At 41.5% G+C, this 115343-nt stretch carries 82 protein-coding genes, 4 pseudogenes and 1 riboswitch (1 of these 87 running past the window's edge); of the genes and pseudogenes, 39 read left to right on the top strand and 47 right to left on the bottom strand.

From position 1 onward, the window contains the following. From RMX98_RS13640 to RMX98_RS13630, 3 genes are all read right to left on the bottom strand, one after another. Positions 1-1518, bottom strand: the start of a protein-coding gene (locus tag RMX98_RS13640) for an AAA family ATPase (protein WP_322675840.1). Its footprint begins 4440 nt before the window's first position; 1518 of the gene's 5958 nt are visible here — the first part of the coding sequence; it begins with the start codon at positions 1516-1518; the stop codon falls past the left edge of the window. A gap of 74 nt (positions 1519-1592) precedes the next feature. Then, positions 1593-7880 (bottom strand): AAA family ATPase, encoded by a 6288-nt coding sequence (locus RMX98_RS13635; RefSeq protein ID WP_322675839.1) that lies wholly within the window; start codon positions 7878-7880, stop codon positions 1593-1595. Between the two features lie 173 nt (positions 7881-8053). Next, entirely contained in the window at positions 8054-8308 is a 255-nt protein-coding gene (locus tag RMX98_RS13630; protein ID WP_322675838.1) for a hypothetical protein, read from the bottom strand. Between the two features lie 643 nt (positions 8309-8951). On the opposite strand from RMX98_RS13630, the gene RMX98_RS13625 reads away from it, so the two are divergent. Beyond that, positions 8952-9464: a hypothetical protein gene (locus RMX98_RS13625; protein WP_322675837.1), complete on the top strand. Its 513-nt coding sequence runs from the start codon at positions 8952-8954 to the stop codon at positions 9462-9464. A 238-nt stretch (positions 9465-9702) separates the two neighbouring features. On the opposite strand, the gene RMX98_RS13620 is transcribed toward RMX98_RS13625, so the two are convergent. Both RMX98_RS13620 and RMX98_RS13615 read right to left on the bottom strand, forming a co-directional pair. Further along, positions 9703-11466, bottom strand: a complete 1764-nt coding sequence (locus RMX98_RS13620) for a Rieske (2Fe-2S) protein (protein WP_322675836.1) — start codon at positions 11464-11466, stop codon at positions 9703-9705. A gap of 458 nt (positions 11467-11924) precedes the next feature. Further along, positions 11925-12140: a chlorophyll a/b-binding protein gene (locus tag RMX98_RS13615; protein WP_322675835.1), complete on the bottom strand. Its 216-nt coding sequence runs from the start codon at positions 12138-12140 to the stop codon at positions 11925-11927. A 136-nt stretch (positions 12141-12276) separates the two neighbouring features. Between RMX98_RS13615 and RMX98_RS13610 the strand changes: the two genes are divergently transcribed. Further along, on the top strand, positions 12277-12531 hold the full coding sequence (locus RMX98_RS13610) for a hypothetical protein (protein WP_322675834.1): 255 nt from the start codon (positions 12277-12279) through the stop codon (positions 12529-12531). A gap of 115 nt (positions 12532-12646) precedes the next feature. Here RMX98_RS13610 and RMX98_RS13605 read toward each other — a convergent pair whose 3' ends face one another. From RMX98_RS13605 to RMX98_RS13590, 4 genes are all read right to left on the bottom strand, one after another. After that, entirely contained in the window at positions 12647-13804 is a 1158-nt protein-coding gene (locus RMX98_RS13605; RefSeq protein ID WP_322675833.1) for a cysteine desulfurase family protein, read from the bottom strand. Between the two features lie 5 nt (positions 13805-13809). Beyond that, the gene (locus RMX98_RS13600; RefSeq protein WP_322675832.1) at positions 13810-14436 is read right to left on the bottom strand and encodes a type I restriction enzyme HsdR N-terminal domain-containing protein; all 627 of its coding nucleotides are present in this window, start codon (positions 14434-14436) and stop codon (positions 13810-13812) included. Between the two features lie 491 nt (positions 14437-14927). After that, positions 14928-15407, bottom strand: a complete 480-nt coding sequence (gene bcp / locus RMX98_RS13595) for a thioredoxin-dependent thiol peroxidase (protein ID WP_322675861.1) — start codon at positions 15405-15407, stop codon at positions 14928-14930. Between the two features lie 134 nt (positions 15408-15541). Beyond that, entirely contained in the window at positions 15542-17380 is a 1839-nt protein-coding gene (locus RMX98_RS13590) for a serine/threonine-protein kinase (RefSeq protein ID WP_322675831.1), read from the bottom strand. 11 nt (positions 17381-17391) lie between these two features. Here RMX98_RS13590 and RMX98_RS13585 point away from each other — a divergent pair, with 11 nt between their 5' ends. From RMX98_RS13585 to RMX98_RS13575, 3 genes are read left to right on the top strand one after another with little or no spacing between them, the layout of a single operon-like run. Continuing rightward, a complete protein-coding gene (locus tag RMX98_RS13585; RefSeq protein WP_322675830.1) occupies positions 17392-17550 on the top strand; it encodes a hypothetical protein in 159 nt (52 codons plus the stop codon). Positions 17551-17606: 56 nt separating this feature from the next. Beyond that, complete coding sequence (locus tag RMX98_RS13580) at positions 17607-18524, top strand: FAD-binding domain-containing protein (RefSeq protein ID WP_322675829.1); 918 nt, start codon at positions 17607-17609, stop codon at positions 18522-18524. 59 nt (positions 18525-18583) lie between these two features. Then, positions 18584-19000 carry a hypothetical protein gene (locus tag RMX98_RS13575; RefSeq protein WP_322675828.1) on the top strand — a complete coding sequence of 139 codons (417 nt, stop codon included), beginning with the start codon at positions 18584-18586 and terminating at the stop codon, positions 18998-19000. A gap of 159 nt (positions 19001-19159) precedes the next feature. On the opposite strand, the gene RMX98_RS13570 is transcribed toward RMX98_RS13575, so the two are convergent. Then, positions 19160-20236, bottom strand: a complete 1077-nt coding sequence (locus tag RMX98_RS13570) for a sulfonate ABC transporter substrate-binding protein (RefSeq protein WP_322675860.1) — start codon at positions 20234-20236, stop codon at positions 19160-19162. A 284-nt stretch (positions 20237-20520) separates the two neighbouring features. Then, a riboswitch (TPP riboswitch) is annotated at positions 20521-20617 on the top strand. A gap of 7 nt (positions 20618-20624) precedes the next feature. Between RMX98_RS13570 and thiC the strand changes: the two genes are divergently transcribed. Continuing rightward, positions 20625-21998: a phosphomethylpyrimidine synthase gene (gene thiC / locus RMX98_RS13565; RefSeq protein ID WP_322675827.1), complete on the top strand. Its 1374-nt coding sequence runs from the start codon at positions 20625-20627 to the stop codon at positions 21996-21998. 167 nt (positions 21999-22165) lie between these two features. Here thiC and RMX98_RS13560 read toward each other — a convergent pair whose 3' ends face one another. Beyond that, positions 22166-22345: a hypothetical protein gene (locus RMX98_RS13560; RefSeq protein WP_409880926.1), complete on the bottom strand. Its 180-nt coding sequence runs from the start codon at positions 22343-22345 to the stop codon at positions 22166-22168. Positions 22346-22540: 195 nt separating this feature from the next. Here RMX98_RS13560 and RMX98_RS13555 point away from each other — a divergent pair, with 195 nt between their 5' ends. Next, complete coding sequence (locus tag RMX98_RS13555; RefSeq protein WP_322679702.1) at positions 22541-24532, top strand: alpha-amylase family glycosyl hydrolase; 1992 nt, start codon at positions 22541-22543, stop codon at positions 24530-24532. 301 nt (positions 24533-24833) lie between these two features. Continuing rightward, entirely contained in the window at positions 24834-25772 is a 939-nt protein-coding gene (locus tag RMX98_RS13550; RefSeq protein ID WP_322679703.1) for a phosphoribulokinase, read from the top strand. Positions 25773-25865: 93 nt separating this feature from the next. Here RMX98_RS13550 and RMX98_RS13545 read toward each other — a convergent pair whose 3' ends face one another. After that, positions 25866-26906, bottom strand: a complete 1041-nt coding sequence (locus tag RMX98_RS13545; RefSeq protein WP_322679704.1) for a CHAT domain-containing protein — start codon at positions 26904-26906, stop codon at positions 25866-25868. Positions 26907-27208: 302 nt separating this feature from the next. On the opposite strand from RMX98_RS13545, the gene radC reads away from it, so the two are divergent. Then, complete coding sequence (gene radC / locus RMX98_RS13540) at positions 27209-27940, top strand: RadC family protein (RefSeq protein ID WP_322679705.1); 732 nt, start codon at positions 27209-27211, stop codon at positions 27938-27940. A gap of 485 nt (positions 27941-28425) precedes the next feature. On the opposite strand, the gene RMX98_RS13535 is transcribed toward radC, so the two are convergent. Next, positions 28426-29217, bottom strand: coding sequence for an SDR family oxidoreductase (locus tag RMX98_RS13535; protein ID WP_322679758.1), 792 nt, complete (start codon positions 29215-29217; stop codon positions 28426-28428). Positions 29218-29424: 207 nt separating this feature from the next. Here RMX98_RS13535 and RMX98_RS13530 point away from each other — a divergent pair, with 207 nt between their 5' ends. Next, positions 29425-30978 carry a cation:proton antiporter gene (locus RMX98_RS13530; RefSeq protein ID WP_322679759.1) on the top strand — a complete coding sequence of 518 codons (1554 nt, stop codon included), beginning with the start codon at positions 29425-29427 and terminating at the stop codon, positions 30976-30978. Between the two features lie 102 nt (positions 30979-31080). Here the strand turns inward: RMX98_RS13530 and RMX98_RS13525 are convergent, their stop codons facing one another. After that, positions 31081-31638 carry a TIGR00725 family protein gene (locus tag RMX98_RS13525; protein ID WP_322679706.1) on the bottom strand — a complete coding sequence of 186 codons (558 nt, stop codon included), beginning with the start codon at positions 31636-31638 and terminating at the stop codon, positions 31081-31083. Positions 31639-32329: 691 nt separating this feature from the next. Here RMX98_RS13525 and RMX98_RS13520 point away from each other — a divergent pair. From RMX98_RS13520 to RMX98_RS13475, 10 genes and pseudogenes are all read left to right on the top strand, one after another. After that, complete coding sequence (locus RMX98_RS13520; RefSeq protein WP_322679707.1) at positions 32330-32590, top strand: hypothetical protein; 261 nt, start codon at positions 32330-32332, stop codon at positions 32588-32590. 240 nt (positions 32591-32830) lie between these two features. Next, positions 32831-33814, top strand: coding sequence for an aldo/keto reductase family protein (locus RMX98_RS13515; RefSeq protein ID WP_322679708.1), 984 nt, complete (start codon positions 32831-32833; stop codon positions 33812-33814). Between the two features lie 208 nt (positions 33815-34022). After that, entirely contained in the window at positions 34023-35024 is a 1002-nt protein-coding gene (locus RMX98_RS13510; protein WP_322679709.1) for an ABC transporter substrate-binding protein, read from the top strand. Positions 35025-35479: 455 nt separating this feature from the next. Beyond that, positions 35480-37048: a sugar ABC transporter ATP-binding protein gene (locus tag RMX98_RS13505; RefSeq protein WP_322679710.1), complete on the top strand. Its 1569-nt coding sequence runs from the start codon at positions 35480-35482 to the stop codon at positions 37046-37048. Beyond that, entirely contained in the window at positions 37008-37988 is a 981-nt protein-coding gene (locus tag RMX98_RS13500; protein ID WP_322679711.1) for an ABC transporter permease, read from the top strand. Before RMX98_RS13505 ends, RMX98_RS13500 begins: the two co-directional genes overlap by 41 nt. A gap of 159 nt (positions 37989-38147) precedes the next feature. Then, complete coding sequence (locus RMX98_RS13495) at positions 38148-38966, top strand: ABC transporter permease (RefSeq protein WP_322679712.1); 819 nt, start codon at positions 38148-38150, stop codon at positions 38964-38966. A gap of 1 nt (position 38967) precedes the next feature. Beyond that, positions 38968-39054: pseudogene (locus RMX98_RS13490) on the top strand (DUF4336 domain-containing protein); the annotation flags it as partial. 188 nt (positions 39055-39242) lie between these two features. Next, positions 39243-40289 carry a J domain-containing protein gene (locus tag RMX98_RS13485; protein ID WP_322679713.1) on the top strand — a complete coding sequence of 349 codons (1047 nt, stop codon included), beginning with the start codon at positions 39243-39245 and terminating at the stop codon, positions 40287-40289. A 69-nt stretch (positions 40290-40358) separates the two neighbouring features. Next, positions 40359-40814: a rhodanese-like domain-containing protein gene (locus RMX98_RS13480; protein ID WP_322679714.1), complete on the top strand. Its 456-nt coding sequence runs from the start codon at positions 40359-40361 to the stop codon at positions 40812-40814. Between the two features lie 303 nt (positions 40815-41117). Next, the gene (locus RMX98_RS13475) at positions 41118-41876 is read left to right on the top strand and encodes a TIGR04283 family arsenosugar biosynthesis glycosyltransferase (RefSeq protein WP_322679715.1); all 759 of its coding nucleotides are present in this window, start codon (positions 41118-41120) and stop codon (positions 41874-41876) included. Here RMX98_RS13475 and RMX98_RS13470 read toward each other — a convergent pair. From RMX98_RS13470 to RMX98_RS13460, 3 genes are all read right to left on the bottom strand, one after another. Further along, positions 41861-42562: a DUF547 domain-containing protein gene (locus tag RMX98_RS13470; protein WP_322679716.1), complete on the bottom strand. Its 702-nt coding sequence runs from the start codon at positions 42560-42562 to the stop codon at positions 41861-41863. The genes RMX98_RS13475 and RMX98_RS13470 overlap by 16 nt on opposite strands. A gap of 65 nt (positions 42563-42627) precedes the next feature. Continuing rightward, complete coding sequence (locus RMX98_RS13465) at positions 42628-44118, bottom strand: glutamine synthetase family protein (RefSeq protein ID WP_322679717.1); 1491 nt, start codon at positions 44116-44118, stop codon at positions 42628-42630. A gap of 239 nt (positions 44119-44357) precedes the next feature. Then, positions 44358-45920 carry a sodium:proton antiporter gene (locus tag RMX98_RS13460; RefSeq protein ID WP_322679718.1) on the bottom strand — a complete coding sequence of 521 codons (1563 nt, stop codon included), beginning with the start codon at positions 45918-45920 and terminating at the stop codon, positions 44358-44360. A 130-nt stretch (positions 45921-46050) separates the two neighbouring features. On the opposite strand from RMX98_RS13460, the gene RMX98_RS13455 reads away from it, so the two are divergent. Beyond that, positions 46051-47052 (top strand): DUF389 domain-containing protein, encoded by a 1002-nt coding sequence (locus RMX98_RS13455; protein WP_322679719.1) that lies wholly within the window; start codon positions 46051-46053, stop codon positions 47050-47052. Positions 47053-47086: 34 nt separating this feature from the next. Here the strand turns inward: RMX98_RS13455 and RMX98_RS13450 are convergent, their stop codons facing one another. The 5 genes from RMX98_RS13450 to RMX98_RS13430 form a co-directional block, all read right to left on the bottom strand. Next, positions 47087-47650, bottom strand: coding sequence for a DUF3124 domain-containing protein (locus RMX98_RS13450; protein WP_322679720.1), 564 nt, complete (start codon positions 47648-47650; stop codon positions 47087-47089). 66 nt (positions 47651-47716) lie between these two features. Next, positions 47717-48394, bottom strand: coding sequence for a TrkA family potassium uptake protein (locus RMX98_RS13445; protein ID WP_322679721.1), 678 nt, complete (start codon positions 48392-48394; stop codon positions 47717-47719). A 279-nt stretch (positions 48395-48673) separates the two neighbouring features. Further along, complete coding sequence (locus RMX98_RS13440) at positions 48674-51679, bottom strand: MFS transporter (RefSeq protein ID WP_322679722.1); 3006 nt, start codon at positions 51677-51679, stop codon at positions 48674-48676. Positions 51680-52062: 383 nt separating this feature from the next. Continuing rightward, entirely contained in the window at positions 52063-52596 is a 534-nt protein-coding gene (infC, locus tag RMX98_RS13435; protein WP_190732259.1) for a translation initiation factor IF-3, read from the bottom strand. Between the two features lie 457 nt (positions 52597-53053). Beyond that, entirely contained in the window at positions 53054-53833 is a 780-nt protein-coding gene (locus tag RMX98_RS13430; protein ID WP_322679723.1) for a glucosamine-6-phosphate deaminase, read from the bottom strand. A gap of 213 nt (positions 53834-54046) precedes the next feature. Here RMX98_RS13430 and RMX98_RS13425 point away from each other — a divergent pair, with 213 nt between their 5' ends. Then, positions 54047-54751 carry an HAD-IA family hydrolase gene (locus RMX98_RS13425; protein ID WP_322679724.1) on the top strand — a complete coding sequence of 235 codons (705 nt, stop codon included), beginning with the start codon at positions 54047-54049 and terminating at the stop codon, positions 54749-54751. Positions 54752-55115: 364 nt separating this feature from the next. Here the strand turns inward: RMX98_RS13425 and RMX98_RS13420 are convergent, their stop codons facing one another. Further along, positions 55116-55619, bottom strand: a complete 504-nt coding sequence (locus RMX98_RS13420) for a DinB family protein (protein ID WP_409880928.1) — start codon at positions 55617-55619, stop codon at positions 55116-55118. Positions 55620-56074: 455 nt separating this feature from the next. Here RMX98_RS13420 and RMX98_RS13415 point away from each other — a divergent pair, with 455 nt between their 5' ends. From RMX98_RS13415 to RMX98_RS13385, 7 genes are all read left to right on the top strand, one after another. After that, positions 56075-57208, top strand: coding sequence for a substrate-binding domain-containing protein (locus RMX98_RS13415; protein WP_322679726.1), 1134 nt, complete (start codon positions 56075-56077; stop codon positions 57206-57208). Positions 57209-57682: 474 nt separating this feature from the next. Then, positions 57683-58648, top strand: coding sequence for a nitrogenase iron protein (gene nifH / locus RMX98_RS13410; RefSeq protein ID WP_322679727.1), 966 nt, complete (start codon positions 57683-57685; stop codon positions 58646-58648). Between the two features lie 370 nt (positions 58649-59018). Continuing rightward, entirely contained in the window at positions 59019-60452 is a 1434-nt protein-coding gene (gene nifE, locus RMX98_RS13405) for a nitrogenase iron-molybdenum cofactor biosynthesis protein NifE (protein WP_322679728.1), read from the top strand. Next, positions 60452-61762: a nitrogenase iron-molybdenum cofactor biosynthesis protein NifN gene (gene nifN, locus RMX98_RS13400; protein WP_322679729.1), complete on the top strand. Its 1311-nt coding sequence runs from the start codon at positions 60452-60454 to the stop codon at positions 61760-61762. Before nifE ends, nifN begins: the two co-directional genes overlap by 1 nt. A 47-nt stretch (positions 61763-61809) precedes the next feature. After that, complete coding sequence (locus RMX98_RS13395) at positions 61810-62178, top strand: hypothetical protein (RefSeq protein WP_322679730.1); 369 nt, start codon at positions 61810-61812, stop codon at positions 62176-62178. Between the two features lie 118 nt (positions 62179-62296). Beyond that, positions 62297-62659: a hypothetical protein gene (locus RMX98_RS13390; protein WP_229491164.1), complete on the top strand. Its 363-nt coding sequence runs from the start codon at positions 62297-62299 to the stop codon at positions 62657-62659. A gap of 434 nt (positions 62660-63093) precedes the next feature. Next, positions 63094-63852 carry a HesA/MoeB/ThiF family protein gene (locus tag RMX98_RS13385; RefSeq protein WP_322679731.1) on the top strand — a complete coding sequence of 253 codons (759 nt, stop codon included), beginning with the start codon at positions 63094-63096 and terminating at the stop codon, positions 63850-63852. A gap of 65 nt (positions 63853-63917) precedes the next feature. Here the strand turns inward: RMX98_RS13385 and RMX98_RS13380 are convergent, their stop codons facing one another. The 4 genes from RMX98_RS13380 to RMX98_RS13365 all read right to left on the bottom strand — a co-directional run bounded on the left by RMX98_RS13380 (position 63918) and on the right by RMX98_RS13365 (position 68317). Continuing rightward, positions 63918-64127: a molybdopterin-binding protein gene (locus RMX98_RS13380; RefSeq protein ID WP_322679732.1), complete on the bottom strand. Its 210-nt coding sequence runs from the start codon at positions 64125-64127 to the stop codon at positions 63918-63920. Between the two features lie 552 nt (positions 64128-64679). Further along, positions 64680-65618: a molybdate ABC transporter substrate-binding protein gene (gene modA, locus RMX98_RS13375; protein WP_322679733.1), complete on the bottom strand. Its 939-nt coding sequence runs from the start codon at positions 65616-65618 to the stop codon at positions 64680-64682. Positions 65619-65982: 364 nt separating this feature from the next. Further along, positions 65983-66660, bottom strand: a complete 678-nt coding sequence (locus RMX98_RS13370; protein ID WP_322679734.1) for a hypothetical protein — start codon at positions 66658-66660, stop codon at positions 65983-65985. A gap of 1045 nt (positions 66661-67705) precedes the next feature. Further along, positions 67706-68317 carry a PEP-CTERM sorting domain-containing protein gene (locus RMX98_RS13365; protein WP_322679735.1) on the bottom strand — a complete coding sequence of 204 codons (612 nt, stop codon included), beginning with the start codon at positions 68315-68317 and terminating at the stop codon, positions 67706-67708. 719 nt (positions 68318-69036) lie between these two features. Between RMX98_RS13365 and RMX98_RS13360 the strand changes: the two genes are divergently transcribed. The 5 genes from RMX98_RS13360 (at position 69037) to RMX98_RS13340 (ending at position 75589) form a co-directional block, all read left to right on the top strand. Further along, positions 69037-69282, top strand: a complete 246-nt coding sequence (locus RMX98_RS13360; protein WP_322679736.1) for a hypothetical protein — start codon at positions 69037-69039, stop codon at positions 69280-69282. Positions 69283-69526: 244 nt separating this feature from the next. Then, positions 69527-70855 carry a nitrate/sulfonate/bicarbonate ABC transporter ATP-binding protein gene (locus tag RMX98_RS13355; protein ID WP_322679737.1) on the top strand — a complete coding sequence of 443 codons (1329 nt, stop codon included), beginning with the start codon at positions 69527-69529 and terminating at the stop codon, positions 70853-70855. 71 nt (positions 70856-70926) lie between these two features. Continuing rightward, a complete protein-coding gene (locus tag RMX98_RS13350; protein WP_322679738.1) occupies positions 70927-72666 on the top strand; it encodes an ABC transporter permease in 1740 nt (579 codons plus the stop codon). A gap of 68 nt (positions 72667-72734) precedes the next feature. Beyond that, positions 72735-73259, top strand: coding sequence for an isochorismatase family cysteine hydrolase (locus RMX98_RS13345; protein WP_322679739.1), 525 nt, complete (start codon positions 72735-72737; stop codon positions 73257-73259). A gap of 758 nt (positions 73260-74017) precedes the next feature. Further along, positions 74018-75589: an adenosine deaminase gene (locus RMX98_RS13340; RefSeq protein ID WP_322679740.1), complete on the top strand. Its 1572-nt coding sequence runs from the start codon at positions 74018-74020 to the stop codon at positions 75587-75589. A 60-nt stretch (positions 75590-75649) separates the two neighbouring features. Here the strand turns inward: RMX98_RS13340 and RMX98_RS13335 are convergent, their stop codons facing one another. From RMX98_RS13335 to RMX98_RS13295, 9 genes are all read right to left on the bottom strand, one after another. Beyond that, positions 75650-77596, bottom strand: a complete 1947-nt coding sequence (locus RMX98_RS13335; RefSeq protein WP_322679741.1) for an ATP-binding cassette domain-containing protein — start codon at positions 77594-77596, stop codon at positions 75650-75652. Next, positions 77593-78867 (bottom strand): HlyD family secretion protein, encoded by a 1275-nt coding sequence (locus tag RMX98_RS13330; RefSeq protein WP_322679742.1) that lies wholly within the window; start codon positions 78865-78867, stop codon positions 77593-77595. Before RMX98_RS13330 ends, RMX98_RS13335 begins: the two co-directional genes overlap by 4 nt. A gap of 50 nt (positions 78868-78917) precedes the next feature. Further along, the gene (locus RMX98_RS13325) at positions 78918-80042 is read right to left on the bottom strand and encodes an ABC transporter permease (protein WP_322679743.1); all 1125 of its coding nucleotides are present in this window, start codon (positions 80040-80042) and stop codon (positions 78918-78920) included. 203 nt (positions 80043-80245) lie between these two features. Continuing rightward, the gene (locus tag RMX98_RS13320; protein ID WP_322679744.1) at positions 80246-81361 is read right to left on the bottom strand and encodes an ABC transporter permease; all 1116 of its coding nucleotides are present in this window, start codon (positions 81359-81361) and stop codon (positions 80246-80248) included. Between the two features lie 125 nt (positions 81362-81486). After that, entirely contained in the window at positions 81487-83076 is a 1590-nt protein-coding gene (locus RMX98_RS13315) for a DUF6851 domain-containing protein (RefSeq protein WP_322679745.1), read from the bottom strand. 227 nt (positions 83077-83303) lie between these two features. Beyond that, positions 83304-83975: a glutathione S-transferase family protein gene (locus RMX98_RS13310; RefSeq protein ID WP_322679746.1), complete on the bottom strand. Its 672-nt coding sequence runs from the start codon at positions 83973-83975 to the stop codon at positions 83304-83306. A gap of 487 nt (positions 83976-84462) precedes the next feature. Beyond that, positions 84463-88671, bottom strand: a complete 4209-nt coding sequence (locus RMX98_RS13305) for an amino acid adenylation domain-containing protein (protein ID WP_322679747.1) — start codon at positions 88669-88671, stop codon at positions 84463-84465. Continuing rightward, positions 88668-94868 carry a polyketide synthase gene (locus RMX98_RS13300; RefSeq protein WP_322679748.1) on the bottom strand — a complete coding sequence of 2067 codons (6201 nt, stop codon included), beginning with the start codon at positions 94866-94868 and terminating at the stop codon, positions 88668-88670. Before RMX98_RS13300 ends, RMX98_RS13305 begins: the two co-directional genes overlap by 4 nt. Before the next feature lie 1089 nt (positions 94869-95957). Beyond that, positions 95958-98474, bottom strand: coding sequence for a molybdopterin-dependent oxidoreductase (locus tag RMX98_RS13295; RefSeq protein ID WP_322679749.1), 2517 nt, complete (start codon positions 98472-98474; stop codon positions 95958-95960). Positions 98475-98786: 312 nt separating this feature from the next. On the opposite strand from RMX98_RS13295, the gene RMX98_RS13290 reads away from it, so the two are divergent. Both RMX98_RS13290 and RMX98_RS13285 read left to right on the top strand, forming a co-directional pair. After that, positions 98787-99179, top strand: coding sequence for a hypothetical protein (locus RMX98_RS13290; protein WP_322679750.1), 393 nt, complete (start codon positions 98787-98789; stop codon positions 99177-99179). 190 nt (positions 99180-99369) lie between these two features. Beyond that, positions 99370-100254 (top strand): pirin family protein, encoded by an 885-nt coding sequence (locus RMX98_RS13285; protein ID WP_322679751.1) that lies wholly within the window; start codon positions 99370-99372, stop codon positions 100252-100254. Positions 100255-100598: 344 nt separating this feature from the next. On the opposite strand, the gene RMX98_RS13280 is transcribed toward RMX98_RS13285, so the two are convergent. Further along, on the bottom strand, positions 100599-100892 hold the full coding sequence (locus RMX98_RS13280; protein WP_409881453.1) for a hypothetical protein: 294 nt from the start codon (positions 100890-100892) through the stop codon (positions 100599-100601). 155 nt (positions 100893-101047) lie between these two features. Further along, positions 101048-101527 (bottom strand): DUF6985 domain-containing protein, encoded by a 480-nt coding sequence (locus RMX98_RS13275; RefSeq protein ID WP_322679753.1) that lies wholly within the window; start codon positions 101525-101527, stop codon positions 101048-101050. Between the two features lie 67 nt (positions 101528-101594). Between RMX98_RS13275 and RMX98_RS13270 the strand changes: the two genes are divergently transcribed. Continuing rightward, complete coding sequence (locus RMX98_RS13270) at positions 101595-101840, top strand: hypothetical protein (RefSeq protein ID WP_322679754.1); 246 nt, start codon at positions 101595-101597, stop codon at positions 101838-101840. 57 nt (positions 101841-101897) lie between these two features. Continuing rightward, the gene (locus tag RMX98_RS13265) at positions 101898-102026 is read left to right on the top strand and encodes a DUF4419 domain-containing protein (RefSeq protein WP_322679755.1); all 129 of its coding nucleotides are present in this window, start codon (positions 101898-101900) and stop codon (positions 102024-102026) included. A gap of 466 nt (positions 102027-102492) precedes the next feature. Here the strand turns inward: RMX98_RS13265 and RMX98_RS13260 are convergent, their stop codons facing one another. Both RMX98_RS13260 and RMX98_RS13255 read right to left on the bottom strand, forming a co-directional pair. Further along, positions 102493-104130 carry an ATP-binding protein gene (locus tag RMX98_RS13260; RefSeq protein ID WP_322679756.1) on the bottom strand — a complete coding sequence of 546 codons (1638 nt, stop codon included), beginning with the start codon at positions 104128-104130 and terminating at the stop codon, positions 102493-102495. A 612-nt stretch (positions 104131-104742) separates the two neighbouring features. After that, positions 104743-105411: pseudogene (locus tag RMX98_RS13255) on the bottom strand (ISAs1 family transposase); the annotation flags it as partial. Between the two features lie 651 nt (positions 105412-106062). On the opposite strand from RMX98_RS13255, the gene RMX98_RS13250 reads away from it, so the two are divergent. Then, positions 106063-111045: a filamentous hemagglutinin N-terminal domain-containing protein gene (locus RMX98_RS13250; RefSeq protein WP_409881450.1), complete on the top strand. Its 4983-nt coding sequence runs from the start codon at positions 106063-106065 to the stop codon at positions 111043-111045. Positions 111046-111347: 302 nt separating this feature from the next. Here the strand turns inward: RMX98_RS13250 and RMX98_RS13245 are convergent, their stop codons facing one another. The 7 genes and pseudogenes from RMX98_RS13245 to RMX98_RS13215 form a co-directional block, all read right to left on the bottom strand. Further along, complete coding sequence (locus RMX98_RS13245) at positions 111348-112172, bottom strand: alpha/beta fold hydrolase (RefSeq protein ID WP_409880934.1); 825 nt, start codon at positions 112170-112172, stop codon at positions 111348-111350. An 82-nt stretch (positions 112173-112254) separates the two neighbouring features. Then, positions 112255-112929, bottom strand: coding sequence for a type 1 glutamine amidotransferase domain-containing protein (locus RMX98_RS13240; protein ID WP_409880936.1), 675 nt, complete (start codon positions 112927-112929; stop codon positions 112255-112257). Positions 112930-112974: 45 nt separating this feature from the next. Next, positions 112975-113265: a putative quinol monooxygenase gene (locus RMX98_RS13235; RefSeq protein ID WP_409880937.1), complete on the bottom strand. Its 291-nt coding sequence runs from the start codon at positions 113263-113265 to the stop codon at positions 112975-112977. Positions 113266-113385: 120 nt separating this feature from the next. Next, positions 113386-114087 (bottom strand): dienelactone hydrolase family protein, encoded by a 702-nt coding sequence (locus tag RMX98_RS13230; protein WP_409880938.1) that lies wholly within the window; start codon positions 114085-114087, stop codon positions 113386-113388. A gap of 68 nt (positions 114088-114155) precedes the next feature. After that, complete coding sequence (locus RMX98_RS13225; protein WP_409881448.1) at positions 114156-114398, bottom strand: alpha/beta fold hydrolase; 243 nt, start codon at positions 114396-114398, stop codon at positions 114156-114158. After that, positions 114352-114465 (bottom strand): annotated as a pseudogene (locus RMX98_RS13220) (alpha/beta hydrolase); the annotation flags it as partial. The gene RMX98_RS13225 and the pseudogene RMX98_RS13220, both read right to left, overlap by 47 nt. Before the next feature lie 173 nt (positions 114466-114638). Beyond that, positions 114639-114866, bottom strand: a pseudogene (locus RMX98_RS13215) (alpha/beta fold hydrolase); the annotation flags it as partial. Positions 114867-115343 lie beyond the last annotated feature (477 nt).

The raw sequence follows: 115343 nt of genomic DNA, 5'->3' as shown, positions 1-115343 counted from the left end.
TCCCCTGCTTGATTCGCTCGTCAGCAATTGCATTAACTTCAGAGACGCAGAATCTGCCCACTGCAAATCATCTAAAAATATCACCAATGGATGTTCTTTAGTTGTGAATACCTGGACAAACTTTTGGAATAATAAATTAAATCGGTTTTGGATAGCCGAGCCTGATAGTTGTATTGCTGGTAATTGTTGACCAATAATTCTTTCTAATTCGGGGATAACTTCAATAATTACTTGCCCATTTTCCCCAAGGCTATCTAAAATTTTACTCTTCCATTGTTGGATCTGAGCATCACTTTCTGTTAATAATTGTCCCATTAAATCCCGGAATGATTGCACAAATGCACTGAAAGGAATATTGCGATTAAATTGATCGTATTTACCCTTAATAAAATAACCCCGTTGTTTAACTATGGGTTTATGTACTTCATTAACTACAACAGTTTTACCAATACCTGAAAACCCTGCTATTAGCATCATTTCTGTCGTACCATTACTGACGCGATCAAATGCTTCGAGTAGGGTTTTTACTTCAGTTTCTCGTCCATAGAGTTTGTCGGGGATGAGAAAGCGATCGCAAATATCTCGTTGAGCAATCTCAAAGGTTTCAATTTTACCAGTTTCTTTGATTTGCTCTAAACATTTTTCCAAGTCATGTTTTAACCCCAATGCACTTTGATATCTATCTTCAGGATTTTTCGCCATCATTTTCATGACGATATCACAGAGAACTTGAGGAATAGCAAAATAAACCTGATCCGAACCCTCTCCTTGCTCAGAATAGAGTGTTGAAGGCCGGTGGAGTTTATTCATATTTGGCGGAAGTTTAGCAATATGAGAATGTACCCATTCCATAGGATCGTTTGACTCAAAGGGTAACTGTTTTGTGAGCAATTGGTAAAAAGTCACACCTAGAGAATAGAAATCTGTGCGGTAGTCAATCCCGCGATTCATCCTGCCTGTTTGTTCTGGAGAAATATAAGCTAATGTCCCTTCTAATACATTAGGATTGATTAGTGTTTGTGTTTCTCGTGCTAGTAAAGATGCAATACTAAAGTCAATTAATTTAACTTGCTTGGTTTCGGGATTAATTAAAATATTAGCGGGTTTGATATCTTTATGAATAATCCGAGCGCGGTAAAGTACATCTAAGGTATTGCACAGTGCGATCGCTATTTCTAAAAACTCTTCACTAGATACGATATATCGCGTCTGCTTAGAGGTGAAATAATCTTTGAGAGAAATCCCCCCGAAGTCTTCCATGATCAATGCATAACCATTCTGATAAGCTTGGAGGCTGTAGGTTTGGACAATTAGAGGTGAGTTGAGATTTTTCGCAATAGTGTACTGATTGCGAAACGATAAGAGTTCATTGAAACTCGGATAAGGATTTTTCAGCAGTTTAATGACTACAGGTAATAAGTCACTCTCTCTATACCCTCGATAAACGACCGTTCTAGAACCATTGTAGAGTTCTTCGCTGATGCGATATCTGGGAATACTGACAAGAGTGCTAACCATATTACTAAATCCTAACGATTTCTGGATTTAGTATTCCCAAATATCGGAAGTTGTTTACAAAAATTGCCCAAAATTCATACCGAAATTTCAATAATAAATTCTGTACCCTTACCCATAAATGAGTTACAAGTCAATTTTCCGCCGTGGGTTTCTTCAACGATAGATTTTGCGATCGCAAGTCCTAATCCTGTGCCTTTACCGACTGATTTGGTCGTAAATAAATGGTCAAATATTTTTTGCTTTACCTCTTCATTCATTCCTTTTCCATTGTCGGCAATTATAATTTTAGCGAGATTATTTTCTTGTTTAGTTGTAATTGTAATGCAGTTTGGATTTGCTTTAATTTCGTCAAAACTTCGCCCAATATTCGATTCTTCTAAGGCATCAATAGCATTGGCGATAATATTCATAAATACTTGATTTAATTGTCCAGGAAAACACTCGATTGGAGGTAAATTGGTGTATTCAGTTATCACTTCAATTGCTGGACGTTGCTCGTTAGCTTTGAGACGATGTTTCAAAATTAAAATTGTGCTGTCAATGCCTTGGTGAATATTAAACGGTACTTTATAATCTTTGTCGGCACGCGAAAAAGTCCGTAAACTGGTGCTGATATTTTTCAGGCGATCGCACGCCATCGACATGGAATCAATCACCTTAGGCAAGTCTTCTAAGCTATAATCCAAGTCAATTTCTTCGGCATGGCCAAGAATTTCATCACTTTTGTTGGGTAAACTTTCTTGATAAAGCTTTAAGTGTTCAACAATATCGGTGATGGTAGGTTTAGCTTGTTTGAGACTAGCAGCAATAAAACCAAGGGGATTATTCATTTCATGAGCCACACCAGCAACTAAATTGCCTAGTGCTGACATTTTTTCACTTTGAACAATTTGTAATTGGGCGTTTTGCAGATCGGTTAGTGCTTGTTCTAAGTCAAGTGATTTTTGCTGCAAGGCAAGTTCAGCAAGTTTTCGATCGCTAATATCTCGCATCACAACTACTGCACCGAGTTTGTTGCCCGAAGCATCGAAGATCGCTTGTCCACTAGCTAACAAAATTCTCCTAGAACCATGCTTTGGCGCAATTACCATTTCGGCATTTTCGACGATTTCTCCTTGCAAGGCGCGAAATAAAGGAATTTCTGTGGTTGATAGGGGTGTTTGACCATCAGGTTGATAGAGATCGAAGTGTTCTATCCATTGTTGTGCTAGTAATGATTCTACTGGTAGACCATGAAATTCACGAGTTGCTTTGTTAAATAGAGTCAATTTGCCACTTGCATCGCAAACAACAATTCCATCAGTAATATTGTGAATGATGGCATTTAAAAATTCTCGTTCTTTGGCTAGAGATGCTTCGGCCTGTTTGCGATCGCTAATATCAATTACCACACCATCCCATAGAATTGCGCCATCGACTTGTCGCTCTGGTCGAGCAGCAGATTGAACCCATTTGATGGTTCCTGAAGGCAGAATAATCCGCCATTCTTCCTCAAATGGTGTGAGATTTTGGGCAGAGTAGGCCATCGCTTGGGCAATAGCTGGATCGTCGTCAGGATGATGCATAGCTTTAAGGCTATGCTTCCCAGCCATCACTGACTCTGGCTCTAATCCATATAAGTCAAAACAGCCAGAGCTAACATAAGGTGTTGAAGTTGAACCATCGGCCGCCAAACGGAATTGGTACACCATACCAGGAATATTATTCGCCAAATTTTGGAAACGGGTTTCACTAGCCTGCAATTTTGCTAGAGATTGTGTTAGCTGTCGAGCATAGTTTTGGGAATTTTGATAAAGTCGGGCGTTTTCTAAAGAGATTGCAGCTTGAGCGCAAAGTAAGTTCAGCAGTTGGACGCGATCGCTCGTAAATGCTCCGGTTGCCGAATTGTTTTCCAGGTACAATATGCCCAACAACTTACCCTGATTCAAAATCGGGCTGCACAAGATACTCTTGGGTTGCTGTTGCTGAATATACGGATCATTAATTAATTGCGGATGCATCGTGGCATCAGTAATTACTGCTGGTTGTAAGTTGCGTTTGACGTTATTAATTAAGCCAACTGGTACATCAACTGAGTCTTCAACAGGCTGTGGGTTGAGTAACATCGGGTAAAAATCAACTTTGGCAGCTTGGTTCTGTAGACTGCTCAGGGAAAGTTGTGCTAAAGCCTGAACTAGCAACCGCTCTGACTGCAAAAGCATGAATACACATTTATCGGCTCCAGCATTTTCAATGACGATATGCAGCAAAGCTGAAAGCAGTTTTTCAAATTCGATTTCCCTAGAAAGAGTTTGGGAAGCTTTAAGAATGGTAGCTAAATCTAAAGCAACAGAGACGCTGCTACTATTGGAGGTCGAGGAACTGGTGGAGGTAACACTCTCCAATATGAAGATAGTTTCGTTAGTTGAGAGGGGAAAACGGGTTTGCTCTAAGATGTGGGCGAGGAGTTGGGGATAGCGTCGTTCCAAGTCGGCGACTTTCGCTTTAGCGCCCCAACGAGCATAGCCATAGTAGGCTTGGGTGATATATGACTGAGCAATGCGCTCTTTAGACCAATTGAGGTAGAATTTAGCGGCCAGTTCATTGGCGAGGGCTTCTTCTTGGGTGTATCCGTGTTCTTTAGCTAGAGTTATGGCGCGATCGTACAAATCTATTGCCTCTGATTTCTGCCCTAAGACTCGGTATCGGTCGGCTTCAACTAAATAAAATTTGTGCAGGTAATTTTCTGGAGCATAGTCAGCCCACTTTTTCATTTTTTCCTGATTTTTAGCCACCCGTTGCAGAATGTTTTGCTGTTGTGCCTCACAAACCTGAGAATAGATTGCCAGATGGGCTAGAGAATCATAGGTGTAGCAGAGCGGAACTATGAATAAGCCTGTAGCACCACCTATATAGTTTTCAGCAGCGATCGCCGCTGATACCGCCAACTCAAACTTGCCAAACATGTAACACAGACCAAGTTGGTTGGCATAGAAATAATACAACGCAGTTTGATCGCCCGATCGCTGGAGGGCTGGCACAATTTCCTCTCGATTAAAGGCATTTCCAGTCAGCTGCCAAGGTTCAGCAGAATCGCCAAGCATATTCAAAATTGGTTGCTGAAAAACGGTCAGATGGCTGGTAAGACCTTCTTGGTTGAGCTGCCCAAGCTGATCTCGGAAGGCAGCGCTCTCTCGGTTGAGATCGCTTAATTCTTTGCCCATAAACCAACAATATGAGATGTAAATGAATCCGCAAATAGCGGCCGATTCTAAATCTCCCGTTTCCAATCCAACTTCGTAGCCTTCCCGGAGAAACGCTAAGGAGTTCTTGAGCGGCTCTTTCCAATGCCACACGCAACAGTAAATTCCGACATAGACTCTGGATTTCAGTTCTTTGGCATTGAAATGTTCCAGCAACAAGTGTGCTAGTTGTGCAAACTCATACCCAAAGTCAATCTCTCCTGTCATCCCACAAAGTATCATTCCATAGTAGCCATAGCCAATTGCCGAAAATGAACTATTGCCATATTGAACGGATAAATTGACCTGTTCGACGACAATAAACGGTAACAGCGCTGGAGTGACAACAAAAGCAGCAGAAGTGACAGCGGCGAGAATCCGTACAACTGCTAACTTGTTAGGATCTGTCATTTGGGGCAAATTGATTAAATCCAGCGGTTGCCTTCCAGCCAAAATGGATTTAGTCGTCTCGAATGCTTTGGCAATATCTGATTGACTGGGTTGCTTTGGGAGGCTGTTTCCTAAACGCTCCACACTCTTGAGGGCAATCTCTACTGCCTCTATAAATTGATGTTGTGCTTGAGCTGCTTGAATTTGAACTTCATAGACCTTGACCGTATCCAACAGATTTCTAGAGTGTTCTATGATGACTGCGGCCAATTGTGTCATCTGTTCAAAGTTGCCGCTCAGGTAAGCGGCTTCAGTGGCAGTTTCATAGAGGGCTAAGGTTAACTTATACTGCGTTTGCCACATATCTTCAGTTAACAAGGCGATGCCTGTAGTGCAATACTCAGATGCGGCTGTATAGGCAGTTGTAACTCTGGCTTTTTGTCCAGCTTTCAGATTTAGTTGGGCGAGTTCTATTTGCTTAGATAAATCGACAATTAGGGATTTGCCAATATTAAGTTGGTTAACAATTTCAAATAATTTTTCGTCTTGTTTGCTAACAGGTGTATGAGTCAGTAACAGTTGCCCAATTTTGAGGTGAGCGATCTGTTTTTGTTCCTCTGGAATCAGGAAATAAGCAGCTTGCTGGACGCGATCGTGCAAGAATTTGTAAACCGTCATTTGCGCTTCGTCATTTGTCATTTGCAAATGACCAATCGCCAATGAGGAATCCTGATAAAACTTGTAAATTTCATTGGTAGGAATGATAAATCCTTCTTGCAATGCTTTCCACAAGTCTGAAGCGGTTTCTGCTTGCGACTTTTCATAAACGATCGCTAACGTCGCCAAATCGAACTGATTGCCGATACAGGCTGCTAGTTTTAAAGCATTTTGAGTGATGTTGGGCAATTTTTGAAGTTGTTGTGCCATAAATTCCACCACATCATCGGTGAGAGCAAGCGATCGCACTTGTGTTACATCACACTGCCAAAAACCTGCCTCCCAATTAAAGGTAATCAGCCCATCCTCATGTAGCGCTTTCAAAAACTGAGTTGTGAAAAAAGGATTGCCTTTGGCTTTTTGATAAACCAACTCTGTCAACGGCAGTGCCTGTTTTGTTGCACAACTGAGCGAGTCGGCGATCAAATGGTTCACATCTGCTTGACTCAAAGGAGCTAGGTTCAAGGTTTTGATGCCAGAAGAAGTTTTTTCAATTTCATCTAGCGTCAACATCAGTGGATGAGCCGCAAACACCTCGTTATTGCGGTATGCACCAATAATAAATAGATGGCTGCAATCGCTCTGAGACATTAACAACTTCAGCAAATTCAGCGATGCCGAATCTGCCCACTGCAAGTCATCGAGAAATATTACCAACGGATGCTCTCTGGTCGCGAAGACCTGAATGAACTTTTGGAACAGCAGATTGAAACGGTGTTGTGCCGCACCGCCTGATAGTTCAGCGATCGCAGGCTGTTTGCCGATCAGCTGCTCCAGTTCAGGAATCACCTCAATCAAGATTTGCCCGTTCTCTGCAACTGCTGCTAAGATCTTGCTCTGCCATTGCTCCAGTTGAGTATCGCTTTCTTTAAGCAACTGTCCCATCAGATCGCGAAAGGCTTGTACAAAAGCAGACAGAGGAATGTTGCGGTTGAACTGGTCGTATTTGCCCTTGATGAAGTAGCCGTTCCAGCGCACAATCGGTTTATGCACTTCATTGACAACTGCGGTTTTGCCAATACCAGAAAAACCTGCCACTAGCATCAGTTGAGAGCCACCATTGGCCACATCACCAAATGCTTCTAATAAAGTCTTTACCTCCGATTCCCGCCCGTAGAGTTTTTCGGGTATCAGAAAGCGATCGCTAATATCTCGCTGTCCTAAATCAAACCAGGTGTGTTTGCCTGTTTCTCGCCACTGTTCTAAGCAGGTAACAAGGTCATGTTTAAGTCCTAGCGCGCTTTGATAGCGGTCTTCGGCGTTCTTCGCCATTAGTTTGCGGACAATTTCGCCCAGCATCAAGGGCAATTCGGGGTTGAAATCGCACAAGCTAGGTGGAAGTTTCGCAATGTGGTAATGCACCAACTCCATTGGTTCATAGGACTCAAAGGGCAATTTTCCACTCAGTAATTCAAAGAAAGTCACACCTAAAGAATAGAAGTCACTGCGGTAGTCAATGCCTCTGTTCATCCGTCCGGTTTGCTCTGGCGACAGATAGGCTAGCGTTCCCTCTAGTCCATTGAGGCTCTGAAGTTCCTGGGTTTCTCGTGGTAAGAGCGAGGCAATACTAAAGTCAATCAGCTTGATTTGGTTCGTGTCAGGGTGAATCAAGATGTTGGCTGGCTTGATGTCTTTGTGAATGACGCGCTGTTGATGTAACTGGTGTAAAGTGTCTAGTAGTTGCAGAGCAATGGGTAAGAATTGCTCTAATGTCAGTGTTTTTCCTTGAGTAAATTGCCGCAGGGAAACACCACCAAAGTCTTCCATGACTAGGGCATAGCCATTGTGATGGGCTTCTAGGCTGTAGGGTTTGATAATGCCGGGAATATCTAGGTTTTTAGTGATCGCATACTGGTTGCGAAACTGGACTAATTCGTTAAAAGTTGGATATTCTCGTTTTAAGAGCTTGATGACAACTGGGAGGCGATCGCATTCTCGAACTGCCCGATATACTTGGGTACGAGAACCTGAATAAAGTTGCTCTCCGATTTGGTATCCAGCGATCTTTAAAGTTCCATCAACTTTTGCGCTCATAAATTTTTACGAGAATTTCCTTATACTAGCGTTATAATTCCCAGGACAATATATTGGTTAACAAACGTTAGAAAATTTGGATTGGGCATTGGGGGTAAGAGACAGAAAAGCATTTTTAAACAAGTATTTAAACTGGATTTTTTTGTTCATGAGTTCCTGGCTTAGACATCTACCTAATACCCAGGCGGGCGTTGAAAAAAGCCAGTTACTTGAGTTAATTTATCAATCGGATTTAGTGCTGGGTTATATTGAGCAATCTGACTCAGATCGGCTGCGATCATTTCTACTGAAGAAATTTGGCGATCGCTCCAAGGTTGTTGGTGGAAAAATCTTACCTGCCATAAAGACAGCCACAAGGGAGCCGTTGAATAATTGACTTGTGAGACTGAAACTTCGTAAGTTTCTACGGTTATAACAGAAGCCGACATTAGGATACACTGGTTTTTAAATACACCGTAAGTTCATTTGCGACTTAGTTTATCGCTTCTAGTGACTTCGTTCCTAGCAGTCCACCAAAGAAATTTTGCGGGGTTTATAGTAAGAAAATCAAATTCTTTTCTTTCCCTACCTCCCCTGCTTGCCTTCACCCATCCATTTTTTGGTTGGTCGAGTAGAGTCAATACGGTTAGGGGAAAGGGGGAAAACCTTTAACCCAAACCCAGTAAACTTTTCCCCAAAGGTAATTCTGAGTTCAAAATACTTATCCGAACCGGATTGCGAGTAGAGTGGTATCCTATCGCTTTTGACTGTATAAAACTTACTCCAATCTACGGTAAGTCTCCCTCAAAAAGGTTTCTTAGCATCTAAAACGACTGCCACTGTTTTGAAGCTATAGCCTTAGAATATTTACAAGCTTTACTTACGAATTAGCTCTCTCTAGATAAAAGTATCATTTTTGCTGTCTAAGCTGACATTCTACCTGTTTCTATCTGGCTTTGTGTAGCTTATTAACAAATCAACGGATTCATTAATATTAAGCCTGCTTTACTATTTAGTTTCTTACTCTGACCTATTAGACAGCTAGAGTGTTCATTTAATTTTGTTCAATAGTTTTTAGCCCTTATCGCTCCCATGCTGACCCATCACCGCAAGCCCGTGTGCTTATCACTCATTTCCACTGACCTACCAATCTGGTCTGTTGTCGAAACTGCCGCGACATTGTATCAAAAAGATACTGATAGATTCCATTTATTGATGACTGCACCGCCCTTAATTAGCTGCGAAGTAGGAAGTGTCATAAGTCCAGAAGACACACTTCCCCAAAGTAAGAGCAAAGCTTACGCCCCTAGCAGTCCGAGAATTTTGTGGCTAGAGATTTCCCCTTACCGAGTCATTATGACTATGCAAGGTAACGCTCAAGTGAGTTACCGTCACTTTTGGGAACAGGGCGTTTATGGCATTAGTCGCTATTGGTTGCCAACTGAGTCATTGCAACCTAATAATCCTATTCGTTTACGAAATTTTACTAATAGCCTAACTCTCAATGGGCATCCCTTGCCAGAGCATCTGCGACTGGAATATGAATTGTGGGCAGAAAAAGTCCAATTAGGATGCTACATACTAAATTTGGAAATTAAACATTGATTAAGTGTGGGAATTGGGGGGATGAGGGAGCAGGGGAGCAGCACTTCGGCTACGCTCAGTGACCGAGGAGCAGAGGAGCAGGGAGGAAGTTGCAGTAAGTTTTTCTCCTGTGCCCCTCTGCCTGTTGTGCCTAATTCCCAATCCCCATTACCCCTTATCCCCAGAGGGGGCCCCACCTTCCCCAATCGCCAATCCCTTTTAACCAAAATAACTAGGTTGGTTTCCAGGTTTCCATCTGTCAAGATTCCTCGAATAGGCGATCGCCTTTATGTAACCGATAAGCGATTTGATAGGTTTGTGCTTGCGATCGCATTGTGGGAGAATGGGCTGCTAAATACCGAGCAGCTGCAACTAATACATGAATACCAGCAGGTGTGTGACTTAATAAAGAATACTGACGAAAAGCGGCTTCTATTTCTTGAATTACATGAAAATCACGGTTTTCTCTGAGCATCATTTTCCCTAGCATCGCCATGAGTCTTTCAGGCTTGCCACCACTATATAAATAATTCGCCACTAATTGACCTGTCTGGTTAACTTGCTGTTGACGATTTAATAAATCCGGTAGCTGCTGGAGTAATTCTTCGGGATTTGGAACGGAGTCTTTGGGTTCTGGAAGTCGTGCTGGTGGTACATTCAAAAAACGATTCAAATAAACACTCATCGCCGCATCAAACACCCCTCTGAGTAGTTCGACTGTTGGTACTCGTCGTAACCCTTGATGCACAGCGTTAGCAAAAGTAAATGGATGATGTGCTGAGTTCCAATCTCCAAAGTCATTGTTAGTATTAAAACGAGCTACACGCAGCGCTGCCGTATAAGTAACTACACTTGCTAGTTGTTCTTCTGTACAACCAGCTTGTAGGGCATTTAGTAGCGAGTCGGCGATCGCTTGTGGGTCTTCACCTAATAAAATTGGTATTAATTGCTCCGAGTTTGACCAAGTTCCTCGTTGAGATTTCCCCGCACTTAAAACAGTAGGTAATTGCTCAAAAGCCGACTCTAATATTGCCACTAAATCTACAGGGTAGCGCCAGGAATTAGATTCTTCCATTCGGGATGCACTAGCTAAACCCGAAACTAAGCTAGGTAGAACAGATTCTGCTGCTTCCCAACCAACAACATCAAGTGCTTCCAGTGCTTTATTAATAAAATCAAGGCTATGCCCAATATCGAGATAACGATGATCTGTAGCCGATGAAAATAGCATATCTGCAACTTGCTCTAAATTAGCCCCTGAGCGAATCGCAGATACCAGACATCTTTGTGCGGCTTCACTATCCCGTACCTCAATAAACTGGCGAAACCAGCTTTTAAGAGTCGGAAAATCAACTGTAGAGTTAGGTAACGGCTGAACGACAAACAGAGGCGCAGCGCCTGCACTATCATTAGCGACTGCCGAAAGTCCGTGGAATAACGCACGGGGTTTGTCTTCCTCATCCAGATAAGGTAGTAGATTAATCATACAAGTATGGATAGTTAAACCTGTACTCCAACCTGTTTTGTTGTAACGAGTGCCAAATTTTAGTCCGATTTGAAATGGTTCAGCCGGATTTACTCCTATATCTAACAGTGCGATCGTTGATTTGGCAATCACTAAAGAAATACTCTGCTCTAAACCATCTTCAAGCCGTTGAAGATGGTGAGCATGAGGATTAACTGGCGGCGCTAAATTCACCCAAATTTCACCATTACAGATTTCCACAGGAAATGCTGGAACATCATCTGCCCAAGAGTCGAAGGTTCCACCACTAGCAATATCAAAGCGGGCATAATGCCAAGGGCAGGTAACAATACCATCTTTGCAAGTGCTACCGTGTAGGGGAAAACCCATGTGGGGACAACGGTTATCAATTGCATAAACTTTATTATCGGAGTAAAACAAAACAATAGTATGTTTTTCCCTGTGGACTAACAAACTGCCTGCTGCCTGAACATCTGCAAGTTGAGCAACACGGGTATAATTGTCTTTTTTGGTTGTTTCTTTAAATATTTGAGTCATTTAATTTACGCGGGAGTGAATATGAAAAGCTTTACTTCTACTCTGACAAAATTTTCCTTTCTTCGAGCATTTGTACAATACTAATTTTTGTTAACAATACCTGAAGCTGCTAATGTAATTGCCCTCGCTTCTGCACGTATGTCTTTCCGGTTCAATAAAAATTTTCTAAGGGAGTGTCAGATAAACACTACCTGCGATTATCAATACCAATGTTTCAGCCGCAGTTACGAAGCTCTATAACATCAAGTTATTTTTAGTTATCGTTTCCAGATTCGGTGAAGCTATCTGGTTTGGACTCGTTATCGGGTTTGCAGTTTTTATCTGATAACTTGACGTTGATAACTAACGGCTTTCGCTACCAGTATATTTTTACTCTAACACTAAGTTTTCCATAAATTAAGAGACGGTAAATTTACCGTCCTTACATTTGTTGAGAGTTATATTAAAGAAATTAATTTTTACAGACTTGCCAAAACACCAAGAATACCGTGTCCTGTGAATACTTCTAATGCGATCAAAGAGACAAAACCAATCATTGCTAAACGACCATTGAGCAGTTCTGCATAGGTTGTGAATCCAGTGCGATCGCCTTGCTCATCTATATAAACTTTTGGCTCAATCGCAAAATTGTTCAGCTTACCTTGGTCATCGATTATAGCAGTGCTTGTACGCATGGGTTTTTCCTTGTCTTCTTTTTATGTAAATAAGTGTAACAAAACTATTAAATTTTGTAAAGTATCTTAATCTGCCCAAGTAGAAGTGTAAGCCAGAGGTACTAAGTAGCTTGTGGAACAACTGTGGTAGCTGGTATTGCGCTTTGTTGCGTCAAGGGCAAAGAGCGATCGCCTGAAAAATCGGGAACTGGGGCGGCAAGCAACGCAGAGATTACCACATCTGTGCAAAAATTGGGGCGTTGCTGAATTAAAGTATGAATTTGGATGTAGAGACGTAGCAGTGCTACGTCTCTACAAGGATTTTGGTATTATGCAAAATCCTACATCATACATGGAATCAGCAACGCCAAAATTGGAAAACTCTTTTCCCCTGTCCAATTGTCTAGAGTAAATGTAGAGACGCAGCACTGCTACGTATCTACAAGGGTTCTGGATAACGCATATTTAATTTATGGAGATGTCTAACGCAAAAAAGATTTCAGCGTGTTATTGGTGAACTTTCATGCTTAACGTGTATTTTGTAAACTTTGAATGGTAGCGATCGCATGTTTCGCCACAATATCAATCTCCTCTTGTGTATTAAACCTGCCAATACCAAACCTGATCGAGGCATAAGCTAGCTGTTGGGGGTGTCCTAATGCTGTGAGAACATGGGAAGGTGCAGTATTTGCCGACGAGCAAGCAGAACCAGAAGAAATCGCCATTATTGGCTGCAATCCTAGCAAAAGTGCGGCTCCATCCACTCCCTCAACACTGATACTTAAGTTTCCCGCCAATCGCTGTTGAGGATGTCCGTTGAGATGAATTCCTTTAACTTGCGAAAGCTGTTCCCATAATCTTTGTCTTAACTGCGTGAGGCGTTGGTTTTCTGTGGCTTGTTCTGCCAAAGCGATTTCTACAGCTTTCCCAAAACCGACAATTTGCGGTGTATACAATGTACCAGAACGCATACCTCGTTCATGTCCGCCGCCGTGCTGCTGGGGAGCTAGTTGCACTCTGGGGTTGCGTCTACGGACGTATAGCGCTCCAATGCCTTTGGGCCCATATACTTTATGTGCTGTTAGCGACATTAAGTCAATTTTCATCGCTTGCACATCTAGGGGAGTTTTACCAATAGCTTGGGCTGCATCGGTGTGGAAAATGATGTTTTGTTCATGGCACATTTCCCCAATTTCTGCCAATGGCTGCAACACACCAATTTCATTATTTGCAGCCATTACTGACACCAAAATCGTCTCAGGACGGAAAGCCCTTTTTAACTCAATTAAATCAATCAATCCATTTTTTTGAACAGGGAGAATAGTAATTTCAAAACCGAGAGTTTTTAAATAATTACAAGGATCAATAACTGCACTATGTTCAGTGGCAACAGTAATAATATGCTGACCTTTTTTAAAATAAGCTTCAGCAACACCTTTAATAGCTAAATTATTCGCTTCTGTTGCACCACTGGTAAAAACAATTTCTTCAGGACTGGCATTAATTGCTCCTACTAAAATCTCTCGCGTTTGCTTAACAGCAGCTTCTGCTTCCCAACCGTAAACATGACCGATACTTGCTGGGTTGCCAAATTTTTCTGTAAAGTAGGGGAGCATTGCTGCTAATACCCGTTCATCTACGGCTGTAGTAGCGTGGCAATCAAGATATATAGGACGAATAGACATAATTATCAACTCAAACTTTGACTCAAATTTTTTAAGACACTTAGAACTTGATACAATTCACTTTTTCGTTTCAAAAGTGTAAATTGGTCAGATATAGCATACTTTGACTGATTTTCTTTGGTAAGTTTTAGAAAAATAAAATCACTACCATTTGTTACTAATCCGAAAGTAGGTTTATCTTGATTAGGATTAGCCAACATATAAACAAGTGCTTGAGGTACGGCTTCTAAAAGAGAAAAGCTAGACCTTTTAGATTCAATTACTAACAACCAAAATTGCTCTTGAATAACTAAAACATCAATTCTACCTCTAATGATTTCTCCTTCATCTTCCGCAGAAATTCTTATTGATTCCTCGCCTCTCATATAAAAAGGCTCGTCATAAAACCCAGCTAAATTGAGCAAAGGAGATAAAACTACTAATTTCACCGTTTCTTCTGACAAAGGAGGACGCTTGACTAAACGGAGAAAATGAAGCTTTATTCTGTCTAAATCTTGCTTTTCTAAATCCGTAATTTCCGGTAAATTTTCAAACCATTCTGTGAAGAATGCCTCATTTTCGGCTACCTGTAAACTAAATTTTTCTTCCAAATAGGCAAGCCCGACATTGTGTGCTTGGATAAATTGAACCATAATTTATTTAAAAAATACAATATAACTATTATGACACTGTTCCAGTATTAACCTAGATAGGAATAGCAAAGATAATTAACTTACAACTTGACCTATGTTTTTTAGGATATTCAAAACTTTATATAATTCATTTTCGTGTCTATATAAAGTGAATCTATCAGATAAAGCATATATTGGTTTATCTTGTTTTATCAACTTTATAAATTGAAAATCTTCTCCATTCATTACTAAGGAATATGCGGGATTTTCCGGGTGAGGATTTGCCAGCATATAAGTCAGTGCTTGAAGAATCGCCTTTGCCAAGGAAAAACTAGACCTCTTAGATTAAATTATTAGTAACCATAGCTGATTTTGAAGAACTAATACATCTGACTTGAATCATATTTATTTCAAATGGCGAAAAGTCTAATTCCTTGCTTCAATCATCATGCTGGCAGTTTCTAGAGCAATTTCACGTAACATTGCTGTAACTATACCTATATTCAGCCGCGTTATGTGGTCGCTAATTCCCGTAATTTAGTTAAAACTGCTAGAGCATGACCTTTGGTTTTCACATTCGGCCAAGCATAGACAATAATTTTATCAGGTGAAATTAAAAAAGTTGAGCGAGCAACACCCATATATTCTTTGCCCATAAATTTTTTTAAGCGCCAAGCACCGTAGGCTTCTGTCAAAATATGTTCTGGGTCACTTAAAAGGGTGATTGACAAATTATGTTTGCTGATAAATTTACAATGAGACTTACCCAAATCTGGACTCACCCCTAATATTTTCGCTCCCAGTTCACTGAAATCTTGATACAACTCGGTGAAATCTTTCGCTTCGGTGGTACAACCAGGTGTGTCATCTTTTGGGTAGAAGTAGAGTACAACCCACTGACTACTGAGATCGTCGAGAGTAACTGCATTGCCATTTTGGTCAGGGGTGGAGAAATCTGGCGCTGGCTGTCCGACTTGGGGAATGTTGCTCATGATGGGGGTGTGAGAGATTGCGATCGCTTTAGAATTGTACATAAGTTGAGCGATCGTTATTATTTATCAGTGTCACGAATTTATCAACATAATTCTGATTTACCTGAAGTTCGGACTGTTTTCTTGCTTCTAAATTAATGCATTCGCCAAACCTTAATCGTAGTATCTTTACCTCCACTGACCAAAATCTGCCCATCTGGACTAAATACAAGTGCATTTACACCATCTAAATGACCATTGACAGTGTAAGCTTCTTGCCCATTGCTTAAATTCCAAACTTTAATTTTTTCATCATCACTGCCACTTACAATTTTCTGACTATCTGGACTAATTGCCACAGAGTTGACAACATCTGAATGTCCATCAAGAGTATAAATTTTCTCTCCAGTATTTAGATTCCATACAATAATTCTTCTATCCACACTAGCACTTACTAAAATTTGACTATTTAAGCCAATGACAATACTGGTAACAGGTTTTAAATGCCCAGTTAAAGTTGATTTTGGCCAAATTTTGATTGTTTTATCCCAGCTACTACTAGCTACAGTATATCCATCCTGGCTAATTGCTACTGAACTAACTCTATATGCATGTGTGGCTAAAGTTTTAATACACTCTCCTGTTTTCAGATTCCATAGCCTTACTCTTGAGTCAGAACTACCACTAACTACCATTTGCTGATCTGGGCTAATTGCTACAGACAATACAGTTCTTGAATTCGCTTTGATAGTGCTAATTTCCTCACCAGTCTTCAAATTCAAAATCTTAATTGTATCGTCATCACTACCACTAACCAAAGTCTGCCCATCTGGACTAATTGCTACAGAATTAATTTGTTTTGAATGTCCAGTAAGGGTAAAGATTTCATTGCCATTGTTTAGATTCCATACTTTGATTATATTGTCCTCGCTACCACTAACCAAAGTCTGCCCATCTGGACTAATTGCTAAAGCCAAGACAGCTTTTGAATGTCCAGAGTTCCAGCTACCAAGAGTACGTTCTAAAGAAATTATTTGTGCCTTGACTGTAGATGGTGGTTTAGACGATTTTGATTGAGTTAATTTCGCGGGATACAAAGTCTCACTAATTCCTGCCAAACTTTCCAAAATTACCTGGATATTGGCAGGTCGATCTTTTACTCGTCGCATCATCAGATGGTCGATAAAATCTGCTAACAAAGAAGATATATGATTAGCCTCATCACGCCAGTTTAGACCAGCAGTGTATGGATCGCCATAGGGATCATCCATTAGTTCAAGAGGATACTTTCCTGTCAACAAATGTACAAAAGTACGACCCAAGGCAAAGAAATCCGATTGCGGAACAGCATGGCCAGTGATTTGTTCTAACGGAGCATAGCCATCAGAAACAAATTTTGTGATTTGACCTGCTGCTTGTTTTTTCTCGTAGGTTCCTGTAATTTCCCGCGCGATGCCAAAATCTATTAATACCAATTGTCCATCGGCAGTTAGCATAATGTTTGAAGGCTTAATATCCCGGTGGAAAAACTGCTGCTGATGTACTTCGTGCAAAATATTAGCCAACTGCGTTAACCAAAGGATTGCTTGCTTTTGACTGATTGGACGATTACCACGTTTTTCTAACCATTCGTGTAAATTTTCTCCCTCAATTTTATCCATTACCAAACAGTGAACTGGCTCTTGGCTATTTTGAGGAAAAAACTTGAAATATTCCTCAGCATTAGGAATCCCTGGATGATTTAGTCGCTTCAAAACTTCAGCTTCTTGCTGAAAAAGTGAAACTACTTTAGTTTGATTGAGTGTAAGAACCTTCAAAATTTTTAACTTTCCTCTGTCACTTACCTCAAATGTTTTAGCAAAGCCACCTTGGCCTATGGGTCGTGTTACTCGATAACACCCTTCTAGTAGCAATTCAGAGCCACAGCTTTGACAGCGTAGTAGATTATCAGGGTTGTCAGTATTTTGGCAGTTAGGATTGATGCACAGGCTCATCGTTTTGAAAAGTGACAGATTTATCTGATATCTTAGCTTTACTTACTAATAAGCTGGAGAAGATAGGCATCAATGCGATGCCTGTGGCAGGCTATGCCTACGCACTCATTCATCTTTGCTTAAGTTCTCTCATTAGAGTGAGAGCGATCGCTTATATTTATTCGCGATAATAGTGACTTAACCTACAAGTATTTTTGTTTATTTATTCTCACTCTTCAAAGTTCACATGACTAAAGATATGCAACGCGAATTTACCAACCGCGATGAGTTGGTAGCCTACCTGCACGAACAATTTCCAGATGCGGCACAACGCGATCGCCACATCAGTGAAACTGTGGGAGGACGCAAAGCGGCACAGAAAGCACTGCAACAAATCGACCCAGTTAGCTACGCGCAAACACGTAATTTTTTCACAGGTGCGGTCACGCGACTTTCGCCTTACATCCGCTATGGCGTTTTGAGTTTGCGAGAAATTCGAGATTATGTCCTTGAACGGGTACAGCAACAAAATGATACTACGAAACTAATTAACGAGTTAGGTTGGCGCGACTATTGGCAACGCTTGTATATAAAGTTAGGGAATGAAATCTGGAAAGACCAGGAAGAGTACAAAACTGGTTACACTGTAAGCGAATATACGCCCGAACTGCCGCAAGATATCAGAGAAGGAACTACAGGCAGAGTTTGCATTGACAGTTTCAGTCTTGATTTGAGAGAAACTGGTTATCTACATAACCACGCAAGAATGTGGCTAGCGGCTTACATTGTCCATTGGCGGCGTATTCGTTGGCAAGTAGGAGCCAAGTGGTTTCTCGAACACCTGTTAGATGGAGATCCTGCTAGTAATAATATGTCATGGCAGTGGGTTGCTAGTACGTTTAGTCAGAAACCATATTTTTTCAACCGTGAAAACTTAGAACGCTACACCAAAGGCATTTATTGCCAGAAATGTCCCCTTTATGGTCATTGTGATTTTGAAGGGAGTTATGAAGAATTAGAACAGCGACTTTTTCCCAAAGGCGAATTTAGTAAACAACCTAATAGCCAAAGTTGGCAGCGTGATAAAAAAGGGAAGAGGAGCAGGGGGAACAGAGGGGCAGGGGGAGCAGAGGGGCAGGGGGGGCAGGGGGAGAAGAACTATTAATTATTGTCTAATGCCCAATGCCCAATGCCCCATAATAAATGACAAATGACAAATGACAAATGACTAAACCAATTGTTTGGGTACATGGAGACTGCCTCAGTCCAAATAATCCCGCATTGCAAAAATATCCTGATGCCCCAGCTATCTGGGTTTGGGATGAGGCTTTGATAGAAGAATGGCAATTGAGTCTTAAACGCCTGACTTTTATCTACGAATGTTTGCTTGAGTTACCTGTTGTTATTCGCCGTGGCAATGTAGCACAAGAAATTTTAGCTTTTGCTCAAGAACATGATGCCAATTTAGTTGTTGCAGCCGATAGTCCCAGTCCCCGATTTGATGATATCTGTAATCAAATGGAACTTTCTATAGCAGTGGAAGTGTTAGAAGTAGAACCATTTTTTGACTATGATGGCTATATTGACCTGAAAAGGTTCTCGCGCTATTGGAAAGTGGCTCAAAATTATGTTTTTGAATAGACATCTTTCATAAATTACCAAATTACCGATTTCTTGAAGAGGTTTAGATTTGTGCTGAGTTAACGCGAAATAAGTCGGGAATAAAAGAGGGGTTTTTTATGATTTTTCAAACTCCAGTAGTTATAACTAATTAACTAACGTTAGACTTACTAATACAAATTACGAATTATTCACTTTTCCTTGCCAAACAATTTCCTTAACTTTGATTTCTTTCGGAATCAATTTAATTTTGTAGAAGGTATCTGCAATTTCTTGCTGTTTAGTAATTACTTCATCTGTGAGGGGCAGTACATCATACTCACGCCGCTTTTCTGCTATTTCCAACACAGGAGCATCTATACCCAAAGCAGGAGAAAGAAACTTAGCAACTTCAGTAGGATTATTCTTTGCCCAATCACTAACTTGCTTCACCCCATCCAGAACTATTTTCAAAGCAGCCGATTTGGTATCAACAAAAGATTTTGCAGCCAGATAATAACCGCGATTGGGGGCTAATCCCGTTGCGTCTACTAAAGTACGTGCGCCTGTTGCTGCTTGTGCTGCGGCTAAATACGGGTCCCAAATTGCCCAAGCATCAACGTTATTTCCCTCAAAGGCAGCACGAGCATCGGCTGGTGGGAGAGTTGCTGGCTTGATGTCACTGTATTGTATCCCTGCTTTTTCCAGCGCTTTGACTAATAGGTAGTTAGCATTAGAACCTTTGGCAAAAGCAACTTTTTTGCCTTTGAGTTCAGCCACACTTTTAATAGGTGAATTCTTAGGCACGAGGATAGCTTCAGCCTTCGGACTCCAAGGATCGTAGGCAACATAAACCAAAGGAATATCCCCAGCTTGAGCAAATATCGGTGGTGATTCTCCGGTATAGCCAAAATCAATACTGCCTGCACTCAATGCCTCTAGCATTGGGGGGCCAGCCGGAAATTCCGACCAAGTTACGGAAGATCCTGAAGCTGCAAAGGCTTTTTCCAATTCGCCTCTCGCCTTCAAGGCATAGAGGACAGTTGAGGCTTTCTGGTAGCCGATGCGAACTGTAGTGCCGCTAGCTGCTGGACTGGAGGTTTGGGTTGTCTGGGCAGAGTTGTTGCTGGCACTTGGAGAACAAGCAGAGACAGCCAAAGTTAAACTAAGTCCTATTGCAAACAGTGTAGAAAAGGTGCGGATTCTTCGTTGTTGGAACCTCTGGAGAAAGGCAAAAGCCATACCTAACAGTTGGTTTGGAAAGAACTTAGTCAACATCATCACTCTGCTTTTTGGGGTCAATAAATATTAGAGTTCAGTAAACCTACGGTCAATCAACGATAAGTTTATTGAATTACCGTATTATATTGGAATTTAGACAAAAAACATGGGTTAACAGTTTATTGACGCGAACCTGCGTAGTTTGAATCCCCAATCCGCCTTTGAGTGGAAACAGCGACTGCGGCAGTTTTTACCAACTTTATTAGAAGCGATCGCACTAACAGCAAGTCTGATAAATTGTTAACACTCTTGCCCCCAGATATAACCAAGGTGGTACACTACATCCATGCTAGGGGTGCCTACATAATCAGGCTGAGATCACACCCTTAACACCTGAGTCTGGGTAATACCAGCGGAGGGAAGCTGTTTATTGAGGAATTACAATATGCGGACAGAATGGGTTGCTAAACGGCGTGGGCAGAGTAATGTATCTCAAATGCACTACGCCCGCCAAGGTGTTATCACCGAAGAAATGCACTACGTCGCCCAACGGGAAAATCTTCCTGCCGATCTCATTCGTGACGAAGTAGCGCGGGGACGAATGATTATCCCGGCTAATATTAATCACACAAACTTAGAGCCGATGGCTATTGGTATCGCCTCTAAATGCAAGGTAAATGCTAATATCGGCGCTTCCCCCAATTCTTCTAATCTTCAGGAAGAAGTTGATAAGCTGAATCTGTCCGTGAAGTACGGTGCTGATACCGTGATGGATTTGTCTACAGGTGGCGGTAATTTGGATGAAATTCGCACCGCTATCATCAAGGCTTCTCCTGTTCCCATTGGTACGGTGCCGGTGTACCAAGCTTTAGAAAGTGTCCACGGCACAATCGAAAACCTGACTGCTGATGATTTTCTCCATATCATCGAAAAGCACGCCCAACAGGGGGTAGATTATCAAACTATCCATGCAGGGATTTTGATTGAGCATTTGCCCTTGGTGAGAAGCCGCATCACAGGCATTGTGTCTCGTGGTGGCGGTATTTTGGCACGGTGGATGCTACATCACCACAAACAAAACCCGCTTTATACCCACTTCCAAGATATTATCGAGATTTTCAAAAGATATGATGTCTCCTTCAGTTTAGGAGATTCTTTGCGTCCTGGTTGCACCCATGATGCCTCAGATGAAGCACAATTAGCTGAATTGAAAACCCTTGGACAGCTAACTCGCAAAGCCTGGGAACATGATGTACAGGTGATGGTGGAAGGGCCTGGACATGTGCCAATGGATCAAATTGAATTCAACGTCCGTAAGCAGATGGAAGAGTGTTCTGAAGCACCTTTCTATGTGTTGGGGCCATTGGTGACAGATATTGCTCCCGGTTATGACCACATCACTTCAGCCATTGGGGCAGCGATGGCTGGATGGTACGGTACTGCAATGCTGTGCTATGTAACACCCAAAGAACATTTAGGTCTACCAAATGCCGAAGATGTCAGAAATGGGTTGATTGCCTATAAAATAGCAGCTCATGCGGCTGATATTGCTAGACATCGCCCTGGTGCAAGGGATAGAGATGATGAACTTTCTAAGGCGCGTTATAACTTCGATTGGAACCGTCAGTTTGAATTATCACTCGATCCAGAAAGAGCTAAGGAATATCACGATGAAACTCTACCAGCAGATATCTATAAAACTGCTGAGTTTTGTTCGATGTGTGGGCCTAAGTTCTGCCCAATGCAAACTAAGGTTGATGCTGATGCGCTGACAGAATTAGAGAAGTTTTTGGCGAAAGAGGCTGTGACTCAAAGCTAACAGATTAGATATCTTGCAAAAGTCTCGGCGTTGCTGAATTGAAGTATGAATCCAGATGTAGAGACGTAGCACTGCTACGTCTCTACAAGGGTTTTGGTATTATGCAAAATCGTTTTCATACATGGAATCAGTAACGCCAAAGTCTCTAATATCCCTCTCCTTAACAACTACGGTGTACAAACAAGTTTCTTAACCTGCAATGGCATTGCATCGACTAACAATGGCATTGCATCGACTAACAATGGCATTGCATCGATTGACAATGGCATTGCATCGATTGACAATGGCATTGCATCGATTGACAATGGCATTGCATCGACTGACAATGGCATTGCATTGACTAACAATGCTATTTCTCTCGTTCCGATACTTTCTATGAGAAGGACATGATATAAGTCCTATAATTCTCTGGTTTTGGGGCTTAAATCCCCATCTAAATCTTCTCTATTCCTAGTCTCTAGTTCAACCTCTCGTCTGGAATCACACTCGGTTATTGTGTAAGAACTTGATAGTTGAACTTTGATCGCTCAGAGGTTTTTGTAATGCCTATCGATTTATTGAACCGTAAAAAAACTCATTTTGTCTTGTGGCGTCCCGGTGCTTCAGAATTAGCTCCCACTCTCTACATTGGCAACACTGCCCCTGAAAGCCCAGACAGATTAGCTAAATTCAGAGAAATTCCGCTTCATCAATCAAGAGAATTTCCAGAATTATGGGAAGTTTCGGCTCAAGAATCTGGTTTGACTGAAGGACAAGTCTATTTTTACTGGTTTAAAATCCGCAACTCAGACCCTTACGACTCTGCCAATGCTAACCAAATACTCTACTGTACAGATCCAACAGCGACGACTGTGGATCGACGCTTTCTTGCACCAAAACCGTCAGAATCGGGAGGCGTTACAAGCTTCGATCCGGCAAGCGTCGTGCTTTATCAAAATGGGACACTGATTCCCTGCGATCCCCAAGGGCAAACTGTAAATTGGGAAGGCGATGCTCCTTTAGAAACGCTGCCAACCAATAATCAACTGGTGATTTACGAATTACCAACCCGTTGGACAAAGATTAACTCAAATGGATCGATTGAAGAAGGAACTGGCACATTTCGTGACGTTTTGGCACTGTTGATTCCAGAAGCGATCGCTCCGACTTTTCCCATAGTCAGCGCCTTCAATAACCGCGCTCATCTTGTGGAACTGGGAATCAACGCCTTAGAACTTCTGCCACCAGAAGACAGTGATGATAATCTCAATTGGGGCTATGGTACAGCAAATTATTTTGCCGCAGATTTTGACTTAGGCCGCCCAGATAGCCAGTCAGCACCGACTGCTTCGACTGATTTAGCTAATCTGATCAAAGTCTGCCATCAGCAAGGGTTGCGCTTTTTTGTCGATGTGGTAATGGCATTCTCGCGAAATAATCCTTACCATAACGTTAACTTTTTGGAATTTTACATCAAATGGGCCAGTGGCGATCCAGAACAAGGTTCAAGAGATGGCTTTGGCGGCGATTTATTTAAGTACAACTATTGGGTAGAAGGCTATAATCCCATTACTGGACAAAAATCATGGCTTGTGCCAACCCGTGAATACTTAAAAGCCCATATTGCCCACTGGTTGGAATATTATCGGGTTGATGGTTTGCGGTTGGATAGCGTCAACAATATTGCCAACTATGACTTTTTGCAAGAATTTAAAGATTTTGCGCGCACCCTTTGGGATAAAAGAGGCGGAAGAGGCGATCGCTTCCTCGTAGTTGGCGAAGAGTTAAGTGTACCCCTATCTCTCATCCGACAAAATCGTTTGGATGGACTTTGGAATGAAAAATTTAAGCAAATCATTCGACAGGTGATTTTAGGTAAAAATGCCTGGGATGAACCCAGCTTTGAATGGAGTATCCGCAAACTAATTGATTGCCGAAACTTAGGCTTTAGCGATGGTTCTCAGGCGGTAAACTATATAACTTCCCATGATGTTGGCGGTTATGGTAACGAGCGTTTCTTCAGTTACCTGGTTAGTAATGGAATTGCTCATACCGAACCGCGCATTAAGTTGGCATTTGTCTGCCTGCTTACTGCCGTAGGAATTCCCATGATCCTAGCCGGAGACGAATTTGCCGATCAACAGGATTTAGCTACAACAGACGACCGTAAGCAGATTGACCCAGTTAACTACAGCCGCGTGAAAGATGATTGGCGGCAACGCATTTTCCAATACGTTGCTAGGTTAATTCGCTTGCGTAAAACTTTCAGTGCTTTAGCTGTAAATGATACTCAATTTCTCCATGTTGACTTTAACGATGGTAAACGAGTTTTAGTCTGGCAACGTGGTAATAAAGCCGATCAATTAATAGTTGTTGTGGCGAATTTCTCTGACTACGGCACTCCTATTGGTTCTGAGTACAGAGTTCCGAATTGGCCTGCAACCCCAGTTGGCAAGCAGTGGAAGGAAATTACTCAAGAGCGAATAGTTCCATCAGAATGGGTAGGCAGAGAAGGCATCTTCCCCTGGGAAGCTAAAGTCTACGCTCTAGTTTAATCTTGATGCCGCTTAGTGAAAGATAATATTAGATCAATCTGAAACTCTGCGGCTACATCCCTCATCATGCGTACAAATAACGCTGAAAGCGATTATACATACGTCAGTCACCATTCTGATTTCTGAATTCTTCTTCAAGTAGATTGTAATTATTATGCAATAAACCAGCGTACAGACATTCTATATGTAGAGATATTGCATACCAAGCCTAAGTTCAGAGTTACTTGCCTAAACCCTTCTAGAATAAAAACTATTGTAGGGAAATTTTATTACTAAACTTGCTTTTATTCTGGGAGGTATAATGAGCCGTCCAATAATTCTTGGTATTGTAGGTGACAGCGCTGCTGGGAAAACAACACTAACGCGAGGAATCGCTCAGGTACTCGGCCCAGAAAATGTTACGCTCATTTGCACAGATGATTATCACCGTTACGATCGCCAACAACGTGCAGATATTGGCATCACCGCTCTCCACCCAGACTGCAACCACTTAGATATTATGCAGCAACATTTGTCGCTGCTACGCACAGGACAACCAATTCTCAAACCAGTTTACAGCCATAAAACCGGCACATTCGAGCCACCGCAGTATATCAAACCCAATAAATTTGTGATTATTGAGGGATTACTCGGTTATTCTACTCGTGCTGCCCGTGACTCTTACGACGTGAAAGTTTACCTTGCACCACCAGAAGAACTACGCACTAAGTGGAAAGTCAAACGAGATACGCAAAAGCGCGGCTACACTGCTGAACAGGTACTAGCGGAACTAGAAAAGCGCGAACCAGACTCAGCACAATTTATTCGTCCGCAGCGACAATGGTCTGATATAGTCATTAGTTTCTATCCACCCACCGGGGAAGATGATGAAACCAATGGACATTTAAATGTGCGTTTGGTACTACGTCCGACAATTCCCCACCCAGATTTTACCCAGATTATCAACTCTAGCGATGGTAATTCTGACTCAGCGATCCGCCTGGGGCTAGACAGGGATATGAGTAAGCCTGTAGATGTCTTAGAAGTCGATGGTCATGCAACCTTAGACCAAGTGAATAAGCTAGAGCATATTATTTGTTCTGATATGCCCCATTTACGAAGTATTTGCGATCGCGAAAGTAATCCAGAATTGGGTAAAATTGCTGGTACAACTGGAGAAACACTGCAAAGTTATCCTCTGGCTTTGACTCAGTTAATTATTACCTACCACATGCTCAAAGCAACCCAAATTCATCAGTAATCAGTAAAAATGAACGAGTTTAAATAGTTTGCGATCGCTCACTGGCAGTTAAGCTTGGACTAAGTACTACAATTGTTTTGTTATGCTGAGGATTTAACTTAGCTGTGTTCTTCCAAGCCGGACAAGCTCTTGATGTGCCTCAACAACCTTTCCAGCGAGTTCATGCAATTCATCTACCACACGCCAAAACTGCTCAGGTTGTTCTTTCTCCCATTCAGGAGGAACAGTATTAAACCCAATTCTATGTGTTGGATAAGTATTGTAAGCAACATAAATTGTGTACTGTTCAATCAAGTCAAACAATTCTTTTCGCTTCGACTCTAAAACTGGGTCTATGAACTCATGTTCTGCATCTGCCCACTTAAATGAGAAGTTATGGAGTTGAGCAAGACGGTTAACTTGAAAGGAGAATCCAGCCATATTAGCTTCTTTGATAAAACGAATACTACCGTTTGAAGGAAGTTCCTCAAGAAAACGTTGGAATAATTTTTGATCTAGCTCTTTTCCTGGTAACTTTGTTTGACTTATCTCAACTGATGATTTTTGAGAAATGCTTGGAGGGAAAAGATTCATATTACTCTTTTTTTTGAGAACTGGTGTTAGTTCTTCTGGTATTCCATCTAACTCAATTGCATTTTGACCAAATTCAAAGGCATCTTCAATTACTCTTCCCGCCCCGATAGCATCATAAAATCCAGTTGCAAAGCTAATTGCAGCTTTATCACCAATAGCCTGCTTCATACCAATGACATAGTTGATATGCTGGCTTATTGCTTCAGCTTGAAACTCTGAGTAGCAAGCATTTAAGATTACACATTCTATTTGATTAGAGAAAAGCTTGAACAACTTGGCTAACGGCTCTGCCTTTACTAGATGGGGACAACCAACTACATCTTCGAGCAAGATTCCATCTTCACCTGCTCCATGCCCACAGAAATGTAATAAACGTGGTCTTTCATCCAATAAGGCACGTCGCAAATCTTCACTTCGCACTGCTAATCGCTTTTCCAACACAAACTGATCACGGTTTTTGGAGCGTCGTAATCCTTCATCAATTTCTCTCATCTCCTGATCCAATCTTAAAGCAGGCGTGGTCTTAGGATTTGCAGCCAGAATTACAATCTTTTGAGTCATTGTATTAATCAAGCATATAAGCAGTTGTAACCATAGTTTACTTTAGATAACCTTACAAGGGTTTAACGTTAAATTGACACTTGTGGTGAATGAGACTTTCCTACACTCCTTTAGCAAAGGCGATGATCATAGTTTGATCCAACACTTTGCCACTGATAGCCTTTATTCCATTGAGAGCAAGACGTACATAAATAGAGAAAATTTCCTAAAATTAAAGATTTTCTCAAATAAAGATGATTTTGCGAGCAAACGAGGGATAACTAAGGATAGTTCTATGTGTGGTGCTATTTTCTTAGTTTAATATGACCTATTGCCTCAGAATTGCCGACCTACCTACAAATGAGCGTCCGCGTGAACGATTAATGACGCATGGTGCCAAAATTTTAGCCACAGCAGAGTTAATCGCAATTCTTCTAGGCACTGGTCAAGGGCCAGGGAAATTATCTGCTGTGGGTTTGGGACAATATATCTTGAGCGAATTAGCCAAACACCAACGCGATCCTTTAGTAGTTTTGCGAGAAGTTAGCCCTGCTGAATTGATGCAAATTTCTGGTGTTGGCCCGGCGAAGGCGACAAGTATCTTAGCAGCAATTGAATTGGGTAAACGCGCCTTTCAATCTCGACCCAATGATGGCACATTAATTGATAGCCCACTTGCTGCTGCTGCTACCCTCAGTCAAGATTTGATGTGGCAGATACAAGAACGTTTTGCAGTGGTGCTATTAGATGTTAAGAATCGCTTATTGGGTACGCAAGTAATTACCATTGGTACTGCAACCGAAACCCTAGCATCTCCCCGTGATATTTTTCGCGAAGTTATCCGTCATGGTGCAACGCGGGTAATAGTTGCCCACAACCATCCTTCTGGGAACCTTGAACCGAGCCAGGAAGATATAGAATTGACGCGTCAGTTATTATCAGGGGCGCAGCTTTTGGGCATTCCGGTACTAGATCATCTGATTTTGGGTAATGGCAATCATCAAAGTTTACGAGAGCTGACAACCTTGTGGGATGAGCATCCGCAGGGGGATTAAAATAATTCGTAATACTTCTCTACGAGAGGCTGCGCGTAGCTTGCTTCCCCGGAGGGGTACGGCTACGCGGTAGTTGAATCTCGACTCACTTCGACGCCGCGGTAGTTGAGCGTAGTCGAAACTCAGTGCAAGTCGCTCGATTACCGCGTAGTCGAAACTCAGTACAAGTTCGTAATTCGTAATTAAAAATTGTTTCAGACTCTTATAGCTTTTCCTAATCCAATGAGATATATTTTAGCCGCCTCTCAAAGAGCGGGGAGGGGGTTGGGGGTGGGGTTCTTAGAGGATGTTTGAAAAGTCCTCTTGTCGGCATCAAAAGTTTTAGATCCCCCTAAATCCCCCTTAAAAAGGGGGACTTTGACTCCGGTTCCCCCCTTTTTAAGGGGGGTTAGGGGGGATCTAAAGTGCCTAAAGTCACAGCAAAACACTTTTCAAACAACCTCTTAGAGCCTAGTTAAGTAATCAAGCGGACATGATATTACAACTTATTTGCTTTTCTGCATATTTCTAACTAGTTTAGTCACCAGGTTTCTGGGAGTAAATCTTACAGATTCAGCGAGGAGCTTATTTTTAATTCCAGGAACGACAACAGTTTTGTTTTCAAATAGACCACGATAGCCGATTTGGGCTACTTTTTCCGCAGTCATAATTTTTTTACCGCTTATCAGCTTTGAGTCTTCCATTGCGGCTCTTTGTTGAAAACCAGATTCTGTAGGCCCTGGACAAAGCGCCGTCACTGAGACACCAGTACCTTCTAACTCATTAGCGATCGCTTCTGTGAATGATAAGACATAGGCTTTACTAGCGTAATATACTGCCATTAACGGCCCTGGTTGAAAAGCAGCAGTTGAAGCCACGTTTAATATTTTTCCAGATCCACGCTTAACCATACCTTTGAGGAATAATTTGGTTAAATGTGTCAGACATAAAATATTGACCTGTAGTAATTGCAGTTCAGTATTCAGGTCAGTTTCGTTAAATAATCCGTAGGTAGCAAACCCAGCATTATTTACCAGTACATCAACTTTGATTGATGCTTGTTCTAGTTCAGTAAAAATTTCTTCTGAGACTGATGGTTTAGATAAATCCTTGGAAATAACTTTGACATCAATGCCAAATTTATTTTTAAATTCGTCAGCGATTTTATTCAGCTTGTCCACGCTTCTAGCTACCAACACCAGATTGTAACCATCCTGAGCAAATAACTTCGCAAATTCATAACCGATGCCGCCAGATGCACCAGTAATAAGAGCCGTTTGTTTGCGATTATCTTGCATAATTTTTACGCTTTTACCGTGAGTGTTAATCTGCAAAATATCCTCAAGCATAGACGCTAATTCTTTATTTAACCGACCAGACTTAACAAATTCTGCATAAGTATCTGCTGCAATTGCCAAGAGTTCTCCTCGGAAGAACTTGCTAATTGGGCATAAATGAAGAGAGAATCTATCAGTCAAGTCAAACTAACTCTCCAAAATGTAATAGTGGATGTTACCGAATTAGTCAAAGTTTCAATTATTCTCTTGGTTGTGGCTACAGGAGTAGCTTTGCTGTCCCGGCGGTTGGGAATCCCTTATGTTACGGGTTTAGTATTAGCAGGTTTGCCCATCACTGAGTTATTGTCTCGTCGGATTGGTTTAAATCCAACCCTTGTTTTGGATCTTTTCTTACCAATTCTGATCTTTGAAGCTGGTATTAATACAGATGTCAGCCGTCTACGCAGCACCTTTAAACCAATTGCCCTACTAGCTGGGCCAGGGGCTGTGATTTCCAGTGCTATTATTGCCCTGCTGTTAAAATTTGTGCTGGGATTGAGTTGGATACCTGCCTTATTTGTCGGAGTAATTCTGGCAAACACTGATACAGTTTCCATGATTGCTGTATTTAAGGATATACCAGTGCCCTCCCGGCTTTCCACTATCGTTGAAGGGGAAACCCTATTCAATGATGCTGCTGCCCTAGTTTCCTTCAACCTGATTGTGCAAGTATATTCAACAGGCTCACTCACATTTATAGAAGGAATCCAACAACTACTATTTATCTCTCTAGGTGGCTGCCTTGTGGGGTTAGTCTTGGGCTACTTGAGCATACCTGTATTCGCCCGTTTAGATGATGCTCTTAGTAGCCTCTTACTGACGGTCGCAGTTGCATTAGGAACTTTTCAGATTGGGCAATTTATCGGTGTATCAGGCCCTGTGGCTGTAGTTGTCGCTGGATTAATTTTCGGAAATTTAGGGCTTTCTCGCAATACCTCTGCTTCTAGTCGCATCACCTTGTTGAGTTTTTGGGAATATGCCAGTTTTACCGTCAACACCTTTATTTTTCTGCTCATTGGTGTAGAAATAAACTTGGTAACGCTGTGGAAAACTTTACCTGCAATTCTACTTGCAGTTTTGGCTTATCAAATCGGGCGAGTTCTTACAGTCTATCCGCTACTAGCAGTGGTTCGTTGGATTGACCGCCCAATTCCGCTACGCTGGCAACATTTACTGTTTTTAGGCAACATCAAAGGTTCACTCTCAATGGCTCTGGCATTGAGCTTACCTTCTACACTGCCAGGGCGAGAAGTGCTGATAGCTATAGTTTTCGGCTGTGTGCTGGTGTCGTTAGTGGGACAGGGTTTAAGTTTGCCTTGGGTGGTAAAACGCTTAAAATTATCTAAATTTTCAGAGGCTCAACAACAGGTTGAAGAATTGCAAGCCCAGTTGATGACGGGTAAAGCAGCACAAGATGAATTAGATAGCTTGTTGAAATCAGGGGTTTTACCAAAAGCTGTTTATGAAGAGATGCGTTCAGCTTATCAGGTGCGAATTGCCGGTGCAGAAAAGACACTGCGAGAACTTTATAATCGTCGCCCTGATGAAGTGGAAGGTGGAAGTGGTAAGAGCAGTAAACTTGAAGCCATTCGTAGGCGTTTACTGTTGGCAGAAAAAGGAGCGCTCAATGAGGCAATGCGAAAGCGAATTCTCTCGGAAGAAATTGTCCGAGGGCGAATACAAAATCTTGATGAACAATTGTTAAAACTTGAAGATGATTAGAGTTTCAGAGATATCTTGCGTAAGTCCTAACTCTATTTTGGGAGATTCCTTGGCCCTAGTTTCTCCCTTTGGAGAAGACCTTACTGATTCACTAATTACTAATTAGTTTGAAGGAGGCAGTTTTCCTCCTGCCTGGTTGTTGGGCGTAGTCGAAACACTGCCTCCTGCTTTCGTTGATAAAATTGTTTTGGCAGTAGCGATCGCCTGATCCACATTCTCCACAATATAAACATTGTCTGGCGACAGTTTTTTAAAGAAAAGTTTACTTTCTTGATCGTTATTCAACAAAATTACTTGCTTATTTGCTTTCAAAGCTAGAGCAATTTCTGAAGCAGTTCCTGCACCCATACCACAAGCAATAACCAGATCGCTGGTAAGAACATTAATATTGTTTCTAGAATTCCCCATGTCTGTGAAAATCGCAATATCCACCCAAGAGGAAATTCCATCCTGATTCTCACCCGGAAGAATACCAATAGTTAAACCATCACCAGATTTTGCACCTTTACTTACTGCATCCATTACCCCTGCATTTCTACCACCAGTGAGTAAAACCCATCCTTGTTTGGCAATAAGTTGACCTAGTATATAAGCATTCTGTAAATCATTTGCTGTCGCATTTTCTCCCCGACCCATAACCCCAATCATAATTTTTCGCATAAAATTTCAGAATCTGTATTGATTAAGGTGCTACTTTTTCCCGAAACTGCTTCCCAGCAGAAAATAAAGGCACAGTAGATATAAAAATCCGCTTTGGTGTCTGTTCGCGCAGCTTGGTGTAGCTATACTGATTTGCGTAGACAGGGAATAGGGATGAAGGCTTCTTAGTTGTACTGAGCTTTTTCACGCAATCAAATATGAGTTCTATACATATAGATAGCACTATATAAAAGCGATGAGTAAAGCACACTCTAGAACACCGATTCAGTAATCAGAAAAGCAAGTAGTAGCCTTGCTCCCAGCGAAAATGCAACACATAAGCCAGGGATGCCAGACACTGATTATGTATTATTAACTACGTCAAAAATTTACCTAAACTCAGTCTGTTGGCACTTTTGCAAATTTTACTACGATATTATTGTATTGAAATATTCTGATCCATCTAGTTTTACCAAGATAGTTAGTAAGAGAAGTAGTAAAACTGCTTAACCGTCGGAGTGCTGGGTTGGCCACAGTAATTCCTGAGTCTGTTCTAACTTTGAAAAAATAATTACGGGAATAAATAAAGCACTATATCAGGCAAAAGCAGGAGGAGGCAATTGCTTCAAGCACAATAGCCGACTTACGGATATGCATTTTCAGTGCAATATGCCTGTTTTGCTTGGCCAAATATTAATGACAGGGTGAACTGATGGTACAGCACAATCAATCAGACAAAAACAGATTTATTTATCATCGCAATGGCTATTACGGTCAATTTCAGCTACCAAACTTAGTTTTTAATGCCAATTTGCAAGAATTTGCTCAAAAAGTTGGCTACATTTCTGCCTTAGAAACCAACGGTAAGCTTGACCCAGAAAATGCTTACAAGCAAATTCAGGCACTTTGGAAACAGTTAAAGCAGAGTAAAAAAGAGCTTTTGATTGAGAAAGAGCCACCAGGATCAGTCTGAAGTTACTCTAATTCCGGGCGGCATCACTATATTTTTTATTATAAGTTCACCTATTGATGAGCTGGTGTTTCTTCCTGATGAAAGAGAACTTAAGCACCAACATTTTCTAAAGTGGGCTTAAAGAATTAACTAGGATGCGATCAAGCGATGGCGATCGCATCCTGTTTAAAGTGCGAATTTTAACATTGGTTTTGACGGCAAGAGGGAGTCAATCAAGGTTTCGTAAAAAGGAGATAACTTATGGAATATCGGCAGTTAGGTAAACACGGTATTCGTGTCTCGGAAATTTGTTTAGGATCGTGGCTTACCTATGGTGGCGCAACGGCAGAAGATACCGCCGGTGAATGTATTGAGCAAGCATATAATTTGGGAATCAATTTTTTTGACACGGCAAATGTCTATGCCGGGGGAGAAGCTGAAAAAATTGTGGGTAAGGTGCTACGGCAATACCCGCGTGAATCATATATTCTGGCAAGCAAAGTTTATTTCCCAATGGGTAATGGGCCCAACGATCGCGGACTATCACGCAAACATATTCTGGAGCAATGTGATGCCAGTCTGAAGCGATTGGGGCTGGACTACATTGATCTGTACCAGGCACATCGTTATGACCCGACTGTACCATTGGCTGAAACTTTGATGGCATTTGATCATCTGGTAAAACAGGGGAAAATCCTTTATTACGGAGTTTCTGAATGGAGTGCCGGACAACTCGCCCATGCGACCGACCTGACGCGGTTGGCAAATCTCGCACTGATCGCATCCGATCAGCCTCGTTACAATATGCTCGATCGCACAATCGAAAAAGAAGTGTTACCCCTGTGCCGTCGAGAAGGTATTGGCATAATCAATTATTCACCCTTAGCGCAAGGTCTGCTGACTGGTAAATACAAACCGGGTCAATCCTTACCCCAAGGTTCACGGGCAAGTGACCCGAAACAAAATATGTTTTTAAACAATGGGAAACTGGATCAGCAGCAGTTGCTCAAGGTACAGCGACTGTTGCCCATCGCCGAACAAGAAGGTTTGAGCCTCAGCCAATTGGCGCTTGCTTGGTGCTTACGCAATCCCGAAATTAGTAGCGTTATCATCGGTGCAAGCAAACCAGCACAGGTAGAAGAAAACGTTAGTGCATCGGGTAAACAACTGTCTCCGGCAACAATTCAACACATTGAAGAAGTTCTGGAAATGGAAATTAGCGATCGCGTCACGGTTGGTGTTTGAGTTGTTTTTTATACCCCTGAAGCGACTTATCGAAAAATAGGCAATAGGCAATAGATAAGAGGCAATAGGCAATAGATAAGAGGCAATAGGCACTCTTGCAATAGTCAAGAAACCTCTTTGAGTTGTACTGAATTTTTTCAGAAATCAAATATGAGTCCTATATTTATTTTGAGATAAGCTCAATGTAGCGTTCAGACATGATCGGGTTATGAAGAATAAAACCTGTTTTGGATGCTCAGGTATCGGAGCTTATATGCCAAAGTTCCTGGTATTTAGCGCCTACGTTGTGATTATTGTTTCGGCTTTCTCGCTGTCTGGCTGTATACGCGAGAAAACAAAAAAAATTGTCGGATTTTCGCAAACGGAGAACATCGGCCCGTGGCGCATTGCCGAAACGAACAGCATTAAGGAGGAGGCGGCCAAGCGTAAGCAAACTTATGATTTTCTGATGACGGATGCCCAGGGACAGACATCAAAGCAATTTTCTGATATTGAGGATCTGATCGCGCGACAAGTTGATGTGATATTTCTTGCACCACGCGAGTATGAAGGACTCACACCCGCCCTCGAAGCAGCGAGAACGGCAAAAATCCCGGTTTTTCTCATCGACCGTGAAGCGGCGGGAAGACCAGGCGAACATTTCGTCAGCTTTCTTGGGTCAGATTTTATCACGCAAGGCCGCCGCGTTGGCGAATGGCTGGCTAAGGCAAGCAATGGCAAGGCATCCATCGTGGAACTCACTGGAACTGCGGGTTCATCGGTTGCAATTGATCGGGCTAAGGGGTTTCGTAATGCGATCGCTAGTTATCCCAACATGAAAATCATCGCCACGCAGACGGCGGATTTTTCGCGGGCTGCGGCAGTGCGGGTAATGGAAAACATCATCCAGGCGAAGGGTTCCGATATTACCGCAGTGTATGCTCACAACGACGAAATGGCATTGGGTGCTATCCAGGCTCTCAAATCCGCAGGTATGAAGCCTGGTAAGGATGTGATGGTCGGTTCAATCGATGGTCAGAAAGCCGCGCTTGAGGCGATAATCCGTGGTGAGCTTGGTGTTAGTGTCGAGTCGAACCCGCGTTTTGGCCCGCTTGTCTTCACCACGATGGAAGAGTATTTTGCTGGCAAGAAAATTCCTCCTCGGATTATTCTCAAAGACAGACTCTTTGATGTTACCAATGCCAAGGATTTCGTAGATGAAGCATACTAATACCAATTCGTAATACTTCGGCTACGCGGTTCCTGAGCGAAGTCGAAGGGCAGTACAAGTTCGTAATTCGTAATTCGTAATTAAGAAAATCAGATAATTAAGTCGGCGCAATAAAACCAAACTGTGTGAATAAAAATAAATAAGGCTCAAACTCTTTCTCCCCCTCCTCCCGGTCACTGAGTGTTGGTCATTGAGCGTAGCCGAAATGAGCCGAAGTGCTGCCCTCTGCTTTATCCCAACAATAATTATTCACACCGACCTACTTATTGTTTGGGTTTCAGGATTTGAATATGTTGCCGGATTTGAGAAAATTGGTATAAGTAGTTCTCATCCTAAAATAAAAAAAAGATAACCTGGAATTTTCCTGAGCCTCCACGATAGATAAAAAAAATTACTATAGTGCGAAGTGAAGGATCTCCACTATCGGCAATTAAGACAAAAACTAGGTAAAGCCGATGAATCAGGCGACTAGAAATGTCCTGTGCATGACGGGTATAAAAAAAAGTTTTTCCGGCGTGCCAGCGCTCTGGGGTGTGGATTTTGAACTGAAGGCAGGCGAGATTCATGCACTGGTTGGAGAGAATGGCGCTGGCAAATCGACGCTGATCAAGATTATGACGGGGGCTTATCGACGGGATTCGGGTGTTATAGAGTACGACCAGAAAACCGTGGCATTTCAGAACCCAACCGAAGCGCAGGCGGCAGGCATTGTAGCTGTTTACCAAGAGATCCAGCTCGTGGATTTGAGAACTGTTGCTGAGAATATTTTTCTGGGCAGGGAGCCGCATCGCTTCGGCATCATTGATAGACGAGTGATGAATACTAACGCCGCCGATATCCTGGAGCGCCTGGGGTTGCATATCGACCCGCACTCAGTGGTTGGTTCGCTGAATATTGCCCATCGCCAGATGGTGGCGATCGCCCGCGCTATCTCCTTTGGGGCGCGGGTGCTGATCCTCGATGAACCCACGAGTTCGCTGACGGAAACTGAAGTTTCTGTTCTTTTTGATGTCATGCGGCGGCTAAAGTCGCAAGGAACATCCATCGTTTACGTCAGCCACCGTTTTGAAGAACTTTACGCCGTGTGCGATCGCGTGACGGTACTACGTGATGGGCGCAACATCGTGACGCGATCGCTCTCTTCGCTGACTCGTCTGGAACTCGTTTGTTTTATGCTAGGTCGTAAACCCGAAGAGGTGAGCCAAGGAGTCACGGCGTTTGCAGGACACTCGCAAAACACGCCAGATCGGCCAGTGCTACTCCAAGCGGAAGCTCTCAAATATAAAAAACGGCTCAATGGTATTTCCATTGAAATGCGGCATGGCGAAATCGTCGGAATTGCAGGTTTGCTCGGCTCTGGTCGTAGTGAAACAGTGCGTGCCCTATTCGGGGCTGAACCCCTTGAGGGTGGAACTGTAAAACTCGAAGGTAGTCTTTTATCTCTGCGCGATCCTCATGATGCGATCGCTGCTGGAATCGCTTTCCTTTCCGAGGATCGCAAGGCAGACGGGATCATCCCTGAGCTTTCGGTGCGCGAAAACCTGACGCTTGCTGCACTACCTAACCTGACGCGATGGGGCATCGTTTCTAGAAAACAACAGAACGAGCTTGTAGAGCGTTTCATGCAGCGCCTTGGAATCAAGGCAGCCAGCGCCGAGCAGAAGATCCACGAACTATCGGGCGGCAATCAGCAGAAGGTGCTTCTGGCGCGATGGCTGTGCAAGAATACAAAACTTCTTCTCCTCGATGAGCCAACTCGTGGTATTGATGTTGGTGCAAAGCGCGAAATCCAGCAGCTGATTGCCGAACTAGCAGAGCAAGGGCTGGGAGTTCTGATGATTTCCTCGGAAGTGGAAGAATTAGTTGAAGGTTCGCAACGTGTCGTCGTCCTGCGTGACGGGCGGTCAATCGCGGAACTGGGCGGCGAGCAGAAGAACATAAAAGCAATTCTGCACGCAATGGCGGAAGGTGCAGATCGTCAGGATGATGGACAATCTCAAACAAAGCAAAACCCAAATGAGTAGCAAGAAGTCCGATCTGGGTTGGGGAACCCTGTGGAACCCAAACTTCGGTGCATTTGCGGCACTTTTAATTCTCTACGTTGCAAACGCCATCTTCACTCCGCGTTTTGCAACAATTAGCAACACATTAAATATGTTGCTCCAAGTATCGACGACAATGTTGGTTGCCGTTGGTATGACCTTTGTCATTGCCTCCCGTGGCATCGACCTGACGGTTGGCTCTACTATGGCATTGGTTTCAGTCATTGTCGCATTGCTGATTAAGTATGGGATGACTGTTGCCATCTTGTTCGCTTTCAGCGCTGCTCTATTGGTTGGTTCAATCAATGGCTTTCTGATCTCACGTCTGAAACTTGATGCCTTGATCGTCACCTTGGCGGCTCTGATCTTATGGCGTGGGATTGCTCAGGTTATCGGGGACGGTAAGCTCGTTCCCTTTGTCAATCCGACATTTGAAGCGCTGGGAAAGGGCTATGTCGGTTCTATACCAATTCAAGTTGTGATTGCGGCAGTAGCGATCGCGGCAGCTTTCTTCTGTATTCGCTCTACACTTTTCGGTCGTCATATCGTTGCAGTTGGCGGCAACGAGGAGGCTGCACGGCTTGCGGGTATTCGTGCGGAGCGCGTGAAATATATAGTCTATATAATTAGCGCCCTGCTTGCTGGGGTTGCCGGACTTATTGAGACAGCGAGGCTGGGTATGGGCGATCCGAGTAAAGTCGGTGTCAACGCGGAATTTGATGCGATCGCCGCCGTTGTTGTTGGCGGTACGCCCTTCTCCGGTGGTCGGGCAAATATCCTCGGCACTGTTGTCGGGGCCCTTCTCATGCAGGTGATTTCCACAAGTTTCAATATGCTGCTGATTCCCTTTACCTGGTCATTGGTTTTGAAATCCGTAATCATTCTTTTCGCCATTTTTTTGCAGCGTCCCAGGGAGGTTTAACGCGTCATGGCTGCTACAAAATCTCTTACACTTGCGGGTATGCGGCGTTTTGCCAAGCTCCTCACCTCCCAAGGCGTGCTACTCATGCTCCTTAGTTTGGCTGTTTTCGCATCCTTTCGTTATGAAACCTTCCTGACACCTGTTAATCTGATGAACATCATGCGACAGAACAGTATGCTGGCGATCGTGGCGCTGGGCATGACTGTCGTAATCTTGAGTGGAGGAATCGATCTGTCTGTGGGTTCCCTCGTTGCTCTAGGTGGTGTTGTCGCCGCAATTCTCGCTCCTCAAGGAAGCTTCGTAGCAATCGCCGCCGGCATTGCTAGCACCACGTTGCTCGGTGTAGTCAATGGTCTTCTGGTGTCTCGTGCGCGGCTTCAGCCGTTCGTCGTTACCTTATTCACTGCCAGCGCTGCACGCGGGCTGGCGTTGAGCATCACCGAGGAAAAGTCCATTGCCGTATCATCGACAGCATCGGGACTTGTTTGGCTGGGTAGAGGGTTCATTGGTTGGGTTCCTGTACCTGTGCTGATAGTTGCACTCTTATATTTTGCTGCTTGGTTTATGCTGCACAGAAGCCAATTAGGTTTGCACATATTCGCTATTGGCAACAACGAGGAGGCTTCTCGGCTGATGGGTGTGAACCCAAACCAAGTAAAGCTTGCAGTCTACACATTTAGCGGTTTACTTTCAGGGCTTGCTGGTATTATTCTCGCAGGTCGTCTAGGGGCGGGTCAGCCAGTGGCCGCCTTTGGCTGGGAAACAGATGCGATCGCCGCCACCGTCATGGGAGGAACATTTCTCGCAGGGGGTCAGGGGAGCGTGTTTCCGACGCTAGTCGGTGTACTTTTACTAGGAATGATGTACAATCTTTTAAATCTTGAGGGAACCATTACTCCTTGGTGGCAACTTGTACTCCGTGGTGCTTTCTTACTTTTGGTCGTGCTTTTTCAGCAGCGTATCGTGCAGAAAAACTGAATTGGACATCGACTTGAAACGAGGTTCTTTTGCAGAAGTTGCAGTATTTCACAAGCGATCGCACACTCTACTTATAACTGATTCGGTTTGGGCTTTACTTGTGTCCAAGCGTACTGGAAGTTACTGCAATTGCACAGATGTTTCGTGATCCTCTCAAAGCACCAGAGCCATTTAAGAGAGGAACGTCCGCAGGTAAAAATAGAATGTTTGCAACTGCTGGCAACGTTAAAATTAGATCCAGCGCGAATGCAATTGAATTCTTACCATAAATCTTTTATGCCTCGAAAAATTCCACCTCCATCCCACTCTACTCTTGCAACTCCACTAGCTCTGTCTCAATTACATATCCGCTTACAATTTTTAGAAAAAGAACACCAATCCTTACTCAAACAGATTAAGAGAAAACGCACAGAACTGAATAACTTTGTTGAACAGACGCGAACTTTTGCCACAGAAATTTTTCATAAAGCCAGTCCCAGCTTCCAAAAAATGGCTGAGTTAGACCAGAATCTTCATGCTCTATTTGATGAAATTTTTACTACTAGAAAGTTTGGCAAACAAACCTTCAAAAATATAGAGGCCGTATACCTGAAACTCCAGTTTACAGGAATCATTAGCCCAAAAAGCATTCGCAAAAAATTTTCAACAGAGCTAGATGAATTGTTTGACAATCCCAATACCGAATCAGACTTTTCCAGGGAAACTACTGAAGGTCGCCATCAATATTGGGAAACAAAAGAATCTGTAGAATCTCAGTCTGTAGCTAGAACAGAAGATAAGAGAAAAATTCGTGAAACATTTCTGAGGTTAGCTGAAATCTTTCACCCTGACAAAGTAAAAGACAGCGAGACACAGACAGATTATACAGAAATCATGAAAACAATCAATCAAGCCTACCAAGAAGGTGATTTGGCAAGACTTCTAGAAATTGAACGAATTCACCAAGTTGGGGAAGTTATTGACAATAATAGTGAGGATGATTTAACTCGAAAATGTCGAACTATAGAGCAGCAAAATCAAATTCTTATCACTCAATATGAAAACTTGAAACGCGAATTACGTTTGGCAAAAAAAACTCCAGAAGGGACGATGGTTTCCGATTCTCGTAAAGCTGCTAAAAAAGGTATTGACTCTATGGCTATTATGGTAGAAACAATAGATAATCAAATAAAGGTTGTTTCTCAAATTCGGGATTTTGTCAAGGACTTTAGAGAACAGAAAATCACTATCAAAGAATTTCTTGATGGCCCACCAATGCACTCCTTAGACGAGGAAACTATGGAAGATATTTTGGAGCAGATGTTGTCAGAATTAATGAGATAGTAATTTATTTTTTGGAAAAATCAGAGTTTATAGTGAATTAAAGTTAAATAGTCTGGAGGATTTTCACAAGTGCGATCGCTCACATTTAACTTAATTAAACTTCTGATCGAATTTCAGTTTCCTACTGTTGAGAAAATTAATTGCAACCAATTAGCTCAATTACTATTGGATTCTGCACCACCGCCATTACTGCTAGATGTACGAAGTCAGACAGAGTATGAGGTGAGCCATCTCGAAACAGCAGTACATATAGACACTTTTACACCTGACTTAACAGCACTTTCAACATCAAAAGATAGACCAATTATCGTGTACTGTTCTATTGGCTACCGGAGCGCCAAATTAGCCCAACGGCTTCAGCAAACCGGGATGAAGTGCATTTATAACTTAAGCGGTGGGATTTTTCAGTGGGTAAATGAAGGGAGGCTTATTTTTAAAGACGAGCATCAGACACAGCTTGTACATCCTTATAATGCAATATGGGGAAAACTGCTAAAAGCTACAAACCGTGCTCAGGAGTGGTAAATTTTAAGTAAATACGCTTGTTTGTTTAACAGGACTAATATTTGATTTTTGAAAAAATTTGGTATACCTTAATCTTCTGAAATCCTATTGCCTATTGCCTATTGCCTATTTCCTATTGCCTATTGCCTATTGCCTATTTCCTATTGCCTACTAAGCCAAGTGATTTCAGTAATCAAACCGGATTCCGATAGCATCAAATTTCTAATCAAAAAGTGACTCAGATATCCCGATTTTTCTCGATTACTAAAACCCATCAACATTAAGCAAGTAGAATAAAAGCAATAATAAAACTATTTATACTGCATGTCTCAAGTTTCGATTGTCATTCCGACTTTAAACGAAGCAGTTAGTTTGGGGCGTACATTGCGCCAACTGACTTTACTTAATCCCCCTGCTTTTGAAGTGATAGTGGTAGATGGTGGCAGCGAAGATGAGACAATGGCAGTTGCAAAGCAATGCTTTGAATCATTCGATCAGTCGCTATGTCGTCTACAAATTCTCTCATCTGAGCAGCGTGGGCGTTCTATTCAGATGAATTACGGTGCATCGGCTGCAACTGGAGATATTCTTTGTTTTCTTCATGCAGACACTTGGGTGCCGGATGACCTAATCACTGTAATAAAGCAAACCTTAGCAGAGCCAACTATTGCCTGTGGGGGATTTATTTCTCTGATGAGTGGATCTCAAACGACTCGCTGGGGTATCTCTCTACATAATTATCTAAAAACTTATTACGCACCACTGTTATTTAAACCTTACCTATTTTTTCGAGGATTACGTCTTTTGTTTGGAGATCAGGTGATGTTTTGTCGTAGTACTGACTTTTGGGATTGCGATGGATTTGATCGGGCGTTGCCGATTATGGAGGATGGAGATTTATGCCTGAAATTGGTTAAAAAAGGACGTATTTATCAGGTAAACCGGATTGTTCAATCTTCAGATCGCCGCGTCGCCAAATGGGGTAGCTTCAAAGCAACTGCAATTTACCTTTACATTGGGATTTTGTGGGGGATTGGCGTTGATGCAAATTATCTCAAACAATTTTATCAAGATATTCGCTGATTCAGGCTCCAGTCATAGTAAAGATAGGAAATCGGCGTTGAGGCATTTATTGGCAGGTCTGTTTCTAAGTAGGAGCAGATATATTCTGGAATGGAGGATGTAACCTTGAGAAAATCTTGACGATACCATTTAAAGATTTTGCTACAGTAAAGCGTTTTACTATCTGAGTCATAACGGACTTTTTCAGGATTATTAATGAAGCGACGAGCGTCTTCATCTAACTGCTGAGTAACTTGTTCAGGAAAATAAGCTCCAGCACGCAGTAATGGACAACCTACTGAAGCGCAGACAATTGCAAAATGAATTCGCGGCTCTTGTAGTTTCTTCCGCAGAATAGAGTTCTCTATTTTGGTTAAACTGTAACGTTCGCCAAATATATAATGACTACGACGTTGAAAGAACCACAAAAAAGACAGCCAGTTGGGAATGCCTAAGATTCGCGGAAGAATTGACTCAATTGGGTATCTCTCCAAAATTGCCGAAATAGTGAACGCATTGTAAAGATTGATCCACAATGCCAATTGCTCAAAAGTGCTGCAATTAGATGTAAAATCCAGATTTGTTTGACTTGACAACCAATCTCCTATCGCTTGAGGTTGCTCAGTTTTCCAAGCAATATAGTCTACACGACCTTGTTGATCGACATACTGATGCAACAATTTGTCCCAAGGTTCAAAATCAATCATTATCGCTGTGTTTAGGTGTTGACCGTTGTTTTTATTTTTTGGAAGTTCTTTTAAGCAAACTCAACTCAAAATAATTCAAAATATTCTCTTTGTTCCCAGCTAGTCACCTGTTTTAAATAATCTTCTGGTGGCTGATCAGCGACGGATTGCAAAAAGCGATTAATTTCACTCTGTTTCATCTTAATAATGAAGTTTATGAACTGCTGCCCCATTTTTTGAGAAAAAAGTTCGCTTTGGCTCAAATATGCGATCGCCTCTGATAAACTTTTGGGTAAGGTCGGACTTTCTGTAGCGTAAGGTGACTCTGTTGGGGAGCCAGGGTCAACTTTACGATCTACACCATCTAACCCAGAAATCAATTGCGATGCCATATACAGATAAGGATTGGCTGCTGGTTCTCCAACTCGGTTTTCAATGTGGGTGGTGGGGTCATCATAACCGCCTTGTAATCTAATCATTGCCCCTCGGTTTTCCAATCCCCATCCGGCACGGTCAGGAGCTAGGGAATAAGGTCTAAATCTTTTGTAGCCGTTAATTGTCGGGGTTGTGAACACAGAAGCAGCATTGGCGTGTTTGAGAAGACCACCAACGAAGTGTTTACCTAAATCTGACATTAGGGTTTTGGCGTTTGCAGACATGAAAGCGTTCTCGCCTGTAGTTCGGTCTACAAGGGATTGGTGCAAATGCCAGCCATTGGAAGAAGAACCTTGCAATCCGGGACGACACATAAATGATGCGATGTAACCTTGTTGACGGCAGATTTGCTTGGTCGCCATTCGGAATATCATCATTGTATCCGCAGCTTGCAATGCCGGAATTGGATCAAAGGTAAATTCAAATTGACCGATACCTCCTTCGTTTTCTACACTCCTTAAAGGCAATTTCATTTCAACTAAGTTTTCTGCCAGAACGCGCAGTAAGTCGTGAATTTCGGGATTGTGGGATTCTAAAAGGTATTGGAAACTATGCTCTACAGCGCTAACTTTGGCAGGTTCACCAGGTTTTCCAGAAGTACCAACATCAGCGATCGCTAACATCGGATCTTCTAACTTTGCCAGATACCACTCAACTTCTAAGCCGACAATATACTCCAACCCTCTTTGATGTAACTCTACCAATAATTGGCGCAAAATACCGCGACTGGAAAAGGGCATTACCTGACCATTTTGAAAGTACTCGTCACAAAGGATAAAACCAGTGCGTTTTGCCCAAGGCAGAATTTTGAAGGTATCAGGGTCAGGAACAACTACAAGATTTGGCGCACCTGTCATCAAAGGCATATCTAAACTACCACCGGGAACAAACGGGTTAAATACTATTGCACCACCAGTATCAAACAGGAATGTCCCTGTGCTGATTTGCATACCGTTTTCTAAGGCGCTGAAAAATGTCTGGGGTAAGAGCGACTTGCTACGAACAATACCATGCTGGTCTGCCCAAGCGGTACGAATCAACAATAGATCCCGTTCTTTGACAACAGCCTTGATCTTTGAAGATGCTTCTTTTTGGATTTCTGTCCACAGGTGATGACGCTCAATAAATCCAGGTCTTTTCATTTAGATTGCCATTACGAATTATTTTAAAGGCGATCGCTTATAGTTATTTTGACTTTTAATCACTCTACCAGGACTGATAAAAGAAATTCCTTGTTGAAAGTCAGTACCAATATATAAGAATGCATTTAATTAAACGAACCGCCTTATCTGCGAGTTGGCAAAAGCTTATCGCAGAGAATACGCCAAATGCGCCAAGGGAAAAGAAGCAATTATTAGGTGCAAGTTTAGATAGAATTGGTCTAAAATTGATTATTTTGCAAAATATCCTCAAGCATAGAGGCTAATTCTTTATTCAACCGACCAGACTTGACAAATTCTGCATAAGTATCTGCTTCAATTGCCAGCAGTTCTCCTCGAAATTGTTCCGTTGTAAAGCTTTGAAGATTGGGATATTCATCCCCTAATTTGTCAATTTTTGTCAGTAAATCTGCAAGTTCACCTTTGATTAGTGTCTCCTGATAACGGCGAAACTCAGGGTCAATGCCAGGGCGTTGGTCTGCCTGGAGGTGTTGCAGAACGCGTTCTAAGGCAACATGACGGGCAACAAATTCTAAATATTGCTCACGTAAGGGTGCATCACCTAGTAAATTGAGTTTTTCTAGTAAAGGTTTGATGGATAATCCCTGAACAAGTAAAGTAAATAAAACTACTCCAAATACCGTAGCAATGATTTTTTCTCGCTCTGGTAGTGTCGTTGATACACTCAATGCCAGGGCAATGGAGACAGAACCGCGTAACCCACCCCACCATAGAATAATTTGGTCTGGTAAAGAAATTTCCGATTTGGTGATGCGATCGCTCAATTTGCTGAGGATGTAAATAGCAACTGCCCGCATGGCAATCATTGCTGTTACTGTCACCATAATGATTTGCAGGTTTTCGCCTAAACTCGCAAAGCGTATTTGGTCGCCAATCAGCAGGAAGACAATTGAGTTAACAAAGAACGCCAAAAATTCCCAAAATTCGGAGACAATAATCCGAGTACGGGGATTCATGCCGATACGAGAGCCGAAGTTGCCTAAAATTAAACCTGTGGTGACAACTCCAATTACCCCAGAACCGCCCAAGTCTTCAATAATCAGGTAAGTACCATAAGCCGAAACCAAGGTTAAGGATTGCTCGACTAAGGGCAAATCGAAGCGCTGGGTAAGATAGGAAATACCAAACCCGATAAAAGCTCCCACTGCTACACCGATGCCAACAACTTTAAATAATTGCAATAAAATTGGTTGGAGTTCTAATTCTACAGTTCCCAAAGGCAGCGCTACCAAAAAGCCAAAAGCAACTACAGCCATGCCATCATTGAACAGGCTTTCGCCTTCCATTAAGGTGACAAGACGACTATCTACACCCAGTTCACGAAACAAAGCGGTAACAGAAACAGGGTCAGTGGCAGATAGACTGGCTGCAATGAGTAAAGCTGTTGTTAGGGAAATACCAACGAGTTGATTGAGAGCGATCGCTACTCCTGCGATCGCAATTACCACCCCGAACACTGCATAAAGGCAAATTGGCACTAAATCCCGCTTCAGTTCCGACCATTTCAAATTCCATGCAGCTTCAAACAGCAGGGGTGGTAAAAAAATGAACAAAATTAATTCGGGGGAAAGGGTTACTAAACGGACATCGGCAAAGGCCAAACCTAACCCAACAATCACCAGTAGTAAGGTGTAAGGGATATTGCGAAACCAGCTAAAAATCTGCGGTAGTGTCGCCACACCTAAAGATACCGAAAGTACCAACAGAAACTGCTTGAGATTGTTTGTAATGACTTCCTCGGCGATCGCGGATTCAAGTACCATAAAAATATTCCTGGTATAATTTTGCATTTATCCTCATCTGACTATTTTTAGATGAGACTAGTTCAATGTAAGACTTTAATTAGCAGAGAATGAAGATTTTACAGTTAACCGAGCATTCAGGAGGAAGGTCTTGGGTAATAACATTCGAGACCGCTTTAAAAATTTCCGCCGCCAGGGTTCGCAGCCGGAAAAACTCCAACAGCTACAAACAGACTTGCTGGCAGAATCAACTCTAGACTCAGCTTACATAATTTTGATTATTAGCTCCTGTGCCATCGCTACTTTAGGTTTATTGTCTAACAGTGCAGCCGTGATTATCGGTGCGATGATTATTGCCCCTCTAATGTTGCCGATTCGTGGGTTAGCTTTTGGCGCTCTTCAAGCAGATATTACCTTGTTCCGCAAGGGAGTAGTTGCTGTAGCAGTGGGTACAGTATTGGCAATAGCGATCGCCTTGACTTTGGGTTTGTTGGTGGGATTGCCGAGTTATGGTAGCGAGATACTAGCTCGATCAAGACCAACGCTGTTAGATTTGGGAATTGCGGTAGCGGCTGGTGGTATCAGTGGCTATGCGAAAGTTGAAACGAAAATCTCTGCTAGTTTAGCAGGAACTGCGATCGCTGTTGCCCTCATGCCCCCTATCTGTGTGATTGGCTTAGGTCTGGCACAGGGGAATTGGTCACTCAGTCTAGGGGCAACCCTACTTTATCTCACCAACTTGCTAGGTATTGCCCTTTCCTGTATGGTGACATTCTTAGTAGCAGGTTACACCTCTATGGCGCGGGCCCGTCAACCCCTAATTTGGACTATGGCTTTGACAGCTATCCTGCTAATTCCCTTGGGAGTCAGTTTTGCCCGACTGGTACGACAGGCGCAACTAGAAACCAGCTTACGACGGGCATTGTTAAACCGAACTGTCACCTTTGGGCGATTGCAATTGCTTAACAGTAATACCAATTGGTTGACAAATCCCCCAGAAGTCCGTTTGAGTGTCCGGGCAAGGGAACCTGTCACACCTCGGCAAGTGGAATTATTAGAAGAATTTATCAAACAAGAGATGGGGCAACCATTCACTCTAATTTTTGAAGTTGGTCAAGTAGAGGAAATTAGAAGTTCTGAACCCACACCTTGAAGTTGCTAATTTGGTAGCAGTAAGGTCAGGATTTTTATTTTAAAGGCGATCGCTTATCGTTATTTTGACTTTTAATCACTCTACCAGGACTGATAAAAGAAATTCCTTGTTGAAAATCAGTACCAATCATGACTGCCTCTACTATCGGTTCGGATATTTCTGTTTGGGCTACCCACTCGACAATGAAGTTTGCGCCTAAACCACCAGTGGTGTCATTTCTATTGATAAAAAAATCTGTAGAAGCTAACGCGTCAATCTGAATCGGGCGCTCCAAATACTGTTTAACTAGTTTTCCTTCTGAGTTATGGTAGCGCACGGAAGTAATAATAATCGGATTGGTCAAATCTGTATTCCGAATACTGAGTGTCACAGCTAACTCGAAAATCTCCTGCTTATTGTGATGATAGATATGTGAATAGACAGGAACATAAATAGTTTGACCGCTTGCTATCTTAAAATTTTTATCCAGCGTCACAATTTTTTGCAATGGGGTTGCTTGAATGGCATCGGGTTGTGACTTGGGTGTAATATTTGGTGATGTACAAGATGCCAGAAAAATAACAGCGATCGCTAAATAAATATATCGATACGGCTTCATCAAAACTCACCAATTTTATATGTGTAGCTAACCCTACCTAATAAACAGTTTAGGTAGAAACTGCGCTCAACATCTTTGTTCAATAAAATCAATGACTTGATGTAAAGATCCTGGTTTAGTCACAATCAGCACAGTTGAATAAGGTTCCAGTATTGTACTGCCATTAGGAATCATTAAATCTTGGTGGGGATGGGATTGATAACCAATAATTAGCGAACCAGTGGGAAATTGGGGATCTTGAGCAATTTCGGCAACGCTACGACCAGCAACATAGCAATTGTTAGGAATAGAAAGTTTCAGAACCTCAATCTGTCCCTGCTCAAAATGCATCATTGATTCCACTTGCGGATACTCAATGGCGTTTACCATTGTTGAAACTGATAGTTCAACAGTACTAATAATGTGGTTAGCTCCAGCGATACGCAAAGGTTCGGCAAAATCTGGGTGGCGCATCCGGCTCAAAATATGAGTGACACCGTAGTGTTTCGCAAGAGTTACCATTGCCAAGTTTAAGGCATCACTTCTTAAGACAGCTGCCAAGGAACCGGCTTTGCGAATCCCCGCTTCTAACAATACTTCTGTACTCACAGCACTGCCTTCAAAAGCCATTGCTCCCACTTGTTCGCGAGCGTAGCGGCAAGCGATAGGATCAATGTCAATTACAGCAACAGTATGTCCTAGTTCTACCAGTTTTTGCGCCAAACTTAAGCCCACTAAGCCGGCTCCACCAATTAGTACGTACATGATTCCTGATATTCTTTGAATTTTTACTTCAGTTTACAGGTTAACAAATAGTCATTTGTCATTTGTCATTAGTTATTGGGCATTAATTCTACTTCGACGTTGCTGATTACGGTATAAAAAATAATTTTGCGTTATTTCAAAATCCTTGTAGAGACGTTGCAATGCAACTTGTAGAGACGTTGCAATGCAACTTGTAGAGACGTTGCAATGCAACGTCTCTACATCCAAATTCATACCTCGATTCAGCAACACCCTACTTCTACAGCGATTGGAGGATTTTTAATTGTAATTTTTGAATTGGTATTTTTCGAGTAACTCTTTAACTTGAGCCGCTACCAAAGGGTGTGAATCTTTTTGTAACTGGGGGAGGATTTGCAGGAGAACGCGATGTGAAACCATATTCAAGTATGCGATCGCAGCTTCTCTAACAAAGCCGGTGGGATGACGTAAACTCACTAATATCTCAGAACTAGTTAATCGGATACGTGTCACTTGAGCATAATGAAAACAGCAAGCTAGACACCAGTCAGAGAGGAAGTTACCCAACATCAGCAATCTGTGGAGGCGATCGCTAACTACCATGTTCTCATATTCTACAATTTTGGCTTCGACAAGATGTTGCAATTTTTCTGACTGCGGTCGGTTATCTAAAATATTCAGCAATAAAGACTTTGAAGACAAAGTTATGGTATGCTCTAATATTTCTAACCCCCGCGCTAAGTTTACCACTGAGAGCGATCGCAGATTGAAGGATGCTGCCTGCATCTTTTCTGGCGAGTAAAGCAGTTTCAGTAACAGTAGCAACCGCTCTTTGACATCCAATTCTAATTCTAAAAGGGCGCGTTGCAGTAACTCAGAGACAATCACAATCCTCTCGCTGGATTGATAATTTTCTTTTTGGTCTAGTGTTTGGAAGTCAACGTATGCCGCGTAAATCTCACCTAAAAATTTTAATTCCTGCTTAATTAAATTTTCTACCCGACTTTCATAAAACCGATCCACTAAACCTTTAATTCCTGGTTGTTTGTGTATTTTTAATAAGCTACGGAGAATATGATCCCTTGTAGTACCCCAAGATGTCTCCAAGTTTTCCCATAAAGTCTCCAATGCTTCCTGAGTACCGACTTGAGCAATAGTGCGCCAAGCATACATCCGCACTACTTCCGGTTTGTAAATATTCGTAGCCAACCGCAACAGCATTTCTAAAGCTTCATTTTCCAGTCGCATCAGGGCTGACATTGCTGTACTGCGGGTTGATTTGTAATAAAGTGCTGCAATCAGTGCCGAATAGTACTCTTCTAAATGGGTTGCTGCAATCATTTCCAAGACGGCACAGCGCACTCGTAATGACTCATCTTGTAATAAATTCGGGATGTGAATCCGCAACGCTTGCAAATAAACTGCTTCTCTGAGCGCTCTGACTCCATTTACCCGTTCGCGTTCTTGTTTATGAGTCAGCATCCGGCGCATGGTTTGGGTAGCTGCTACCTTTTGCATCGGCGTTCCTTGGCGTAAGACCAAAGCGGCGGCGGTGGCGCGGATGAGTGAGTTTTGCCGGGGGTTCAAGTATTCTTCTAGGAGGCTTAAATTGGGATTTGGTTCCGCCAGCCAAACGTAGCGCAACGCTAAGGCAAAAACTTCGGGGTTAGTTTCTTGGGATTCTTCTAATAAAGGACGGATGGCGGGTAAATAAGCCGGATTTGCGCCTCCCATCAGCATTACTTCCAAACTTTGGCGCTGCAAATCTGGGGTTAACTTGACTAGTAAAGGTGCTAAAACTTCGGCGGCTCCAAGGGAGTCCATTTGGGCTAAAAGTTCAATGCAAGAGCGTTTATCAGCCTCACTGCCTTTTTCTGCCAAGGCTTTGACTACCCCCTGCTTGAAGAATCGTAAGCCCATGTTGGCTGCACTTAAGTGACCCCGTGCCACACTTAAGACTAACAGTTCAACATAGCGCGATCGCAATTCCCAAACTACTGTTAAACAGGTGCCAGTTATCAGCATTGTTTCTGCTACTAACACCCACTTTTGCAGTGATACGGGTACAAACCGCCCACAAAACAATAGAGTTGCAAAAATTAGCGCTCCTGTCAAACCTGTAGCGATCGCTTCGGCGGTTCCGCCAGATAAAGTCTGCATCCGGCTGCGAATTCCCTCTGGAATCGGTTGGTACAAAATTGGGCCACTACTCATGACAAAGGTGTAGCGTAGGAGTTCATCAAAGAATTTGACAATTACCAAACCCCAGAAAAAGCTTTGCGATTGGATGGCTGGAATTAAATACAGCAATATCAGCACACCTGGTAGCGAAAAGCCTACGGTGATTGGTAAAAGCGTCGCAGTGAAAAATACTCCCATTCGTTCAATGAGTCGGCTAGAAATAAACCACTGCAACAACAACTCACACAGCCCCAACATTCCACCAAACAGACCCAAGAAACTGGCGAGTTCTCGGTCGCCCAAATTGGATTGGAGTTCACGTAGATACTGAAAATCTATTAATAACCCAATGACTTGCAATAGACCCACAAAAGCAAATAACTGCCAGACATACCGTTTCAGTGGACTTTTAATGAAGCGCTGCCGTGAAGCTTGTTCTTCAGGAACTAGTCTTTGTGGGGTTTCAGGAAAAGCTGCTCGATAATGATGAGTTAAATAGAGTAAAATCCCCGATCCTAATAAAATCACCCCACAGGCGATGAGGATGATCTTATTCAATGTGGTGTATTGCACCAGCCAAGGCAAACTAAAACCACTGATAACATCTGCTACCAAAAGACCACTACTCACCAGTGGGTAAGTGCGTTTAATTTCCCGAATGTTAAATAGTTGGTTGGCGACGATAGAGATGTTGAGGTCATTAACCACATAAAGTGCATCTACCCAAAGCCGCAGCAGAAATACCGAAATAACTGCTAGGTAAGAAAAATGCGATCCCCAACGTAATACAACTAATAAAACTAATGGCATCAACATGCAAGGTGCGATCGCCACAATCACCGGACGTAAGGGAAAAATCTTTTGCAGCCAAGAGTATAAAAAAACCAGTCCTGCACTCGTCGCGGCGCTGGCAATATACATCCACGGCAGTAGGTTAGTCTCGTATTTATCCAAAAACAGCGCCACCGTACTGTCTTCTGCCCATCGCAATCCTACACATACAGTTGTGTAAAAAACAAACATTATCTGAGTTCGTTCGCTCTCCTCTGGCCGGAGATTCACCCACTGTAGTAGCCGTGTTAGAACGCCTTTATTTGCAGCCAACCAGTAATTTTTCAGTTCCATGCAGTTTTTTTAGTTTTTGGTAGTATCACCGCGTAATGGGGAAGAGGGGGTGGAGAAGTAGGGGGAGCAGGGGAAGCAAATACTTTTTTACTCCATTTCCAGGACTTTGTTGGGTTTCACGACCTTCAACCCAACTTACAAATCTTCAAAACCTACGCAGTATTACCCGTTACTCCCTCATCTCCCCCATCTCTTGGAAATAGCAAAAGTCCTGAGCAACTGAGTATTATGTTTCCCACTTAGCCTTCAGGACTATCGATTTGAGATAAATTTAAATGACCTTAAAGCTTTAAGCACACAGATGCACCCAAACGAAAAATGAAAAAATCCCCTGGCCATAAGCCAGGGGATTTTCAAACTTGGTCTATTAAAGAGTTAGAGAATTATTTTTTGGGCGAGATGAGCATCATCATGTTTCGTCCTTCTTTTTTAGGCGCTTGTTGAAGCTCACCAAAAGGCTCCAAATCAGTTGCCATTCGCTTGAGCAAATCTTCTGCTAGGTCGCTGTGTTGAATTTCTCGACCCCGGAACATCACAGTCGCTTTGACTTTATCGCCATCTTTCAAAAAGCGCTCTGCTTGCTTAACACGCACATTATAGTCGTGTTCTTCTATTTTGTAGCGCATCTTAACTTCTTTGACATCAGCAGTGTGCTGCTTTTTCCGGGCTTCCCGCGCCTTTTTCTCCTGCTCAAACTTATATTTCCCGTAGTCCATAATCCGACAAACTGGCGGGTCAGCTTTGTCACTTATTAGCACCAAATCTAATTCTTTCTCTTCTGCTAGTTGTAGTGCTTCCTGTGGGAGCATAATTCCCAGTTGGGCACCATCAGTGTCAATGACCCGAATTTTCGGGAAGCGAATTCGTTCGTTAATTTGGGGCAGATCGCGAGTTCTTTTCTTCTCAATCACAGGCATTATGATTTGTGGGAGCTCTTAATGAAGGATTTGGTGTGGTCTAGATTGGTATGCCTCAGAGGCAAAATACAGAAGTAACTCAGGACTGAAAACATAGTCTACAGTTCTAGGGTAACTAATCCATAAAATACTTGCCTCGTTGTATTTGTCATTCTACTCACTCTGAGATAATTTCTCTACAATCGTTAATCTAAATTACACAACCTAGACCATGTTAAATATTATTACAATTATTTAGCAATACTTTTTGCGATCGCGTAACCGCCCACCGAAGGCGATCGCATTGAGTACATCATAAATCTCCAAATTACCAAGACCAAAAATGCAGGACATCTAGCAAAATTTATGTATTACATTACAATACATGAGGTGATTATATAGTTTCCAGTCCACTTGAGGGGACTTAGTTTCGCCAGAATTTTCCTTTTTCTTTGGTGTTGTGGATTAATGATGAAATCTACAAGTAACTAATACAGCTTGCAGAATTAACATCCAAAAATAACGTTGCTTGGGGTTGTTGACGGAGAACAGAAGCTGGACAGTCTGTACTTATAGCTCCTTGCAACATCTCTTTTACCACATTTGCTTTACGTTTTTCTGGAGCCAGACAGATAATTTTTTTTGCGGAACAAATCGTTGGGATGGTGACAGTAAAAGCATATTGTGGTACTATTTCTAGATTTGGAAAGTGACCTGTGCTTACTTGTTGCTGACGGTTGACCGTATCCAGTTTCACCAATTTAACGCTGTAAGGATCTTGAAAATTTGCTACTGCTGGATCGTTAAAAGCCAAATGTCCATTTTCGCCAACACCAAGACAGCATAAGTCAATTGGTTGTGCAAGGAGTAGTTTAGTGTAGCGATCGCACTCTGCCACTGGTTGCAATGTATCACCTTCTATATAGTGAAATTCTTTAGGAGCAACCCGCTTCTCTACACGTTCTCGCATATAGCGCCGAAAACTGGCAGAATGGTCAGCAGTAATTCCCAAATATTCATCTAGATGGAACATGGTAATCCGTGACCAATCTACACCACCCAATGCAATCAAAGCATCGAGAAATTTGAGTTGGGAGTTACCTGTTGCTAGCAATACAGCAGCTGTATCCTGTTGCTCAAGAACCTGCTGTAAATAATTTTGCGCGATTTCGGCAACATCCTGAGCCATTTCGACTTCAGAGTTGTAAATCTGCACTAGTAAATCATCAACGCGAAAAAAGTTTGTAGCGGCTAGCATTTGCTTACACATAAAGTTATTAATTATACGGCAGTTTCTTGAGAGGCTCTACCTGTCTGCCTTAGATGCCCTATCCAGTATAGATTTTAGGATTTAGCAGATTAATTCACGACTTTTTGCCCTGTATTGACGAAGGAAGAATTACTAAGGACAAAAAAACAATGTAAACTATTTAAATTAAGTTAACAATTATTTACATTTTACCAAAAAATCATGCTGGCTGCAATTCTCTTTGACCTAGACGGCACTATTGTCAACACTGACCCCATACACTACCGAGCTTGGCAGGAAATGCTGTTAAATTACAGCATAGAAATTGACGAAAAATTTTATAAATCTCGGATTAGTGGGCGGTTAAATCCAGAAATTGTCAAGGACATTCTGCCACAATTATCAGCAGCAGAAGGGCAAAAATTTGCAGACGAAAAAGAGGCGCTTTTCCGCCAACGCGCCTCGCATCTCAAACCGCTAAGTGGATTTTCTGAACTACTAGAATGGACAGAGATACATCAGTTAAAACGAGCATTAGTAACTAATGCCCCTAGATTAAATGCAGAATTTATGCTAGAGATTTTAGGAATAAAAGAAGCTTTCCATGTAGTTGTTTTAGCGGATGATTGTATTGCAGGTAAGCCTGACCCTGCACCCTATCAAGTTGCCCTAAACAAGTTGGGGATTCAAGCAGGAGAAGCGATCGCTTTAGAAGACTCTCCCTCTGGTATTCGTTCAGCAGTGGGCGCAGATATTCGCACCATTGGCATCGCCTCCACCCACAATCCCCAAATTTTACAAGAAGTCGGCGCATTTATGGCAATTCCAGATTTTACTGATTTGCAGTTGTGGACATTGCTCAACTCACTCATCAAGCAAGATTCGAGTGCAACAGTGCCATCAATGCCGAAACCACATTTAGGATAAGGATTGTGGAAAACGCTAAACGCCATAATTCTTCTTCGATGGTCTGAAAAATCGGTAGTCGGCTAACATTTCTGTTTCCTAATATAGGACTCATATTTGATTTCTGAAAAAATTCAGTACAACTCAAAGAGGTTTCTTGACGATTGCCTATTACCTCTTACCTCTTACCTATTGCCTATTGCCTATTGCCTATTGCCTCTTACCTCTTACCTATTGCCTCTTGCCTATTACCTCTTACCTCTTACCTCTTACCTCCTACACAAATAATTATAGCTACGCTCCCGTGAGGGATACAGAAATCAAAGCGGATTGCTATATATACAGCAAAATCCATCAGCCTGAACTACAAGGCTTGGATTCAAATCTAAAATTTATAGTAAGGATTGTATGGAAGATCAGTATTTCCATAATCAATTCCCATTTTGTGTAGCTCTGAAGTTATTTGACTTCTATGATGAGTTTGATGGTTAAACAGTTGCATATAATAGAAAGATTTGGGTATTCTGCGATTTCTATTCAATTTTTCGCTCCAAAATTCCACGATCTCATCCAGCCAATCTTGAGAACATCTTTGAGACTCTGTGACAAGTTTTTCATCAAGTTTAAAACGTGCAGATTTTAATTCAGTGTATTCAGTATATGGAATCAAGCTTGGGTCGAATTTAGGAAGAGTTTTCGTATAAATCAAAAAATGAATAGTTTCATCTACATGAATAATGTGATTCAGAGTTTTAAATATTGACTCGAAAAACATTCCCCTATTCAAACGGAGTTGCTCATCACTCAACTCATCACAAATTTTGAAAAGGCTCTCATTCTGCCACTTATTATACAGAGCCATTGTTTCCACAAATTTTGAAGTTATCATGATTCGTGTCACTGCTAATTTTACATCAAATTAGGTAATTTTTCATTAGGGCAACATTTACCCCTAAAAACTAAATTGATTGGTATATTTTATACTATTTGTGTTACTTGTCTATCAAGCATCAAAGCTGAAACTAATCTCTAAAACTGTATTAGATACTAATTTTTTACCAACTATATTGGTAAAAAATTACTGCAAAATAAATGCTCTATTTATTGGAGTTTGGGGCTTTTAAGCCATAATAGCAGGTAAAAAGCAACCACTCGTAAAAATAATTTGCGCTTCGCAAGCAAATTGGCAATTTCTGTGATAGTCTTTTTATATGGGGAATCAAGACAGCGAAAGCACAAAAACTCGTCTAAGAGAAATGATATAAACTCCTAGACCTCACTTTCGCCTTGGCAGATGCAATATTTAAATCCGCTACGGCTTTTTGAAACCAAGAGACAAAGCCAATGAAGCAGGATAGTGACCTCCGTAATAACTTGAAGTCCATTAGAACTCGCTTAGGCATGAGCCAACAAGATTTGGCTAACATCGCTAGTGTGACTCGTCAGACTATTAGTGGTGTAGAGTCGGGACTATATGCTCCCTCAGTAGCCATAACACTTCGCTTGGCCAAAGCGCTTGGCTGTCAAGTTGAGGATCTATTCTGGTTAGAGCGGGATTTACCTGAAATTGAAGCCGTTCTTGCCAAACCTGTTCCGAATGGTCAGCAATTGCGAGTTAGTGTGGCTCGTGTCGGAGGACAATGGATAGCTTATCCCTTGATTGGTAAGGATGCTTTTCGCCAAGATATGATTCCGGCTGATGGTGAAGGCAGTAGTCAAACAGGTACAAATAAAGTTCGAGTCCGTCTTTTAGACGATAATCTCGACACACTTCACAACACAGTTGTGATTGCTGGTTGTGCCCCTGTGATTTCACTATGGGCAAGAGCCACCGAACGCTGGCATCCTCAACTGCGAGTCCAATATAACTTCGCCAATAGCATGGCTGCATTGCATAGTCTATGCAGAGGTGAGGCGCACATCGCTGGGATGCATCTGTACGATCCTGAGACTGGTGAGTATAATACTCCCTTTGTTCGAGATGTTCTGGCTGGGAGGGAAGCAGTTCTGATTACCCTTGGTGTTTGGGAAGAGGGACTTTTGTTGAAGTCAGGGAACCCAATGGGAATTAGAACAGTGACTGACTTAGTGGCTGGGGGAGCGACTATTGTTAACCGCGAAATCGGTTCTGGTAGTCGGATGCTTTTGGAACAAACACTCCAAAAAGAGCAAATACCATTCGATGCCGTTCAGGGCTTTGACAATGTACTCAAAACTCACCAAGATGTTGCCCAAGCTGTAGTCAGAGGAGTTGCCGATGCAGGTATGAGTACGGCATCTGTAGCTACCGCCTTTGGGCTGGGATTTATCCCTCTACATCAGTCACGATATGATTTGGTGATTCTCAAGGAATATTTGGAAGAAGCACCTGTACAACAGTTGCTCAGTACTTTGGGACATCGCATGGTTCACTCCCAATTTGAAATTCTCGGCGGTTACGATATCAGCAAAATCGGGGAAATTGTAGCGACTGTTTAGAGTGGATTGCAATGGTTGGTTGTGTGGTTTAGGGAAAACTTGGCGTAAATTTAAATCCTGCTGCAACCACTCTTGAGGTATGAGCAACCTTCAGGAGATTACAACAACTGATGATGTTCAATTCGTAATTCGGATTTCAATTTGAGTTTCCGGCTTGGAATCTGTAGTAAAGACGCGATGAATCGCGTCTCTACAAATAGTCTATTTGTGGCTTTCTTTTTTTCCATTGGTATTGCTACCGCTAGAGAAATCATTTAAGTGAGCGGATGGTAATACTTGCAATATTCCTTGAGTAATGACTCTAGATCAACGAAAACTGACCAAAACTTGAATATGTTCTTTATTCGGACTCTTTTTGCTGTAGAACGAGCACCTCCAATGACGTTCTACATAAGGTCGCTGCTGTAATTTAACAGCACAATCCCCTCATAAACCGACACACTCAACAAACAAACAATTGCAGGATAAATTATCATGTCCGACGAAAGAATTAGACAGATTGCTTTTTACGGTAAAGGTGGTATTGGTAAATCTACCACTTCTCAAAACACCCTTGCTGCGATGGCAGAAGTGGGTAAACGCATCTTGATTGTCGGATGTGACCCGAAAGCTGACTCCACTCGTTTGATTTTGCACTGTAAAGCTCAAACTACCGTGCTGCATTTAGCTGCTGAACGGGGTGCTGTGGAAGATATCGAACTCGAAGAAGTGGTAATCACTGGTTTCCGCAATATCAGATGCGTAGAATCAGGTGGGCCAGAACCTGGTGTAGGTTGCGCCGGTCGGGGTATCATCACCGCTATTAACTTCCTTGAAGAAAACGGCGCTTATTCAGATGTAGATTTCGTATCTTACGACGTATTGGGCGACGTTGTATGCGGTGGTTTTGCGATGCCAATTCGTGAAGGTAAAGCCCAAGAAATCTACATTGTTACCTCTGGTGAAATGATGGCGATGTTTGCAGCTAACAACATTGCTCGTGGCGTTCTCAAATATGCTCACACTGGTGGGGTACGTTTGGGTGGACTAATTTGTAACAGCCGGAAAACTGACCGAGAAGACGAACTGATTAGCACCCTTGCAGCGAGATTAAGTACTCAGATGATTCACTTCGTCCCCCGTGACAATATCGTGCAACACGCCGAATTACGTCGGATGACTGTAAACGAGTACGCACCCGATAGCAACCAAGCTAATGAATATCGCACACTAGCAGATAAGATTATCAACAATACAAATCTCGCCGTTCCCACACCCATCGAAATGGATGAGTTAGAAGATTTGTTGATTGAATTCGGTATCCTTGAAAGTGAAGAAAATGCTGCGAAACTAATTAGCCAAGCAGATGCTGTTAAGAAGCAAGAAGATGCTGAAGGTGAAGCATTAGAAGCACTGAAAAAAGGAAATGTAGAAATAGTTTCTGGTAGCGAGAAAAAGTAAGATTCTTGTTCAGACTTCGATACTAGATACAGAGTAAATATGAGGTGGGCTATTTTGGCCCACCCTCTGACCAATCCTTTTAAATGGAGGTAGTGAAATAGCAATCTTAACTCTCTGCATTTGAATCACTGTGTTAACACTAATCTAACAAAGTGTACACGGCAACATTAATACTTTAATAGTCTAGTTCGTGTTTTTGTTTTCTCCTTCTCTAACGTATTTGGTGTTTATGTTTTAGGGGATGGGAAACTATTTTTCTCATTCCCTTTTATTCCATGCTTTAGATACACGGTTAATCGATGAAAATCATATCAAAGTCTTTTGGAATTCACTTAACATCTAATAACTTCCACCTATTGTCACCAAACAAATGAATCCCACCCCAGAAAAAATCAACGATTCATTCAGTGAGTCAAATTCCGAAGATACTCGTCAACAGCAGAAACTGCATAAAAAAAAGTCCTCCACACAATTACCCCAACCTGGAACTACTCAAGGAAGTTGTGCTTTTGATAGTGCAATGATTACCCTAGTACCAATCACCGATGCTGCTCATGTAGTTCACGGGCCAAGCGGCTGTGCTGCCAGTATTTGGGGAAGTTACAGCAGCCTCTCTTCTGGTTCGATGCTGTACAAAATACGTTTTACCAGCGACATCGATGAGAACGATATCATCTTCGGTGGAGCCAAAAAACTGTACAAAGGCATTTTAGAATTAGCAAGACGCTACAAACCAACGGCGGTATTTGTTTACTCTACCTGCATTACCGCACTGATTGGAGATGATATCGAGGGAGTTTACAAAGATGCTACTGACAAAACAGGAATACCCACCATCCCTGTACATTGCCCTGGATTTATTGGGAACCAAAATTTGGGCAACCGTGTTGCTGGTGAAGCGTTGCTAGAACACGTTATTGGAACAGCCGAGCCAGACACTACTACACCTTATGACATCAACCTAATTGGTGAACATAATATCGCAGGTGCAATATGGAATGTTCTACCGTTATTGGAGAAATTAGGTATCAGAGTTTTGGCAAAAATTACAGGCGATGCTGTCTACAAAGAAGTTTGCTATGCCCATCGCGCCAAACTTAACGTGTTGCTCTCTTCCAAAGCACTAATTAACATGGTAAAAGGGATGGAGAAAAAATATGGCATTCCCTATATTGAAGAGTCTATCTATGGTATAGAATCAATCAATCAATGTTTAAGGAATATTGCAGCAAAGTTAGGTAATTCTGATTTGCAGGAACGTACAGAAAAGCTAATTACAGAAGAAAGTGCTGCAATAGATGAAAAACTTGCTCTGTATATTACCCGATTGCAAGGTAAGCGCATTATCCTTTCTATTGGAAGTTTCAAGAGTTGGCTAATTATCTTTGCTGCTAAGAAATTGGGGATGGAAATTATTGCTATTGGTACTAAGAATAATACTGAGGAGGATCAAATTAGAGTCAAAAGTTTATTGGGTCAAGATGGGATAATTCTAGAACAAAATCATCCTGAAAAAATTCTACAGATAATTAACAAAAATCAAGCTGATATGTTAATTGCTGATAAACGCTATCAAGACACTTCTCTCACAGCTAGGATTCCATTTCTAGACATTAATACTGAACGCAACCATCCCTATGCAGGCTATATAGGAATTTTAGAAGTAGCACGAGAACTGTATGCCGCTTTTTACAATCCTGTGTGGGAACAAGTATGCCGACCAGCCCCGTGGCCAGAAGATAGGGGAGCAGGGGGAGAAATTACTTCCTCATCCCCATCATCTTCTCAAGAGGAGAACATCTAATGGCGATTATTAGCGTTACGAGTACATCAGTTGCAGTTAATCCCCTGAAGCAAAGCCAAACTGTGGGTGCAGTTTTAGCCTTTTTGGGGTTGAAGGGAATGATGCCTTTATTACACGGTTCTCAAGGCTGTACTGCTTTGACTAAGGCAGTATTAGTACAACATTTCCGTCAGGCGATTCCCCTTTCCAGTACGGCGATGACAGAAGTTGCAACTATTTTGGGGGGCGAGGAAAGAGTTGAACAAGCAATCTTGACTTTGGTGCAGAGATCCAAACCAGAAATTATCGGTCTTTGTAGCACTGGACTTGTGGAAACCAGAGGTGATGATATGGGGCGCTTTGTTAAGGAGATTCGCCACCGTCACCCAGAATTGGATTATTTACCAATTGTGCTTGTTTCTACACCAGATTTCAAAGGTACATTACAGGATGGCTTTGCTGGTGCAGTTGAGAGTATAGTCAGGGAAATTCCCCAAAAAAGCTCTAATCAAAAGGCTTGTCCTAAACAAATCACTATTTTGGCGAGTTCTGCTTTCACACCAGGGGATGTCCAGGAAATTAAAGAGATTGTTACCTCTTTTGGACTTGTACCTATTGTTGTACCTGACCTTTCTGGCTCATTAGATGGTCATATAGAAGATTCTTCTAGTGCCATTACAGCTAATGGTACAAATGTAGCACAGTTGCGATCGCTTGGCAGTTCTGTATTCACTTTGGCACTAGGTGATAGTATGCGCGGTGGGGCGCAAATTTTGGAGCAGAGATTTAATATACCTTATGAGGTATTTGGTGAACTGACGGGATTAGCAGCAGTAGATAAATTTCTGCAAGCTTTGGCGGATATCAGTGGTGTCAGCGTACCAGATAAATACCGCCGTCAACGCCGTCAGTTACAACATGTGATGCTGGAAAATCACTTTTATTTTGGATGCAAGCGAGTTTCTTTGGCGCTAGAACCTGATTTGCTTTGGTCAACGGTTTCTTTTTTGCGATCGCTTGGAGTTGAGATTCACGCAGCAGTGACAACGACACGCTTTCCTCTGTTAGAAAAACTTCCGATTCCTAGTGTCACTATTGGCGATTTGGAAGACTTTGAGCAACTGGCGGTTGGGTCTGATTTACTCATTACCAACTCTCATGGAGTAGCGATCGCTCAACGCTTAAAAATTCCTCTCTACCGTCAAGGTATTCCCATTTTTGACCGCTTAGATTATGGTCAATTTACCAAGGTTGGCTACCGAGGCACTATGCAACTTTTATTTGATATTGGCAACCTGTTTTTAGAACAGGAGATAAAGGTTAAGCATTAAACAGATCAAAATTCTCAATTCTTACTTTCAGGATGAAAGTTATAACTATGAACACAAGTTGGTATGAACAAGAGCTAGTCAAAGAATTCAAAACGATTATTGCTCATTCTTTCCCACAAGTCGAAGAATTGCTAAAACACTGTCATGTTAAACTTATCGAGTCTTACTGGGGAAGACCTCGTGTTCACTTTCTGCCATACTTCACAATTTATTGCCCTGACAATCTGATTGCTGCCGTCAAAGCCCAGATATCTATACTCAGAGAAGTAGCAGAATATGCAGGATTAGTTGAAGTTGTCTGCCTAAATGCTACACATCTGCTGCGAGATCCAATGTCGAAGGTAAAACAGACAGATCCTCGTTTGTGGTTAGAACTGCAATGGCTAGTAACACAAAAACAAGAACATTTACTATGATTTTCCGATGGGTGCAACTACAAAAGTTCTTGTTGCATCATCTATTCAAGGATGGCGTGATGAAAACACGCAGGAACATTGTATTTTTTGACCAATAATTAATCCCTGGTTATTTACTATGAATAAATTCCCCCTTCCCGCAGATGATTTGCCTCCAACTGGAGCGCCTCTACTTAATGAGTTATTTTACAGGCAACTAGAAGAAGCTACTTGCAGGCGATTTTATCAAGCCTGCGGCCCAATTATGCGAGTTTTATTATCAAATTGTCACTGGTATTTCAAGATAAATACTAGTCCTTTGATGTTACTCATTATCTGCTATGACATAGAAAGTTATCTGCATATAGTCGATGCTATTCCTCAGTTCATTAAAAAGTTGAAGCAGTTTTCTAACAAAGCCAAAATTCACCTTTTTTCACCAGATTATAAAGGAGAACCTTGGGAAATTGAGATTGAAGAAACATCAGATGATGAAGCCTAGTCAAACAGGTAAATAGACGAAAATTTGGTATCAATCAAGGCAGTAGTATTTCACAGACAGCTAGGGTATATCCTCGGTTTTCATCTACAAAATCTAATTATTCACTAAATACTTTATGATAGTTGTTCAAATTGAATTGACGAGGATTAATTTTTAGTAAGGCTGTTTTAGTGCTTCAAGATAAATCCAGAATCGTTCGCCAATGATAGCCCTAGTACAGCACGGTGTAAATAAACCACCCCTGACGCTCGGTCGCGCAGCGTACCGTAGGCAAGACTCGCTAACGGGTTCGGCAGTTCCTCATGGAAGGTCTTAATGATGCCTGAAATAAATACCAACTTTACAAGTAATAAATCAGAAAATTGTATAGAAAACTACAATAATTGCTACCAACTAGGTGATAAATTTTACGACTGATAAAGAATTAAAAAGCGATGAACTTAACACTCAGTGAGTTAGAACGCTATCACCGCCAAATGATGCTTCCCAATTTTGGAGAAGCTGGACAAAAGCGCTTGAAGTCTACAACGGTTTTGGTTACAGGTGTAGGAGGATTAGGCGGTACATCAGCGCTATATTTGGCAGTAGCGGGTGTTGGACGGCTAATTCTAGTTCGGGGTGGTGACTTACGGCTAGATGATCTGAATCGTCAGGTTCTGATGACAAATGATTGGGTTGGTAAGCCAAGAGTATTCAAAGCCAGAGAAACTCTGCAAGCTATTAATCCTGATATTCAGGTGGAAGCAGTTCATGATTACGTTACAAAAGAGAATGTAGACTCTTTAGTGCAATCTGCTGATATAGCTGTTGATTGTGCCCACAATTTCACAGAGCGGAACTTGCTCAATGAAGCTTGCGTGCGCTGGCAAAAACCAATGGTGGAAGCTGCAATGGATGGAATGGAAGCTTACCTGACGACGATTATTCCTGGCGTCACTCCTTGTCTATCATGCTTGTTTCCAGAAAAGCCGGATTGGGATCGGCGTGGGTTCGCGGTTATCGGTGCTGTTTCTGGGACACTAGCTTGTCTTAGTGCATTGGAGGTTATAAAGCTGATTACTAAGTTTAGTGAACCCCTGTTATCACAACTGTTGACAATTGACTTGATGCGAACGGAATTTGCCAAACGACATTCTTATCGCGATCCTTCTTGTCTGGTGTGTGGTAGCCGTTCTGGCTCGGAAAATTCGTAAATAGTTTGATAATCGTAGCGATCGCTCTATAAGCGGATCGCCACAACTTATCTACTTATTTCGAGCTATTCTGTAGCAATTATGACATCTGACGCTTTAATCACAGCGATCGCTTGTTTTCCCTCTTGAAGTTGGAGATGCTCTACCGACTCCTTAGTAATAATTGCAGTTACTTCCACCCCAGTTACAATTTCTAATGTTACCTCAGAGTTGACTGCTCCTGGGTGAATTTTCTTAATAGTTCCTTTTAAGGAATTACGAGCGCTAACTTCCATATTTCGATCCTCCCTAGTTATAAGATAATTCTGAACCGAGTAATACTAACAACAATCAAATTGTTAGATTATCCTCATTTAGTGAGATATTATCTTCTGCCTTACAGAAGAACTTACAGCAATTTTCATTTGCATGAAGTACAAAATTACGGGTTTTGAGGCAGTAGGCAGTGTTTCGGCTACGCTCAACAACCAGGCAGGAGGCAGGAGGTAAACACTGTTTATATCTGATAAATCAGTCCTGAATTTTGTACCACACTTACTTGCAATCTGCTGTAGATATTAGACTGGTATTAGAAGATGCTGAAAAAGTTAATAATGGAATAGTAAAATGGACAGTTAAAGCTTGGCAGAACATTCATTCAAAACTGTTTTTAGTAATGTGTCTGTCTACCTAATTATTTTGGTGCATTCTGATAATTATTGGTACATCAGCTAATCATCATTCATTTTTTTAGAATGATTCACTCGTAGTAAGGGCTATACAAATGATTGCCGTTGCCAACAATCATTTTCCGATCGCTGCAATTTTGATTCAGTTTATCCAAGATTTTAAACTTGTATCTTTTGCTTTGGCTCTGCCAATTTTTTCTTGAGTGTTAAACCCATAGTCGCAGCTAGCAATAGTCCCCAAACATAATTGGGTTCGGGTACTGATTTGGTGGGGCTAGTAAAGCCATACTTATGCAAAATTTGCTGTCCTTTCTCTGACAAAATATAATCTGCTAGTTTTTGTGCATTCGGGTCAGCATTTTTGATAACTGTTAAACCGAATGGTGCTGCAACAGACAAATAATCTGGTAGCCCAACTACTTGCAGGCTCGGATCAATTTTTTGCGATGCGATCGCGCCAGTATAGTAACTTAAGAAAACATCTGCTTGCTGAGTTTTGTTAAGAAAATATACTAAGCTGTCCTGTCCTGATGGAATTATTGGGGAATTCGTTCCACCTGTTAATTGCAAGGCTTTACTATTGAGGGTATCAAAACTACCAGGGTTTTTTGAATTAGCTTGAGTAAATATCTGTTGAGTGTAGTCTCCAAGAGGATCTAATATAGGTGTTGCAATTCCCAACTTGATGTTGGGATTTAATAAGTAATCTAACACCTGATTTTGTGCAATTTTTACCTGGGAATACTTTGAGGAAAACACCGCTACAATCTGATTTTGAGTAAATACCACTGGCTGACTGCTCAACCCTTTAATGTAGAGTTTTTGGGGATTTCCAATATCTGCACTAGCAAAGACATCAGCAGTACGCTGTCCTAGTTGGAGTTCTGTTTCTATTGCTTGCTCTCTAATCCCTGATGGCCCAAATACTGTATTTGTTCCTATTCCTGTTTCTTGGGTGAAGTCTTGGCTTACTTCCGTTAGTGCATTTCTTAAACTACCTGCTCCATATAAGTTGAGATTAGCTGCAAAAACTTGATTTGGTATCAGAAAACTAAAGGCACAAGCTGCCAAAGAACCTGTCAAAAAATATTTTTTCATCTTTTCGCTAAAATCTTCAAGTTTTTGGGTATTTTATCCTCAAAGCTCACACTACCAACTAAGTTGGAAAAATGTCAATTACTTTATATAGACAAATGTTGACTTTGTTACTTACAATCCTCGGTTAAGAAAGTCATCAGTTGAGGCAAGCAGTTATTGAGCAGTTCTTGAGAAAAAATTATTGCTCAATAACTCTTTTCCCTCCCCTGCCTCAACAGCTTATCCAAACCGTATTGGGCTTTGTTAATTATTGAAGATATGGTGGGCGAAAAGCAAGTTTTACGCCAGTCATACTCAATAGATTTACAAATGTCTCTACAAGTTATTGCTGATATTATTGAGATTGACAACCTTAGTCTCTATATCAGAAATATTTTGGTTTCAAAGGAGAAGGAGGAGCAGATAATATGACAATATTTCTCACATTACTAACATAACGACCTCCAGCTTTATCACCTGGAACTACTAAACGAGCAAATCCTTCATCTATTAAAGGCACGACTTTACCATCACTACCTTTTTTTTCAAATGCAACTAGCACTGTTTTCCCTTCAAAATTAGGTTGAATTTCACCAATAGCTACGACTGCACCATAGCAATCTGTAGCATCAACTAGAACATATTGCCTCAGAAAAGAGTTTTTACTATTCACTCCAGAATTTGCCGGCTTTAGACCACCTCCGGCTTTCGGATTATTAATCAATTCCCATAGAGGAACTCCATAGTATGTTTCTGTTCGTGGCCCTGAGCCGGTTTGAAAGCTGACAGTAATTTCAGTAACTAATGCTGGATTTTGGGTTTTTAAAGTATCTCGTAAATTCTTTAGGTTTTGCAAGTTATAGGTGGTTGGGTTATTGAGTTCTCCACCCAAGCGAAAACTTGGCGAAAAACCTCCAAGACACTTATTTTTATTCCAGACAGAAGGTGTTTTTTCTTCTCGATTCCAGGGAAGATCGCTCCTTGAGTCAGCTAAGGTAGGCTGCCATAAAACCAGTATCGATAGCATTAAAGACGCAATGGGTATCTGGCGGGTAAAACGCATAAAACATTTCTCCGTTTAGTATTGAATATTGAAAAAACTAGATAGTTTTGGTCAAAGGTATTTGCTCACCAAAAATTAGCATCGTTATCGCCAAAATAGAGCATTTTGACAATGGATTCTGTTAGCTAAAAAGAAAAATGGTTCTATCGTTAGACTTTCAACTCCTTACCAGACGCTACTAAATAGTTAGTTTTTAATAACTGATATTAAAAACTAATGAATCCTGACACCAAAATTAGTCGCAAACCTCTTGTTAGATTTGCGTCTTTCAAAATAGATAAGTGTATCTGTGTAATCTAATGAAGATAATACCAACTTATTGAGTAAAATACCAACTAACATAGTAATAAAATACTAACAAAATTAATTTTTATTTCTTTTTAAAATAGTTCAGCTTAATATTGTATAGAAATTAAGCTGTCGTTATTTGCCTTATAAATAGGTAACTATCAAGTTAATAAACTCTTTATAAGTGAGACTCCACCTGTAAATTGGAAAACTGTCCGAGTTATAGGGAAAGGTTGTAGTTGTTCCGAGAAGATTATCTCTGGCTTCTCTGTGCCTCTGCGGTAGCCTGCGGCAAGCCACTTCGTGTCTACGTTATTCCGTAACTCGTGCGTAAGTCCTAGATAAGTAGAACGATGTGGAAAAACAAAACTATGTTAAGAAAAATCAAATAGACTCAAACCCTCTTCCCTTCTGCCTCATCTCAACGATAAATATTCACGCCGACCTACTTAGTAAAAATGCAATCCCTACACACAAGGCGATCGCCTCTATTCTCTAAAAACAAGTAGTTAACTAACAATACAAAAGGCAGTTATACCATTTCTTTGTGAGGCTGCGCTAAATTCTCTTGGCTTCTTTCTTTGCGTTCTTTGCGCCCTTTGCGGTTCGTTTCTTATTTAGTTTGGCGCATCTTCATACAGAATTGGTATTAGCATACAGAGTATTCTGATTATATGAGTGCAACTATAGCAGTCATACCTACTTTGTAAGCATATCCCTGACTTATTCACAAATTGCAGATATGCTTACAAACGATTTAGAAATGCGATATTTTTAAACCTACTTTTCGCTTATACAGTAGTAAAGTTATACCACCCGTGACTAACATAGCAGGTATTGAATCTGATTCAGGAATTGGTATAATTTGACCAGAACCACTTATTGTGTTGCTAAACTGGCCAAAATCATTCACTCGACGACCGGTAGTAACTAAAAAGTATTTCTGTCCTGTAACGAGTTCTCGGTTGAAAGTAACAGTACTACCATTAGTAGTAGTATTTGCTATAAGAACATTGGTTAATTGTTCAGTAGGATTGAAACTGTCTTGATATAAAGCTAAGAAAATATCCCATTTTCTATTTGCAGGTGGCGTAGGTTCAGATTCACCACTTATATTATATAAACCTGATTGATCTACCGTAAAATCAAATACACTGTAAGGTACACTCATTCCCAAATTCCCATCTTTTTCACCACTGATAAGAGTGGGAGGATTCCCTGGTGCTACACGCCGCCAAATCGGTTCATTTGTTGTATTTCCCTGATAAGCAAAGGTAGCAGCATTGCAGGGTTGAGCGGTAGAAACAGTAGCTAATGCTAACCCTAGAATAACCATTAATGGTTTTTGAAAAAACTTTGTTTCTAACATAAATTATCTCTTTAAGTTTACTAATATAGCAATTCGATTTGATTTCTGTATCCCTCACGGGAGCGTAGCCATACTTATTTGCGTAGGAGGCAAGAGGTAATAGGGAAGAGGGAAGAGGCAAGAGGCAATAGGCAATAGGGAAGAGGCCTCTTTGAGTTGTACTGAATTTTTTCAGAAATCAAATATTAGTCCTATAGTTTGTTTCAAAAATGTTGAGAGCAAGAAACTTTTCAAACGGATTTTCCATTATGAGTGACACTCGAAAAATGGCGATCGCATAGATATAATTGCTGCCAAATATCTCGACTTCCTCACTAATAATGCTTAAATAGTCCTTGCTCTGAGCATTTAAACTTTATGAATTATTCAACAGTATTTATGGCATATTTTTTTATACGAATTTGTGTTTTTGATTGAAGCTATCATACCAACTTGGTTGGAAAAAAACAATTCAACTACGTAATTAAACGCTGACTTTATCAAAACTTTAAGTAAAAGGTTTTTTATTTTGCACGACTTACACACATAACAAGACTTCATGAGTAACTATGACTGTGGTGCTTTTACGATGCCTTTCTGTTGGTAAAACCGCAGAGCAAGCTTTAAATGCGTTAACTGCCCAGTTGGATGAGACTAAGTTTAGTACGCTACTGGTCATTTAAAGCTTTCGTCCTGACGCATTCTTTAGTGCCCAGCAACAACAAAGGTTATCAGAGTTGATGAGATTATGGCGATCATACCATTTTGCAATTATATGTAGTATTTCTTCCCCTGCCTCCCCTGCTTCTCCTGCTCAAGAACAGCCTGTCAAAACTAATATTTTTGAACGCAACTTGGTATCAGCACGGGATCGGGGACAAGAATTGCTACCAGACCAACAGGCACAGTTCGATGACTTGGTTGAGGCTGAATTGAGAGCGGCGACAGCCCGTACTGCTGCGTTGATGCAGCCAGAGAATTCATGAATCCGTACTATAGTGCGATCGCTCGATCGGCAAAATGCAGTATATCTGTAAAATTATGACTGACTAATATCACTGCCGATCCCCTCGCTTGTGCTCATTATCTAATTTTCTCGATCATCTGGGGACGTATTCTCACATCTCAAGAGGCAGAAACAGATGTATGCTCGTACTGGTTAGTTTACATTTTTTTAACTCTAAGATAACCTCAACATGAGATTCTATTTATTTCTTTACCAAAATAATCGTGGCCTTCAACAAAGCAACTGAACAGCTAATCGCCCTGAGAAATGTTAGAAAATCTTATCAGCAACCTAACGGTCAACAAATTGTCATTTTAGAAAATATCAATCTTGAGTTGCGTCCTGGAGAAATAGTTGCGTTGCTGGGGCCTTCGGGTTCTGGAAAATCTACTTTAATGCGAATAATTGCTGGGTTAATTTCCCCTAGTCAAGGTGAAATTTTATATCATAACCATCCCCTAATTGGTTTAAATCCTGGGGTAGCGATTGTTTTTCAAAGTTTTGCTCTTTATCCTTGGTTAACTGTACTAGAAAATGTAGAACTGGGCTTAAAAGCTAAAGGAGAACCGCTAGACTCTCGACGGCAAAAAGCACTACAAATGATTGATATTATTGGTTTGGATGGATTTGAAAATGCCTATCCCAAAGAGCTTTCTGGGGGAATGCGTCAGCGAGTCGGATTTGCTAGGGCTTTGGCTGTAGAACCAGAATTGTTATGTATGGATGAGCCGTTTTCGGCGTTGGATGTGCTTACAGCAGAAAACTTGCGGTTTGAGTTATTAGATTTATGGTTAGAACGTCGCATACCCACCCAAGCTGTTCTTATTGTTACCCACGGGATTGAGGAAGCAGTGATTATGGCAGATCGGATTATTGTTCTAGGACGCAATCCGGGGAGAATCCGCGCTGACTTACCTGTGACTTTACCCCATTACCGCGATCGCAAACACCCAAGTTTTCAAGCCCTGGTAGATCGGGTCTACACAATCATCACTAATCCCGAATTAGATAAAATTGAGCCACCTGCAACTACCTCCGTACCAAATGCAACACCACAACCAAAATATCAGTCTTTGCCAGCTGTGCGAATTGGTTCGGTTGCTGGTCTGTTGGAATTATTAGAAGATCGTCAAGAAAAAGACTTATATCGGCTTGCCCAAGAATTGCAACTAGAAGTAGATGATATTTTACCAATTGTAGAAGCTGCAAAATTAATGGATTTTGTAGAACTTGCAGAAGGTGATATTAGTCTCAAACCAATCGCACAAGAATTTATCAATGGTGGTATTGATGAACGTAAACAAATTGTGCGATCGCAACTCTTAACTCATATTCGCTTAGTACAGCAAATTTATCGTCTTCTGGAAGCAAAAAATAATCAACGCATTCCCGAAGAATTAGTTTTAGATATCTTAGAAACTCACTTTAGCCCCCAAGAAGCCGAGCGACAATTACAAACTGTCGTTGATTGGGGTCGTTACGCCGAAATATACGGATACGATGAGCCATCGGGTCAAATCTTTTTAGAGCAAGCTGCCGTAGTTAATTCGTAAGGGTGTGCAGATGTACGCCCCTACAGTATTTACCATGAATGGCTTTGTTAATTTTTAATTTTTAATTGTTTATGACTCGACCCTTAACTCCTGCTAACAAAACTCTAGGACGTAACAATTGGACTTGGCAAGATGGATTGCTAATTATGGCGATCGTGTCTTTAATTGTGCTAATTGTCAGAACTGCTTCTAAATTCAGTGGTGCTTTTCAACCTGAACTGACGATTTCTACAAATATTAATGCTTTACCAGGATATACAGCCCAAACCTTAATTCGCATGGGGCTTGCTTACTTTTTATCCCTAATTTTTACCTTATTATATGCCTATACTGCTTATCGCTCCCGAATCGCAGAACGCATTTTAATTCCGATGTTGGATATCCTGCAATCGATTCCAGTATTGTCTTTTTTGCCGGGTGTGGTACTGGCTTTGATTGCCTTGTTTCCCGGTCAAAGAATTGGCGTAGAACTAGCAGCCATCCTGCTAATTTTTACTGGTATGACCTGGAATATGACTTTTAGTTTTTACCAATCACTCCAAAGTATTCCGCAAGAATTACTAGAAGCAGCGCGGGTTTATCGGCTCAATCCTTGGCAACGTTTTTGGACGTTGGAGTTACCATCTGGTGTGATTGGTTTGGTATGGAATAGTGTAATGTCGGTAGCTGGAGGTTGGTTTTTTTTAATAGCAATTGAGTCATTTACATTAGGAAATAAAGATTTTCGCTTACCAGGATTAGGTTCTTTTTTAGGTACAGCAGCCAATAATGGAAATTTTATAGCGATATTTTGGGGCTTGGCTGTGCTGATTGGGGTGATTGTGGCAACTGATTTTTTTGTGTGGCGACCTTTGATTGCTTGGGCAGAAAAATTTAAGTTAGAGATGGTTGAAACTGAAAATGCACCTCAATCTTGGGTGTTGGATATTATGAGGCGATCGCCTACTTTACGCGCAGTTAGCGAAAAGGTTGTTCAGCCATTACAATTAACCATAGACAACGGTTTAATTCGCTCATTTCCCGTGCGTTCTGTACCCGTAAATGCCAAAGGTCGCCTAAATTTGCCGAGTTTTTTAAATTGGGTATTTGTTAGTGGCTTCGCCTTAATTGTTTTGTGGGGTACTTGGGAAGCCGTACTTTTGTTACGGACTTTGGGCTGGGCTGATTGGCTACAGGTCATCAAAGGTGCTGCATTGACAGCGTTACGGGTAATAATTGCTTTGATATTATCACTGTTGTGGACTGTACCCGTGGGTGTTGCAATTGGTCGCAATCGGCGGCTGGCTCAAGTCTTACAACCATTAGTACAAATCGCCGCTTCTGTGCCAGCAACAGCTTTATTTCCGTTGCTGCTGCTGGCTTTAACTCGCATTGCTGGCGGTTTGCAAATTGGGGCGATCGCTCTGATGATGTTAGGAACAATGTGGTATATTTTGTTCAATGTCATCGCTGGGGCACAGTCGATTCCTTCAGACCTCATCGAAGCAGCTTGGGTATATAAACTTTCAACTTTGCAGCGTTGGCGAACCTTAATTTTACCTGCTATATTCCCTTACCTAATTACTGGAATTATTACCGCCGTTGGTGGTGCTTGGAATGCAAGTATTGTTAGTGAATACGTCACATTTCAAGGGCGAGTAATCAGTACTTCTGGATTGGGATCAACGATTTCTCATGCCACAGCTACAGGAAATTTTTCTCTATTATTAGCTTCGACTGTAGTTATGTCTTTGTTAGTAGTGTTGACCAATCGCTTGATTTGGCGACCCCTTTACAATCTGGCTCAAGAAAAATATCAATTATTGGTTTAAGTAAGTTGGTGAGAAAGGTAATTTGGCGGACATGATATAACTCTTAATCTAAATAAATTCTGGCACAAATGAGCGAAATCCTTCTTGTAATAGATATGCAAAACGGGTTTATGTCGGAAAAATGCAGACATATTATTCCTACTGTCATTAAACTAATTGAGCATTTTTTAGCGGCTGGTAAACTCATTGAATTTACAAGATTTATTAATACTGCTGATAGTAATTATGTCAAATTAATTCATTGGTCAAGCTTGATAAATGAACCAGAAACGAGCATTATTGATGAACTTCAGCCATATATACATAATATTTTTGATAAACCTTATTACTCAGCATTTACGGAGAATTTTTCGACTTTTATTTTTCTGAATCAAATCAGTAAAATATATCTTTGTGGAGTTGAAACTGATAGCTGTATTTTCAAGACAGCAATTGACTCTTTTGAGCGCGGTATTGAACCAGTCATTATCGAGGATGCTTGCTTTAGTGATGGTGGTCAGATAGCACATGATGCGGGTATTTTTTTACTGAAACGTAATATAGGAAAAAACCAAATTCAGATGAGTGATGAGGTGATTGAGAAAATGTCATAAGTGCTGAAACTCAACATTCTTATTTATCAATTAGCCTGCCTTCAAAGAGGAACGCACTTTTTCAACGACTTGAGTAAGTGCGCCAGGTTCAAATGGACAAATGAGATTTGCCGAGCGCACTAATTCTCGAAAGGACGCAGAACCGCCGCGATCGCATAATGCAATATGAACCGCGAAGACGCAAAGTGCGCGAAGGAATTGGGTTTATGACTAATGCAATAGCTATAGCGTGTTCTTTGGCTATAGGCAAGAGGATTTCAGAAGATTAAGGTATACCAAATTTTTTCAGAAATCAAATATGAGTCCTATATACTCATACTGAGTATCATCCTTTTCAGTCTATAAAACTATATTCTTAACTTGAAAACCATGAGATCAGCTCACAAGTACAATACCGTTGCCAAAATAAGAGCATGAAGAGATAAAGAACTTCGTAGTAGAGTTATTGTTTTTCACCACGACAACTCAAAAACTACTTGCAGCCTATGGCGGACATCTTATGACTGTTTCAATACTTATTACCGCAGATAAACACTACTAATGATGCGGCCATTAAACCAGATAAGTAGAACGATGTGGAAAAACCAAACTATATTAAGAAAAATTAAATAGACTCAAACCCTCTTCCCTCCTGCCTCCTGCCTCCTGCCTCACTTCGACTACGCTCAGTGACCACCTGCCTCCTGCCTCATTCCAACGATAAATATTCACACCGACCTACTTAGTTCTGTCCATGTTTGACAAAAAAATAAATCTATATGCATAGACGAGCGCCCTTATCTTTGTTTTTAGGAGTATTAACGAGTTCTAGCTGTTTTCTCTTCAGTGTAGCAGCCCAAGTCCCATCTAATTCGCAGCAGTCCTCGAGTCGAAGTGAAGCCGAAACTGCTAGTTGGTTTGAAGCCCATCGCGCGCAGCCAGCAGCTTTACGAGCATTTGTACAACGTATGCCGAAGGGAGGAGATATCCACAGTCATCTAAGCGGGGCTGTGTACGCAGAACACTATCTGGAGTGGGCTGCCATCGATGGGTATTGTGTGAATCCAAAGGTGGGGGCTTTAGTTGAACCCAAGGCTTGCGGTCAGGACAGTAGCTATTTTCCAGCCTCAGAATTATTCAACCGAACATCTGTTTATGATTCCCTAATAAATCGTTGGTCTACTCGTAATCTTCAATTTGCTGGAAAATCCGGGCACGACCAATTTTTTGAAGCTTTTAGTGGTTTTGGGGCAATTTCAGACTCTGCAAGTCGTCGGGATGATATGGTCGCAGAGGTAGCAAATCGGGCAGCTTCGCAGCATATTAATTATCTAGAGTTAATGCTTACCGTTCAGGGCAGTGAAGTTCGACAGCTAGGGCGTGAAGTTGGTTGGAATAAAGATTTGCATTCGATGCACCGTCAATTGCTCAAAGCAGGATTAACCAAGCTAGTGACACTCGGCAGCCAGCAATTAGCACAGTTGGAGCGCGAAGTCTGGAAAACACTTGGTTGCGGAACTCTATCAGCACAGCCCGGATGTGCAGTGACGGTGCGCTATTTGCAGCAAACGACAAGAACAAAGTCGCCCGTTGAAGTGTTTGCTCAGTTAGCTTATGCCTTTGAATTAGCTTCATCGGATTCGCGCGTGGTTGGCATCAATCTCGTCGCCCCGGAAGATAACCCGATTGCACTGCGCGACTATACTCTGCAAATGCAGATGCTGCAATTTTTCAAACGCCAATTTCCCAATGTCAAGGTGGCGCTCCATTCTGGAGAGTTAACCCTGGGATTGGTTCCGACCGAAGATTTACGTTTCCATATTCGGCAAGCTGTAGAAGTGGCACAGGCATCTCGGATCGGGCATGGTGTGGATATTCTTTTTGAGGAGCGTCCCTTCGAGTTGATGGAGCAAATGAAGCGACGCGGCGTGTTGGTCGAAATCTGCCTGACCAGTAATCAGGTGATTTTGAATGTCCAGGGAGATGAGCATCCTTTTAGGGAGTATTGGAAGGCTGGGGTACCAATGACCCTTGCTTCCGATGATGAAGGCATTTCCCGCATTGATTTGAGTCATGAGTATCTGTTAGCGGCAACCAGATATGGGCTGGGATATAAAGACCTCAAGCGACTAGCTCGCAATAGCTTAGAATATAGTTTCGCTCCGGGAAATAGTCTTTGGAAGTCGCCTGAGTTTAAGGAAATGGTTTCAACTTGTGCAAGCGATACCCCTGGTGATACTTCTGTTTCTCAAAAGTGCAGTGCTTTTTTGCACAAGAACGAGCACGCGCGGATTCAATGGCAGCTAGAGTCGGAATTTGCTCGGTTTGAGTCATTGCAGAACTCGCTTTGATTGACTTCCATCAATGATTTTTTCTCACTTGTGAGAAATCCGGGAACAGTAAAAGTCAGATCATGGCAAGGTATGTTTAGCCTTGCCTCCTTCAGCGCGTTGTACAATGCCGATAAAACAATCTTCAAGTGAAAAGGGAATAGGTCGCAGAGAACGTAGATTGATATTATTTGTTTCTAAGATTGAGCGGATATGAAAAATTTCGGAATCGGGATTATCGAGTATCAGGTGTAAGCGATCGCCAAAAATTGATACTCGCCACGGTTCTAACTGAGTTTTAAGTAAATTAGAGGCATCTTGGGTATTATCGATTACAACTTCCACCAACTGACCAGGCTGTGAGGCTTTAATCTCACTTGGTGAACCCTGCGTTACAATTTTACCTGCCACCATAAATCCCATACGGTTGCATTGTTCTGCTTCTTCTAAATAATGGGTTGTCACCAGTACTGCTGTACCTGACCTGGCAAACTCATTAATTAACCGCCAAAACTGGCGACGCGCCAAGGGATCTACTCCTGATGTTGGTTCATCAAGAAACAAAATTTCTGGCTCATGCATTACCGAAGCACCAAAAGCTACTCGTTGCTTCCATCCTCCTGGTAGTTGAGCTGTGAGCATCTCTTCTTTACCAACTAAGCCACAGGTTGTTAGTACCCAGTCAATCTTAGTGCGGCGTAAACGAGTTGGCACACCATAAACGCCACAATAAAATTCTAGATTCTGGACAATAGTTAAATCATCGTAGAGAGTGAATTTTTGACTCATGTAGCCAATACGTTGCCGTAGCTTACTACTACGCAAATTCTGAGTTTGTCCAGCTAAAGAAACTTTCCCTGATGTTGCTTCTAACAAGCCACAAAGAATCTTAATTGTAGTTGTCTTTCCCGCACCATTTGCTCCAAGTAATCCATAAACTTCTCCATAGCGAATTTCTAAATCTACACCTTTAACTGCTTGAAAGTTACCAAAAACCTTTTTAAGTTGATTAGCACCAATAGCAATCTCCCTTTCACTCTTTACTCCCCACTCCCCATTCCCTCTCTTCGCACGTGGAAAAGGAATAAATTCTGGGTCATTACCAGCTGCGCGTAGTCGAGTTACAAAAACATTTTCTAAAGTTGCATCGGCAGTTTGAATGCTGTCAAGTTGTAAATGGTGTTGACTAAAAATTGTCTGAACCATCTCGGAAGCAATAGTAGTATCTTTAACTAATACATCCAAGCGATCGCCAAAGGTTTGCACATCGACAATTGATGTTTGGCTGTTGTTTATCGCCTTATATAATACTTGCTCGCCTGCTTCAATGTGATTAGTCCGAACTTCTAGACGCTCTAAACCTAGACTCTCTCGCAGGTGGAAAAGAGTGCCAATTTGCTGAATCTCTCCCTCATACATCAAAGCAATGCGATCGCATCTTTCGGCTTCATCCAAGTAAGGTGTTGCTACCACAACTGTTACCCCCTCCGATGCTACGGTGGCGAGAACATCCCAAAATTCCCGCCGGGAAACAGGATCAACCCCTGTAGTTGGTTCATCCAATAAAAGAATTTCGGGTTGAGAAATTAATGCACAGCATAGAGCTAATTTTCGCTTCATCCCACCAGAGAGTCTTCCAGCCAAGCGATCGCCAAATTTATCCAAACTCATTAGTTGTAGATATTTATTGCGACGCTGAAGGAATTGCTTCTGTGGAACTTCGCGCAATCCTGCACTATAGCGGAGATTTTCATCAATGCTCAAATCGAGATAAAGAGAAAATTGCTGTGTTAAATAACCAATAGCTAGCCGAGCATCGCGGGGTGGTTTTCCTAATATTTGAATATTGCCAGCAGATGCTTCCATTACCCCACTCAAAATATGAAATGTGGTTGTTTTTCCAGCACCATCGGGGCCAATTAATCCAAATATTTCTCCTTGTTTGACAGCAAAATCTATACCCTTGACGGCAACTAATTTCCCGTAACGTTTGGATAAATCTTTTACTTGGATGACATGATTTATCATCTTTGCCTACTCTCTTTCGGCATAATAATAATCTCTGCATCAGATGGCATTCCTGGCTTGGCGAAGCCATTGGGATTGTCAATGGCGATTTTGACCCCAAAAACTTGCTTTACCCGGTCTTGCTGAAAATAAATGTTCTCAGGCGTAAAAGAGGCTTGTGTATCAATGGCAGTAATTTTGGCACTCAGGGGTGTTTTCGGTGCTGAATCTAAAAAAACTTGAGCTTCTTGACCAACCCGCACTTTTCCAATATTGCCTTGAGGAATAAAAGCACGCAGATAAACAGTATTAGGATTAATCACCGTCAGTAGTGTTTTCCCGGTGGTAACAACTGCTCCCGGTTCTACACTCCGGCTAACAACTACACCTTCAATAGGACTGATAACATTCAGGTCGGTAATTTTGGCTTTAATCTCCTGTTGGGAAGCTTTGGCATTCAAGACATCAGCTTGAGCGGCTCCTAGTTTTAAGCGCGTTTGTGCCAATTGTGTACGTAACCCTACCAACTGTGTGTTGCGGATTGAGGGATTTAAGGCGGTGCTTTGAGCTTGAGTTAATTGACCTTGAGCAGAACTGACTAATTTACGCGAGGAAATTACCCCAGCTTCTCGTGATCTCAGGATAGCAAGAGCAGTTTCATAAGTTGTCTGCGCTTGGTCAAATTGTTGCTTGGTGACAGCTCCCTCATTTACTAATTGAGCGTAGCGATCGCGGTTCATTTTAGCAAGTTTTAGCTCAGATTTGGCTTGTTCTGACTGAGCGATCGCTTGATTGAGTTGCGCCTGAGTTGAAGCTACTGAAGATTCTGCTTGAAAAATCTGACCTTTGGCATCTCCCGACGCTTGTTTTAAATAAAGTTGATTCTCCAGAATTTGGCTTTCTAAAAGATTGATTTGCAGTCGCGCCTGTTCTTCTTGTTTATTAATTGCATCTAAACGCGCAGACGCACCTTTAAGTTGCGCTTGAATTTCTTCATCATCTAACTTGACAATCACTTGGCCTTTGTGGACTTCATCTCCTTCTCGCACTGCAACAGACTGGATTCTACCTGCTACTTTCGCTCCAATATCAGTTTCGTAGCCTTCAATACGACCGCTTACCCGTAGTCTATTAGTTAATGGTTTTGGTGAAATCAAATACCAGGTTCCTGCACCCACTCCTATGACTAATAATCCCAATACAATCAGTAATCGCGGCGATGGTTTGCGCTTTTGTTTCGCTGATGTAATACTATCAATTGGTTCTTGAGGTGGCGAAAGTGACTGAGCCATAATTTTGTTATTTATTTACTAATGTCTACAGTGTGAATAGCTTGAACCCACTAAACTAGTTGGCTACGGAAGCGTTTGATACTGATTAATAACATTCCTGTAGCAAAGAGCAAGATAAAGGCTGCATTCGGCCATAGTACTTCTAAACCCACACCTTTAAGCATAATTCCTCGCACAATTACCACATAATGACGTAAGGGATTCACCATAGATAAATATTGTATAAATTGGGGTGTATTTTCAATCGGAGAAAATGACCCAGAAAGGAGAATAAAAGGGAAATTCACAAAAAATGACAAAAGAAAAGTTTGTTGCTGGGTATTAGCGATTGTTGCCAGCATAATTCCAATACTAATTCCTCCGAAAACATATATTCCTGATAGTAATAAAAACAAAATTATATCACCATTAAAAGGCACTTTAAAAACTAATTTTGCCACACCTAGAGCTAATACAACATCACCCATCAATAGCAAAAATAATGGGACAATTTTAGCTAGCAAAATCTCCCAAGTTCCCGCAGGAGTTAACATGAGTTGTTCTAAAGTTCCTATATCTTTTTCTCGTACAACTGTACCGGCAGAAACTATGGAACTAATTATTGTCAAAATAACTCCAATCATCGCAGGTACAAAAAACCAACTACTTATTAGTCCAGGGTTATAGAGGAAAACAGTTTGAGGTTGAACTATAATTCTATTTTGCTCCACTTCCAGTTTTCGATTATATTGCTCAACAATCTGATTAATATAACCATTTATAATTCCGGCAGTGTTTGCATCCATGCCATCTACTAAAACTTGAACTTCCGCAGGTTTATTTTCAGATATTTTTCGTTTAAAATCGGGAGAAATGACTAATCCTGATGTAATTTTACCTTGTTGAACAGACTCCCCTAAGTCTTGGTAATTTAATATATATTTTTCTGCAACAAAAATATTATTTTCAGTCAACGCTGAAATAAATTCACGACTTTCATAAGTTTGAGAATAATCCATAATTCCTAATTTTAAATTATGCACATCTGGATTGAGCGCAAACCCATACAATAAAAGTTGAATCGTCGGTGGAAATAATAAAAATATAATTAATGGCTTGTCTCTCAAAATTTGATTTATTTCTTTAATAATTAAAAATACAAAACGGTTATTTAAGAGATTATTCAGAATTTTCATATTTTTTTGAGTTTTATTATTAATAACATTTACACAAATAAATAAGATTGTCAGAGAGTTATAAGACTCATATTTTATTTCTGAAAAAAATTTGGTATACCTTAATCTTCTGAAATCCTCTTGCAAGAGTGCCTATTACCTACTAAGCCAAGTGATTTCAGTAATCAAACCGGATTACTATATTGCGTAAATTTTAACTAAATTTAATCTGGCAATTGCATTCGTTTTAATTTCTTACGTGCTGTATTAAAGATTAATAAACCTAAAAATATTAAGATTGCGATCGCAAACCAAACTCCGCTCCAGCCAGTTCCTCGAGCATAAGCATCACGGGCAATTTCAATATAGTAACGAGCGGGAAGAATATTAGAAATTACAGACAATGGAAAGGGAATATTACTCAAAGGATAAATAAATCCAGATAATAACATAGAAGTTAAAAAGCCGATCATAACCACAGCCTGGATAGCTGCAATTTGATTATTGGCGCGAATCCCAATCAGCATACCAAACATTACACTATCCATCAAAAATGCTAAAGTTCCAACTAATAAGGAGCTTGGTTCCGCAGCAAAACTTATCTGCCAAATTATTACTCCCAATCCCATAATTAAGATAGCTTCAAAAATCCCAATTAAAAAATAAGCTAGCCCTTTACCCAAAATTAATTCTGTTGCACTTGTATTTGAAGCATAAACTTGTAATATTGTCCCTTGCGTCTTTTCTTGCACCATAGAAATTGCTGCCAATAAAGAAGGAAAAATCCATAAAATTACACCATAGCTACCGGGAATAATATAAAGTGATTCTTGTCTTCCTGGATTAAACCAAATACGTACATGAGCAAGGATTTTATTGCTAACTCCTTTATAGTGGTTGACAAAATTTACTGTGGTCGCGGAGATACTATTTTTAATTACTCTAGCATTATTAACATCTGTAGCATCTACTAAAACTTGAACATGGCTAATCGAACCTGATTTGATTTTCTGGCTAAAATCTGGCGGAATCACTACAACAACTTTCGCAATTCCTTTATCGATAAGTTCTTGATTATTATTAACAGAGCTTGTTGCTAACCTGTTAACTGGTATTTTTTCAAATTGATTAGTAGCAAATAAAGTTTCAATGTATGCACGGCTGAGGGGGCTAAGGTCAAAATCTTGAATAGATAAGGGAATATTTTTTGCTTCTAAGCGAATACCAAACCCAAAGATGAATAAAGCCATTAAAGGGAGGATAAATGCTAAAGCTAAAGTCAAGCGATCGCGCTGAAATTGCGCTAGTTCTTTGCGACATTGCGAAATAATTCTTTTCACAATAATTATTCAGAGATAAGTTGATTTTGAAAAAAACTGTCAGAACAAAACCCTCAAGTGTTATTCATTAAATATTGAACTTTGACACTTTTCTGACAGTTGTGTAAAGTTATCTAGATTTTTAGTTAACTTTGTACTTTATTACGAAACCGTTGCATTTTTCTAATACCGAACAAACTCAGCATTGTGAATAACCCCAGGACAGTTGAAGGCTCAGGGACTACTCGACCCTGGATATAGTATTGTGACTTTCGCCAGACAATATCAGCAGTTTCTCTTCCCATTTTTTGTCCGACTAAATTTGCATCATCAAAATGAATACCACCGTAGATACGAGAATTTCCAGCTTGGGCTACAGCATCTGAGAAAGTATCCCAGTGTAAGGTGACATCGTTGGCAAATCCTCCGGGTTCAATACCAGAGTTTTTTGATACTGTACGCGACACACCAAAAGCATCGCTGCCAGTGTACAGCCTCAAAATTTCCCCCATAGAAGCACTATAAATGCTGTGTCCTGAGACAAATTCGCTAAAAGGAGGAGTGGCAGTAAAAGGAGCAGCAGCACCAGCACCAAGATAAGGTTGCCACTCTTTACCGGGTATCCATTTGTTACCCTGACCTGGGCCTGCCCATGCAAAAATTTCTTGTTCACCAGTTTCTGGATTGATGCGGAAGTTCACACCATCGTTTGGAAATAGACCTTTACTTGCCAAATAGTGAATAGCTGTGTGGGGACGTTCAGAATCGAATGCAATTTTAGCATCCCAACCGGCAATGCTGGCATCGAAAGCGGCATTATTTAAAAGAAAGAACAATTTGGCATCATCATCAAGGGTATAGTTATTGTTAGTGGAAACTTCTTGAGCAAGTTGGTTCCACAACCCTGATGTTGTCAATCTTCCCGCCGCCCAGAATTCAGCGATCGCTTTTTGCTCATCAGTGAGATCAGCACTGATTTTAACAATTTTTTCAGCTTGCTCTATGTAACCCTTTGGGTCTTCAAAGTAATTCTTAGGGCCTTCTGTCGGTCGCAACTGATCGCTAGATTCCAGTGCAAAGGGAGTCACTTGATTCCAATAAGGAGTGAGGAACTCTTGCACACTACCATTCGGCAATTTTACTGGCTGCCAGCGATTAGGATCAATAATGGTACTTGGATTTGTGTTGGTAATAGTATCAGGAAGGTTTACGGGGGTATATCCTGTGTAATCAGAGAATGGTTTTCCTGAAGGGCCTAAACTACCTGACTCATTAGAACCGTCGTTTTGCCGAGAATTGATTACTGACTGTGCAGTTTTTAGCCCAATTGTTGCAGGTATACTGGTGATATTGGTAGGATCTAAACCTAGTTTGCCCATTTCGCTATCAAATAAGGCTTTCTGCGTGGGAAATTGGTTTAAAAGAGTAGTGTAGGCAGCATAGCTGATAGCCTCAGCTTTATTATTAAGAGTATTTTCTGAAAGAGGGCGTTGTAAATCTGGAAACTGAGTACCAATGGCTACTGGATCGTAGGCAGCCCACGCATCAAAAATTCCAGTATTCACAATATAAAAAGAACGCGCCGACCGTGTACCTGGTATAGAGTTTTGTATCGCCTCTAGAGTAACGTTATTCCAATCCTTAACAATCGACTGATCAAAAGTTGCAGCTTGCACTGGAGAGACGATTAGAGTTACACCTGTTAGTGCTATTCCCAGCGATACGTTGATTTTCATGAAACCTCCATTCAATAGTTATCACTCGTAAATAACTTGATCAATTTGAAGTGAGAGTTTGAATTTTTGTTAGATATAACAGTCCTAATTGATTTATGAACTTTTCTGTTGCTCCACTGGGAAACTCGATAATTTTCATAACTCAAATAGGGTTTTAATCCACTACAAAATAAACTTGAGTATTTTGATATTCAGGAAAAACCTCACTAATTTATCCTGAAGAATATTTAATTTTGGTGGCTTTTTGCTGCTGTATAATTTGCAATTGTCCGAGTCTTTAAATCTTCTAACTGCTCTGGAGTATATTGAGTTTTAATCCAAGCAGGACGCTGTTTTAAGCGATCAACCCAAGCATTGAGTTTTTGATAGTCATTTAAGGGAACGCCCACTAAAGGTAAAAATGGTACTACAGTTCCAGCTACAGCCTCAGCAAGAGTTATATTTTCACTACCAAAGTACGGACGATTATCTAATAAACTTTCAAAAAACTGCAATATTGTTAATATTTTCTGCTTAACTTGGTCAATCTGTTCGGGATTTAATGCGGTTAAACCTAAAGATACGGTGAACAGGCGTATTATCTCTGGTAAGAGTTTATTTGCTGTTACCATTTCCACCATTTTTACAATTGCTAAATCTTTAGGAGCGTTGGGTAATAAGGCATAGGCGGGGTATTTTACTTCTAAATAATCTAATATGGCTAAAGATTCCACCACCTTAAAGCCATTATCAACTAAAACTGGAATTTCGTGGAAAGGATTTATAGACAAAAAATCTGGTTGAAACTGATCGCCATTCAGTTTGAGCGGCATCAGTTGAAATTCTAAGTTTTTTTCTAGTAATGCCACCCAAACCCGACGAGAATTAGGAGACATGGCAGAGTAATAAAGTTCTATCATTGGCAGGCATCCTTTTGTAGGAGAATAGTTGTTTTTAGTCTGGGTAAAACAATGAATTAAGTTTCCGAAAAGTGAAGCGGTGTTTTTATTGAATATACCAGCATTTGGTGTGTTTAAATATTATTTTACATTTGTTTATGTAGTTGATAATTCACCTGTTTGATTAAGATAAGTTTATCTACAATAATTTGTAAATTAGGCAGTATTTTTCTACCATCAGTTAATATTATCAAAATAGAATTCAGGAGTCAGGAGTCAGAATTCAGTATGAATTCTGTACGACTGGCGGATGAATAAGTGGGTTTAAGACCCCCACCAAATTTTCAATTTGGTGGTCAACTTTCGTAGTGGTGGGTCTGAATTCCCCACTAATTGCCTATTGCCTACTAAACCAAATGATTTCAGTAATCAAACCGATTTCTATATTAGCTAGAGTTTTTGTCTAAATCGCTTAAAATTACCAAAGCAGATGACATCAAATAACAAGCTAACTTGCAATCAATGCTATCTTGCTGGCATGACTCATACACACTCCCAAGCGTTTAGCTAAAACCTGCACTTGGGGTTCCTGAACAATAGTATAGTGGTTGCCTTGAATTTGATGAACCTCTATCCCACCAGCCGCTAATTTACTCCAGCTACTTGATTGGTTTGATTCTACAAGTTGCTCAGTGGCACATAAGAGAGTAACTTTGCCAGGATAAATCTGCGGTACATAGCTATACATAGCTTGATTATTGGCTTTGAAAACTGCTAACATTTGGTGCATTTGCTGCTGCCCTATCTCTGGCGGTAAGATATTTAGCTTTTTGGCCTTTTCTAAGAGATAATTCAATTGCTCCTCTGGATTGAGTTGCCGTAGTTGCTCGACTGATACTGATAAATTCTGACCAAAAATACCGCCTAAATCTTGGGCGATAGAAGCTACTAGCATTGCATCATCAATAGCTTCAGATTTGTTGACAACAGTGGGCATATAACTATCTATTAAAGCCAGTAAAGCTACTTCATGGCCTTGTTGATGCAACTGTTGGGCCATCTCAAAAGCGATGATGCCACCTAAAGACCAGCCACCAAGATAATATGGGCCTTGAGCCTGAATCGTCTGGAGTGCTTCAATATAGTGGCTAGCCATATCCTCAATTCGGGTTAGAGGTTTCTGTTCTCCAGATAAACCCAATGCTTGCAAGGCGTAAAAGGGTTGTTCTACACCTAGATAACGTGCTAAGTCCCGATAGCAAAGAACATTGCCACCAACTGGGTGGATGCAAAAGAACGGTGGCTGTTTACCAATCGGCTGAATCGATACCAAAGGAGATAAAGTTTGGGAATCTGTAGAGGAACGGAGATGGCTAGCCAAATTTTCAATTGTTGGACTTTGTAAAAGTGTTGTCAAAGGCAGGTTTTTGCCAAACTGCTTTTGAATCCTTGCCATTAGGCGCATAGCAGCAAAAGAATAACCGCCGAGTGCAAAGAAATTGTCTTTTACTCCTATTTGCTGAACATTCAAAATCTCTGACCAGATTTTTGTTAGTTGTAGTTCTATAATGTCTCGCGGGAGAACTAAACTCGCTTCATCGGTCAAATCGGAGATATCTGGCATAGGTAAGGAACGTCTATCTACCTTGCCATTTGGGGTTAGAGGTAGTGCTGACATCAGCATAAAAATAGAAGGCAACATGTACTTAGGAACTTTTTGCTCTAGAAAGTCATTTAGTTCCAAAGGAGTTGGTGCAGGTTCAGCACTAGGTACAACATAGGCGACTAAACGTTTTTCTCCTTGCTGTTCACCTACAGCAGTAACTATCACTGCCTTAATATTTGGATGTTGTAGCAGTGCTGCTTCAATTTCTCCACACTCAATGCGATAGCCCTGAATTTTAACTTGAAAGTCTTCCCGACCCAAGAATTCAATGTTGCCATCAGGCAAGTAACGACCAAGGTCGCCAGTTCGGTACAATCTTTCACCCGTGCGAGGATGGATAATGAAACTGGTATGAGTTTTTTCTTCATTCTTCCAATATCCTTTGGCTAATCCTACGCCGCCGATATATAACTGCCCAGTTACCCAAGCGGGGCAACATAGCAGTGATTCATTGAGTACATAAAGCTGCTGATTGAGCATTGGACGACCGTAAGGTATGCTTTGCCAATCAGGATCTACCGTGTCTATGGGATAGAGAATAGACCAAATAGATGCCTCGGTAGCGCCTCCCAAGCTAATAATTTCGATGTCTGCAACCAAGGATTTAATCAGTGGTGGTAAAGTCAGGGGTAGCCAATCCCCACTCAGCAATACCAAGCGCACAGAAGAGGGGAGAATTTGTCTTGATGTGGCACATTCCACCAACAATTGCATCAAGGCGGGTACTGAATTCCAGATTGTAATCTGGTGTTGCAAAATCAGATCCAACCAGTGTGCTGGTTCTTTTGTGCAAGAGGCATCGGGGAAAACAATCGTTCCTCCAGCCGCCAAAGTGCCAAAGATATCGTAAACCGAGAGGTCAAAGTTAAGCGAAGACAAAGCTAGCACCTTATCCTCAGAGCCAACATTAAAGCGTTGGTTAATATCAATAATTGTGTTAACTGCACCGCGATGGTCAATCATTACGCCCTTCGGTAGTCCAGTTGAGCCAGAAGTGTAAATGACATAGGCTAGGTCTTCTACTTCCTGCACCGATTCTAATATGGGGATTTCAGCATTTTCTACGCTTGAAGTATCCACACAAATCCTCCTTATACCCTCTGGCCAAACTAGAGTTTCATCAAGCCAGGATTGGGTCAATACCAGTTCAACATCACTCTGCTTTAGTAGCAGCCAGCGACGCTCTTGAGGTAATGCTGGGTCAATAGGCACATAAGCCGATCCAGCCATTAGAATTGCTAGAACACCCACTACTTGCTCCCAACCTTTTTCCATGACCACAGCTACCAAATGCTGGGGACGAGCGCCTAACTGCCGCAGCTGATATCCTAGCCGATGTGAGCGTTGATACAAATCTTCATAGGTTAGGATACAAGTAGAAGAAATGACGGCAGGATGTTTTGGTTGGACTGATACCTGTTCTATAAATGGCGTGTGGAGTAGCTTCTTTTCTAATGGTGTTGCGATCGCATTTATGAATGATAACTGCTGTAACTGCTTGGGTGGAAGCAATTGCGGCGATATTTCTTGCCAAGCCTCTTCCTCAATAGCTAGCCGCTTCAAAAAACTCATGTAAGTCTCAAACATTTCTTCCACCATGCCCTCTGGAAAGACTTCTTTCACAAAAGACAAGTTCACAACCAAAGATCCATTTTCTTCCCAAACCCCATAATCGAGAAAAACCTGTGGTGTTTGGAGATAACTGTAAACTATCTGATTTTTTTCCCAAAAACTTTGAGAGTTTTCCCGTTCAAGAGCGCTTTTAGGAAAAATCGCGCAAGAAAATGCCACAGGCATTGCAGCCTTGAGAATCTCTCCTTGAAATCGGTTCAATTCTCGCATGACTTGAACCCCGCTAACCAAATCGTGTTCTAAATCTTGCAGAAGTTGTTGATGAAGTCGTTTGGCTTTGGCTGCAAAAGTCTCCTGTAATGTGTTGTCTACCTCCAGCAATACTGTTGAGCTAAAATTTCCCACAAGATCGTTGACTTGAGGATGCACAGCCAAACGATTAAAGTACAAGATGGTAATAGTAAAGCGAGGGATTTTACTCCAAACCGTCAGGATTTCTGCATAAGAGGTAAATAAGGTAATAAATGGTGTCAGACCCATTTGAGAAATTCGAGATTTGAGACGCAACCATAGTTCTGGTTCAAGTTGGGCTTTTAAGTTCGCAAATTTATATTGTTTTATCAGGCTAGGAGCCTTAGCTAAAGGCAATTCTGGTGCTGGAGGTAATGAAGAAATTCGATTGATCCAATACTTTAAATCTTGCTCATATTTGCGAGACTTTTGCTCATTAGCTTTGGCTAATACATAGTCTCTGACGGAAAGCTCTAAAGAAGGGAGAATTGCTTGGGGATTATAGTAGAGTTCGCCCAATTCTCGCATAATAATTTGGTAGCTCAAGCCATCCGTAATCAAAAGACTAAATCGGAAATGCAAGCGAACTTGCTCACCATTCAAAAGAGAAGCTTTAATTTCAAATAGTGGCCACTGGTCAGTTAATTGCTGATGGTGAGACATTCTATCTCGCACAGATTGCAATTGATTAACAACAGTTTCAGGCTCCACTTGACGCAAATCTAAAACTTCCAATTCATAAACAGGAACCTGTTCTAAAACTTGTTGTTCACCAGTTGGTAAGATTATTGCCCGGAGCATTTCATGACGAGCAATTAATTTTTGCCAGCAAAGGGTGAATCTGTTCAGGTCAAAATTGCTAGTTTCAATTTCAAAGTAGAAATGTGCTTCAATACCTAACTCTAGCATCTCACTGCGACCGACCCAGTAAGCCTGTTGCATATCGCTAAGGGGAAAAGGTTGCGAGCTTTGCTTGAGGGCTGGGACAATTGTCGAAACAGAATTAGCTCCTGAAGTACTGTTATTTTGGTGCAGTAATTCCAGAATATCCTGCTTGAGTTCGGTAATTAAGTTACGCTGTTCTGTTGTTAGCACTCCTTTAGGAGAACGGAGACGTAATTTTTCATCCTCAACCCATAACTGTACTCCTTGCTGCGAGAGTTCTGAGAGCAGATTATGTAAATTCATAGTGTAATTTCCTCATAATTATTGTTAGTGGAGGATACTGGATTTGAAACAAAAATACTCTGCAAGAGGAACTTTTCTAGTAATTGAACTGCCAATTGTCTGATATTTCTATTAGCAAAAAACTGGCTGATGGGTAAAACAATCTCTAAATCAGTCTCAATTCGATTTTTGATCTCAAAGGCCATTAAGGAGTCAAGAAGTGAGTCCAGATATTGCTCTGGATTGAAATTAGCTAAAGGTTGCCGTAGCGACTTCGCCAGTTCTTGCAGAAGATAATTTTCTAACATGGGTTGACGTTCTTCTGGTAAAGCAGTCAGAAGTTTTGCTTTTGACAAACTACTCATTCTCTGACGGTGGCTGCTTGCCAATTGCAGATTTGTTTCCTTGCCTGGGAAGACACGAGAAAGTACACGTTTGATTTTGGCCTTAACTATTTCTGCAATTATTTTTCCTGATTGGTCAAACAACTGGAAATTTCCGAAAATAGTTTCAGCGTCAACTTCATAACTATCTTCAATTTCAAAGGTGACTTGTCCCCACAATGGTTGACCAGCATAACCATAAAATCGACAGCTTTCCAAGCTAACAATTATGTAAACCTCCTTTAATGTCTCTGGCAAGCTGATGCCTTCACTCAAATTAAAAGATGAGCGATCGCTTTCACTAAGATAATTATTTAAAACGCTTTTTAAATGAATATCTTGCTGACTATTATCTGCCAAAGTTCCAATTAACATTTGCAGACCTGCATCTATTAAGATTGGATACAACTTGTATTCATTTACCTCGTAAGTTAATTCTTCTGGTAATTGAATCTTTCCTAAAGCTTTTTCTTGGCACTTCCAAAGAGTTTCTATGACTTGAAAATTAAAACCACAAATGATCCCGCGCTCTTGCAATTTGTGGTCATGTTCTTGAGTGCATACTTGTTGTGTATAATCGGCTTGCAAAGTTGGCAAGTTAATCTGAGGAGTTTCAATACTTTCATGTACCAGCACTTGACCAGAAGCATGGAGAGTCCAAGATACTTCCTCGGTGTCAACATTTTTAATCAAGCTAAAAATTTTGAAGTCAGCGCTTTCTAATCCTTGAGGATGTAAAACTAGCTGAACTGTTTGCAATTCATCATCTGGTAAATTTAAAACCTGGTGGATGAGAACAGACTTTAGCAGCAAATTGTCGGAATGAAAAACTTTAGCCCCAGCAGCTAATACCATTTCTAAATAAGCAGAGACTGGTAGAGTTGTTGTTTCAAATATGCGGTAATGCTTGAGAAACAAAGCTGAATTATGACTCAGGTGGGTTTCAAACAGAATTTGTTTTGATTCTGCAAGTTGGATTTGTTTATGAACCAAGGGGTGTAAGTTTTTATTGTTACCTTGATTAATACCTGCTTGGATGTCTTTTATCCAGTAACGTTGGCGTTGGAATGGATAAGTAGGTAGTTGTATGCGAGAACGTAGATAGTCTTGGTCAAATCCAGACCAATCAACTGGGACTTTCTGCATATATAGTTCTCTTAAACTTTGGAGTAATACTTGCCAGTCTGATTTTCCTTGGCGCAAACTAGGTAGCCAAGTACTTGTATTCTCCTGTGGTAAGCATTGACAACCCATACTTACTAGTATTGGTTTGGGGCCGATTTCTATAAAGAAATCATAGTTTTCTCGATCGAGTGATTCCATTCCCGCCAAAAATTTTACAGGTTCAAGCAAATGACGGCACCAATATTCTGGACAGGCAATTTCTGCTTGAGCTTTTTCCCCAGTCAGATTGGAAATGAACTGGATTTTGGGATTTGAATAGGTAATGCTTTTTGCTACTTGCTCAAATGCAGGTAACATTGGTTCGATCAGAGGTGAGTGGAAAGCGTGAGATACATGCAAAGGTCTGGACTGAATACCCTTAATGTTCAGTTCAGCAACAACAGTTTCTATAATTTCGTCCATCCCGGAAATTACAACACTGTTAGAACCATTAATTGCAGCGATCGCTACTGTTTGTCTATAGTTATCAATAACAGCCGCTACCTCGGATTCACTAGCAAATACTACAACCATCTGTCCATTTGACGGCAAATCTTGCATCAGACGTGCGCGTTCGGCAATTAACTTTAAACCATCTTCTAAGCTAAATACCCCAGCCACACAAGCTGCAACATATTCACCCAAACTATGACCCATTACTATGTCTGGAACTATGCCCCAAGACTTCCATAATTGAAACAGGGCGTATTCTAGGGCAAATAATGCGGGTTGAGTGTAGCCAGTCTCATTGAGGGGAGAATTTTCATTTGGTGCAGGGTAGAGAACTGAGAGTAGTGGTTTCTTTAAATAGGGGCGCAAAATTTCATCGCAAAGTTCGAGATTTTTCCGAAAGGTAGGCTGAGTATCGTAGAGTTCCCGCCCCATATTTATATACTGGGAACCTTGACCTGTGAATAAAAATGCTATTTTTGCTCGTTTGTTTGTATTATCCTCGCTATTGAATAAACTTTCAGTTTCCTTTAACGCCGCTAGCAACTGTACGGTAGATTCAGCAGCGATCGCGAGTCGATGCTTAAAATGCGATCGCCCTATATTAGCTGTAAAGCAAACATCTGCAATAGCAGCATCTAAGTTAGATTCCAAGAATGTTTCGTAACGTTGTACCAGTTCCCGTAATGCATTCTCACTTTTTGCCGAAAGCGTCATTAAGTGAATCGGACGCTCAACTTCTATTTTCACCCTATCCTTTGTTGGTGCTGCTTCTAAAATTATGTGGGCATTGGTTCCACCAAAACCGAATGAAGATACACTAGCCAATTGTTGGTGATCCTGTTTAGACCATTTTTGGAGTTTCAATGGAATCGATAAAGGCGTGTCTGCAAGGCCAATATAAGGATTTAGCTTCTTAAAATGCAGGTGGGGAGGAATTTCTTCGTGTTGCAGTGAGAGTATTACCTTAATTAAACCTGCAATCCCAGCAGCAGCTTCTAAATGACCAATATTAGTCTTAACCGAGCCAATCCAACAGGGCTGTTCTGAAGTTCTACCTACCATCAATACTTCTTTTAAAGAATTAACCTCAATCGGATCTCCTAAAGATGTTCCTGTACCGTGAGCTTCTACGTAGCTAATTTGTGCTGGTTGGACGTTGGCGTTTTTTAAAGCTTGCCAAATTACCTCTTGTTGAGAAATTCCATTAGGTGCTGTCAATCCATTGCTACGACCGTCTTGGTTAACCGCCGAACCTTTAATTAAGGCTAAAATATTATCCCCATCTCTGAGGGCATCACAGAGGCGCTTGAGAACTACAACTCCACAACCTTCTCCTCGCACATAACCGTCGGCACTAGAGTCAAAAGTCTTGCAACGACCATCAGCTGCCATCATTCCTGTTTGGGAGAAACTAATAGTTAATTGGGGAGCCAGAATTAAATTCACCCCGCCAGCCAAAGCTAATTGCGAATCCCCTTGACGCAAACTCTGACAAGCTTGGTGAACTGCTACCAATGATGAAGAACAGGCCGTGTCAACTGCCCAGCTAGGGCCTCGCAAATCTAGCAGATATGAGAGGCGGTTAGCAGCAATGCTCAAAGCGTTGCCAGTGCCATAATAAGCCTCTGTGCCAGCAGGATGATTAAATAATAACCGGGAATAATCAGAATTGCTGATGCCGATGAATACTCCAGTTTTACTCCCCGCTAATTGTTCGGGTATCTGTCCAGCATTCTCCAAAGCTTCCCAGCTTACTTCTAATAAAAGTCGCTGTTGTGGGTCCATTGTCTCAGCTTCTCGTGCAGAGATGCCGAAAAACTGCGGGTCAAAATGATCTACTTGTTCTAAGAAACCACCGTAGCGAGTGTTCATCTTCCCAGGATTAGCTGGCGTTGAGTCGTAGAAAACATTAATATCCCAACGTGAGGATGGCACTTTTTGAATAACATCAACTCCATCGTGTAGAATTTGCCAGAAATTTTCTGGGCTATTAGCTCCTGGAAAACGGCAACCTATACCAATAACAGCAATAGCTTCATTTTGTGTTTCTGTTTTACCAAAATCAGCTTTTAGATTTGCAATATCTGATGTTTTTAAATTAGAAGTGGTAGCTTCCATCCCTAGATGCTGAGATAGAGCTTTAATGGAGGGATAATCGTAAAATATGCTAGGAGAAAGATCATACCCAAGCCATTGCTGTAATTCACCGGAAAGCCTGACTACCGCTAGAGAACCTAGACCATATTCAGCTAATGGTTGTTGAATGTCTATGCTATCTGAAACAACTTCCAGTTGTTCAGAAACCTTTGAGATTAACCAGGCTGCGATCGCTTCTTGGCTACAAGACTTATATTGAGTAACAGATGCTTCGTGAGAATTTTGAATTTCTGAGGAGCTTGCTGGCAACGTAGCTGTTTGCACTTGTTGTAGCAGCGATTTTATTTCCGTTTCCAAATGTCGAAAATTTGTTTTGTTTTGCGGATGAGCACACCAATCTACCACAACATCCAAACTACCAGCCAAAAAACCTGCTCGACAAGCACTGCGTTGAACTTTGCCACTAGAAGTTTTGGGGAGACTGGCAGTCTTGAGTAGCAATACTGCATAAACTTCTATATCGTGTTGCTGCACCACTGCTTGACGAATTGCCCCAATTACTTCACTGGCGTTTAACTTGCGGAGGTAACTCCGCTCTACCTCTTGGACAATCACCAGCTTTTCTTGACCGTCCATATCCACCGAAAACGCCACCCCACAGTCTATTCGTAGCGCTGGATGAGACTGTACTACAGTTAGTTCAATATCTTGGGGATAATGATTTCGACCCAAGATGATAATCATATCCTTTAATCGACCTGTGATAAAAAGCTCACCATCTAGCAAAAATCCCAAGTCTCCTGTACGTAAAAAAGGGCCTTGGCCAGTGTCTGCTAGATAAGCCTGAAAGCTTTGTTCTGTCTGCTCAGGTCGATTCCAATAACCTTGAGCCACACTTAAACCTGACACCCAAATTTCTCCTACTTGATTGGCAGGGCACTGGGTCAATAATTCTGGATCGGCAATTACTATTTTTGTATCAAGCCACAAGTGCCCACAACCGACTAAATGTCTAACGTTATGGTTATCACAAGAGGTCTTGACTACTTTATTTTGTTCGAGCGCATCTGCTTCAACTGTACAGATAATTGGCTCATCTTCTACTTCACCACCCGAAATCATTAAAGTAGATTCAGCCATGCCATAACAGGGGTAGAGGAAGTTAGCACGGAAACCAGATGACTTGAATGTATCTGCAAATCGCTCCAAAGTTTCTTTGCGAATTGGCTCTGCACCACTGTAAGCGTTACACCAACTGCTCAGGTCGAGAGTAGATTGTTGTTCTTGAGTGATATATTTTACACACAATTCATAGCCAAAGTTAGGGCTGCCGCAATGGGTTGCTTTATAGTGCGAGATAGCTTGTAGCCATCGAAACGGTTGCTGAATAAAAAATGCTGGTGGCATTAAGACACCCAAAAAACCTGTATATATAGGTTGAATAATGCCGTCAATCAATCCCATGTCATGAAAACTGGGCAACCATGTTACAGACACACTGTCCTGTGTGAGTTCAAAAGCTTGCTTCATGTACTCCAAATTGTGTAGCAAATTGCGATGACTGACCATAACCCCTTTGGGCGTGCCAGTCGAACCTGAAGTGTACTGAAGAAAAGTCAGCGTCTCACTATTCACTGCTGGTTTGTGCCATGCTACCTCTTGTTTGCAGACAATATTATCCGTTGTTAGCCAATGCAAGTTTGCTAATAATGGATTGTCTAAAAAGCGATTCTCTATAGTAGTTAACTGTTCTTTTGTAGTGAGACTCACTGTTGCCTGGGAATCTAGTACTATTGCTTCTAATCTGGACATTTTTTGATTTCGCTTTGGAGGATAAGCAGGAACAGCTATGACTCCGGCATACAAACACCCGAAAAAAGCAGCAATAAATTCTAGACCTGGTGGATAAAGCAGCAAAGCTCGTTCACCCACACATTCAAAAGACTGTAGATAGGCTGCAATTATCTGAGCCTGTCGGTCTAATTCTTGATAGGTTAAACTTGCGCTTTCCATTTCTCCATTTTGTAAAAAGGTAAACGCTAATTTATTGGGTTGATGTAACGCTCTATAACAAAGAAGGTCTACCAGTGTTGAGAAATTTGTATTGGATGAGTCAATCATGTTATTAATTACTATCTCTATATAACATCCATTTCTTTAACATAAAAAGTATGTTAGAACTAAAAAACCAAGTCTTATTATAGTCCTAACTATTGTAATCAATCAGGCTAATGGGATGTTTGAAAAGCCCTTCAGCATGTGTTTCACTAATTTGGCTACTGAAAAACTGCTATGAAAAAATAGGACTTTTGGGATTTGAGATCCCACCCCTGAGTCGCACTTGAGGCTCAAGTCGAACCTTTTCAAACATCCTTTAAGGTCTATTGCGTGTTACTCTATACTAATGTCACGGAAAAGTTAAAGCACTATTTTAACGACTTTGTAAAATCGATATTCAACAACAGCACAAAACTTTTTTATTGCATAAACTAGTATCGCTACATCATTAGAAAAAAAGTTCAAAAGATAACGCTAGTCAGGAAATACTATAAGTATTGGAAAATAAAGATTAAAAAATCTTTATTTTTTATAAAAGTTGGTAAGAATATGTACCAACTTTTATAAAAACACTGTTTTAGCAGTACTTATAGCATTGATCAAAAGAGAATATACAAGCCCTTACTGTAAAATTATTTAAGCAAAGTTTTTGTATTTTACTCAACTGCACACCGCTATACTTTGTGCTTATTCAGAAGATATCATAATTAATAAAAATAAAAAGTACCATTTTGTGTACTTGTAAAATGCAAAAATTCTGATATAATTTTTCAATTTTATAATTCTTTTGTTGAAAAAAATACTATTTTTTGGTTATGGATAGCAAATACTATTTTATAATACTAAAAACCTGTAGGATTACAGTATAACTTACCATTTGTGTAATAGCATTCGATTAAGAAGAATTATCAATTGGTTGCGAGAGTATTTATTGACCTCTTGCAAAAGTCCCAGATGCGTGAGACAAGTAGGTTAGAGTTGGGTACCATTTATGACCTACGAACAAGTAAACAGCCTGAAGCCATTCGACGTTAAACGCTTGTGTGTTGTACGCCCAAAGACTTTTAATCAGAGCTTAACCTGTCACAAGTGGGGGTAGGGAGACGTTCGAATATTCGCTAACGCTACGCTATCACTTGGAACGAATAATCCTTATGCTTTTTTGACTCGGCAGGCAAAACATTTAAATGCCTGCTGTCCTGAAAGATTGTCATAATATTGTTTATCTATCAAGATATTAACTGACTCATAGTAGGGAGTTCCAAACTCTTCTGCCATTTTCTGCCTAGATCCGAACCAGTTAGGGACAAAAATAGTGTCTTCTCGAATTCCTGACCAAATTAATGCAGTGCCAATGATTGAGCCTCTGGGACTTTCAACTATAATTTCATCACCATTTTTAATGCCTACTTTTTTCGCAGCTTCTGGGTGAATTTGTACCAGACGAACACCATTCATTTGCTTACCCGTATAAGTCCACTGGGTAATAGAGTGGAAATGAACTACGCTTGGTCTGCCAGTTATTCCCATCAAAGGGTACTCTTTATGTACCTCACCAGAAGAGATTTTTCCTAATTTAATGTTTTGAGTTAGTGCCTGTGGATTTACAGGATTTTTTACAAACTCAGATGTGTATTCAAGGGTAGGATGCTTACCTATTACCTCTGGATGGGTATAAAAGCTTGGTAGAGCATAGTGTCCAGCTTTGGCTAGCTGACTTTGCAATTCGGGAGTATAAATTTCTACTTTTCCACTGGGAGTTAGGAATCGCTTACCAATATTATTAGGGTTAAGAGCTTCTGCGGCTTTATACCAAGAGGCATGATCTAGGTAAAGTGTACTGACACCAGGATGATCTACTGTTGGACAAGGCCAACGCAGGGGTTCTGTTCTTTGAAATAGTCTCTCTTGGGTCATACCTCCCATTCCTGGAGTATTCGTTAGAAAAGTTGCCCACAGCTGACGATAGTCTTTCCAAGCAGAAGGAAAGTTGTCCCTCCAGTATTCAGGCGGATTGCGTTTGTCTAATTTCGCTGTGGCGTGTGCTAAATCAATCCAGATATGCCAATCTGGTTTGGACTCACCTACCGGAGTAACCACTTGTTCTTGCCAACGGATTGCTCGATCATCCCGCCGCATATAAACGGTTTCCATTTCAAAACCACTGGTTACAGGCAAAATAATATCAGCATAGTATGCTGACTCTTCCATAAACAATCCAGTGTAAACATAAAATTCTAATTGACGGTAAGCCTGTTGTACTTTAATTGTGTCTGAACAAGCCAACAGAGGATTCCCCTGAGTAACGATCGCTTTGAGTTGATAAGGTTTACCTGAAATGATCGATTGGGCAAAATAATCTGGCCCGACTGGTAGTGCAATATCTTTGTTAGGTGTTTTACCTTTAATAGCTGGCAACTTCAATTCCCCTGGCCAGGTATTGTGCATGAAATTACAACCACCACCGTTTATACCAATATTGCCTGTAATTGCAGCTAGGAATGTCAAACAACGGTAAGTGTCAAAAGCCCCTAATTGATGAGAAATCCCAGCGTTGCAGAAAATTGCAGCAGGCTTAGTTTTGGCATAAGCCTCAGCCAAAAGTTTAATCTTTAATGCTGGAACATCCGTTACAATTGCAGCCCACTCTGGTGTGTAACCTTTGCTTTTTAAGTGATTCTTCAGTTCATCAAAACCCAGTACCCACTCTTTTACAAAAGCAGCATCGTATAAGTTGTTAGTCACGATGTGATAGAGCATTGCCAAAACCAAAGCCAAGTCAGTGTGTGGTTTAGGTGCAATCCACTCATCAGCTTGCGCTCCTGTAGGAGTCAAGCGTGGGTCAATAACTACTAATTTGGCTTTGGTCTGAACACGACTTCTGAGAAGATAGGCAAAGGTTACAGGATGGGTTTCTGCTTGATTCGTACCTAAAAACAGAAACAATTTTGCACTTCCTAAGTCTTCTTTTTTCGTCACATCATCGATTCCGTAACCGTTTGTAAAATTACCCAATCCAAATGTCCATGCCAAAGCATTGCCACCTGCATCGTTGCATACAGGCCCAACATCGGTATTATTAGGACTGCCCAGCATACTGAAGTAGCGCCCGACCAGAGAACCTGTTCCCCGTGGCAGTCTTCCAGAGGTTTTGTTCGCGATCGCTCTGGCTTCACCTGCATCCCTGAGTGCCAAAAACTTGCTAGCTATAATTGAAAGTGCTTCATCCCAAGAAATTGGCTCAAATTTAGAATTGCTGTCACCTTTGTTTCCACTAACCCGCTTCATTGGGCTTTTCAAGCGAAAACGATTGTAAACTAGCTGGGTCATCATTGGCCCTTTTATACAAAAGCCACCAGCCTGCACTGAATCATTGGGTTCACCTAAAACATCTATAATCCGCCCGTTTTTAAGATGAACTTTCAATCGGCACAGAGAATTGCAGAATTGACAAGCACTATTTACAATCTTGTCTGGCTCTAGGGCAGCCGATTTCTGAATAAAATCAAATTCAGTATTTTGGAGAGGGATTGCCTGATCTTGCCCAGCATTTGCAGCATCTGCCACTTCTTTTTTGAGTAACTCTGCTGCACTTACAGTAGCTGTACTAATAGCCACCCCTTGGAGAAAACCACGTCGTGAGGTCTTCTTCCTGCTTTTTGATGTCATGGAGATCCTCTCCCTACATATTGCGCTTATTACAGCATTTCACAAATGGGGGTGCAATTTAACTTAATAATGTTGATGGTGATGGCCATTCCAAGGATCTTTAAAGGTTCGGAGTCAATTTCACAATCTTGATTTTGATGAAACATTTTTACTGCCTAACTGAAAGCTAGTTTAAAAACCATTTGTAGTAAAAATCACTCTTAACTTTCTTTAGGATTCCCTGTTCAAGCCAAGCAATCGCTAGTCAACCCACAAATTAGTTTTATGTTTTAAAGTAGAAAGTAGTTTGATTGAAAGTGTTTGTTACTACCAATGAAAGTTTTAGGCTTAGTCCTGCCAACCCTCTTACTGCTAGTTACGCCTGCTATGGCAGTTGAGTTGAAAGGGCAAAATATTGATGGTCAAAAGCTGCCTGCTAGAGCTTATTACTATGCAACTGGTGGTGTATACAAAGTTCAGGTACGCTTTCACAACAGACAAGCCACAATTTACTTTGACGACGGCAACCAAACAACCATACAGTTAAACCAACAAGTGATCGCTGACTCAAACAATATTGAAGGCTTTGGAAAACTAGGGCAATATCCTATAAATAGCACGTTCAGTGTTGGCTTGGTGTATGACAATAATTGGCTTGGCAGCAGTGATAGTCAATTACAACAATCCAATCCACTCGATGGGTTGTGGAAAATTAGTTTAGAGTGAATACTGATGTTGACTAAATTTCTGCCATCACAAGTTAATCAACTAATAGACCCAAAAGCGATCGCTTTTGTCCAAAGTATTGAGAGAATTGCCCTGGCTCTCTTTGCTTAAATGAAGGATAAAGGTTAGCTTTTTCTGGTGGATCTACTTATAATGATTCCAGCATTCACCAATCATCCCCCATCGTTATATGGCAATACTTCAACTGATTGAACCATTAGTTAAAGATTTGGGTGGGTTTGTAGCCCGCCGTAGTTTGCCATATCCTCATCGTCAAATGGTCGGGCCGTTTATCTTTTTTGATCATGTTGGCCCGTCTGTTTTACCGCCTAACAAAGGCATTGATGTCAGGCCACATCCTCATATTAATCTCGCCACTGTAACTTATCTATTTGATGGTGCTTTGATGCACCGCGATAGTTTAGGCACTGTGCAGGAAATTCAACAGGGTGCTGTGAACTGGATGACGGCAGGACAGGGAATTGTACATTCAGAGCGATCGCCCGACATTGATCGTCAAAATGAAACTACCATTCATGGCATTCAAACCTGGGTTGCCTTGCCTGTGGAATATGAAGAAATCGATCCCAGCTTTACTCACTATCCTGCCCAAACCCTTCCTACCTGGGAAGAAAATGGCGCTGTTATCAAACTCATTGCAGGAGTTGCACATGGCTACACCTCACCGGTCAAAGTTTTCTCACCCATCCTCTATTTAGATGTGGTGTTGTCTGCCAATGCTCACTTTACTATCCCCACTGGTTATTCAGAGAGAGCAGTATACAGCGTTACAGAGGGATTGAGCATTAATGATGAACCGCTAGAGCCATATTGTCTCGCCATACTAGAGCCAGTTGATGAAATAAGAGTTTCTGCTGCTACTGCTGCTCGGTGTATTGTTATTGGTGGTGAACCATTGGGTACACGCTACAAATGGTGGAATTTTGTTTCTAGCCGACCAGAGCGAATAGAGGAAGCTAAAGCCGATTGGCGCGAAAACCACTTTGCTACTGTGCCAGATGAAACAGAATTTATTCCACTGCCAGAAGTGGTGACAGAAGCTAATCCCTTTTAGTATCAGTCATGGTGTTGGGGGTGGGCGATCGCTGTGCTACCAATTAAATTACTTTGGTCGCAACTTTACAAACGTGCTGTCTCCAAACGGCTGGTGATACCAAGTTGCGTTCAAAAATATTAGTTTTGACAGGCTGTTCTTGAGCAGGGGAAGCAGGGGAGGCAGGGGGAGAAATACTACATATAATTGCAAAATGGTATGAATTCAACAGGAGCGATCGCGTTCCTCTGGCAGCGATCGCAGTATATAAGCTAGCGCCATGTGCGACTTTCTCTCAAATCTAACCCCCAACCCCAACGCTACAAGGGTTGGGGGGCAAAAATCAAAGCCTCTCTCCTAAAAGGCTACGGTGTACACACAAGTTTCTTAACCTGCAATGCCATTGCATCGGCTAACAATAGCATTGCATCGACTGATATCATGTCCGCTTGATTGCTTATTAAACGCGAAGAACCCCACCCCGCGAAAGCTGTGCTTTGTCTCCCCTCTCCGCTTGCGGGGAGGGGTTGGGGGTGGGGTTCTTTTATTATGGGTAATTGGACATGATATGACAATGGCATTGCATCGACTAACAATGGCATTACATCGGCTAACAATGCCATTGCATCGACTAACAATGACATTGCATCGGCTGACAATGCTATTTCTCTCGTTCCGATACTTTGTATGAGAATGAGTCAAGCCTGATCAAGCTAGGTTTTTAGGAATTGTGTGTACACCGTAGCCTAAAAGCAGAGAGGAATAGAAGTGAGGTCAGAATATTAAGTCGCACATCGCGTAAGCTATATAGTTTTTATCGCCCTGTTTCACCTATCTGATCTGCATCGTCTGCTACTCCATTGCGAAAGCGTACTTCTAAGCCATGTTCTGGCTCCCAGTCACACTCAGCTATCAACTCAAAGGTAGCAATATCCAAGTCATACTCAACGTGGGGGGGCACATAGATATATGAGAAAGTGACCTGCTCCCAAACCTGAATGGGATTAGCCAACAGAGGCATTTCCTGATCTCCAATCATCTCACGATATACATCATAATTTTGCAACACAATAGGAGCAGTTATACGTAACACATCGGGTGGCAAGGCTAGAGCTTGCCGAATAGCTTCACGCTGAAGCGATGAAAGTTCCCCAATCTGCCCCTGTTCAAAATCCACACAAATCGGTACACGGCGATCGCCCAAAACAGCACATTGTGCTAAAGTCCATTGGTTATCTTCGATTGTAATCTGTCCAAATTCAGCATCGTAGTAACTCTTTTGGGGTTTCATCATCGAATAATACTACCTTTATTCATCAAAATTATGAAAAGATATGTTGATCTTTGTTCGTAGTTAGCTGATGACATTACTAGCACCTATCCTTGAACAAACTGTGGGTAAGATTCGCTTTTGTGTAGATGATGTCAAAAACGCACAGGAGCGATTACCTGTAAAAAATGCGAAATTTCAGTTAGAGAAGCAATTAGGGAAACAACTGCTGGCATTTAGCCACCATGATACGTTTGAGGTAATTCCAGACCAAGGTATTCATTCGCTAACGCTTGCTGTTCACACTGCTTTAGTGAACACCGTCCGTTATTGTTAACACCTGACATTATTTGGATAACATTATGACAAGGATTTGCTCAACATATCAACAATCATGCAGAAAGTTTGCGATGTGATGTACTGCGTGTGTGGCATTCCTGAGATTACGCTGTTGGGTACTGTAGAAGATTGGCAAAGTATCAGCGATCGCGTTCAAATTATGGCTGAGTATGATTTAAACTGACGTGAGTTCGACGGATAGAACAGCCCAAAAAACTTGCTATGTATGAATTAGCTGAACTGACCATTCTTCAGGCGATGCCTGCGGCGGGCTGCGCCTACGCTACGATTGATTGAGAAGTGGCAAAAAAGCCACAAAAAAATGCCGAGACTAAGAATATCTAACAAAAATTCGGGTCTCGGCTATGTATATCATTGTATACCATCTTGCACACGAGGACTACTGTTTACTACAGATTTCCCAAGCTTGACAGAGCGACGTTTTTATTTTTTGCAGTAGTGTTTTGCCACTAAAAAGACACTAGTTATATCATATCCGGCTAATTAGTTACAGTTACCACATCTATGCAAAAATCGGAAAACCCTCTTTCTCCCTGCCCCACTTCGGCTCATTTCGGCTACGCTCAATGACCAACGCTCAGTGACCACCTGCCCCTGCTATCTTAATGATTCTTTAACCGGACACGATATTATGTAACTGGGATATTGTGAGCTTCTGGTATCTTTGCTTGTACAGATTTAATTTGTTGAATGGGAATCTCGATTATGAATTTAGCTCCTGCTCCTGGAGATGAAATACAGCCTAAATGTCCTTGATGTTTTTCTGTAATAATTTGATAGCTAATTGACATTCCTAAACCAGTTCCCTTACCTACTGGTTTGGTCGTAAAAAAAGGGTCAAATAGACGCTGTTGAACTTCTTGCGACATTCCAGATCCATTGTCAGCAACCTCAATCGCAACCCAATCTGAGTTGAGTACAAGAGTGCGAATAACGATTTGTGGGTTGTCTTTTTGATTAATAACAGACAAATTTTCTAAAGCATCGATCGCATTAGTGAGGATGTTCATCAACACCTGGTTAAGTTGACCCGCATAGCATTCTACTAAAGGCAGTTGACCGTAATCTTTAATAATTTCAATTGACGTATGGTCGGATTTATCTTTGAGGCGGCTTTGCAAAATCAATAGTGTACTTTCAATACCACTGTGGATATCCACAGTTTTCATTTCCGCTTCATCTAGTCGAGAAAAGTTCCGCAAGGATAGTACGATATCACGAATGCGATCACTTCCTATTTTCATGGAAGAGAACAATTTTTTTAGGTCTTCAGTAATAAACTCTAACTCTTTCGCTGCTATGGCTGATTGAATTACTGGTGAAGGGTCAGGATATTCTTGTTGGTAGAGTTGTAGTATTTCTAGTAATTGTTGAACATATTCTTCAGCATGAGTAACATTACCATTGATAAAGCTAATAGGGTTGTTAATTTCATGAGCCACTCCAGCCACTAGTTGTCCTAAAGAAGACATCTTTTCAGTTTGAATTAGCTGCGCTTGTGTCTTTTTTAATTGTTTTAGTGCATCTTGGAGTTGTTGATTTTTTTCGGTTAATTCCTTCTCGCGCTGTCGCAAGGCTACCTCTGCCTTTTTCACAGCAGTAATATCTAAACCCATTTCCACAACCATTGGTTCACCGTTCATATTCTTGAACGGATAATCATAAATCTGATAGACATTACCTGTTTTACTATCAACCCATTCCCAAAGTTGCGGAGCATTAGTTTCAAAGACGCGAAAGGTAGGACAGACTGGACAAGGTTGCTTCAGCCCAGCGATCGCCTCATAACAACGTTTCCCTGTGGGGTCTCCAAATACCTCCTGGAAGCGTTGATTATAAAATCCTATGCCATAATCATTGGGTTGCAGATAAAGGAAAGCGGGTAGCTGATTCAGTAGATTATAAAGGCTTTGGCGTTCAGTTTCAAGTGCTTCTATTCGACGCAACTGCTGGTTGATATCTTTCCCTATTGCATAGATGAGTCCCTGTTCGTTAGTAGAAAAACTCCAAGACAACCACCGATAACTGCCATCTTTGTGAAGATAACGGTTATCCCAGTGCAAATTTTGCAGTGGTTCAGTTGGTAGCTGATGGATTGCAATATCTTCTGGATGTACTAATTCTAACCAAGAATGCCCAATTAAGTTTTCTGGTTTCCATCCCAATACCTTTTCCCACGCAGGATTGACTTGCTGGTAGCACCCATCTCCTGAGATGATACAGAATAAATCAGTTGAAAGGTTGAAGAAATCTTCTAGATTAAACACAGTAATCTTGTTATTTAAATTTTGTTTGTCTTCAAAATAACTAAGTATATCCACTAGTTACAACGTCAAGATTACTGAATAATTATAAATACAGTGAGAATTAAACTAAAGCCCAAGCTTTACAACACCCTCTACTTGCTTTTTTCATGGGTGTTGCTGAATCGAGGTATGAATTTGGATGTAGAGACTAGCAATTGCAACGTCTCTACAAGGATTTTGAAATAACGCAAAATTATTTTTCATATCGCAATCAGCAACGCCTTTTCATGAAATTGGCAATTCTTGGCAGTCGTTGCTGATAATAGTTTCAGAGCTAATTATTCAAGAGGTCTGATTGTGGTCTTTGCTCAAAGCAGTCCCCTAGACAAGTCATTATAGTGTAGTGTAATTTGTTAAAGTTCTAATGGATTCCATAAAACAAATAAATACAAGTGTATCAAAATTACTAAACTGAATTCTAATTGTGTATAAGAATGTAAAAATTATTACTTACTATTTTTCAATAAACACCCATTTTAAGTATGTATAAAACAGAACAAAATAAAACTAAGCAAAGACGAGGAGTTGTACTCACTTCTATTGGAATTAAACGGTTACAAGAAGCAATTCTTTCTATAGAGGCACCTGAATCATATAATTGTTATCCATCGCGGTGCGTTTCATTTTTTGACGGAGACTACGTTTGTAGATCTGTTCACGGTTAAGAGCATTGAGAGCCAAACGTCGTAACAGAGCAAAATTTTGAGGACTGTGAAAAGAACGAATGCGGCAAGCATCTTCTTTTAAGGTACAATCAAGAGTCCAATGAACATCGTTTTCAATACCCCAATGCTTGCGGATAGCCCGACCGATAATTTGAGCATCACTGTTTAAAGAAGTGAGATAAAACTGAACCTCACGGGTAGTTTTATTCCAAAGATGACGCACACGGACGACCATAACCAAGGATTCCAAACCTGCCCATAATTTAGGTTGATAAAGCTCGCCAAGAGCAGCAACGGCAACAGTCCAAACTTCACGAATTTTTGTGCGATGATGCCCTTTTTCTAGTCGTTTGTCATAACTAACATTAATCTCTTTCCATTGTTGTGATTGCGCTTTTTCAAACCATTTTTTGACTTGAGAATAAAGCGTGGGATGGTTGGCTTTAAGTGCCAGTACATAATCAGCTTTCTTGTCGATAATCTGTTTGGCAATTTCGGTTTGCGTACCCATTGCATCAATAGTGATAATGGTACCAGTGACATCTAGTAACTCTAATAATGCCGGAATAACAGTCAACGAAAAAATCAGTATTTATCGCTTAATTTATTTTCCAACGCTCAAGGCGATGCCTGCGGCTGGCTACGCCAACGCTAAAATATTTGTCAATAAGCAGGGATTAATGAGATTATTTTTGAGGTTATTGAGAATTCATTAGCCTTATTGATATGATGCGGCCGCCCTGGCGATCGCCAGACTAAAAAGGTGATAGTTATCTTTAGCAACTCTATTGATAGAAGACGTGCTTTTTTTATTCATGCAACAAAGCTGCAACGAACACCAGAACTTTATGAATTAAGTATTTTTAAACTATTTTAATTTTACAAAACATTTTTTAAGATTTATTTTATTGTAATTTATATTACTATTAATTTTGACAAGTTTAATATAAAATTTGTAGAACATTTAACAAATTTTACCGAAGTAAAACATCAAATATTTAGCTGTTGTTTATCTAATACTAAAGGTTTTTTCATAAAGCACTTATTCTCTAAAAGTTATACCAAATAATGAGTTGAGTAACCTGAATATCTGCTTTAGGAATCAGATAAAAAGAATTAGATAAACAAATAGCTTCATAGAAAAACCTAAAAATTTTATGTTGAGATTTTTAATTTTACCCAATTGAATAAATAATCTAGAAAATAAATAAAAATTATATTTAAAGCAATGAGAGATTTAAACTTGTTACAACGGTTAAACATTGCCGTTACCAGTACAGTAATTTGTTCTGGTAGTTGTGTGATATCTACGATGGTCTGTGCCTACGCTCAAATCACTCCAGATAGCACTCTACCCAATAATTCTAACGTTCAAAAAAATGGCAACACAATAAAAATTGAAGGTGGAACCACTGCGGGAAGCAATTTATTCCATAGCTTTAGCGAGTTTTCTCTTCCCACCGGGAGTATAGCTGATTTTAACAATAATCTAAATATTCAAAATATTATTAGTCGAGTCACAGGTAAATCGATATCTGATATTGATGGATTGATTCGTGCCAATGGTACTGCAAACTTATTATTTATAAATCCTAATGGGATCGTTTTTGGCCCAAATGCCAAATTGGATATTGGCGGCTCATTTGTAGGAAGTACAGCAAGTAGTATCAAATTTGCTGATGGCTTTGAATTCAGCGCCAAAAATCCTTCAACTACTCCATTGCTAACTATTAGCGTACCTGTTGGATTGCAGTTCAATGGTGGCGAAGGCAATATTGTTGTAGAAACCGGGAGTCCACCATCAGCTATCCCATATACAGAAGTGGGTGATGCAGGAAAATTGCCATCTACAGCCCAGGCTACCAATAGCTCAACTTCAGAAACAGTCAGTGCTATCTCTGGGACACTAGATAATGATAATGACATCGATCTATACCAACTTTTTTTGAGCAAAGGGCAGAAATTCACAGCAACAACTGTGGGCGGTAGTGAGGTAAATACTCAGTTGTTCTTGTTTGATGGCAATGGCTTAGGTCTAGCGATGAACGACGATGATTACAGCGTTAATGATGAAACTCGACAATCAACATTGCCTCTATATGAACCTTTCATTGCTCCAAATTCAGGCAAGTATTACCTGGGCATTTCTATTTATGAAAACAATCCGTACAGTTCAGAGGGTGCAATATTTGAGTATGGTTACCTCATAGGTGCTGGTGCCGGATTTCCAATTAGTGGATGGAATGAAAATCTTGGTCAGAGTAGCGGAACTTATACTATTAAGCTTAACAACCAGGTAGCTCTTACTCCCAGCCGATTGTTTGCGGTTCCACAAGGCAGAACCTTGGCGCTCATAGGTGGCAAGGTGACGGTTAGTGGCGAACAAGTCATTGCTCCTAACGGGCGGGTAACTTTGGGAGGTGTGGATGGAGCAGGAATAGTCGGGCTGAATTTGATCGATAATCGTTTGCAGGTGGATTTTCCTAGTCAAGTACCACGAGCCGATATTTCTTTAAATAACACTGGTGAAGTGAACATTGCGACTGCCAGTAGTGGCAGCCTTGATATTCACGGGCGGAATGTTGATATTACTGGCAGCTATACTGGGGCGTCGCTATTAGTGGAAGCTCAAGACAATATCCGCTTTGGCGGTGACATTAACATCGCTCAACCAGATAAAAGTCAATCTAGAGGGGAAATTAGCTTAAAAACGATATTAGGAGATATAAGTACCAAAGCAATTATTACTCATGGTGGTGCGATTGAGATTAGTAGTAGTAAAGATATTACCACCCAAGACTTGGATACTACAGATGGTGCTAACGATGGTGGTGCGATCGCTTTGACTGCTAATGGCAATATTATCACTGGAAATTTGTATTCTTACTCTGATTCTAATTCTGCTTCTTTTGCTACTATGGCAGGGAATGGAGGAGCTATTTCACTCTCTGCTATTAACGGCAATATTACCAATTGGTATTTAGATTCTTCCTCTTATTCTAGGAGTGGTAATTCTACTAGTACGGCAGGAAATGGGGGAACTATTTCACTTTCTGCTATTAACGGCAGCATTACTACTAGTGATTTAAATTCTTCCTCTTTTTCTTCTAAAGAATATGGTAGTAGAACTTCTGTTACTAGTACAGCAGGGGATGGGGGAACTATTTCACTTTCTGCTATTAACGGCAGCATTACTACTAGTAGTTTGAATTCTTCGTCTTATTCTTCTAGCAATCCTCAGACTTCTGGTTATTCTACTAGTACGGCAGGGAATGGGGGAGCTATTTCATTCTCTGCTACTAATGGCAGTATTGCTACCCAGGAAATTGAATCTTATTCTATTTCTTATTCTTCTACTAGTACGGCAGGAAATGGGGGAGCTATTTCATTCTCTGCTACTAATGGCAGTATTAGCACTACCTATTTGTTATCTTATTCTAATTCTACTAATATGGTAGGAAATGGGGGAGATATTTCACTATTTGCTACTAATGGAAGTATTAGCACTGGCAATTTGTATTCTTACTCTTTTTCTGAGTTGGCTTCTTCGATAAGTACAGCAAGTCAAGGAGAAACTAATACTCTTGTTATCGATAATGACATTAGTCTTAAGCCTAAAGATGGTGAGGTAGCAAACGGAGGTGCTATTACTCTTAAAGCTACTGATACTATCAAGATTGAATCAATCAACTCTGTAGGCAAGCTGGGTTCGGGAGATATTACGATTGAAAGTTACGCACCTTTGACTTTAGATCGTAGCATTCTTTCTAGTGATACTTTCGGGTCTGGCAATGGAGGCAATATTTTGATTAATGTACCATCTATTTCCCTGACAAATGGTGCACAGATATCTGCTAACAGTCACAGTAGTGGACAAGGTGGAAATATTTCTCTGATTGCTTCCGAGCTTATAAAATTGAGTGGAACAACAACTGAGCCTCCTAATGACATTTATGCCACTGGACTAGCTGGCATTCCTCCGGGTACTTTCCTTGGTGGTTATATTCCGAATGGTACTATTGACAACCTTAATGAAAGATATGATGATGGAACCCAATTTCCTAGCGGTGTTTTTACTCAGACAACTGTTGGCTCTACTGGTAATGCAGGCAACCTGAGAATTGAAACAGGGCAACTAATTATCAAAGATGGAGCAGCTATAGCCACAACCACATTTGGGCAGAATAGCAATGCAGGAAATATTTCGATTCAAGCAGACTCAATCTCAGTAGATAATGGCTCAATCTTGAGTGGAGTCGCAGGAGGAGCAAAAGGCGAAAGTGGCTCAATTGACCTGCAAACTGGTTTGCTTTCTATAACTGGAGGAGGAGTTGTACAAACACAAACTCTAGGAGAGGGTAAGGCTGGAAACATTAATGTAAATGCCTCTGAGAAAGTCAATTTGTCTGGTGTTAGTAGTGGTCTACGCTCAAGTAGTGGTGGTAGCAATGACCAGTTAGGAACTATCAGTAGCAAAATTGGGCAGGGTGGTGATATAAAGTTGACAACCAGTAGCCTGAGCATAACTGATGGAGCAGCTTTGGATGCTCAAACCCAAACTAATTCCATTGGAGGCAATATCACAGTTAATGCCAATACCTTGAGTGCAATTAACGGTGGACAAATTCTCACCTCTACTTCCAGTGGTGGTAAAGCTGGTAGTATTACACTTAACATCCCTGAAATTTCTATTTCGGGTTCCACTAGCGGTCTTTTTGCTCAAACTAATAGTACTGCCCCAGCCGGAGATTTAACTATTCAACCAGGTAATCAAGGGCAGAACTTGAAGATTAATTTTCAAGATAACTCGCTCATCTCTGCATCAACTTCTGGTAATGGCAAAGGAGGAATTCTCAGTGTCGATGCTCCTTTTTCGATTACCCTAACTGGTAATGGTACTTTAGCAGCGATCGCTCAAGGTAGTGCAGCAGGAGAAGCAGGAGAAGTAAAAATTACCACCAACAAGCTTGAGATTGCCGACGGGGTGAGGGTTTCGGCGGCGACGAATTCTACTAACTCCACAGCTCGTGGAGGTAAGCTAACCGTGCAAGCTGCTCAATTGAACCTGACAAACGGCAGCATTTTAGAAGCAGGGACAACAGGAGCAGCACCAGGCGGTAACTTGATAATTCAACCCAATAACAATGGGCAAACCTTAGCAATCAATTTCTCAGGTAAATCCAAAGCGTCTGCTGCTACTTCTGGTAGCGGACAGGGAGGAACCCTGAGTGCGATCGCTCCAGAGTCGATTACCCTAACTGGTGAAGGTTCGCTGATTTCAGCACAAACAACAGGTAGCGGGAAAGGTGGTGATTTGACTCTGCAAACAGGAGATTTAACAATTCGAGATGGGGCGCAAGTGAGCGTCAGCAGTACAAATACAGGCGTTGCAGGCTCGTTAAATGTGGTAGCTGACTCCATCCGTTTGGACAACAATGGCAAAATCACTGCCGATACAACAGGAGGAGGTGGCAATATCTCCTTGCGTACAGCCTTGTTGAGCTTACGCGATCGCAGTTCTATCACTACCAACGCCACTGGCGAAAATATCCCTGGAGGTGACATTACCATTGATGCTAGAAATGGTTTCATCATTGCTGTTCCCCAAGAAAATAGTGATATTAGTGCTAATTCTAGAGATTTTCGTGGTGGGAATGTGACCATCAACGCTCAAGCGATTTTTGGCATCCAGGCTCAGGATGCACCCACCCCAAACAGCGATATCACCGCCACTGGTAAAGATTCTTCTTCCAGTGGAACAGTGCAAGTCTACACAGTCTTAAATCCCAATAATGGATTAGTGGAATTACCAGCCGATTTTGTAGATCGTTCTGGTTTGATTGCTCAAGGTTGTCCGGCGAATCAAGGTAATTCATTTGTGATTACCGGACGTGGAGGTTTACCTCCTCTACCAACCCAGGCGCTTCGCACTAATCAAACTGCAACTGTTGATTGGGTGGGGTTGAATCCTCAAGCACAAAGGAGTGCAAGTGTAGGAGAAAATTCACATTTAAGCAGGAATTCTTGGGTTCAAAGCCCTAAATTAGAAGTTCAGCAAACTAACCCGACTATTGTGGAAGCTACTGGTTGGGTAATTAATCAGTCTGGCGCAGTGGAGTTAACAGCCTCTGCACCTGTAGCTACACAGACAAGTGCTTTTAATTCTGCTACAGCAGCTTGCCCATCCCAAGCTGCCTCTGTGCAAAAATAATTCGGATTCTTCCGGTAGTTTTATGGAATGGGATACAGCCATTTGCGAAATAATTGTGTTAGGCGTGGCATAACCACATAGGTGATACCATTTCACTAAAAATCTGATGCACATGTAGGTTGGGTTGAGGAACTATTTATAAGACGCATTTCGACTACGCTCAATGCTCGATCCTAGAGAAGACGAGGGTTGAGTTTCGACTACGCGGAAGTTGAGCGTAGCCGAAACTCAACTTCCGCAAAGTCGAAACCCGGCAACCTCTTTTTTAGTTTAATTTAGTCCTTCTACTTATTTCCTTATCTCTAGCTCGCTTCTGCCGCTTTCTCGATCAGAGTAGCAACGGCATCTGGATGGGAAACCATCACGACATGGGACGCGCCTTTGACAACAACAGTTTCCTTTGAGTTAGCCCGCTTCGCTAGGGAAGCATGTAACGCGGGTGGAATGATCGAGTCACGATCGCCATAAATGAACCAGGATGGGATCGATTTCCATGCAGGTGCAGCACCGGAAGCTTCGTTCAGCGCGGCTTCTGTAACCGGACGTTGGGTGCTAGCCATCAGTTGCGTGTTGTTAGTGGGCACATCCGCAGCAAACGGGGCGCGGAACTTATCCTGTAGAATATACAAATCTTTGCCGCCATCAGGCAATGTAACTGGCGGCGCGAGGGCTGGTCCAAGCTTGCTGCCCGGATAACGTCCCGAAAGTTCGGCGGTAGTCTCGCCCGCTTCAGGAGCATAGCCAGCAACGTAGACCAGTGCTTTTACGTTTTTGTTACCATTGGCTGCGTTGGTGATTACTGTGCCTCCGTAGGAATGTCCAACCAGCACGATCGGACCTTTGATGCCTTTGAGGGCACTAGCAACATAGTCTGCATCATTCTTCACGCTCCGTAGGGGATTTGCCACAGCAACGGTTGGATAACCTTTCGCAATCAGTTTGGGCAAGACACCGTTCCAACTGGAAGACTCGGCGAATGCGCCGTGAACGAGCACGATCGTGGGCTTATTGGCTTGTGCGTTTGCAGTAGTCATGATGGCTCCGAGAGAGGTCAGTGCAATGGTTCCTAAAAAGATGATGACAATCAAAAACAGGCGAATGCCTCTTTTGAGGCTGAACGTAGTCATGGTGTGATTTCCTTTGAGTTTGTTGCGTTGGATAGGAATGGATTACAACCGTGATGCGAGAAACTTACTTGATGCGGCATCGTCAAGCAGTCTCCAAGAGCGCGATCATCTTCTGTGCTGCACCTTTAGCAGAAGCGGGATTCTGCCCGGTGACAAGATGTCCATCGCCAATGCTGAATGCTTCCCAGGGATCTGTCTTGTGGAAGATTGCGCCTTGTTTTGTGAGCGCCGTTTCCAACTCGAAAGGCACATCCTCTTTCGCGTAGCCGTCTTCCTCTTCGTTCGTAAATGAAGTGATATTCTTCCCGTTGAGCAGAAGAGTGCCGTCACTTAGCTTGACGTTTAGTAATGAGGCTGGACCGTGACAAACAGCCCCAACAGGAGCACCCCGCTCGTAGGTTTCTTTCACAACCTGTTTGAGCAGTGGATGATCGGGCATATCCACCATCGGTGCCAAACCGCCAGGCATAAAGATGGCATCGTATTCGCTGACATCCACATCTGAGAGCTTCTTCGCTTTCTGCATCACAGCCCACCCTTTTCCGACCAGGAAAGCCAGGTTGTCAGGGTCGTCAGCAAGATGGAGTGCATCCAGAAACGGCGTATCGCCAGTAAGACTTGCAAAATCAACCTGGTAGTTTACTCGACTGAATTCAGCAAAAGGATGGGCGACCTCAGGCAGAAAATTTCCTGTCCTGCGGTTGTGTGGACCAATAACGAATGTGTTCGACACGATAATGAGGATCTTCTTCGACATAGTTTCTCCTTAATACGGTTATTTGGTTTGGTTCAGAACAGAGCTTTAAACAAGCTGCTTCACCGCGATCACTTCGCGGCTTTCAAGATGGGGAATGATTGCTTCTGCAACGATGCTTTGATAGTGTTTCGATCGCCTGTGCGCTTCTGCGGCAGCGGCATCGGTGTAGTGTTCGCAAAGAATAAGTTCGCTTCGATCGCTTTGGGACTGATAAATCGTGTAGGAAGTGTTGCCTTCCTCCGATCTAGTCTTCTCTGCCAGTTCCGGTAGCAATTTCAGGATGCGAGATGTTTCTGATTCCTTAATTTTCCATTTCACAATCAGGATCTGTTCCATGTGCTTACGACTCCCATGCAAGACAAATGTGTTAATGAGTAGGGGACACGGGGACTGCAATGCCTTTCTTTCATTTCTTTGCGTCTTTGCGTCTTGCTCTCACCGCGTCATTCTGACCAACTACCCCAAATGTTGTTTCAGAAATGCCAACGTGCGATCGTGCGCTAGTTCTGCGGCTTCTTTGCGATACGCCGAACTATTGATGCGACAAAACCCGTGTTTTACGCCTTCATAGCGATAGATGGTTATTAAGGGGTTATCTTTTAGTCCTTGCTGGATAGTGGCTTGAGCATCTGGCGACACATACTCGTCATTTGTACCCATGTGCAATATCAATGGTTTCTGAATATTTGTTGCTTCGGCTAAATTCTTGTCAATATCAACCCCGTAGTAACTGACGTTGGCATCGGCATCGCTACGGGTTGCCATAAAGTATGCCAGTTTACCACCCAAACAAAAGCCCACACTGCCGACCTTGCCTGTGCTGCTGGGATGTTGCCGCAGAAAAGATAGACTTGCCTTCAGGTCTTCTACGCCATTATCTAAATCAAATGCGGCAAGGAACTCAAAGGCTTTAGCCCAATCTTCCTTACTCTCAGGATCGAGTTCCACACCTGGTTTTAACCGCCAATACAGGTCTGGCAGGATTACCAAATAGCCTTCTTTGGCATAATCATCAGCCGTCCGGCGCATATTATCATTGATTCCGAGAACTTCCTGAATCAACACAATCCCTGCACTAGGCTGAGTACTGGGTATTGCTAAATAAGCGCTAAAACTACCACCAGACAGGGCTGGTATGGTTACATTTTGAGTTGTCATCGTTTCGTCTGGGGATGTGGATTGATTGTGTCAATGGTTGTCTGGGCAGCGATCGAGCTTTGCGTTGATTAGGCAGAAATAGGTTGCAGCCGTGATGTGAGAAATTGAGTGATGTAATTTGCAATCGCATCTCCCTCTTCTTCTAATGCAAAATGTCCCGTATCCAGTAGATGAAACTCAACGTCTTTTAGATCGCGCTGGTAGGCATAGACACCCTCAGCAGGGAAGATGGTGTCGTTCTTGCCCCAAACAATCAAGGTTGGTGGCAACGCGAAGCGTACCGTGACGACCGATATAGCGGGTGATTTCACCACCGCCAGTTGAATGACCAACCAGGACTACATTTTTGAGATTCAGTGTCTCAATGAGCGTTGCTAGTGGTCTGCCAAGGAAACTTTGCGTTGTGGTTAGCAGAGGAGCGGAGGGGCAGGGGGGCAGGGGGGAAAGACTTACTGCAACGTTTCTCCCCTGCTCCCTTGCTCCCTTGCTCCCTTGCTCCCCTGCTCCCTTGCTTACCTCCACGTAGCAATTTTGGGTTGGTACACTACTAGGTCGTCGGCGTAAGTATCCATGTCATTGCCGTTCCCAGGTTGGCTTGACCTACCATGACCCCGACGGTCATGAGCTATAGCACGATAGCCATGCTCTGCGAGAAAAACCAACTGTTCGTCCCAAGCATCAGCATTGAGCGGCCAACCATGACTGAAGACAACGGGTTGTCCTGTTCCCCAGTCCTTATAATAAATTTGCGTACCGTCCTTAGTTGCGATCGCATTCATGATTTTGTCTCCTTGGTTGTATTTTCACAGGTTTCTTGAGGATATATAGCGGTTCTCACTTGAGTGCAATAATGTGACAATGGTTGTGGCAATGTCTTTAAATGTCTCCCGCTAAATATCTATTTCCATCGCAAAGTTTTTCAAGGGCGTTAGGTCGTTTTCCTTGAGAGGATTTGAGAACTTGCCCTGATATTCAAGTTGGTAATAGCAAGTAGATCGCCCCGTTAATATATGATGTGAAAGACTTCTATATATATATGGGTGTGAGCGAATCAATGTTATGCAGCTAGTGAGAAAAATATTTCCGCATTGTTGTAGTGCTGATTTGCAGTCACAGGCATTGGGCTGCTTATGCTTAAAGTATTTTAATGTGGAAACAGTACTCAAGATTTGTGTTCAATAACCCACATTCCGCAGGTTAGTTAAGAAAGAAGATAATATTTTCGACAAGGAGCACCAAAAAACTGGAGAATCCAT

It is taken from the genome of Nostoc sp. DedQUE02 (assembly GCF_034531035.1).
Lineage (GTDB): Bacteria > Cyanobacteriota > Cyanobacteriia > Cyanobacteriales > Nostocaceae > Nostoc.
This window is presented reverse-complemented; position numbering and strand designations above follow the sequence as displayed.

What these genes read in the sequence shown, in the direction of transcription:
- RMX98_RS13635 (WP_322675839.1), bottom strand. Translation starts at nt 7,880, where the DNA reads ATGAGCGCAAAAGTTGATGGAACTTTAAAGATCGCTGGATACCAAATC.
- RMX98_RS13630 (WP_322675838.1), bottom strand. Translation starts at nt 8,308, where the DNA reads ATGTCGGCTTCTGTTATAACCGTAGAAACTTACGAAGTTTCAGTCTCA.
- RMX98_RS13625 (WP_322675837.1), top strand. Translation starts at nt 8,952, where the DNA reads ATGCTGACCCATCACCGCAAGCCCGTGTGCTTATCACTCATTTCCACT.
- RMX98_RS13620 (WP_322675836.1), bottom strand. Translation starts at nt 11,466, where the DNA reads ATGACTCAAATATTTAAAGAAACAACCAAAAAAGACAATTATACCCGT.
- RMX98_RS13615 (WP_322675835.1), bottom strand. Translation starts at nt 12,140, where the DNA reads ATGCGTACAAGCACTGCTATAATCGATGACCAAGGTAAGCTGAACAAT.
- RMX98_RS13605 (WP_322675833.1), bottom strand. Translation starts at nt 13,804, where the DNA reads ATGTCTATTCGTCCTATATATCTTGATTGCCACGCTACTACAGCCGTA.
- RMX98_RS13600 (WP_322675832.1), bottom strand. Translation starts at nt 14,436, where the DNA reads ATGGTTCAATTTATCCAAGCACACAATGTCGGGCTTGCCTATTTGGAA.
- bcp (WP_322675861.1), bottom strand. Translation starts at nt 15,407, where the DNA reads ATGAGCAACATTCCCCAAGTCGGACAGCCAGCGCCAGATTTCTCCACC.
- RMX98_RS13590 (WP_322675831.1), bottom strand. Translation starts at nt 17,380, where the DNA reads ATGAGCCTGTGCATCAATCCTAACTGCCAAAATACTGACAACCCTGAT.
- RMX98_RS13580 (WP_322675829.1), top strand. Translation starts at nt 17,607, where the DNA reads ATGACTAAAGATATGCAACGCGAATTTACCAACCGCGATGAGTTGGTA.
- RMX98_RS13575 (WP_322675828.1), top strand. Translation starts at nt 18,584, where the DNA reads ATGACTAAACCAATTGTTTGGGTACATGGAGACTGCCTCAGTCCAAAT.
- RMX98_RS13570 (WP_322675860.1), bottom strand. Translation starts at nt 20,236, where the DNA reads ATGTTGACTAAGTTCTTTCCAAACCAACTGTTAGGTATGGCTTTTGCC.
- thiC (WP_322675827.1), top strand. Translation starts at nt 20,625, where the DNA reads ATGCGGACAGAATGGGTTGCTAAACGGCGTGGGCAGAGTAATGTATCT.
- RMX98_RS13555 (WP_322679702.1), top strand. Translation starts at nt 22,541, where the DNA reads ATGCCTATCGATTTATTGAACCGTAAAAAAACTCATTTTGTCTTGTGG.
- RMX98_RS13550 (WP_322679703.1), top strand. Translation starts at nt 24,834, where the DNA reads ATGAGCCGTCCAATAATTCTTGGTATTGTAGGTGACAGCGCTGCTGGG.
- RMX98_RS13545 (WP_322679704.1), bottom strand. Translation starts at nt 26,906, where the DNA reads ATGACTCAAAAGATTGTAATTCTGGCTGCAAATCCTAAGACCACGCCT.
- radC (WP_322679705.1), top strand. Translation starts at nt 27,209, where the DNA reads ATGACCTATTGCCTCAGAATTGCCGACCTACCTACAAATGAGCGTCCG.
- RMX98_RS13535 (WP_322679758.1), bottom strand. Translation starts at nt 29,217, where the DNA reads ATGCAAGATAATCGCAAACAAACGGCTCTTATTACTGGTGCATCTGGC.
- RMX98_RS13525 (WP_322679706.1), bottom strand. Translation starts at nt 31,638, where the DNA reads ATGCGAAAAATTATGATTGGGGTTATGGGTCGGGGAGAAAATGCGACA.
- RMX98_RS13520 (WP_322679707.1), top strand. Translation starts at nt 32,330, where the DNA reads ATGGTACAGCACAATCAATCAGACAAAAACAGATTTATTTATCATCGC.
- RMX98_RS13515 (WP_322679708.1), top strand. Translation starts at nt 32,831, where the DNA reads ATGGAATATCGGCAGTTAGGTAAACACGGTATTCGTGTCTCGGAAATT.
- RMX98_RS13510 (WP_322679709.1), top strand. Translation starts at nt 34,023, where the DNA reads ATGAAGAATAAAACCTGTTTTGGATGCTCAGGTATCGGAGCTTATATG.
- RMX98_RS13505 (WP_322679710.1), top strand. Translation starts at nt 35,480, where the DNA reads ATGAATCAGGCGACTAGAAATGTCCTGTGCATGACGGGTATAAAAAAA.
- RMX98_RS13500 (WP_322679711.1), top strand. Translation starts at nt 37,008, where the DNA reads ATGATGGACAATCTCAAACAAAGCAAAACCCAAATGAGTAGCAAGAAG.
- RMX98_RS13495 (WP_322679712.1), top strand. Translation starts at nt 38,148, where the DNA reads ATGCGACAGAACAGTATGCTGGCGATCGTGGCGCTGGGCATGACTGTC.
- RMX98_RS13485 (WP_322679713.1), top strand. Translation starts at nt 39,243, where the DNA reads ATGCCTCGAAAAATTCCACCTCCATCCCACTCTACTCTTGCAACTCCA.
- RMX98_RS13475 (WP_322679715.1), top strand. Translation starts at nt 41,118, where the DNA reads ATGTCTCAAGTTTCGATTGTCATTCCGACTTTAAACGAAGCAGTTAGT.
- RMX98_RS13470 (WP_322679716.1), bottom strand. Translation starts at nt 42,562, where the DNA reads ATGATTGATTTTGAACCTTGGGACAAATTGTTGCATCAGTATGTCGAT.
- RMX98_RS13465 (WP_322679717.1), bottom strand. Translation starts at nt 44,118, where the DNA reads ATGAAAAGACCTGGATTTATTGAGCGTCATCACCTGTGGACAGAAATC.
- RMX98_RS13460 (WP_322679718.1), bottom strand. Translation starts at nt 45,920, where the DNA reads ATGGTACTTGAATCCGCGATCGCCGAGGAAGTCATTACAAACAATCTC.
- RMX98_RS13450 (WP_322679720.1), bottom strand. Translation starts at nt 47,650, where the DNA reads ATGAAGCCGTATCGATATATTTATTTAGCGATCGCTGTTATTTTTCTG.
- RMX98_RS13445 (WP_322679721.1), bottom strand. Translation starts at nt 48,394, where the DNA reads ATGTACGTACTAATTGGTGGAGCCGGCTTAGTGGGCTTAAGTTTGGCG.
- RMX98_RS13440 (WP_322679722.1), bottom strand. Translation starts at nt 51,679, where the DNA reads ATGGAACTGAAAAATTACTGGTTGGCTGCAAATAAAGGCGTTCTAACA.
- infC (WP_190732259.1), bottom strand. Translation starts at nt 52,596, where the DNA reads ATGCCTGTGATTGAGAAGAAAAGAACTCGCGATCTGCCCCAAATTAAC.
- RMX98_RS13430 (WP_322679723.1), bottom strand. Translation starts at nt 53,833, where the DNA reads ATGCTAGCCGCTACAAACTTTTTTCGCGTTGATGATTTACTAGTGCAG.
- RMX98_RS13425 (WP_322679724.1), top strand. Translation starts at nt 54,047, where the DNA reads ATGCTGGCTGCAATTCTCTTTGACCTAGACGGCACTATTGTCAACACT.
- RMX98_RS13420 (WP_409880928.1), bottom strand. Translation starts at nt 55,619, where the DNA reads ATGATAACTTCAAAATTTGTGGAAACAATGGCTCTGTATAATAAGTGG.
- RMX98_RS13415 (WP_322679726.1), top strand. Translation starts at nt 56,075, where the DNA reads ATGAAGCAGGATAGTGACCTCCGTAATAACTTGAAGTCCATTAGAACT.
- nifH (WP_322679727.1), top strand. Translation starts at nt 57,683, where the DNA reads ATGTCCGACGAAAGAATTAGACAGATTGCTTTTTACGGTAAAGGTGGT.
- nifE (WP_322679728.1), top strand. Translation starts at nt 59,019, where the DNA reads ATGAATCCCACCCCAGAAAAAATCAACGATTCATTCAGTGAGTCAAAT.
- nifN (WP_322679729.1), top strand. Translation starts at nt 60,452, where the DNA reads ATGGCGATTATTAGCGTTACGAGTACATCAGTTGCAGTTAATCCCCTG.
- RMX98_RS13395 (WP_322679730.1), top strand. Translation starts at nt 61,810, where the DNA reads ATGAACACAAGTTGGTATGAACAAGAGCTAGTCAAAGAATTCAAAACG.
- RMX98_RS13390 (WP_229491164.1), top strand. Translation starts at nt 62,297, where the DNA reads ATGAATAAATTCCCCCTTCCCGCAGATGATTTGCCTCCAACTGGAGCG.
- RMX98_RS13385 (WP_322679731.1), top strand. Translation starts at nt 63,094, where the DNA reads ATGAACTTAACACTCAGTGAGTTAGAACGCTATCACCGCCAAATGATG.
- RMX98_RS13380 (WP_322679732.1), bottom strand. Translation starts at nt 64,127, where the DNA reads ATGGAAGTTAGCGCTCGTAATTCCTTAAAAGGAACTATTAAGAAAATT.
- modA (WP_322679733.1), bottom strand. Translation starts at nt 65,618, where the DNA reads ATGAAAAAATATTTTTTGACAGGTTCTTTGGCAGCTTGTGCCTTTAGT.
- RMX98_RS13370 (WP_322679734.1), bottom strand. Translation starts at nt 66,660, where the DNA reads ATGCGTTTTACCCGCCAGATACCCATTGCGTCTTTAATGCTATCGATA.
- RMX98_RS13365 (WP_322679735.1), bottom strand. Translation starts at nt 68,317, where the DNA reads ATGTTAGAAACAAAGTTTTTTCAAAAACCATTAATGGTTATTCTAGGG.
- RMX98_RS13360 (WP_322679736.1), top strand. Translation starts at nt 69,037, where the DNA reads ATGAGATTATGGCGATCATACCATTTTGCAATTATATGTAGTATTTCT.
- RMX98_RS13350 (WP_322679738.1), top strand. Translation starts at nt 70,927, where the DNA reads ATGACTCGACCCTTAACTCCTGCTAACAAAACTCTAGGACGTAACAAT.
- RMX98_RS13345 (WP_322679739.1), top strand. Translation starts at nt 72,735, where the DNA reads ATGAGCGAAATCCTTCTTGTAATAGATATGCAAAACGGGTTTATGTCG.
- RMX98_RS13340 (WP_322679740.1), top strand. Translation starts at nt 74,018, where the DNA reads ATGCATAGACGAGCGCCCTTATCTTTGTTTTTAGGAGTATTAACGAGT.
- RMX98_RS13335 (WP_322679741.1), bottom strand. Translation starts at nt 77,596, where the DNA reads ATGATAAATCATGTCATCCAAGTAAAAGATTTATCCAAACGTTACGGG.
- RMX98_RS13330 (WP_322679742.1), bottom strand. Translation starts at nt 78,867, where the DNA reads ATGGCTCAGTCACTTTCGCCACCTCAAGAACCAATTGATAGTATTACA.
- RMX98_RS13325 (WP_322679743.1), bottom strand. Translation starts at nt 80,042, where the DNA reads ATGAAAATTCTGAATAATCTCTTAAATAACCGTTTTGTATTTTTAATT.
- RMX98_RS13315 (WP_322679745.1), bottom strand. Translation starts at nt 83,076, where the DNA reads ATGAAAATCAACGTATCGCTGGGAATAGCACTAACAGGTGTAACTCTA.
- RMX98_RS13310 (WP_322679746.1), bottom strand. Translation starts at nt 83,975, where the DNA reads ATGATAGAACTTTATTACTCTGCCATGTCTCCTAATTCTCGTCGGGTT.
- RMX98_RS13305 (WP_322679747.1), bottom strand. Translation starts at nt 88,671, where the DNA reads ATGAATTTACATAATCTGCTCTCAGAACTCTCGCAGCAAGGAGTACAG.
- RMX98_RS13300 (WP_322679748.1), bottom strand. Translation starts at nt 94,868, where the DNA reads ATGATTGACTCATCCAATACAAATTTCTCAACACTGGTAGACCTTCTT.
- RMX98_RS13295 (WP_322679749.1), bottom strand. Translation starts at nt 98,474, where the DNA reads ATGACATCAAAAAGCAGGAAGAAGACCTCACGACGTGGTTTTCTCCAA.
- RMX98_RS13290 (WP_322679750.1), top strand. Translation starts at nt 98,787, where the DNA reads ATGAAAGTTTTAGGCTTAGTCCTGCCAACCCTCTTACTGCTAGTTACG.
- RMX98_RS13285 (WP_322679751.1), top strand. Translation starts at nt 99,370, where the DNA reads ATGGCAATACTTCAACTGATTGAACCATTAGTTAAAGATTTGGGTGGG.
- RMX98_RS13275 (WP_322679753.1), bottom strand. Translation starts at nt 101,527, where the DNA reads ATGATGAAACCCCAAAAGAGTTACTACGATGCTGAATTTGGACAGATT.
- RMX98_RS13270 (WP_322679754.1), top strand. Translation starts at nt 101,595, where the DNA reads ATGACATTACTAGCACCTATCCTTGAACAAACTGTGGGTAAGATTCGC.
- RMX98_RS13265 (WP_322679755.1), top strand. Translation starts at nt 101,898, where the DNA reads ATGCAGAAAGTTTGCGATGTGATGTACTGCGTGTGTGGCATTCCTGAG.
- RMX98_RS13250 (WP_409881450.1), top strand. Translation starts at nt 106,063, where the DNA reads ATGAGAGATTTAAACTTGTTACAACGGTTAAACATTGCCGTTACCAGT.
- RMX98_RS13245 (WP_409880934.1), bottom strand. Translation starts at nt 112,172, where the DNA reads ATGACTACGTTCAGCCTCAAAAGAGGCATTCGCCTGTTTTTGATTGTC.
- RMX98_RS13240 (WP_409880936.1), bottom strand. Translation starts at nt 112,929, where the DNA reads ATGTCGAAGAAGATCCTCATTATCGTGTCGAACACATTCGTTATTGGT.
- RMX98_RS13235 (WP_409880937.1), bottom strand. Translation starts at nt 113,265, where the DNA reads ATGGAACAGATCCTGATTGTGAAATGGAAAATTAAGGAATCAGAAACA.
- RMX98_RS13230 (WP_409880938.1), bottom strand. Translation starts at nt 114,087, where the DNA reads ATGACAACTCAAAATGTAACCATACCAGCCCTGTCTGGTGGTAGTTTT.